We start from the raw sequence: 115,343 nt of genomic DNA, 5'->3' as shown, positions 1-115,343 counted from the left end.
ACAGGACAACCATTATTTTCTACAGGACCAGGAACTGTTACACATTTATCATTAAGATCAATAACTCCGTCTAAGTCAACATCAAGAGCTACACCAGATCCGTCAACTCTTGCTCCTGCAGGAGTATCAAGCTGTCTGTCCCAATCATCACAAACTCCGTCATTATCTGCATCACCAGTTTTACAAACCTCAATATCATTTATTTTTGATTCTAAAACTTCGGTTCTGTAGTAAATTTCCTGCATTGGATCGTGCCACATCAAGTGAGACTCATGTTTTCCTAAATTAACCGTTAAACCTAAAGTTGCATTAAAGAAATTATCAGAAGTCTGATCTGAGATTTTGTTGATATCACTATATTGTGCTCCTCCTCCGTCAAATTCATCATCGGTAGTCACTACATACATCAATCTTCCTTCAAGGTCTACTCTGTTAGATAATTTATATTTTAAACCTGCACCTGCCTGTCCGAAGAAAGAGTTTAATTTAAAAGGTTTCACTTCTGTCATCAGTCTTTGACCAAATTCGTCTTTTTGGTAAGCTCTGTAAGCTAATGTACCAACACCAGCATAACCGTGTAATGCCCATCTGTAAGGAGATTTGTTATCTACACGTCTCATCAGATTAGAAAAGTTGATGTCTCCTAAAATAGAGATTGCATCATATTGAGTTCTTGCTCCAACTTGCATATTTGCGGCAGCGTTTGCTGGTGCAGCATCTTTCGTATTAAACCATCCCTGTCTTGTTTCGCCACGATCGTACTGTAATTTAAGACCAAAAGCATGGGTTATCGCTTTATCAACACTGAAATAAGCCGAATAACCAATTTGAGTTTTTCCGCCTCCGTTTTTAATAGAGGTAAGATCTGCAGACTGCAATAGCGGTACACCACCACCAAATGATATTGACCAATCATTAAATCTTTTTGAAGACTGTGTAAAAGGCTGTACATTGGCAGATCCCGACGAAAATGTATTCGGATATTCTCCATTCTTCATTACTTGAATTGAATCTTGTGCAAACGCGGTAGTAGGTAACGCTATCGCAAGCGATAAAATTGCTAATTTTGATTTCATATAAAAATTTTAATTTATTTTTTAAAAAAGTAAGATAAGTGTAGGATTAATTCATCCTATAAAGACCTATCCATTTTCCCAAAGCACTTTCCAGTGCGGGTTTTCAGCTGTGCTATCTTACTTTCAATTACTGTACCAAAAAAGAACATTGATATAGTTAAATTTCTGATTTAATTTGTAAACAACTGATAGTTAGTAAACTTAAAACGCTTATTTATTTTAAAAACAAATTAAAAAGACGGCTTTATTAACCAAAAATTTAGAACAATTATTATAATTTAAGATCATTAATTATTAACCCAAATAAGACCAAAAATTACGGATAAAATAGTAGATATAAGTAATGTTGTAAAACTTTAAATCAGATTGTGATTTAAAATATTGTTGTCGTAAAAAAACACCTATTTTAAGATTAATTTGACATCCAATGCAAAAAATCGGTAATCTGTCTTTTGCTGACAAATACATCAGAATTAATTTCCGGTGCGGGAGAAAGTTTTAATTCAATCTTTTGGCTAGAATGTTTTATAATTTCTACAATTGCCTTTTTATTGATGATAAACTTGCGGTTGATTTTAAAAAAAAGTGGCGGAGTTAATTTTTGGATGATATCTTTAATGGTATCATCATAAATATAAGTTCTGTTATCCGTGGTTGTTAAGAAAAGATATTTTCCGGATGCAAAAAAATAAGCCGTACCTTTTTCATCTACCGATCTTATTTTATTACCGTCTGTTACGATGAAATGCTTCATCTTTTCAGAATCATTAGCTTTATATAAAGAAGAAATAGACTTCAGGACAGGTTCAGGATCGAAGTTACCTTTTATCGAAATAAATTTTTGTAATGCTTTATGCAAGTCTTCTTCTTCAAAAGGTTTCAAAAGATAATCTATGGTAAAATGTTTGAAAACGCGCATCGCATATTCATCAAAAGCAGTGATAAAAATAATCGGTGTGAAAAGCTCTACCTGTTCGAAAATTTCGAGACTCATGCCATCACCAAGGTGAATATCCATAAAGATAAGATCTGCAGAATCATTTTTGAAAAAATCTATTGCCTGCTTTTTTGAACGAAGAATCACCGTTTCTGTAACAGCGGTTAGATTGATACGGTTATTGAAAACTCCTAAATCAAGTCCAAAATTCACGTTAGTCGTTTTTTCCCAACGAAGTTTATCATTTGGAGGACTTATTACATTAATAATATTCTCTTTTCCACCCGGAAGAATAGTCGAGTCACTGTATTCACCAATAAAAAACGGTGACGTATTACGGTCTATATTTCCCTGCAAACCATAAGAAGCTCTTAATCTAAGGTTAGAAATAGCAGAAAGATTCTTCATAAAATCCTCTTTCGAAACCAACCAAGAACCAGAAACCGCCCATATTGGAAGATATTTGTACTTTTTATTTACTCCGAATAAATTGGTACCATCATATCTTACACTTCCGAAGAAGGTATATTTTTGATCGTACGTGTAAGAAGCAGTTGCAAACATTGAAGCATATGCATTCTCAATCGGAGGCATTTCTCTGTAAGTTTCGTACTTTCTTTCCGCTGCAAAATTCGAGCTTGGGAAAACAATTGCCGTTGATCTTCTTGTTACAGAATCATAACCAAAAGCTCTTGTAACGGTTGTGTTATCTTCAGTTTTACGAAGTTCAGTTCCTGCCATCAAATCAATCTCGTGTACCGAATTAATTTTTGTGCTATAGCTTCCTTGTAATTTCCAGTTGTATTGGAAGAAACTGTTATCCCAATTTTGTTTTACTCCACCATCCGGTAAAAAGTAACGATAAGCGCCATCTTTGTAATAACGGGTACCTTCTTTCATCTTTCTTGTGAAATAGGTATTTTCGGCTGCAAATTTCTCTGTCTTATTACCGTCATACTGAAGACCTAACTGTGAAGTTATTTTCAGGCCTTTTGCTAATTTATAATCTAGATCGAAAATCGCTTTTAATGATTGATTTTTCAGCGTATAACTTGTATTTTCTCTTTCTTCTAAAAAGTTGAAAGGAATATATCTGTCTTCAAAACCATCAATATCTTTATCATATCTGTAGCTTCCGTCTGCATTGTAAGGACTCAAATAAGGATTCGCATTTCTTGAATAGTTGATCGGACTGATAGAGGCATCGGCATCTGTAACAAATGATGTTCTCTCACTCTGTGTACCAAAAACCGACACTCCAAAATTAAGTTTATCATTTATTTTATAATTGTTTTTCAGCGTTAAATTATAACGTTCGAAACCAGTTCCAATCGTTGTTCCCTCTTCATCATAATATCCTAAAGAGAAATAATAATCTGAACGGTCGCTACCTCCGGAAATACTTACTCCATATTGTTTGTTGATTGCATTTTGATACAATAATTTTCCCCAGTCAGTATTGCTGTTTCTTAGCCCATCGATTTGCTGACGTGTCAACATATTTAAAGCTCCTAAACCTCCGTTTCTATACGCATCAAGTTGTCCGTTTTGAGTTAAAATTCTCATCACTTCCCCTTTATCGGTACGATAGGTTAAGTCGGTACGATTAGCAAGCATTAATTCTAGATCTACTTTTTCAGACGCATTCAAAAGATTAAGTTTACCAAAATCCGGACGGGCTGTAATAAAAGTATCTGCTGAGAAATTAACTCTTAAACTTCCTTTTTTTCCTTTTTTGGTGGTAATTGAAATTACTCCATTTGCAGCTCTTGCTCCATAAATAGCTGTAGCAGCGGCATCTTTTAGAATGGTAATATCTTCAATATCATTAGGATTTAATCCCGCAATAGAAAAATTCTGAAGCTGATCGATATTATCTTTATCACTAAAATTTGGCACATCATTTCCTTCCAACGGAAGACCATCAATTACCCAAAGCGGATCTTGAGGCCCCGAAAGAGAAGCAGTACCACGAATTCTGATTTTTGCCGGACTTCCGGGAGCTCCTGTTTCCGGCGTAACGGCAACTCCGGCAATTTGTCCTGCCAATAATTGATCTACACTCGCAACACCAGCTTGCTGAATATCGTTCATCTTCACTGTAGTTACAGCTGAAGTTTGCTTACGTTTTTCAATTTTCTGATATCCAGTGATAATTACTTCCTGAATATTATTTTTTTCTGGAATATCGTCACTTACAACGGGAATCAAAGTAATATTGTAACTAGTTTGCCCTTCGTAGATCTGAATTATTTTAGGTTCATATCCTAAATAACTTACCGTTACAGATCTTGTATCTGCAGGGATCTCTAAAGTATAATTTCCGTTCTTATCTGTGATTGTACCGATAGAAACGCTTTCAATAATTCCGGTTTGATTCGTTTTTGTAGAAACAGACTGTGTTTCTATTTTGATAGATGCACCTGCGATTACTTTTGAAGTATCTCCGTCATCAATTTTTCCGGTAATGGTTTTCTTTTCCTGGGCTAATACAATCTGAGCCGCCAAAAGAGGTAAAAGTATAAATGCTTTTTTCATAACTGATTACTTGTTTAAAGCCTCTTTAATACGGATGATTAAGTCAGCATAATGAGCCTTAGAGGCATCATCTCCTTTGTTTTTACTTTTGTCCAATAAATTCAACACCTTCTGTAGTTCTGCTCTTTTGTAAGTAGTAACCTCAGATACTCTTTTCATAGATGAATAATTAATATTCCTAAGACTTTGAGCTTCTTCCTGGAAATTACAAATCATCGGAACATTCAACGTTTTATCTATTTTAATTGCTTTCACAGCAGTTTTTTCAAATAATTTGTTCACTGAAACGATTAAAGCATCTACATAATTTTTCTGCGTCATCTTTTCAAGAATCGTCAAGCTTCCTTTTTTGTTGAAAATTGAACCTCTTACCTGATCAAATAAATTCTCAACAGTATAAATTTCTTCTTTAGAACCTGAAACCTGATGTTTCAACTCGTTTTCGAGCATTCTCAACAAACGGTCATCCATAAACAATGAATACAGATTACCATACTGCATTCCTCTTGTTAGATTGTAAGGAGTCTGCTCAAATGGTCCCATCGGAGAATTTTTCACTGGATAGGTTTTCTCAGTAATAGGATTGAAGAACAACCATTCTGGAAGATTTATCGAGTTTTTAATTAAATAATCAACCGCTCTTTTCTGCGTTTCGGCAGGAACTGCTTCATAAGCTTTTTTCTTACTTCCAAAAACAGTATTATCTAAATAAACTCCTCCTACATTTGCCATTACATGACCCGAATAGAGATCCCATTGCCCGATCGCTCCTAAATACAGTTTACCTGCATCGGTATAGCTTTTTCCATCTTCATAAGTCCATTTTAAAAGATTATCGATAACGATCTTTAGGTTTTTCATTCCATATTCACTGGCCTTCATTGCATCATCACCTAAATCTTCTGATTGTGAACGAGGATCAATAGTTTCTAAATAACTTTGCTGTTCACCATAAAAATAAGTTGGATCATCTTGATGCTTTTCGATTAAACTTCTCAAGGCACTTTTCTCAGAAACTGCGTCAGGATACCAACGGTACCCCCATTCAATAGCATATTTATCATACAATCCTATTTTTGGAGTGATCGCAGTAACTCCATCTTCAGGCTGCGCTACATAATTGTAACGTGCATAATCCATGATCGAAGGTGCTGTACCTCCCATTTTATCTGTAAATTCTTTTGAACGTAATGATTCTACCGGGAATGCAAATGAAGAACCCATATTATGCTTCAAACCAAACGTATGACCTACTTCATGAGAAGAAACAAAACGAATTGCTTCACCCATATGCTCATCACTAAACACATTTCCTCTTGCCTTTGGATCAATTGGTCCGGTCTGAATTCTCATCCATTCCTGAAGAGAGGTCATTACGTTATGCCACCAAATAATATCAGACTCAATAATCTCTCCACTTCTTGGGTCTACTACAGAAGGTCCCATTGCATTAGATTTTGGTGAAGCCGCATAGGTAATCACCGAATATCTTACATCATCAATATCAAAATCGGTATCATTTTCATCCGGCATTTTTGCAATAACTGCATTTTTAAACCCAGCTTTTTCAAAAGCAACCTGCCAATCGTAAACTCCTGCTATAATTTTTTCACGCCATTGAATGGGTGTCGCGGGATCAATATAATAAACGATAGGCTTTTTAGGCTCTACCAATTCTCCTCTCAGATACTTTTCTTTGTCTTCATCTTTAGGTTCCAAACGCCATCTTGTAATGAAACGTTTTTCATCCATTCTCTGTTGACGGTCATTGAACGCCCAATGTTTTTCACTGAAAAAACCAACTCTAGGATCATCGGTTCTGGAATTCATCGGTACTTTAGAAAGCAATACGATATTACTCGTCACACCCAATGTTACAGGTAAATCAACACCTCCTTCATTCACCGAAGTAGTCAGTTGAGATTTAACCACAAGATTTTTAGGGAAAGTTTTTACATTTTCAATATAAGAAAGGTTTGATTTTACCGACCCTCCAAGACCAACATTCGCCAAAACATCATTAAAACTTTTTTGGTTTCCGTCAAAAACTTTATTTACTTTGATTGCTACCGAAGTAGAGTCAGCATTTTGTGCCTCAATATCAAAAACTTCAATGACAGATTCTGAAAAATTATCTTTTACAGATCTTGTAATCACATCATTTTTAGGAGAAGACACTTGTGGAACCACCGTTTTAACCCATATTTTTTTGGCAACACGATCACGGTGAAAAGAAATTACCTTATTTTCATAATTCATTCCTTTGTTTAATCCCGCTTCATTCACCTGCATCGGAACTTGTGATAGTTTATTCACAACCAAAAACTGGCGTCCGATTAAACTGTCAGGAATTTCAAAATAAATATCTGTCTTTACCTGAATCGTATTAAAAAGACCTTTTTTATAAGTTCCTTTTTTGATCAGTTCATCAATTTTTTTGGTTTTTTTTGAGGAAGTATCTGTTTTAGCAGATTTCTCTTTGTCGGTTTTTACAGTATCTTTTTTCTGTGCAAAAGCTGCCGGAGAGGCCAAACTAAGCCCCAGATACAGTGCAAGCCTGTAATTCTTCATTAAAATAGTACATTTCATGCCCTCTAGGTTTTCAGTAGGCAAAAATATGACCTACAAAACTACATCTATATTAATAGGGAGTGAAAGGGTGAATTATGGGAGTGAATGGATTTTTAAACTTTTAATCCATTACTGGCAGGAAGCAGATAAAATATCCATCTTTAATAGATATATCAAGATTATTATTCTTAAAACACCCATAAATTTGATTTAAATAATCTAATCCGAATTTTTCGCTTTGTACTTCTTCCGTCTTAGGTTGCCAAGTATTTTTCACAATAACTCCACCTTTTTCAACGGTAATAATAATGGCTAAAGGATTATCTATGGTTGCAATATTATGTTTTATAGCATTCTCTGCAACAAGCTGTAGCGATAAATAAGGAATTCGTTTTTCTAAGCTTTCTTCGTGATTGATAATTAATTCAAAACTAATTTCTTCGTCGAACCTGCTTTTCAGAAGATCCATATATTGTTTAATAAAACTAATTTCCTGCGCCACAGGAACCAGATTTTCTTTCGGTGGCACAATAAGATATCGGTAAATCTTCGAAAGATTCATTGTAAACTTCTGTGCATTTTCTCTATTAAGACCAATCAACATGTAAAGAGAATTCAGTGAATTGAAAAGAAAATGCGGATTGATATTGTTTTTAAGCTGTTGAAGCTGGTTTAATGCTTCTTCCCTGTGCATTTTTTCATTCTCAACAAGGAGCAGGTTTTTTTCAGACTGTATTTTTTCTTTCTCCTGAAACGCCATATTAGTCGCTCTGTAAAACAAAATAAATACCGTCACAATAAGAAGTAAAGCTGCCAGAAAAATATAAACTGTATATCTTTTTGTTTGATTTACACTTTCATCGATCAGAAAACTTACGTAATTAACTGCTGCATATCCTTCAAAATTATCCGTTTTTAAAGGCTTTATAAATCGGATGACTTCTACATCAAGATATTCTGAAATGGTATTTCTTTCGGTATATCCTAATTCGGTTTTGCTGGTTAAGGTATCTTGTGACTGAATATCTGTAAAATCAAAAATATTTTTCCCTAAAAACTTTTTATCAGGATGTGTAATACAAATTCCCTCTTTTGAAAAAACATAGGTATACGTATTCGGAGACTGATCAATCGTCGCAAAATACTGATGAAGATTATCAAGACTTACTGCAGAACCGTAATACAGCATATCTTTATTTGCCTGTATCAAAGAATCGTAGCTTAACCAATAAATACTGTCGTTATGACTAATGATGTAATTATTAAAATTACCGGGTCCATTATTTTTTATTTTGGTATACTTTTCTACCTTTTCATCTTTTTTGAGAACATCCGATAAAAGATCTTTATTGCCAGATTCACCAGAAACACCGTTATAGTAATAATACCAACTGTACGGAACGAGCTTTCGTCTTTTATTTAAACTATTTAAAACCGAGGAATAATCTTTATAATTTTTCAGACCATCTTTCTGAATCAAAGCACGAAGTAAATACTGATAATCTTCGATGTTTCTAAATTCTTTTTCTACCGTTTCATATTTTCTCAAAAAAGTTTTTCTGGCAAATTCTTCATTATTTTTTCGGCTGTCGTGAGTGATAAGAAGACTAAGAACAGCAAAAGCTACCGCCGCTATAAAACAAGCAGATAAAGCCGCTATAAAAACAGATCTTTGGGTAAGTGCATGTTTAAAATTAATCTTCAAAACCTTCTGATTTATTATTATTTACTTTAAAATAATATTACTATTAAATACGATTACAATCGATAAACTATTTTGTTTTGTTTAAAAAATAAAAGAAAATTTAGTTGAAATTATTCAGAAATCAGCAGCGAAGATACATAATTTTTCAAGCACAAAAAGTGAATTTTTAATTCAAATTCTGAGAATTAGAAATCTTAAACTACTCTTTTCAAACATGTATTCGTTCAATTAAAAGTATTATTTTCTCGGAAAGCATAAAAGAAAAAGGAACCGAATAATTTATTCAGTTCCTTTTATTTTATGTGACGAAATTTATTTATCATCAATATTTTTAATGAAAATTATACGACAATCGGTAAACATCTCTAAAGTAAATTTCAGTTTCTGAAACTTCTTCATATTTAGGCATTTGTGTTGAAGATTCCGAGAAAGTTATGCTTTTGATTACAGCTGGTAATTTTCTTGGCTTTTTCTTGCATCCGCAATATTGAAGATCATTTTTCCGGTGCTCTTTTAGCTGAAGAATTTTCACTTCAATGTATTCAAGTTGTTCAGCTTTATTAAAACTGGACTGGTTGAAAGTGAAATATGGTTCACCATGATAAAAATAGTGATCAATAATTTCCGGGTTATTTTTTTGAGACGAGTCGGCGTAGGTTGAAGCATGATATCCGCTACATTTTTGGCAAAAAGCCACCTTGATAAAAATCTGTTCCATACATTAATTTTGCTATGGATTGTATAACAGATAGCATGCCATAATCCTCTGTGAAAACTAAATTATTTGTTTTTTACATTTTTTCATGTTCAATAAAGCTGTAAAAATCAGTAATGTAAAATTAGCTCTCGTCTTTCGTATTTTTCACAAGACTTATTCCCGAGAAAAAGAAGATAAGTCCAATAACACCCGCAACGGCAAGTGTTGTGTAAGCGGTACTTTTATTAATTAATTCATATCCTGTATAAATTAAACCAACAATTCCTAATACTGTAAGAATAGTTCCGAAAATTCTTTTAATGTTCATGATAATATTATTTTAATGACAATAATCAAGATATGTGCCTTAAAATATTTTGAATAAACAAAAAGATTATTTACCGATGAAACTAACTTTTTTTTAATTGTACAAAATAAATTTTCAACAGGATTATATAGAAATAAAAAATTCTATTATTTGGAACATGTTTTGTTTATTGTTGATTATAACACATTTACAAATGATGGAAAAAAAACTTTTAAAAAAGAAAACACCAAGAAAAAGAGTAATTCTTTGGACTTTCATTGGATTTGTGACATTAATAGCCATATTTCCATTTGCATTAGATTTTTATTTGCAAAAGAAACTTCCGGATCTCATCAATGAAAAAACACCATACAAAGTGGTGCTTAAAGATTTCAATTTAAGTTTGCTGAAAGGTAATCTTACTGTCAATGATCTTGAAATCGCCACAAAAAACCCTAAAGATCAATACATTACTCAAATTAATGGCAAGATAAAAAATCTTAACATAACAGATGTAAATATTTGGAAAGCAGTTTTCAGTAAGACATATCATGCAGATCAATTTACACTTACTGATTCTGATATTAAAATAAAGCTTGCTGCTTTGAAGAAAAACCAAAAACCGAGCAATAAAAAAATAGATCTTCATATCAACAATATTGCATTGCATAACGTAAATGCAGATGTGGAGAACGGTCTTGGTAAAACGGTTTTCAAAGGGCAAAATATAAATGTAAACCTAAAAAACATTAAACAAAGCGCAGACGGAAATAAAATCCCGATTGCGTTTTCAGAATTTAAAATCGATGCAGAAAATGTACAGATTGGCGTTAATGAATTCTATGAAATTAATGCAAAGAAAATTGACGCAGCCAATAAAACACTGCAACTTGTTCAATTTCATTTAAAACCGATACAGGCTGTAGCAAAATATAATTCTAAAAATGTTTTTGATTTTTCAACACAAAATCTGGCTGCAAAAGACTTTAACATCAGTCAGGATTCGTTGATCATTTCTGATATTATCTTTACCCAGCCTGATCTGAAAGTATATTCTACTGGAAAAAATACTGTAGATAAGAGTAATAATTCTAAAGAAATTGACTTGAAGATTGGTTTAAAAAATATTACTTTTCAAAAAGGGAAAATCAATGTTTTCCAGGTTAATAAAGAAAAAACGGCATCTGTTGAGAATTTTAATTTTAAGATGAGCGATATCGTCTTCGACAAGAATACGGTTAAGGAAAAAATTCCTTTCCGCTTTACGAAACATGATATTGAAGCTGAGAATATTTACTTTAAGGCAGATCAGTTGCAAGCTGTGAAAATTAAAAGTATTGCTTCGCGGAATGCCAATATTACTATTGACGGTTTTCAGGTTTTGGCATTGGGAAAAAGCAGTACAAAAGATGTATTTTCGGTAAGCACAGATCAGATTAAAATTTTAAATAACAAAAGCAGATATATCGGTCAGAATCTTAATATACAACTTGATGGAATAGAAGTAAATAATCCATCAATACAGATTACATCGGCAACAAAAAATAAGAAAAAAAATCAAAAAGCTACTACTCCTCCACTTTTTACTGCTCATATTGGTTTTATCCGAATCAATAACGGGAAAGTTTCTCAAAAGAAACAAAATGTAGAAAAACTTGCCGTTGGAAAAATCGATCTTAAAGTGGATAAGATATTTAGCAATACTGAACTCTTCAAAAAAGATATTCCTTTCAAAACAGAAAAAAATTATGTTGATGCCAAGAATATTCGTCTTGATGCAGGCAAATATTATTATCTGAAAGTTGCAGAAATAAAAAGTACAGGAAAAAATACGGACATCAGTGAATTCAATTATCTTCCAAAATATTCAAGGGCAGGCTTCAGTAAAGTAATTGCTAAAGAGAGTGATCTGTACACAATTAAAGTAAAAAAGATCAACATAAAAGATCATAATACACAATTGGGTAAAAACAGCAGTATTGATCTCAGCAAAATAAGCATTGATGGTCTACATTGCAATATTTATCATGATCTCGCTCCGCCTGATGATATTGCGGAAAGATATCTTTTCAGTAAGAAATTACGTGATGTGAAAATTCCATTATTCATCAAAGAAATATCTATTAAAAACTCAGATTTGGAATATGAAGAAGATGCTGAAAAAAGCAATATTCCGGGGAAACTGACTTTTAATAATTTCCAGGCACTGATTACGAATGTAAATAATGCTAAAATAAAAGGGCGACCAACTGTTATCAATACCGATGCTTCTTTTGATTTTTACGGAAAAGCTGAAACTAAAGTCAACTGGAAATTTGATGTTAAAGATCTCGCCGACAAGTTCACCATTAAAGGAGACGTACAAAAGCTTTCTGCCGATAATGTCAATCTGTTTGTGCGTCCGTATTTAAATATTACTTTGGATGGAAATATTGACTATTTAAAATTCGATTATTACGGATCTCAGGAAGGTATTGCAGGAAAGTTTTATTTCAAATACAATGACATGTACGTAAACTTCCTGAATAAAAAAGGAAAAGAAAGAAAATTCTTAAATACGATTGCCAATTGGTTTGTGAAAAATGAATCTAAAGGAGAACCGGGACATGTTGTTATTGATAAAAAACGAGAACCCGAAAGAAGTTTTTTCAGCATGCTTTGGCAGGGAATTATGGAAGGTCTCAAGAAGTATTTAATCTAATTTAAATTATTCTTTTTCCGGAATTAATAACTCAATATTATGCACTCATATTTGCCGATATTAGAAAATCAAAATGTGTAAAAAACAGCGGTTAAAAGATGCAGGCAAAACACAACCTGAATTTGTGAAAACACTTTGCGAAAAATGGAAGAATGAAAGCCCAACCAAAGAAACAATTTACATTATAAAAAAAGCATTGCAGACGATTAAAAAGTTAAAGAATTAATTTATTAAAAAATAAATATCTCCCTTTGATTGGAATTTTGTAGATTAGTATAAGAATTTATTTATTAAAAATGAATTTAAGTAATAAAAAATATTATATCAATTCTTTTCGAACAGTACTTTTCGGTTCCTGTTGTCTTTTCATTGGTATTTTTATGCTGTTGCTTTTATTTTTAAATATTCCTAATTTCGATATTTCATATTTATTTATAATACCAATTGCAAGCATAATTTCAGTTACAACAATTTATTTTGGTAGTAAAACTCTACTTAAATTTAATAAATTTATTCAACTGGAATTACAAGAAACCGAACTTAAATATCTTATAATAGGAAAGGGTAAAGGATCGGCGTTAAATTATTTCATCAACCCTTTATTTAAAACGATTAAATATTCGAATATAAAATTCATAAATATCACAAATGAAAATTATGAAAAACATATTCAGATACTTCAAAATGACGATTCTAAGATTGTACTCCCATTACTATTTCAAAATGGAAAAGAATTAGAAGAAATTATACTTGAAATTAAAAAAAGATTAATCTAAACCTCTGCTAAAGTATGAAAATCTACAAATTTATGTTTCAACTGGAATTTTCTATTTTAGGTTAACCTTTTAGTTTTGAAAATTCACCCAAAAGCAAAATATTAAAATAGTAATCATAAAAAACATTTAAAATGAAAAAATACGTATTCACTTGTTCTTTAGTTTTTATGCTGATTAGTTGTGGAGCAATTAATGGAAATTATGCCGATACAGCATTTTATGCAAAAAACACATCTGAAAAAAATATTTCTTTTGAAGCCGGAATTTTTAAAAATTCAATGTCGATGGGAAGGTATGAAGTTAAAAATAATTTCCAAGTAAAACCGAATGACAGTATTCTGATAATCAGAACGAGCTTTAAAAAAGATTATGAAAATCCGCAACATATGTTCCCCACTTTCAATGTTTTTCCTCCGGAAAACGTAGAATTAAATGATGCTAAAAATCCTCAGAACTGGAAAAAATACATCAAGGAAAATGTTGTTATTTATACATTCACTTTAAACAAATAAAATGAAAGCATTAAATCTTTTCTTCATCCTTATTTTTTCAGTTTGTTTTTCACAAGAAAATAATGTTCTTGGAAGACTTTCTGCGCTGAACAACAACGGAAAAATATGGTACAATATTGATGGATACAGTATTACCAGCGAAAAATTTAATAATTCTTTCGACGAGAAAGGTCTAAAAAAAGTTTTCAGAAAACATCAAATTACAGATTCGGATGTAAAAACAAAAGACGATCAAATCAAATTCAACAATTTATTTATTTCTAAACAGCAAAAAATAGCTGACAATAATTTTCAAACCAATAATTATTATTTTATTGAAAATCCAGACAAAACAGTTTCTGTAATTTGGTTTATTAAAAACGGAAAAACAGATAAAGAAACAGAGGAGAAAATGGTCAACTTAATTATTGAAAATAAAATTCCTCAAGAAAATTTTGTTCCGATGAAAATCACTTCAATCAATTTTGCCGGAAGAAAAATAGAACTTGGAAACAGCTGTTACTGGACTTTTCTCAATACCGTTCAATGTCCTTATTTAGGAGAAATGAACTGGTCTGTTCATAGAGATTTAGAGAGTGCTAAAGAAGCTATTGAAAATCAATTAAATATTACAAAATCTAAAAAAGGTGGAAAGGTAGCTTCAGAAGAAATCATCGATGTAGAATTTGAAGGAGTACAGACTAAAGCCAAAAAAGTAATCTATGATTTTACAGGAATTGCCTCTGCTTTGGCAGGAATGTCGAGCGGAAAAAACTTAACTGTTTATTACATTGCTGAAAACATAAGAAATAAAAATGTAAGCTGTGTAATGAGTTTTTGGAACAACGATCAAATCAATCCTGAAACGAAGCTCCCTCCTCTTTTAGAAAAAATAATGAAGCTTAAATAAATTTAGTTAGCTAGGTGAAAAGAAAAATTTAGAAACAATTCTTTTAATTAATTTTAATTTCAGAAAGCAACTTCCCAAAATTCAGTCGAAAATCGATGACAACAATACTTCAGAATAAGTTAGACGAAAAATTTACAGCTTGGATCATTAAATATATTTCACCAAATTTTGTTGATGGAATTTATTTGGTCTGGTTTACTGATAACGACGCAGAAAGCACAGATAAGTTATTAACTTTTGAAAATGGTAAAATTTTCTCATCAAAAAATATTGAAAATATTGAACTTGAAATTATAAATAAAAAAAAGGAAATTGAAAATTATGAAAGAGTAATTTCCTGGCTTAATGAGGAAATTAATAACGACTCAACTGAAGACAATTTTTATGATATAAAATTTCTTCTGGACCAAATCGAACAAAATAATTTTTCAATAGATGTTATAGAGCTTTTCACTAACTATATTAATCTTTTTGGAGATTATGCAAGACAAGACGAGAAAAACAATTTTTTATTAACGTTTGAAAGCCAATCTTCTATACAGAAATTATGGAACTATTATTATGAAGCTATTTTTTGGCCCAGATTTAATAATAAAAAAGAATTTGAAAACTCAAAGCCTGCTTCTTTAGAAATAGATAAATCAGAATTACATTTACAGCTTTCAGAAATTATTAATGAGTTTGATAATCAAATTCAGATGTCGAATCTTTGATATAAAAAAGAAAACCTCATCAAAATTCATGAATAGTAATTTTTTAGATTAACTAAATTAAAATATATTCTACACAAACTTAAAACTACTTCCAAAGAAAAACTTTTATATTTAATTTATTAAAATATCATTTCGCCGTTTCGGGAGCAATTATACTATGCAATCAATTATAATATTTATACAGGAAATTTTCACTAGTTTTCCAACATAATTACTTTATTCAATGATTGTTATAAATAAGGGTTGATTCAAATAAAGTCAGAATAAATTTGCACAAGTTGAAATTTAAACCATTATTAATCCAAACAGCGTGATTATTAGTATTTATTTTCTTAATTTTAAGGTAATTTAACAGTCTTCCTATTTAGGATTGTTAAAAAAAGCTAACACACCAAGAAACATTATAAGAAAATGAGTACTTTTTTAACCGTAAAAAAGCATCTGCTTTTATCTTTCACACTATTCAGTTTGGTTTTGACCGCACAAGTCCCCGACTCTATAAAAACACAATCGGAAGACCCTGTAAAATACCCTCAACTTCAAATTAAAGGTCTCTTTCAGGCGCGCTATTTGGTCGGTACGAGCAAAGATGTTGATGTTAATGGGCTGCATCATTCCGACGGTTCGGGAACCAATAATAATTTCATGGTGAAATATATGAGGGTTCAGGTTCGTGCGCAAATTAGCAAACGTACCGAAGTGGTGGCATTGGCGAATCTTGCAGATTTTAAAAATGACCCTAAGTCCAGAGTTCTCGAAAATGCCTATTTAAAATATACTTTCAATTCAAAACTTGCACTTACTGTTGGGCAGTTCAGACCTTGGTTCGGTATTGAAGAAACCTACCCTATCGATATTATTAAATCTCTGGACTGGTCAAATCAATACACCGAATTTGGAAAATTAGGCTGGACAAGTTTTCAAATCGGAATGTCAGCAACAGGTCAGGTTGAGTTAGGAAATATACCGTTTCAATATGCTGTTTCTGTAGTGAATGGAAATGGTAAAAATCAGGTGAATGATAATAATGACGGCAAACAATATTCTACAAGATTGGTTTTTGGCTTGGCTAAAAAATATAATTTTAATGTTGGTCTAAATGGTGGTGTAGGTGATGCTTTTGGCAAGAAAATTTACGCTGTAGGTGTAGATTTAAGCTCATTAATTAATTTCGATTCAAAATGGAGCCTCGATATGCAGCTGGAAGGAAAGCAGGCAACCAATCATCCTTTATATTTTGCGGTCACGCCAGAATTAAGACCTTCAAATCCCGATGAGTATCTAATTCGTGGAGCTTATTTTCTTCCCAATTTACGATACGAGATCAATCACAAAAATTTAAGCGCTTTCGAATTATCTTGCCGTTACGAATATTTAGATACCAATTTTAGGTTAAATTCAAATCCTAGACAAACGGTTACCCCAATGTTCGGTTTGGAGTTTCTTAAAAATTATGGCGCCAGAATTCAACTCGGAATGCAGTTCGACCGATACAAAAATCAGGTAGAAAATACCTCTCAATACAACAATAATTTATTCATAGTTCAAGTCCAAAGTAGATTTTAATCCGTAAAACTAACTATTATGAAAGAGATTAACATTAAAGCGGTCGCCATCACATTTGCGGTTGCGCTTATTATCTGGTTTATTCCCGCTCCGGAAGGCGTTGCCCAAAATGCATGGCACCTGTTTGCAATTTTTGCAGCTACCATTTTAGGAATCATCCTTAAAGCAGCTCCAATGGGAACCATGTGTATGATGGCCATCGGATTTACCGCTTTGACGCAGGTTGTTGCTCCGGGAGATGCCGGAAAATCAATAACAAAAGCACTTTCCGGTTTTGGAGACAAAGTAATCTGGCTGATTGGAATTTCATTCTTTATCGCAAGAGGATTTATCAAAACGGGTTTGGGAAACAGAATCGCTTTTTTATTCATCAGAGTTTTCGGGAAAAGTTCTTTGGGTTTAGCTTACGGATTGGGTTTGGCAGACGTTTGTCTGGCTCCTGCAATTCCTAGTAATACAGCAAGAGGTGGCGGAATTATTTATCCGATTATGAAATCGATGGCAATAAGTTTTGATTCGGTTCCTGATAAACCCGAGACTCATAGAAAATTAGGTTCTTATTTGACATTGAATAGTTATTATATGAATCTCATCGCTTCTTCCATGTTTTTGACGGGAACTGCGAGTAATCCCATGTGTCAGAAATTCGCAGCCAATTTAGGAATCAACATTACTTGGATGTCTTGGGCTGCAGCAGGTTTCGTTCCGGGATTGGTCGCTTTCTTTGTCGTTCCTTTGGTTTTATACAAATTATATCCGCCTGAATTAAAGAAAACTGGTGATGCTCCGAAAATGGCAGCACAAAAATTAAAAGAAATGGGCCCGATTTCTAAAGATGAATGGTTAATGTTGTTGGCATTTTTCATTTTATTAGGCCTTTGGATTTTTGGAGGAGCTCTTTCAATTGACGCTACAACAACAGCTTTCATTGGGTTAACACTACTTTTATTAACCTCTGTTTTAACTTGGGAAGATGTAAAGTCGGAAAAAGGAGCTTGGGACACGATTGTGTGGTTTGCGGTGTTGGTGATGATGGCAAGTTCACTCAACGAATTAGGATTTATCGGCTGGTTTAGTGATTTAATTAAAGTGAAAATCGGTGATATGACTTGGACACTTGCTTTTCCGGTGATTATTCTCGTTTATTTCTTCAGCCATTATATTTTTGCAAGTGCCACCGCTCACGTTGCTGCAATGTACGCTGCTTTATTAAGTGTTGGTGTTGCGGTAGGAATTCCTCCGATGTTGTTGGCGATGATGCTTGGTTTTATGGGCTCAATTTATGGTGTGTTGACGCATTACGGTCACGGTCCGGCTCCTGTATTTTTCGGAAGCGGATATGTAGATTTAAAATCTTGGTGGCTTAGAGGTCTCGAAATAGGAGTTGTCCTGTTGATTATCTACATGGGAATCGGCGGACTTTGGATGAAAATATTAGGATACTATTAAAAAGTTTAAAGATTGAAGCACGAGGCTGGAAGTTCATGAAAAATGAATTTAAAACCTTCCTCTTCCCACATCTATCCTCATTAACAAAACAAAAAAATATGCTGTCAACCTTATCAAGAAAAATGCTGATGTGTCTTACAGGGCTTTTCCTGAGCTTATTTCTGTTGATTCACTTCTTGGGAAATCTTCAACTGTTTTTACCACAGGAACAGGCGCATCTTCAGTTTAATGCCTATTCACATTTTCTTTCGGGAAATATTATCATCAAAATAGTTTCCTACGTTTTGTATGCAAGTATCATTCTTCATGCAGTGGATGGATTAATAATTACGTTGAAAAATAAAAAATCTGGCGGAAATTATCAAGCTGACAGACGCGGAAGAGCCAGTAAATGGGCATCCCGAAATATGGGAGTTTTGGGAACATTACTATTGATTTTCCTAGTTATTCACTTTCAGAATTTCTGGTATGTTTACAAATTCGGGAATCCTCCTTTGGATGAAAATGGAAATAAAGACCTTTACATTCTGGTCGTAACTGTTTTTAAAGAATGGTGGTATGTGATTATTTATGTTTTGTCGATGATTGCGTTGTGCTATCATTTAATTCATGGAATTTACAGCGCTGTCAGAACCTTAGGACTATATCATCCGAAGTTTGTAAAATGGTTTAAAAACATCGGAATTGCTTATTCAATTATCATCAGTGTTGGGTTTGCTTTGATGCCAATTTATGTATTCTTCACCGCCAATTAAATTGAGAAACTATGATTTTAGATTCAAAAATACCGGAAGGTTCTTTAGAACAAAAATGGGACAATTATAAAAAGAAAGCCAAGCTAGTCAATCCAGCTAACCGAAAAAAGTTAGAAGTTATCGTTGTCGGAACAGGTTTAGCGGGAAGTTCTATTGCTGCATCTTTGGGAGAAATGGGTTATAACGTAAAATCATTCTGTTTTCAGGACAGCCCAAGAAGAGCGCATTCTGTTGCAGCTCAAGGTGGCGTAAATGCTGCCAAAAATTATAAAAACGATGGCGACAGTGTTTACAGAATGTTCGTAGACACCTTAAAAGGTGGAGATTTCAGAGCCCGTGAAGCCAATGTTTACCGAATGGCAGAATGTTCTTTAAATCTTATCGACCAAGCCGTTGCGCAAGGCGTTCCGTTTGGAAGAGAATATGGTGGTTATTTGAACAACCGTTCTTTCGGAGGCGTTCAGGTAAGCCGGACTTTTTACGCAAGAGGACAAACCGGACAACAATTACTTCTGGGAGCTTATCAAGCTTTGATGCGACAGGTCGGAAAGAAAACTGTTCAGTTATTTTCAAGACACGAAATGCTTGATTTGGTTACGATTGACGGAAAAGCAAGAGGAATTATCGTAAGAAATTTAGACACCGGAGAAATTGAAAGACACGCCGCTCACGCAGTTGTTTTAGCAACAGGTGGTTACGGAAAAATTTATTATTTGTCAACTTTGGCGATGGGTTGCAACGGTTCTGCAATTTGGCGGGCTCATAAAAAAGGAGCGTTAATGGCTTCACCAAGCTGGATTCAGGTGCATCCTACTTCTTTGCCACAGTCCGGAGATTATCAGTCGAAATTAACTTTAATGTCTGAATCGTTAAGAAATGACGGAAGAATCTGGGTTCCTCTAAAAGAAAATGAAACCAGAAAAGGTAACGACATTCCCGAAAATGAAAGAGATTATTATTTAGAAAGACGTTATCCAGCTTTTGGAAATTTAGCACCAAGAGATATTTCATCAAGAGCTGCAAAAGAAAGAATTGACGCAGGTTTCGGAATCGGACCTTTAAAAAATGCCGTATATCTTGATTTTTCTAAAGCCATAAAGGAGCAAGGAAAAGCAAAAATTCAGGAGAAATATGGAAATTTATTCGATATGTATCTTAAAATCACAGGTTACAATGCTTACGAAGAACCGATGATGATTTCCCCTTCCGCACACTTTTCGATGGGCGGACTTTGGGTAGATTATGAATTAATGACCACCATTTCTGGATTATTTGCGTTGGGTGAAGCTAATTTTGCTGACCACGGAGCTAATCGATTGGGAGCCAACTCTTTGCTTCAGGCTTCTGTAGATGGCTATTTTATTGCGCCTTACACGATTGCCAATTATTTATCCAATGAAATTCATACCGGAAAAATTTCAACCGAAAATATTGAATTTGATAAAGCAGAAAATCAAGTTAAACAACAAATTGAAGGTTTCATCAACATTAATGGAACAAAAACAGTCGATTATTTCCATAAAACTTTAGGTAAATTACTTTACGATTACTGCGGCTTAGCGAGAAATGAAGAAGGTTTAAAATACGCCATCGAAGAAATACGAAAATTAAAACAAGAATTTTATAAAAACGTAAAAGTTTCAGGACAAGGCGACACCATGAATAGCGAACTCGAAAAGGCAGGTCGTGTTGCCGATTATTTTGAAATTGGTGAACTGATGTGTTATGATGCATTAACCCGAAATGAATCTTGTGGTGCCCATTTTCGTGAAGAATACCAAACTCAGGATGGAGAAGCCTTGAGAAATGATAGTGAATTTCAGTTCATCTCAGCTTGGGCCTGGAAAGGTGAAAATAACGAGCCTGAATTGATTAAAGAGCCTTTAATTTTCGAAGAAATACAACCGACTGTAAGAAGTTATAAATAATATTGAAGTAAAAAAGTAAAAGTTAAAAGAGCCAAGTGGTTGAAGTGAAGATATTGAAAAGAAGCCATTGATATAAAACTTAATCACAATTAAAGATTACAAAAAACACAGAAATTATGGATTTACACCTTAAAATATGGAGACAGAAAAATAATAAGAGCGAAGGAAAACTGGTAAATTATGATTTAAAAGAGCTGAATCCTCATATGTCTTTCCTTGAAATGTTGGACACTTTAAATGAAAAGCTAATCGTTGAAGGCGAGGAACCCGTAGAATTTGACCATGATTGTCGAGAAGGGATCTGCGGACAATGCGGAATGATGATTAATGGTTTGGCTCACGGACCGTTAAAAAATACAACAACCTGTCAGCTTCATTTACGTTCTTTTAAAGATGGCGAAACCGTTTTGATTGAGCCTTTCCGAGCGGATGCTTTTCCGGTAAAAAAAGATTTAAAAGTTGACCGTTCTGCCTTCGACAGAATTATTTCTTCCGGTGGATTTGTTTCCATTAATACTGGTCAAGCTCCTGATGCAACTGCAATTGCTGTTACACATCAAACCGCCGAAGAAGCTTTTGATTCTGCTGCTTGTATTGGTTGTGGAGCCTGTGTTGCAACCTGTAAAAATGCAAGTGCAGCTCTATTTACTTCAGCAAAAATTACGCATATGGTATTGCTCCCACAAGGAAAAGAAGAACGAAGTAATCGTGTTTTAAATATGGTAAAACAAATGGATGCTGAGCATTTTGGGCACTGTTCCAACACCGAAGCTTGCGAAGTGGAATGCCCACAAGGAATTTCTGTTTTAAATATTGCCAGAATGAATTATGAATACAGTCGGGCTTTGTTTTTTAGGAAGAAATAAAAACCTTTATATTTTAACTAAATATTTTATTCTAAGAATTAAAAGAAGTTCAAAAACAATCCATAAAACAATCAAATGAATTATGGAACTTAGATTCTCAGAAAGCGAACCTCCTGCTTGTACAATCGAAATATAAGTTTTGAGAAACGGAGAAGTTGGCAACATATCAGACAAAATCTGAACAAATCTTGGCAATGCTTGATAAGGCATAGAATATCCCGTAATTAAAAAAATAGGATAAGACGAAAATACCAAAACCTGAAATGCAAAAAGTTTAGTTTTAAAGAAACTGCCAATCAGCATTCCAAAGACAATGATCGTTGCAATAAATAATGCAGAAACAACAGCAAGGTCGAAGTAATTTCCTCTGACCTCAACATCAAAAACTGAAAAATTCACTACTGAAAAGAAGAGCCCGAAAATCATAAATACAACAAAATAAAGCAGACTTTTTCCAAAAATCATTTTAGAAATGCTTTGCTTTGAAATTTGATAAAGATTTAATAATTTCTTCTCTTCTCTTTCTGATGTAAAAGCTGCTGCAACACCAATCAAAAGGGTTTGTTGTAAAATAATCGCTAATAAACCGGGCAAAAGAAACGCACCGTAAGTCATGCTGGAATTATACAACGGTCGATAATCCATATTAATAGGATTGGTCATTTTCATCGCCTCGTCCTCCCCCATTCCCTGCTTATTAAAATATGTTTTTCTTACGCCTGCTCCAACGGTAAGACAGACTTTTGTAGCGGTACTCAGCAAATCGCTTGAGGGTAAAAATCGTGAAGCATTCAAAACTAAATTCACATTCGTCTGTTTCAACGAAAAAATATTCTTTTCAAAACCTGACTGAATATAAAAATAGCCCTGGACTTCTCCCTGAAACATCATTTCCTGAGCTTCAGAAATATTTGAACTCGGCACAATTTCTATCATCGGAGTCGAGTTTAATTGTTGTGTTAATGTTCTGGAAATTGCAGTTCCATCGTTATCAATCAACGCCAATCTTACTTTTTCTTCACCTTTATTCAGGTAAATACTTCCATACATAAATGCATAAAGAATCGGCGCCAAAAGCAAAATCAGAAACAGACTCGAATCTTTTGAAACGTTTCTAATTTCTCTTTTCAGTATTTCTAAAACCTCTTTCATGCCTGATTTTCTTTAAGATATTGATTGATTTTTTTCTGAAAAAATACAACGCTCAAAGGAAATGTGACTCCAATAAAAACCAGCAATTTTACAATTTCAGGAGTAGCATAAGACAATGGAAGCTCCATAAAATAAAGCTTAATAAATCCGTCTAAAAAGTGAGTATAAGGCATGATGTCTGCATAAAACTGGTCGTACCAAGGCATTGCCCATCTCGGAAATGTAAAGCCACTAAAAACAAATGCAGGTGAAGTAAAAAATAAGGCAACATCCGTTACAAAAAGCAGATTATTAGAGATTGCAGAAAGCATCATTCCAATTCCGATACACGCTAAAGACATCAATGTATAAATCAGGAAAAAATTAAAATCAGTTTCGGGTTTTCCCAATTCATAAACAGGAAAAACAACGTAAGCAACCAATAAAAATAGAATCCACGAAATACAAAGATGAGCCAGCATTTTTCCGATCACAATCTGCGAAGATGATGTCGAAATCTGTAAAAGTTCATCAATGGTGTTTCGTTTAAACTCAAGATTTAAAATTAAAACTGCTGCAACAATCAGCGCCATTTGAAGACCAACCGTTATCAATCCCGGAGTAAGATACATCTGATAATTGAAATCTGGATTGTATAATGTTGTTGTATTGAGTTTAATGGGCTGTACCAAAGTATTTGCTTTTTCAGCAGGCATTCCTTGTTTTTCGGCTTTTTGAAGAACAACCGCAAGACCACCTTTGATAATAACTCCAGCTGCGCCTTTGTAAATCATTTTTGCAGGAACCAGATAAGCACCGTTGGTATAAAGCGTTATATTCGACTGATGATTTTTTTTGACATCAGACTCCATATTTTTTGGAAAATGTACCGCTCCGAAGATCTTTCCTTCCCGCATTAATTTCTCAATTTCTGCATTGCTGTAAACCGTTTGAGTAAAGTGAATATACTCATTATGTTCCATCATATCGATCAACGTTCGCGAAACAGAAGATTGATCTTCATCCCAAACCGCCATTGGAAGCTCTTTTGCAAATTGTTTCTGATAAATAAATCCGTAAAAAAGAAAAATAATCGGCGGAATGACTAACAGGATCACGTAGAAATTAGGAATCGAAAAAATTCGTTTCCATTCCCGGATCATGATTTGGCTGATGGTTTTCAATAGTTTTAATTTTTCTGAATTAAGAGAATGTTTTTAATCAAAAACAAGCTGTGCAGTCATTCCTGAGCGAAGTCCTTTTATGGAATTGATATTTTCAGGTTTTACCTTAATCTGGAATGTTCTCAGTTCAAATTCACCATTCTGCTTTTCGGGAACCCAATCTGCATATCCTAAAGCCGGAGCTAGCTCTACAACAGTTCCTTTTATTTCTTCCGGCAAACAACCTGGGATTTTCATTTTTACGGTACTGCCTTTATCAATTTTGGTCATTTGATTTTGACGGAGATTAAATTTCACAAAAAAAGAATTGTCCTTCTGAATTGTCATCATGGGATAACCCGCATTTACCATTTCTCCTTTATTGGAAATCATTGTAGAAATTTTCCCTGAAGCAGGCGCTTTTATAGAAGCATTATCTTTTATTTCCTGAGCAAGCTGATCGGCACCTTTCGCCTGATTTAAAATTGCCTGAGCCGAATTTTTTAATTCCTGATTATTTCCGCGTTGTAGAAGTTGAACATTAAGATTAGCTGTTTCCAGTTCTTTTTGTGCCGCTTTATATTTGAAATAAATAACATCTCTTTCCTGTCCTGAAATTACACCTTCCGAATAAAGATTCTGAAAACGGGTGTAGGTTTTATTCATCAGATCCATTTGTTGTTTTGCAATCTGTTGAAGATTTTCTGCAGATTTTAAAACTTCAGGTTCTACTCCACGATTGATTTTATCCAGTTGATTTTGAGCAACCGTCACCGCTTCTGAAACCTGCGCCTGAATCGTCTCAATTTCAGAAGTTTTCATTTGAGCTACAACCTGTCCTTCTTTTACCTCGTCTCCTTCTTTCACCAATAATTCAATCACTCTTCCGGGCAACGAAGCAGAAACATCCACAAATTCGGCATCTACCATTCCTATTACGCTCTCTTTATTCTTTTCTGGAGATTTATTTTGAAAAAGGTAAACCAGAGCAATAACCAATACAATAATTGGAATGAAAACCGCCCAGTAATTTTTTATAAAGTTTTTCATTTTTTATCAGTTTAAGGAATGTAATTGGTTATATTTTCGACGTTTCCGGTAATGTAAAAATAAGTCGCAATCACCGTTTGATAGGCAACTAAAGACGTATAATATAGTTTTTCGGCTTCGTACTGAAGCTGCAAAGCATCGTTCACATCTTTTACAGAAGACAAACTGTTTTCCATTCTTTTCCTTACCATTTCAGTCGTAGTATACGTCTGTTTTCTTGCAGCATCGAATGTTTCGTTCTGCTCTTTAAAGCTTATTAATTTATTTTCAGAAATTTTGGTTGCCAAATTCACTGATTTTTGCTTTTGATTGATCAAAAGATCGGCTTCTTTTATTAAAGATTGCGAAGCCAGATTTCTGGATTTTCTTTCAGGGTCAAAAAGCGTCCATTGCATTTCTATCCCAACCAACCAAGGTGGAGTAATTAGCGGTAAATCGTTTCTGAAAAACTGATAGTTTCCAATGGCAAAAATGTTAGGTCTTGAAAGCGATTTTGTAATATTGTGAGTAGTTTCAGCTTCTTTCTTTTTGCTTAATAATAATTTTAAATCTGCATTATTTTCAGACGAAGAAAAATTAGGTACGTCAATATCCTCATTCAGCTCTTCATTAATATCCAATGATTCATCAAGAGAAATTCCCATCAAGTCTTTCAACGTTAACAGCGCATTTTCTTTTTCAAGTTTAAGGTTTTTAAGATTAGTTTCGCCTTGAAGTTTTGTAATATTTGACCAGTTTTTCAGGTAAGGTGGAATAATCTCGGCTTTCAGAAGGCTTTGCGCATATTTTTCATTGTTTTCAAGAGATTCTACAATCTTCTCTTGTTTTTTGATCATCGAATTCAGATACATTACCTGAATGTAATTTAAAGAAATATTATAAGCTGTAAGATCCTGAGAAGACTCTAAGTTTGCTTTTCCGCTTTCTACCTGCTGTTTTGAAAGCTCTTTTGTTGCATTTAATTTTCCACCTAAATAAATAGGTTGACGCACCAAAATTCCTGCTAAAAAATAACTTTGTTTTGTAATTGCAGGATTATAGTTGGGATAAACTGCACTGATAATATCTTTAGAGGTTTGGTAAATAACATCCTGAACCTGTTGTGAAAGCTGGTTTCCCGTAATCTGTTGATACGCTGCATTGGCAGAATACACACTTTGATTTGCCGAACCTTCCACAATTCCGTCTTTTACCTGTTGCAGATTAACTTTTAAAGGCTCACCGATATAATTGTAGCCGCCAAGAAAATCTACTTTCGGAAGACTGTTGTTTTTGTTGGATTGCAGAAGTTTTTCCCGGGTTTCCAGAGATTGCTCTGCCAGTTTTATAATGACATTATTTTGTTTCCCTTTTTCTATACATTGTTTCAGTGTCAGTTGCTGACAAAATGTTTGCGAGGAAATCACCAGAAAAGAAGTAAGCAGAATTTTCCTGAATCTCATACTTTTAAAATTTTCTATTTAAACTATTTTACCGTTTAGAATTTTCCCGTACGACAGTTCACATGATTTATAGTGGTATAAATTTAATTAAAAAATCACTAAAATTCGATTTAATATAGAATAATTTGTTGCATTTTTATACCCGATAAGAAAAGAGCATCAATTTTATCTGTTTTTTGATTTATTATTGACATTCAAAAAAAAATATTGAAAAATCAACAGTCTAAACCATTCTAATTTTATGATCAATCTATACCGTAAAACTGCAATCATCGAAGGTATCTCCTATTTAATTTTACTTTTTATTGCAATGCCCATTAAATATATACTTGATATTGCTGAGCCTGTAAAATATTTTGGCTGGATTCACGGGGTTTTATTTCTTATTTACATGGTCATTCTCATTGCTGCTTCTCTGAAATACAAATGGAGCATTAAAAGAATTATCATATATCTTGTAGGATCTGTGTTGCCTTTTGTACCTTTTATTTTAGATAAAAATTTGAAAAAAGAATATCCCAATAATTAATAGCTCATAACGAAAATCAAATTCCAGAGACTTTTTCACAGTAATAAATTAAAAATGTATTACTTGTTTCTATATTTTATAAAATTTTATAAAGAAATACAATTAAATTATTCCAATTAACGTGAAATTTCTTTTGATAAGACAATCGATTGTTCTAAATTTGAGGCCGATAATATTTCCAAGAAAACTACATGAAAAAACAAATAAGTTTAGCCTTCTTAATAATAGGCAGCTTAGCTTTTGCACAGGAAAACAATACTTCAACAGTTAAAGATTCGGTTCAAAATACAAAAGATATTCAGGAGGTTCTGATAAAATCGCAACGTAAAAAACAATTTGTAGATAAGGCAGTTTACAGTTTTGATGAAGAAGCTTTAAAAAAAGCCAGATACGCCAATGATTTATTACAGACTTTGCCCGAACTTCAGTTTGATCCTATTTCCAGCAGTATCACCAGTATTAAAGGAGGTAAATTTTTACTTTTAATTAATGGTGTTGAATCTACAGAATTACAAGCTCGAGGTATAAGACCTGAAAATGTAGTACGAGTTGAATATTATGACAATCCACCTACCCGATGGGCGACAAGAGCCGATACTGTGGTTAATATTATCACAAGAAATCCGGAACTTGGTTTTGCAGCAGGTAGTTCTGTGAGCTCGGCATTAACAACTGGTTTTGTAAACGGACAAGCTTATGCGAATTATACAAACGGAAGGAATAATTTAGGACTTGAATATTCAATTAATTTCAGAGATTACGACAATCGTGCTGTAAACAGAGTCTACAATTATACTTTGCAAAATTCTCATTACAATACCAATGAAAATAAAATAGATCATTTCGGATATACTTATCAGGATATTGCTTTAAGATATACCAATTCTTTGATAGATAATTATGTTTTTCAGGCAAAATTTTCGATGAATATTTACAATTATTTCTCTAAAGGAAATGGGCAAAGTATTTTCACCAAAGATAATAGCTCAGAACTGCACGGAACATCGCAATACAGCGGAGAAAGTTACAATCCTCCAAAGCTTGATCTATATTTTTCTAAAAAATTAAGCAAAAAAGACGAAATCAGTTTTAATATTGTAGGATCATCCTACACCAGCGAAAGTTTTCAATTAGATAAAGAATGGATTATTGGCTCCGGAAATATTGTTTTTGATAATGATATGAACCTAAAGGCCAAACAAAACAGCATTGTAGGAGAAGTTGCTTACACTCATGATTTCAAAGCAGGGAAACTAAGTACCGGGTATAGAATTGATAATAATAACGTTGATAATATGCTTGAAAACTTAGCAGGAAATTTCGATTATTCTGTTAATTATTTAACTCAATATTTATATTCTGAATTTGCAGGTAAAAGCAAAAAACTGATGTATCGTATTGGTTTAGGTTTAACCAATATTCACAATAAAACGGCTGCAACCACAGATGACGACTGGACTATCACGCCTAAAATAATTTTGGGATACGAGCTCAAAAAAAATCAAAGTCTGCGATTCACAAGCAGCTATACACCTTACAGCCCTGGAAGTGCATCATTGAGCCCGAACATCAATCAGGTTGTTCCTAATATTGTGTCTACAGGAAACCCTTATCTTAACATACAAAAAGCGTGGAATAATAATTTGAATTATTCTTACAATAATAAATTCTTTGATTTTAATGCGAATCTCTTCTACAACTATGTAGACAATGCGATTAACAGTATGTATGTTTTGTATAATAACAATACTCAATACGCATTAACCTACGAAAATGCACAGTTTAGTTCACGAACAGGAGTGCAGTTTACAGGATCGGTAAAACCTTTTGGAAATAGATTATTGGTTATAAAAGCCAATATTTATCCTACAATGCAACGTGTAAAAACAAACTCAGGTGCTTTGCTTAAAAATAATTATTTAGGAAATAATTTTACTATTTCTTCTGAATATAAAAATTTGAGCCTTACCTATATGTTTAATATTCCTGTTTATACATTAAGTGGAGCTTTTTTAAGTACCAATGAAAATCAAAACCACATTTTTGCCAATTACAAAATGAAAGACTGGACGTTCACGACCGGAATGTACTGGTTGGGAATGCCATCAAGATATAAAACAAAAACACTTGATGCAAGTTTGGTAAACTATATGGGAACAACCAATATTTACAACAATAGAAATATGTTTATTCTGGGAATCGGTTACGATTTTGCCAAAGGTAAAAAGAATGAAGTTAATCGTAAACTGAATAATGATACCGCTCCTGCAACAACCTTCTAATCACATTTATAAAAAATAATTACAGCCATGGTTTAATCATCAAACCATGGCTATTTTTTTCATTCTACAACTTTTCTTCTTCTAAGTTTACTACATTTGTAATTAGCAATATAAAAGGTGTAATATTTAAATAAGACCGAATTCTTATCTATAATTGAAAGAGACAACATCCTAAAAAGTAATGGAAAAAAAGCTAAATTTTAAACTTGTTGAGCCAAATCAATCTTTAGCAGATCTTGTCTATTGTTTTTCTTCATTACAGAATATTTCGCAACAGCAAAATGCTGTAATTATTCCTAATGGGAAAGTTGATCTTATATTTTCAAAGACAAATGACCAAACGCTTATCGTTGCATTGTTGGGTTTAGAAACCAAACCAAAATATACTACTCCTGAAATTTCAAATTTCTTTTCCGTAAGTTTTCATCCTTTTGCGATTGAATATATTTTTAAAGAATCTATTGCTGACATTTTAAATTCCGGAAAGATACTGCAGAATGACTTTTGGGGCTTTAATCTTGATGATTTGAATGACTTTGATCAATTTTGCGAAAAAATCACACAAAAAATTTCAAACTTATTACCTGAAAAAACAGATGAAAGAAAACGTAGATTATTCCAGTTAATTTTTGAATCAAACGGCGAGATCCCGATCAAAGAACTTTCTGAAAAAATTTTGTGGAGTCCACGACAAATCAACCGTTATTTTAACCAGCAATTTGGGCTTTCTTTAAAAGCATATTGTAAAATTCTTCGTTTTCAGGTGTCACTTGACCATATTAAAAATGGAGAACTTTATCCGCAACTTAATTTTACAGACCAATCGCATTTCATCAAAGAAATAAAACAACTCTCTGGTGTTTCACCAAAAGAATTACACAAAAACGAAAACGACCGATTTTTACAATTTTTAGTCTACAGCCAAAAGTAATTTTGCATTATAAAATTTAAAAATAATGTTATTACAAAATAAAAAAGTAGCCATTGTAGGAGGAGGTCCGGGTGGATTGACGTTGGCAAAACTTTTACAACTAAAAGGTGTTGACGTAAAAGTGTATGAAAGAGATTTAAATAAAAATGCACGCGTACAAGGCTCCCCTCTTGATCTACATGATGAATCTGGTTTGGCGGCATTGCGAAAAGCGGGTCTTTTGGAAGATTTTAAAAACAATTTTATGGTCGGTGCAGATCAATCGACCATTACAAACCATAAAGCAGAAATATTCTTCAGCGATCACGGAGAAAAGCATGATGAAAATTTTGGAGACGAACATTTCCGTCCGGAAATAGACCGAGGTGTTTTACGAAAAATTCTGCTTGAATCTTTAGCTCCTGAAACCATTGTTTGGGACAGTCATTTTCTTTCAATGACACAGCAAGATGAAGGCTGGATGCTACATTTCAAAAACAAGGAAAGCGTATATGCAGATATTGTAATCGGTTCCGATGGCGCAAATTCAAAAATACGGCCTTATCTTACAGACATCAAACCATTTTATTCTGGTATTACAATGCTTGAAGGCAATATTTATGATGCCGAAAAAAGAGTTCCAAATATTTCTGAAATACTTCGTGGTGGAAAAATTATGGCTTTCGGGAACGAGCAAAATATTTTAATGGGACAAAAAGCAAATGGTGAAATTGGTTTTTACACAAGTTTTAAAGCTGATGAAAATTGGGCAGTTGCGTCCGGTTTAGATTTTTATAATAAATCTGAAGTATTAAAATGGTTTCAAAAAGAATACCCAGATTGGAGTCCTATTTGGTATGAATTATTCGAAAACACTTCTACTCCTTTTATTCCGCGCCCAATTTATTGTATGCCTTTAGACCAAACCTGGAAAACAGCAAAAAACCTTACCATTATTGGTGATGCAGCCCATTTAATGCCGCCATTTGCAGGTGAAGGTGTAAATATGGCAATGCTTGATGCTTTAGAATTAAGCGAAACTCTAACTTCTTCTCAATTTGACACAATAGAAAACGCTATTTCTGAGTATGAAAAGAATATGTTTAAAAGAGCATCAAAAATAGCACAGGAATCACTTGAAAACGGAGAAAGAATGCACAGTGAAAATGCTTTAACAACCATGCTTGATTTCTTTAATTCTCACAAAGACATTTAAGACATTCTCTGTAAATAGCAACTGTCATTTTCAACATTGGCAACTTCGAAACCTTCATGAATAGTATAAATTTAAACAATAAAAATTATTTTGAACACAAAACTGTATCCATTAAATAACTCATTTCTGTATCTGTAATTATTGGGTTGATGTAAATAAATTTGTTTACATAATAAAAACAATATGCCCACAACAATAAAAGAGGAAACAGCTTTAAAATTTGAACCTGTACATCTTTCCGATTTAACTAAAATAACAGATCTATATTTTTCCCAAACAGAAATTGAGAACCAAAGTGAACATTTTAATCAACCTGAACTGACGAAAGAATTTGGATTCCCTATCTATAAGCTGGTTAAAGGAGATCTAATTATCGGGTATTCATATTTTACGGTTAATAGTTCTGAAGAGATTGTTTTCAATGCAATCATTAATCCTGAATATTCTTTTGGAGATTTGGAAAGTAGATTCATTAATCAATCAAAGCAGAAGTATTTATCTAAAAAAGAATTAGACCATAAAGGAATGAAGAATTCAATCACAAGAATGGTAGATTGGCTGAACTGGTCTAGTTAATCTTAGATTTAATGATTGTGATTACAATTTTCTAAATTTCTACAAATTATTATTTGATATTTAGAAGCATAATTTTAATAAATTTACTCAAAACAGAACATACGATAATGACGAAGGAAATCCTTTATGTAAAAATTGCAAAAATTTTAGAAGATCAAATCCTGTCTGAAACTTTAAGAATTGGAGATAAATTGCCGTCGATACGCTCTGTTCAGAAAATATATGATGTAAGTCTCAATACCGTAAAACTGGCTTTTTTAGAATTAGAAAGCAAATCTCTTATTGAATCGAGACCAAAGTCGGGGTACTACGTAAGCAAAACATCACAGAGAAAATGCGCTCTTCCATCAATAAGCAAACCTGAAACTTGCCAGAATGAGTCTGATCCGGAAGACCTCATCAGTAAAGTATTCGACACACTTCACTACAAAGATATACGACAGTTTTCTTTGGGAGTTCCAGATCCCAGTTTCCTGCCTATTGCAAAATTAAATAAGGGAGTCATTAAAACAATAAGAAACTTAGAAGGTAGCGGAACTGCTTACGAACCTTTGGAAGGAAGCCTGAATCTAAGAAGAAATATAGCAAAATGGTCTCTCGTTTTAGAAGGAAAAATTACTGAAGACGATCTAATAACGACCTCAGGTGCGATGAATGCTATCTTTAATTGTCTGATGGCAGTTACCAAAAGAGGCGATACACTTGCGATTGAAAGCCCTGTTTATTTTGGAATTATTCAGATTGCAAAAGCAATGGGGCTGAACGTGATCGAATTGCCCACGCATCCAGTTACAGGAGTTGATATTGAAGCTTTAAAAAAAGTCATTCACAAGATTAATGCATGCTGTTTTATCAGTAATTTCAGCAATCCTTTAGGCTCTTTGATGCCTGAAGAAACAAAAAAAGAACTGGTACAATTGCTTACGTACCACAATATTCCGTTAATAGAAGATGACCTTTATGGTAATCTTTACTTTGGTACAAGCAGGCCAAAACCCTGCAAAGCCTTTGACGAAGCAGGAATCGTTATGTGGTGCGGTTCTGTTTCCAAAACTTTGGCGCCTGGTTACAGAGTGGGTTGGGTAGCGCCCGGAAAGTATAAGGAGAAAATTTTGAGGCAAAAACTTATTCAGACGATTTCTACACCACCTCTTTATCAGGAAGTGATTGCCGATTTTTTGGAAAACGGAAGGTACGATCACCATTTAAGAGGATTTAGACAAAAGCTTCATACGAATTGTTTGAAATATCAAAGAGCTGTTGAAGAATATTTCCCTGAAAATACTAAAATTTCTCAGCCACAAGGCGGATTTGTGCTTTGGCTGGAATTAGACAATAGAATTGATACGGCACAACTCTACGATGTTGCTGTAAAACAAAATATAAGTTTTGCACCCGGCAGAATGTTTACGCAACACGATCAGTTTAATAATTGCATGAGACTGAATTTTGCTTTAAAATGGGACGAAGGTCTTGAGAATGATCTGAAAAGATTAGGAACAATTGTTAAAAACGCACTCTAAACTGTATCCATCAAATTACACATTTCTGTATCTGTAATTGATGAAATTTATTTCTGAACTTTGACTTAAAATCAAAAACAATGAAATTAAAAATATATCAGGTTGATGCGTTTACCGATGAAGTATTTAAAGGAAATCCTGCTGCAGTTTGCCCTCTCGAAGAATGGCTGCCGGAAGAAACTTTACAGAAAATTGCAGCAGAAAACAATCTTGCCGAAACTGCATTTTATGTCCCCAAAGAAGATGGTTTTGAAATCAGATGGTTTACGCCAACCGTTGAAGTCGCTTTATGTGGACACGCTACTTTAGCAAGTGCTTATGTTTTGCATCATTTAGAAGGATTTAAAGGAAACCTGATCAATTTTCAAACGGTTTACAGTGGAAAGTTAAGTGTAGAAATTAAAGAAGATCAGTTTTTACTTAATTTTCCTGCAGATCATTATTCTGAAACAGAGATCACGGAAGATCTATTGAATGCGACCAATAAAACACCAAAAGCAGCTTTCAAAGGAAAAACAGATTTTATGTTGGTATTTGACAATGAAAAAGATATTATTTCAATACTCCCCAATTTAGAGGTCATTTCAAAATTAGATGCAAGAGGACTTATAGTGACAGCAAAAGGTACAAACAGTGATTTTGTATCGAGATTTTTCGCTCCCGGAGTTGGGATAAACGAAGATCCGGTTTGTGGTTCTGCTCACACAACACTTACTCCGTATTGGGCAAAAACATTAGATAAAACTGAATTGACGGCATTTCAATCTTCAAGCAGAAGCGGGAAATTAAATTGCAGACTTCTCAACGACAGAGTTGAACTAGGCGGAAATGCAGTGTTGTACATGGAAGGTTTTATTTCAATTTAATGAAAGGATTTTCTGAACATTCAAAATGTTTCATCAAATCAAAAATATTCTCTTTTTTTAATAAAATTTTCTGCAAAAAAAGATCAAAAAGCTAACGTAAATCATTAAATAAGGACTTCCTGATACAAGCATTTTTAAGTATTTTTACTTCAAAAATATATAAATAACTTATGAGAAAAATCGTATTTGCAGGATTGGTAGCTTTGGGAGGATTTGCAACTGTAAACGCACAGTGCAAAACTGTATCATCACTTACAGAAAATTTTGATACCTGGAAAGAAATGAATAAATGTTGGATCGCTCAACCAGGAAAAGCAATGCTTTACAGCAGTGATAAAAAAATCGTGTTTTATTCGATGAACAGCCCAAGAGAAAACATGTATCTGATAACTCCAAAAATTAAAGCTGGAAAATATACATTGACTCTTGATGCGTCTGACAACGGTGGAGAAACTACAATGGAATTGTTCTCAATCAACAATGCATCTGATCCTAAATCTTATGTTTCAATTGCTAAATCTTCAAAAATTACAGGAACTAAAAAAACTTTTGATGTTTCTCTACAGAAAGATTCAAACTTGGGAGTAAAAGTTGTCTTAAATGGAGTGCATCAAGCAGTTTATGTGGATAATTTTTCTTTGACTCCAAAAAAATAATCATTTAAACAGCATTAAAAAAAACTGAGAGATATTATTAAGTTAAATCTTTGAAGTATGTCTTAACTCATTATTTTTGTAGAAATAATCTTAAATAGTATTGATATGAAAATAAGAGCTTTATTCTTTGCTATGATGTCTTTTACCTCTATCGCTTTTGGTCAGCAATTGGTGACCAAAGCGACTTTTGACATGGTAGAATATGTGGAAGATGTAGATTGGGTTGATGAGGATATTTACTGTGCCGGATTCAGTTTTAAAACCGTAATCAATGATGGAAATGCTTGTGACGCTTATCTGATACATTATGATACCAATCTAAAACCTAAATGGACACTGAAAATAGGTGATGAACATACCAATAAAATTTTTGCTGTAAAAAGGCATAAAGACAAAATTTATGCATTAGTTATTCAGGGAAAAACAAAAGGAGCAGATGAAGATGTTTTTATGAAATTGTTCACCATTAATCTTGATGGTAAGATTGAAGATAAAGTGAATTTTGGACGCACTTTCAACAGTCCATCAAATATCGTAATCAATAGCTCGAATCTGATTTTCGGCTATAGAATTTCTAACGGCACCACCTACTCCGCTGATTTTAAGAATGAAATTATCAATTATAATTTAGATACAAAAAAGTTTGTAAGACATACAAGCACACAATATTTGGCAACACCAAAGAAAATTGCAGTTGATAAATCTAATCTATTTTTATTCGGAAATTACATCCATCCCGATCAGCCAAATATTATGGCGTACAAAAATGGAAAGTACTCTGAAATTTCTTTAAAATCACCTAAAACAGAATATTTTCTTGACAGTTATATCAATAAAAACATATTGACTGTAGTCTGTACTTTTCCCGGTGAATACGGAGACAAACGAACTTATTTAAAATATTATTACCTCGATTTGGCAACCAACGCCATCACTTCTACATCTATTCCTTATGAAAAATTAGGTTGGAGCGAAATGCATTTTGATACCTATAATCAGGGTGAGTCTTCATGGATGATTATTGAAGATGCTAAAACAAAAGAAATGAAATATGCTCTCGTCGATAACAAAGGAAAAGTAATCAAGACCTTAAACTTTGATCAGAATAATGGAAACGGCGCATGGGAAAATTATATCATTAGAAATGGGATGTTGCTAAATGCCAATGCAGATGGAATTAAAATGTATAAAACAGAGTAAAATTATAAAGCTTTCTGCTGGTTTGAAAACGGGTTAGAGATATCCGACTTATATCACTTAAGAGTTGTCGATTCATTTTAATACCTTTGCAGGTAAGTATATTAATAATTACTTCATTTTTATTTCAACGTGAATTTCCACAACAAAAAAAAATTCGTAAGTTTTCTTAAGTTTAGACGAGATTTTCAGCAATATGGTCTCAAAAAAGCGCGCAGCTATGAGATTATTCTTCATTGGCTAAAGAAACATCTAAGCAGAAATCAGTTTCTCATCCTTTCAGGTATTCTGGTAGGATGTACCGCGGGTTTGGCAGGAGTTATTCTAAAAACATTTGTACATAATATTCATCATTTCATTACACATGAGGTGCATTTTGAATATCAGATTATCTTCTATATTGTTTTTCCGTTTCTTGGGATTGTCTTAACGGCAGCTATTGTCATTGCTTTATTTAAAGGACAAGACAAAAAAGGAATTGGAGCTATTTTATACGAAATTGCACAAAACTCTAGTATTGTATCTAATGTGAAAATGTATTCACAGGTTATACAAAGTGCGGTTACTGTTGGTCTTGGTGGTTCTGCCGGAATCGAAAGTCCTATTGCAGTTACCGGTGCAGCCATTGGTTCAAATTATGCAAGAACGTACAGACTAAGCTACAAAGAACGAACGCTTCTTTTGGCTGCAGGTGCTACTGCGGGAATTGCTTCTGCATTCAATGCTCCGATTGCCGGAATTATGTTTGCATTCGAAATTTTGCTTACCGGAGTTGTATTTACTGATTTTATTCCTCTTGTTGTAGCAGCAGTTTGCGGAAGTTTATTATCCAGAATATTACTTCAGGAAGATATTTTATTCAGATTTTATACCCGTGAACCATTTAATTATTATAATGTTCCTTATTATTTAATTCTTGGGCTTCTAACAGGTCTTTATGCAAGATATTTTGTTGTTGTCTCTCAAAAAGTAGAACATTTCATCCACGGTTTACAGCTTTCACGCCTTAGAAAAGCAATGTTTGGAGGTGCTGTACTTTCTTTACTTTGTGTACTTTTTCCGCCATTATTTGGTGAAGGTTACGATACGGTAAAAGATTTTACAAATGGTAATATCAACTCAGTGATCGACAACAGTCTTTTCAGATATTTTGAAATAAAAGAATGGACGGTTATTGTATTTCTTGTTTTAGTTTGTCTTTTAAAAGCTTTTGCAACTTCATTTACTATTTTTAGTGGTGGAAATGGTGGAAACTTTGCTCCTTCCCTATTTGCAGGCGGATCTGTAGGATTTTTATTTGCTTTTATCTGTCAAACATTAGGATTTTCTAATGTTCCTGTTACCAATCTTATTTTGGTAGGAATGGCGGGTGCAATGAGCGGTGTATTGTACGCTCCTCTTACGGCTATTTTCCTGATTGCAGAATCTAGTTTTGGATACGATCTGTTTATTCCGCTGATGATCGTTGCCGTGATGTCTTATCTTATTGCTAAATGGTTTGCTCCTATTTCTCCTGAATTAAAAAATCTGGCAGATCAAGGGAAAATATTTACGCATAAGCATGATAACAATCTTTTGTCTTCATTGCAAACTAAAGATTTTATCGATTTTCACTCTCAGATCATTAATGAAAACTCATCTTTACAGAAGCTTTATAACCTCATCAGCAATGGAAGAAAGAATAATTTTGCCGTTGTAGATGACGAGAATAAACTTAAAGGAATTCTTAGCTTAGATGATATTCGCCCTTATTTATTTAATGAAAACCAAGAACTGAATATTTCTAAATTGGTTAAAGTTCCTGAAGCAGTTGTTCATTTAAACGATCAGCTTGTAAACATTATTCAGATGTTTGATGATACCGACACATGGCATCTTCCAGTTATTGACGATGAAAACAAGTTTATCGGTTTTATCTCAAAATCAGCTATACTTACAAGTTACAGACAGCTCTTGAAAGATTATTCTTCGTAAAATATAATTACATTCCACTTCTTTTCAAACAAATAATACCATATTTAATCTTACCGTTTTATTTAATAATAAACCTAAATTTAATTTATATCAGTTTCTTTTTTTGAATATTTAAATATTTTAAAAAGATAAAATATACCATAACCGCATTCATTCTTCACATGAATTGAAAATGATACTGCGTAATTTTGTATCCTAATTTTTGAACTAATATTTCATAAACTATCATGCAAAATTTAATCAATACACTTTTAGTGGCGGTCGATTTCACCGAGAAATCAAATAATGCAGTCAAAATGGCTGTGCATATTGCCGCTCGTCATGAAGCAAGAGTTATATTATTTCACAATATTACGAATCATAACATTATCGACAGAACCGGAAAACAGGTTATCGGTTCAGAAACAATCGATGAGATTTACAAAAAAACAGAGTACGCATTAAAGGAGCTGGAATTATCTTTAAAATCTCAATATCCTGATCTCGATTTTAAAACAATTATCAAGAATAGCGGTTTAGTATCTGGAATCAATCAAGTAATTGATTTTGAATCAGTAGATCTTGTGATATGCGGAAGCTCGGGACAACAGAATTTAGCACAACTATTTTTGGGCTCATTATCTTATCAGATTTTAACGGAAGTAGATTGCTCTGTTTTATTAGTACCAGAAAAGTGTAGTAAATATTCGTTTGATAAAATACTTGTTCCTGTAAGAGTTTTAGAAGATTTAACCGACAAAATTGAGCTTTCTGTCGCAATCGCCAAGAAAAATAAAGGCATTATAAGCCTGCTTGGAATAAGCAATGAAGATGATATACTAAAAATTAGAGACGCTTACCAAAGAGCAAAAACAAACCTTGCCATACGGTCGCAGGAATATGATTCGCAGTTTTTACTGACCCGTGACAAGGCAACGCAAATTTCAAAATTTTCGCAGGAAGACAATGCAGATATTATTATTCTTAATTACAAAGATGAAGACAGCTGGAAGTCATTTTTCTTAGAAAATTTTTTCAAACAAATTATTAACCACACGGATATTCCTCTTTTATTCTTGAAGAATAATAAAGTGAAAATCAAGAGCGATTTAAGTGATAATGCCGCTTTTGATATTACCCTTCCCTGTCCGGGATAAAACAAAATTTATGATAACAATACAAAAATATTCAGATGAAAACAAAGCTAATGAAAACCAAAAACAGGAAATCGTTCAGTTTCTTTTTAAACATTTGGAACAATACGGTGATCCGGAAACAGATATTTCTGATGCTATTAACTACGCGTTAGGATTTGGAAATAAACCGGGAGGTCTTGTTATTACAGCAAGAGATGAAAAAAATGATTTGGTTGGCGCTGTCGTCGTCAATAAAACCGGAATGGGCGGTTACATTCCTGAAAATATACTCGTATATATTGCTACCGACAAAAATCTACGTGGCAAAGGAATAGGAAAAAACCTTATGCAGGAAGCTATTGATTCTTCACAGGGAGACATCGCACTCCATTGTGAACCGGAAAATCCGGCATTACACTTATACAAGAAACTGGGATTTACCAGCAAGTATCTTGAAATGCGATTAAAAAAACAAAATGTCACACATTACCTTAAATACCAATAAATTACTTCACAACTATCATTATTTAAACCAAATTTTTGAAGAAAACCATATCGAATGGGCTGTAGTAGCAAAATTGCTCTGCGGAAATGAAAAGTTTCTAAAATCTCTTTTGGAAATTTCCGACAAAGAAATCTGCGATTCGCGTTTAACGAATTTGCGCCACATTAAAGAGCTGTCACCAAAAACACAGACGGTTTACATTAAGCCACCAGCAAAAAGATTAGCCCGAAGCATCGTGAAATATGCAGACGTTAGTTTTAATACAGAATTGGATACGATTAAAGCACTTTCTGATGAAGCCATAAAGCAAAATAAAATACATAAAATTGTAATTATGGTAGAAATGGGAGAACTCAGAGAAGGTATTATGGTGAAAAATCTATCTCAATTTTATGGTGAAGTTTTACAGATACCAAACATCGAAATTGTAGGAATTGGTACCAACCTCAATTGTCTCAACGGAATACTTCCTGATGAGAAAAAACTGGTTAAACTGAATCGGTTTAAAGAAATTGTTGAAGAATCCTATCACACTACAATCCCTTTTATATCGGCCGGTTCTTCTGTTACCATTCCTTTGATTCTCAAAAATGAAATCCCTTCAGGAATCAATCATTTCAGAGTAGGAGAAACGTTATTTTTTGGTACAGATGTTTATAATGATTCCATCATCAAAGGGATGCATCAGAATGTCTTTCATCTCACTGCAGAAATTATAGAGATTGCCGAAAAGCCAATGATTCCGGCGGGAGATGCAGGAACAAATTTAACAGGTGAAACTCCAATTCATGATGAAAAAAACATTGGTAAAACCTCTGTGAGAGCGATTGTTGATATAGGAGTTCTTGATATTGACCCTAAAAATATAAAACCTCTATCTCCAGGAATTGAAATTATAGGAGCGAGTTCCGATATGATGATTCTTGAGCTCGGAGATAACAATAATGATTATCATGTGGGAGACACGGTAGATTTCAGTATGAATTACATGGCTGTCTTACGTGCAATGAGCTCTGAATATGTCGATAAAGTAGTAGATAATAAAATAAATGCTTATCATTATAAAATATTAGAATACATCAATTAACCTTTTTACAATATAATAAATACCACACTAACCGTTGTGGTATTATTGTTATATTTACTCAGAAAACTTACAATCTTGAATCATAAAATTCAATCTTTTACCTTAAGCAAACTTAAAAATCATTCTGCGACAAGAAATGAGTTTGTTATTATGCCGTTTGATGAATTTACCAAAAAAATACAGTCTGATTCAGATTCACATTTTAAAAATAAATTCTTTGCTGTTTTTCTTTTCAAAGATGCAGAAGGTTCTATCATCATAGATCATCAGGAGTTTGATCTGAAACCCTTAAAGTTTTTTTTCATTAATTATAATCAGGTTTATCAGTTTAAGGAATTTAAATCAGGCTTAGGAGACGTTCTTATGTTTACCAAATCATTTTATAATTATGTCTATACCGGCAATAAAATGATTAAAAGTGATACGGCACTTAATGATGTTGCGCCTTACCTTTTGCTGTCTGAAGAAAGTACAATAGATCTTTCTCAAACCTTTGAAGAACTGAGACAGGAATATCTTAAAAATAAATTGCTGCGAAAAGAAATTATATGTCTTTTGCTAAAGGTTTTTGTGCTCAAATATATTCGAAATTCAAATAAAAAAAACCGGATTGATCGTTCTCTTAATCATAAAAAAGAGATTGTAGAAAAGTTTGGTCATTTGGTCAATCAATATTATAAAGAATTAAAAACAACTTCAAAATACGCAGAAAAACTAAATGTTAGTCCAAACTATCTCAATGTATTAATTAAAAAAAATCTGGACATTTCTGCAGGTCAGATGATTAAAAACCGGGTTATACTTGAGGCTCAAAGATTATTGATGCACACTTCTCTTTCTATTATTGAAATCTCTTACGAGTTGGGATTTAACGATAATTCTCACTTCGGAAAATACTTTAAGTCAGCAACAAAATATTCCCCTAATGAATATAGATTGCTGAAAACGAATGGTTCATATAACGATATATAAAACTTATTTTCTTGTTTAAAAATAATTTTCATCAAAGAAAATGAGCCTTCGTGTTATTAAAAATTAATATTTGAGCGGTAAAACTGAATCACATTCATGTGAATGGGAGAAAATTTAGTATTTATTTGATAAAATATAAAAAAAATCCCATTCCCTACCTAATTAACTATTAAACAAGCAATAAGAGGATTTTCAGAAAAATAAATTAATATTCTTTAACATATTGGGGTAAAATTTAACAATGATAAATATCATGGTTGTGTGTGTGTTTTTTTGAAAATATCTAATTTTGTGCCTCCTAGAGCGGTATTTCTATGTACTGCTGAAAACTGAAAACGAATGAAAAAGCTATTTATTGGTTCCGGCATATTGCTGGGCAATTTCTTATTTTCCCAAGCAGGCAAGGTAGGGATTAACACCGTGACACCCCGAGTTAAACTGGATGTAAACGGTTCGTACAAATCATCTAAACTGATCACCGGAAGTGTTCCGCAAATCACATCAACCGAAAAAGACCGCTATCTGCTGCTTAATCAAAGTACAGTAGATAACCGCGTAAGAAAGATTGATCCTACACAACCTTCTTCACCAGGTCTTGCAAGTATTATCACTTATAAGCTTACTAATGTATATCTAGACTGGGTTGAAAAGTTTAATACCAAAATTAATTCAAATGATTATTCTGTAATGGTATTATCTGCTTATTTTGACAAAGATGTATTTGGTGCTGAGACTGCTATCCCATCTTACGGCGTAAAGAGCGTTAACAACGAATGGATATTGTATGCCGATTATTCTGAAGTTGCAGCATCCAGTAATGGAACATGGACTTTCGTTTGCGCCATTTACCCAAAGACTTACGTGAAGATTTTTCCTGAACGCGGGCCTTTTGATGTAAATTCAACTTCTTCCGGAGCTGACGCTAACCCAATCCTTCAATAAAAAAATGATGAAAAAGTTAATATTAATGAGCATTTTTTGTTTTGCAACAAAAGCTATAGGTCAAGTTGGGATAGGAACTACTACTCCAACAGAAAAATTGGAAGTGGTAGGTGCAGCTGCTATAGGTACATCTGTTACAATAGATCCAATAGATTACGTCAACAATCCTTCAGGTTTTACCATAATGGGTACTGATCCACAATCTGCAACCGTTAACGGTAAAATTGTGGCTGTAGAAACCCTTTACACTCCTCTTACCATTCAGCCTTATACTATAAATAATGTATATAGAGATGATATTAATGATCTGAATCTTAATATCCCAACAGACAAATATTTTATTACAATTGCTAATTTTGAAGCAATTCCCAGTCCAGGAAATAATGGCATTTATACAAGCAACAGTAATAAAGGACATTTTGTTTTTAATGCTTTCCAATCTGGAACAACTTGGCACGTAAAAATAGGCTACCCTACATTGAACACTCAAAGTACAGATGATAGATATATTTATAAATTTGATGTGATTTTATATTCAAAGAGATTCTTCAAAAATCTGGGTGAGATAACATATAATCTAAATGGTAGTAACTCAGGGACCGCACCTTCGGCTCCTACAGGAATATAAAAAGCTATGAAAAAAATATTATTTTTAGCTGTACTGTGTAGTATAGCAATCTATAAAGCACAAGGTGTAGGAATAGGAAATACCAATCCTACACAAACTCTGGATGTGACAGGAAATATGAAATTAAGCGAAGAGCTTTACTTTGAAAATCCAGGAACGTATACAGGTCCATCTACCAATTCTTATTTAGTAGTAAGAGACAACAGCGATAAAGCTCTTAAAAGATATGTACCGGCTACATCAGAATATAGCGCTATTAATAGTACAGTGTATCATATTACCAACATTACTCCCGGTGGAATTGCAGATTTTGATACAAAAATTCCAACAAGTAAATATTATTTGATTATAGGTGGATTTATCGTAAGAGGGGTAAGTGACAATTCTAACATTAGAATCACACGAGACTCAACAACAAGTCCATACATTCCTCAATATTCAGCTCGTTCTTTTGAGCTTAACGGAACATGGCATATACGATTTGTACCCAATAACAACAGAGTATTCCATCAAAACCCAGAGATTAGACTGAGTGTAAGTGTTTACCGAAAAGATATGCTTACTACGGTAAACCCAACAATTACTTTTGATATGAATGGTAACACAGCAGGTAATGGAAGCGCACCAACGCCCTCACTTCCATAAAAAACTTGTTTTATAATGTAAAGGCTTAGATACTATTATCTAAGCCTTTTTATGTTTATTGAAGTATTGTTTTTGATCGCTTTTATTTCGCTTTCAGAAAATTTCTTTGCTTTTAATTATTGTTAGCTCTATTTGAATCTGCTTCAACAAAACATTTTAATTTTAAATAAATCACACAAAATAGTAATAGATTGAATATAATTTAATTATTACATTTATACAAAACTAAACAACATGAAAAAATACACTTTTGCCTCTATAAAATATAGGCGTACATAATAATCTTCTGACTCTATATTCTCAATAAGCCTCTACAAAGTTCTCGTAGGGTAAAGTGTACATTACATAGATTAATTACTTATTTTAACTGATATTTAAATCCTTTTTTATGAAAAAAATTGAAAAACAAATCAGTAAACTAAATTCTGAACTTCTTGCCGCAACCGGAAATAAATACGATCTCAGAAACTTTCCGAAAATTTTAAACTCAGCTAAAAACAACTGGGGATTTTCCGACATAGCCAATAAACTTGATTTAGGTGATCCCTTGGTTTATAAGGCCTTTATTAATGATGAAGAACGTACCTCATTAAAAAATCTTCTGGAATTAGTTTCTAATGATAAAAAAGCCTTGGAGGAAGTGGAAAAATTATTGACCAGAAATATCCTCTATCTGGGTTCCGAATGTGAAAATTTAGGGAGAATTAATATTGAAAATGAGTTTTCTGATCTGGAGAAACTGCTTACCAGCAAATATATGATGTTGGAACGTGTAAAAACCCCTGATATTTCAAACTTTATTGATGATTGGGACAAGGTGAAACCAGAAATCATATTTATTTCCTGCCATGGAACTAAATATGGATTACACCTTTTGGATAAAAAAGGTAAATGTGAAGAATATCTTAATACAGAATTCGTTAAGTTTTTCGACAAAAGAAGCGAATATACAGAATGCGTCGTACTAAGCGCCTGTGAATCTTTGACACTGGGAGAATTAATAACCGGTGCAGGGAAAAATGTTGTATGTGTCAATTCAAAAGTAGATATAACAACGGCAACCCAATATACAGAATACTTCTTCAAATATATCAACGACCATTCTTTGGAAAATAGTGATGTTTACGAAAAAGCCCATAAAATCAGTATGGAAAAAATAAATTTTGAAGGGCTGGAAGACAGTTTTTCATTTAAATTTCTAAAAGCAGATAAAATAACTTAAAACCTAATACCATGAATTACCAAACACAATTTTCAGAAAAAGTTAATTTGAATCACCTTACCGATAATCCATTAGACCGAGCATCAGGCAAAGTAAAAGACATCCTGAACGGAGATTTTTGTATAGATGTTCACGCCCATTTGTTTGATATAAAATGTATTAATAAATCCTATTTTATCATCAGAATGCTAAAAGATTTAGTAGGGTTGAAATCAGGTTCAGAAACCTATTCGGATCTGTCTATTGAACAAGCATATAATGAGATTGATGAGAACGACGAAAACTGGGAAGATGAATTAGAAGAAAAGCTGAGAGAAAATCCCGCTTTAATGCAAACACAAAATACAAAAGGGATTATTGATATCTACAAAGCCAGAAAGTTTCTGGGATTCAAAACAATGGAAGAAGTCTATGATTATTACCTCGAAAACTTTTCCCTATCAAAAGTAACGGAAAATAAAAAAGTAATTGTCACGGCTCTGATGATGGATCTGGAAACGGGTTGGAATGTAAAACTTAAAAAAAGTTTATATGATCAGATAATTGAGCTTAAAGCACTTAGAGATAAACACCCGGTTTTACCATTTTTTGTATGTGATCCCAGACGTGCAGATCTTGAATCTGATAAAGAAAATCTCTACTCTCTTTTTAATCTTGCTTTTTCTAAAGACAGCCCCTTCTTTGGGGTAAAAATCTATCCTGCATTAGGATATGATCCTTCAGATTACAGATTGTGGCCAATTTATGAGGTTTGTGAAAAATATAAAATTCCCGTGCTTTCTCATTGTGGCGGAGAATCGATAACTACCGATATAACAAATGATTTAGTAATATATGAGGGCGATAAAAAAGTTTCGCATTCTAAAAAGAACAGAACAGAAGTCGGCTATTCATTAAATGATCCCAAAAGATGGACTTTGGTATTGGAAAAATTTCCAAAATTAAAACTGAACCTTGCTCATTTCGGAGGTTATGAAACATGGAGCAAGCCTTCTAAAGTTACCCATAACGGACAGGCCAGAAAAGAAACTATTTTTGACTTTATGGAGAAGTATGAAAATGTTTTTGCAGATTTTTCTTACAATCTGATTGAGACAGATCTATCTAAAAGCTTAAGAGAAGTTCTTACCGCAGAAAAGAAGATTCGTGAACGTACACTTTTCGGAACTGATTATTGGGTAGTCAGTAAAGAAGGAGATCTTTTAAAAGAACAAAGAGAATTTTTAACCATTATGGATGATAATTTTTCAGCCTTAAAATTGAGTGAGCTTTTGACAGTAGATAATCCTAAGAAATATCTTTTTGGATAAGCTTATAGCCTGTGATAATTTTGAGAAGTTATCGCAGGCTTTAATTATAAAAAAAATCCTATGGAGTCAATAAATAATCATAACTGGTCGACGGAAAATCCAAAATCTTCGACTGAATCATTCATTAATCACATTAATGATAAATACTACTTATCATATTCAGATGAATCTGATAAGTATGAAAAAATCAATAACCTTTTCTTTATCTGGATAACAATTACAGGGTTTTTAACAACTATTTTAATTGGAATAAAAGAGATGCTTCCAATGTGCTATAGTTTTGTTATTGTAATCAAAATTTTAACTTTTATTCTTCCTTTGGTTTCTTCTTTTTTACTGATTTATCTGAATCAGAAAGGATATAAGAAGAAGGAAGAACTAAGAGAGCAGGCAAGAATTGAGTGCAAGTACTTGATTAATGAAGCTAAATTGAGATTCTCCCATGCCAAAAATGATACTGATTATGAGGCAATATACAGGTGGCTAAATCAGGAAATCAGACAGCTTCAATTAAATCAGGCCAATGGTTATTTAACCGTACATAATAATACTAATTTTGGAAATTGAGAAGCTTTCATACAAATTAACATTATTTTTTTTAATATTTATTGTTTACATAATTTTCAGAAATTGTAAACTTCCATCAGCCAGCTGATCGGCATCATAAGGCGATTTTTGCCAAAGTGAAACCATCTGCTGCATTCCGGGAATTGATGATGAAAAATTCTCCAAGACAAGATTTCCTTCAAAATCGATTTCTTTTAAAGCTCTGAAAAGTTCGTTCCAATTCACCGTTCCTTCACCCAACATTCCGCGGTGAGATTCTGTGATGTGAACGTGCTTAAGCTTATTTCCTGCAAGAATAATTGGATCGTAAAAATTATTTTCCTCAATGTTCATGTGAAATGTATCAAGATGAAGAACCAAATTATCTTTGTCTGTTTTTTTTATTAAATCCAAAACATTTTCCGCAGTATTACAAACATACGATTCATAGCGGTTGATTGGTTCGATTCCGATATTCACACCTTTTTCTTTAGCATAATCTGCTACTTTGTTCCAAACTTCAACAATAATTTCAGATTCATTTTCCGTTAAAGGATTTCCGGAAAAAACTCCGATTCCACCGTGAAGAACACCGCCTAAAAAATCAGTTTCCAGTTCTGAAGTTTTGTCAATTGCCCGTTTTATCAACTTTTCTGCAACTTCGGGATAAAAAGGAATATGCGCTTCTTTTGGAAGGTTTAAAGAACAGACAACATCCAAATTATTATCTTTCAACTGCTGTTTTACTTCTTTTGAATTAAAATCCATTGAACTTGGCAATAAAATTTCTATTAAATCAAAACCCGCCTTTGCCGTTTTTTCTATTGCATATTTTCCGGCTTCAGGATTCCATATTGGTGTGATCCAGGAAAGAAGTGACGCTCCAAATTTTACTTTCATTTTTGTTATTTTAAATTTTAATTAGAAAATCCACCATTCTGTTCTCACACCAAGGTAAGTTCCGAATCTTTTAGAACCAGATTGTTGTAAAAATGGTGAATACAGACTGTTCATTGCCTGATTATTATATCTTGAAACTTCTGCAATAAAACGAATATTCGGCCTTGCCCAAACACTTCTTTCTGCTGTCGGAACAATCGTTGGTGCCAAAACTAATTTCGTCATCGAAGCTGAGTTTTGATTGCCGTCTTTTCTCGTAGCAAAATGTAATTCTGATAGAATATGAAACCAGTTGTTAACATAATAAGTCGCTCTAAGACCTGTATTGAATTCAGATTTCTTATTGAAAATTTCTCGTTTATAATAATCAATTGCTTTATTATTACTGTCCGAACCTCCTTTACTCATCGTAAAAACAGCATAAGCATTAGCTGACCATTTATTGGAAATATTGAGTAAAATATGCTCAACCGCCGTCAAAGAATAAGCACCTTTGTAGGTTTTAGTAATTTCGTCCGGAGCACCATAAGTTCGCCAGGTTTGGGTGTTTCCGCTGTCACCTCCGTTGGCGATTCCGTTTCCGTATCTTATCGATATTTGGTTAAAAGAACCTGCAATTTTTGTTTTTAAATTGGTATTCAGTTTTGCACCTACAACCCATCCATTGTCTGACGGATATTGCTCCATAGAATTTTCACCCGATTTTTCTACGTTATGAAATTCGGCAAGAAGTTTCAGTTTATGAATATTATTTTTGAATGGAATAATCTGTTCCAATATAAAAACTTCCCGTTGTCTGTAGATCAGATTTTTTGTTCCACTAATGACATTTGTGTAAGAATATGGTGTAGAATTACTTGCTGCAGTATCAATCGCTGCCGGAAAAAACATTGAGAATCTGGTGTTTTTATGTCTCAAACCCCATCCTGTCGCAGAATGATCATCAAAGTAAAAATAATCCGCAATATGAATATCGTCATATCTCAGCCATCGTGATCCGGCCCAAACATCCCAATCGCTTCCCAAAATATTTCTTGCTTCCACAAAAGCTTCAGGCAACGCAATGATCATTCCCTGATTTGATTTTGAATCTACATTTCCAAGAAAAGTTCCACCAGAATAGAAACTCAGTCTCGTCTGCATATCGATTTTCGTAGTTTTTACACTGTCGCCATTTACAATGGGAGTGAAATGAAAAGCGGGCAAAAAATCTACATAATCGCCTTGATCCATTCTTCCTCCAAGTGAACCCTGATTATTAAGATTCAGTTGTCTACCTGTTTTTCCATCAGCATTTGGAGAATATCCTGCTCCAATTCTTCCTGTTGTTCCGAATGAAAAATCTTTGTTGGTGATCACAATTTGTGCGTGAAAAACCTGGCTAATGATGAAAATAAACCAAAAGCTGCATTTAAAAACATTAAAGTTCTTCATCTTATTTAAGTGTCTTTGGCTTATAAAATTTCAAAGCAAATAACAGAATCACAAAATAACAAACGATTGGAAGAAGGTAAGCGTGTGCAATATCTTTCTCGGCAATTTTTCCCATTAAAGGAGGAAAAACGGCACCACCAAACATCGCCATTACCAGGAATGAAGAAGCCTGTGGAACTTTGTTGCCTAATCTCTTCAACCCAAGACTGAAAATAGTCGGATACATTACACTTAAGAATAGGTTTAATAATATCAAACTGATAAAAGATGCCCAGCCAAAACTTTGGGAAATAACCAAACAAAGTACAATATTACACCCTGTGAAGATTGCCAAAAGCTTATTAGGAGCGATAAACTTCATAAGGAAAGTTCCTACAAAACGACCGATCATCATCATTGCCATACTTAATGAAAAATAATAGGACGCTTGAATCTCCGGAAGGTGCATTTTTTCTACTCCGTAATTGATGAAATACGCCCAGGTTCCGCCCTGTGCAGCAATGTTGAAAAACTGAGCTACAACAGCAAAAATAAAATGTCTCTGTCTGTAAAGTGGTGCGTGAGGATCTGAAACCGAAGATTCTACTCCATTTTCATTTTCTAAAACCTGAATATCTTCTGCATGAGGGTCTTTCAAGCTTGGAACTTTAATAAATGAAAAAACAATGGTTATTGTTAAAATTACAACACCAATCCAAGTGTAAAGATCTTTTACAGAATCTAAAGAATTATCTTCTAATCCTGATTTTCCAAAGATAAAATAACCTCCTAAAAGCGGGCCTATAATTGCGCCCAAACCATTAAAAGATTGTGCAAAATTTACCCTTTGGTCACTTGTTTTTTCATTTCCCAATGCAGCTACAAAAGGATGGGCAACAGTTTCCAAAGTGGCCATTCCCATTGCCAAAACAAAAAGAGCAATTCGGAAAAAATTAAATGACATTTGGTTAGCAGCAGGAATAAAAAGAAAAGAGCCAAGAGCAAAAAGAGATAATCCTAAAATAACGCCTTTTTTGTAACCAAATTTTTTCATAAAATATCCCGCAGGAATTCCCATCAATGCGTAAGCTCCGAAGATGGAAAGCTGCACCAATCCTGATTTTGATTTGGAAATATTGAGGACATTTTGAAAATGCTTGTTCAATACATCCCCCATCGTCAAAGCAATTGCCCAAAAGAAAAATAACGAAATAACGAATGCCAATATAACAACATATTTCTTTTCTGTAAATTTTGCAGTATTCATAATATTGATTTAAATAGTTTGACTGTAATGCTCTTCTCGAAAAGATTTGAAGGCTTCATAGGAATAATCCGGACAAGCACCTGATTTTGAAGTAATAAAAGCTCCTAAAGAAACCGCCTGTTTCATTATTTCCTGAGGACTTCTGCCTTTAATTCTCTTAGATAAAAAACCGGCAAGAAAAGAATCTCCACTACCCACAGTGTCTGTAATTTCTATTGAAACTGCAGAGAAAGTATAGTTTTCGTTTCCTACAAAATATCTTGCACCTTTGCTCCCTTTGGTAAGGACAATCTCATTCAGATCAAAATAATTTTGAATATGCCTAATACTATTATCTTCGTCAATATATTCTTCATCAAGAAACTCGATTATCGTTCTTAATTCTGCTTTGTTCATCTTTACTAAATGTGCTTTGTGAAGCAATATTTTAATTAATTCAAAATCAATGAACGGTGGACGGAAATTCACATCAAACACTCTAAATTTTGAAAACTCTATCAACGCTAGAAGAGTGTTTCTAGATTCTTCATTTCTGGCAATCAGACTTCCAAAAACAAAGGCTTCAGAATTCTTTATCAACTTTTTATGCTCCGGAGTAATCTGGATATAATCCCAAGCTACATTCTCAACGATATCATAATGTGCTTCACCGTGTTGATCGAAATTCGCAATGACAGTTCCAGTTGGTTTTTCTTCATCAATCTGAACATAATCTGTAGAGATATCCCAACTTTTAATTTTATTCAGAAGTTCATTTCCAAGTTTATCTTTTCCGATCTTGCTGATCATCCGAACCTCTACTCCCATTTTATCAAGATTATATGCAACATTGAAAGGCGCACCACCAGCTCTAGATCCGGCTGGAAAAATATCCCAGAGAACTTCTCCGAAACAAACGGTGTAAGATTTATTATTATTCATATTTAGATTAAACGTTTAAGTTAATTGATAAAAAAATTATTTTATTGAATTTTTAATAATTAAATTTCCTGATAGTGTTATTTTTTTGGCTGTAGTTGAATATTGATTTATTTGTAAATCAAGTAATTTAATTGTTTCATCTGCCATTTCCTCTAAGGGTTGCTGTACATAAGTAATATCTGCAGGAAATAATTTATATGCTTCTGTCTCATCAAAAGCCAGTACAGAAACCTGTTCCGGAACATTAATATTATTCCTAACAAGGTAAGCAAGACCAGCGACTGCAAGTTTGTTACTCGAAAAATAAAGCACAATATTCTTTGGTTTTTTACCTAAAGCTTGCTCAAGTTTGGTCTGAATTTCTTCTGTAATATTTTCGAGGCCTACAAGAATATTTTTTTTAACAATATTTTTTCCAGAATCTGCAAGACTTGTATCAAAACCCAATTTTCTGTCTAAAAGATGGGGTAATTTGGTATCATAACCTATATAAATTATTTCGTCAAAATTTTTTTCTAAAAGATAGGATGTTGTAGTTTCGGCAATTTCCTTGTTATTCAAAATAACGCCTGGAATATTTATTCCTTTCAGATATCTATCAATCGTAACTACAGGATAATTTTTATTAATCAACTTCGAAAGAGCACCTTCAGAACCTACAACTGGAGCGACAATCATTCCATCTACCTGTTGTTGAGAAAAAAGATCAATTAGTTTTTCAAACTTTTCGGCATTTTCATCTGAGCTTCCAATAATTAAAGTGTATCCTAATTTTAAGGCTTTATCTTCAAGATTTCTTGCTATGCTCGAGTAAAAGTCGTTGGAGATATCGGCAACTATAAGACCTAATAATTTTGTTCTGTTATTTTTAAGACTTTTTGCCATTCTGTTTGGCGTATAGTTAATCGTTTCAGCAATTTCAAAAATTTTTTTTTTGGTATCTTCACTGATTCTCTGTCCTTCTTTTTTGTTCAGAACATAAGAAACTGTTGCTACGGAAACTCCTGCAATTCTAGCAATATCTTTAATGGATGCCTTTTTCATTATTCTGATTTACAGTGCAAATTATTTAATAATAAATTAAAAAAACAATAGTCATTTTTTTTTTCGTCAATTCAGAAAAAAGTGTAACTTGGCAAATTTTTATTTCAAAAACCATATTAAATACAATTATTTGAAAATCAGCATTTTAATTCAATATTTGTATTTTAAATTAACATTATAATATTTGCATTATACAATAAAAACAACATTGGTTATACGTTTAAGTTATTTCAAATTAACAATTATTTACAATAATACATACACATTAATCTAAAAATGATTGATATATTATAAATGATTAAATGTTTTTTCCTCTTTTTGATATTCAGCTTCTATTCCTTTTAATAAAAAAATGCTTTTAAAAACTGAAGTTTGTTCTTCTATTGCCTGCAAACATGCATAAGTCATGGCTGAAACGATTTGGGCACCAGTTAATTCATAGTTTTTGGCAATTTTTTTTACGATATCAGTATTTTCTAAAGTAACATTGGGTGGAATGATTTTTTGCCATAATAAAAGCCTATCTTCAGCATTAGGTTTGCTATAACCTATTAAACAGTTGAATCGTCTAAGAAATGCATCATCGATATTATTTTTAAAATTGGTGGTAAGAATAATTAATCCATTAAAATTTTCTACCCTTTGGAGCAAATAGCTTACTTCCTGATTGGCATATCGGTCGTTTGAAGATTTGGTTTGGGTGCGTTTTCCAAACAGAGCATCTGCTTCGTCAAAAATCAAAATCCAGTTTTTGTTTTCAGCCTGAGTAAATATTTTTTCGAGATTTTTTTCTGTTTCCCCAATGTATTTGGAAACGACCTGTGATAAATCGATACGATAGACTTCGCGTTGAAATTCTTTTCCTAATAAAGTAGCGGTTAAGGTTTTTCCTGTTCCCGATGGTCCATAGAACAATGCTCTGTATCCCGGAAGAAGATGCTTCCCCATCCCCCAGTTTTCACGTAAAGTCTGGTGATGCTTTACCCAAAGCCTCATTTGATGAATTTGGTTCTGAATAGTTGTATTTACAACCAAATCCTGCCATTCTAATTGAGTAGAAACTTCTTTAGCCGGAAAATTAGGACTGAATTTCGGCTTTAACTTTTTTCCGTATAATAATAAATGTACTGTTTCAGATTTTAAAATAAGTCTTCCACTCATTAAAGGTTCGCCTTCTTTTACAGAATCGATTGTAATAATCTGTTCTTTGAAAAACCAATGAGATGCTTCAAAATATTGTTGAATTTTTAAACGATGCTCAATATTTTCTTTTGCTAAAATATATTGTGCAGTTTCTCCGGTTGGTAACATTCCTCTATGACCTTCCAGACGTACTCCGCCGAATTCAGGAAATTCTCCTCCTTCGGGATGAAGCTCTTTAATAATATCATCAAAAAAATTTGGCAATACATGAGGAACCAAAGCCATTAATAAAATGACTGCTTCATTATGCATAATTTCTCTTCCCAAAACTTCTGAAAATGTATTTTGGAAGTTATAGGTTTCTTGTATTTCTTCAGTTTGAATAGCAAGCTTTTGGAGTATATATTGTTTTAGATTTTGGAAAGGCATTTTTAATTTTTATACTATTTTTAAATTCATTTATCCTTAATTTGGGTGGATTCTATTTGATATTAATATTTAATCGAACCTACACTCATTTTTTTGAATGATGGGTTTGAAAAAATGAGTATAGGTTTTTTCATTTTTATGTGTTGTTTCAGCTGGAGAATTGTATGATTTGGTAAAATACCTATGCACAGTATTTATTTTGTCATTGCAATTATTTACTTGCTTTTACCAATTTAAAATGCTTTACAATCTTAGCTATATAAGTAGTTTTTATTTCAGGCCAATAAGCCGTATCCCAATAATTGTTTATGATTTTTGCAACTTCTAATGGATGATTTGGAGCGGCTTCCGCTAAATTTCTTTGATTATATTTCAATTTATCATTTGCCTGAGCATAGCATTTATAAAAATGTTTGCGAAGATTTTTAATTTGATAGCTTATTAATTTTTCAGTATCAATAGCAGTAGGATCAAACCCATCAGTTGTTAATTGATTTATGACTTCCTGTCTTATCAAATATTCATCATATGGTGTAAAAACATATTCACTTACATAAGACAATCCTTCTGTATCTTTTGAATCTGACTTAAAATAACGGAGAGCAAAATTGCGTGTAACATGCCCAACAGTTGTATGCCCCCAAACTTTACCTGATGTTATATTTTGGTCAAATAGTTCATCTCTAACCCCCTCAGCCATTGAATCTTTTCCGCCTGCGTCCATAGTACCTTTATCCCAATCATCATGAATCTCAGAAGGAGAATTAGCTACGCTACAAGCATATATAATAATGTCAACATCATTTTTTAGTGATGCTGCCACATTTTTTACTAATTTTTTTCCTTCATTTCCTGATATAGGAGTAATACTGCACCATCCTTCTGTGCCATGTGCAAAAAAAGCTAAAGTTTTAATTTTATATTGATCCCCTGATGTTACTCCACTAAGCTTATTTGCTTTATCAACACAGGTTTTTGCGATAGTAGAAATTGTATTTATGGCTTTCCCACTGTTATTTTCATCAGAAATTGCTTTTCCGAAAACAAGATTAGTTAGTTTAACGTCTGGTTTTATTCCTTCAAATCCAATAGCATTTTCTGCCAATGCCCACTCATTTGATTTACGCTTCATTTCTCCTTCATTATGGTCATAAATACCAATTTTTAATCCATCTGCAGAAGAAGTAATGATGTTTTTCCCCATTTCAGTTTCTGGATCTGGATCTGGAATACTTTTGTCATCATTTTTCTGCACTTTTTTCCCAACTCCACCACTTTGTTGTACCGTATGTGTTAACTCATGCGCCAATAAATGTTTTCCAGAATCAGAATTCGGGCTGTATTTTCCTTCATTAAAATAAATATCATTTCCAACTGCAAAAGCTTGTGCATTAAATTCTCTGCTCATTTTTACGGCCTCATTTCCTGTATGAATTTTCACTGCCGAAAAATCAGTTCCAAAACGGCTTTCCATGAAGTTTTTGGTTTCGTTGTCCATGTTGCTTCCACCTCCTCTGCTGGAGTTTATCTGACTTTCAACTTGAGTTGGAGCAACGCCTCCACTTTCTGAAGATGAACGTTGAATTAATGGAGAAATGGTTTCTGCCAAAGGTTTCATCTGAAGTTTTTCTTCCTGCTCACAAGAGGCACATTTTCTTTGTAATAAAGCTCCTGAATGTGTGACTTGTGAAGAAGGCTCAGACATTTTCATTATTTTATCAGCAACTCGATCGGCTTCTTTTTCGTAAGAGTCATTCGACGAACCGACTGTAAGTTTCTTCTGAATTACAGGTGAAAAAAACACCCCCGTATTTCTGACAAAAGTAGATTTTTCTTGATATTGATGTGTTCTCATTTTTAAATATTTTAAAATTCCACATATTCAATTATACTTATGTTTTCTGTTATTATAAATGATTTATTGTTCTAAACAATAACAGTTTTTGTATTTCTTGGTCCCGGAAAACGTACAATAAAAGGAACATCATACGCTTCGCCGCTTGCTTCTAATCTGCTCATTTTAATTGTAGCTAAACTTTGCTCAAGAATAGCACCGCATTGTCCCGGACAAAAATCAATAGCATCTTTTACTTCAAAATTTACAAATGCTTCAATGGTGACAATTCTGTTTCCCGTAGGAAGTTCGGTAATACTAAACGAAACATCTCCCCAAGTAATCTTTCTGTAATCGACGCCCGCATCACTGCTTCCTATTCCTCCTGCGATATTTCCAGGTATTGAAAAAGGATTTGAAAAATCTGTATGCAACTGTTTTTCTGAAGCTGAAATAAAGTTGTCTAAAGGTTGTGTAACATTACCATAACCTCTGCTTAATCTCGTTGAAATTAAATCTAAAACTCTGTCTACTTCACTATCGATACTCCAGTTTGTACTGAAAGCATCATGAATGCTGTTCCCTAAAGTGCTGAATATTCTCGGCGCTAAACTGTCTCCTCGCCTTCTGCTAAGATATGAACGCCACAAAGCTCCGACATCAGAACCAAAAGTTGTCTCCAAAATAGGTATAAAAGTAGTGAGCAAATAGTTTTTTGCTGCGGCAATTTCTGCAGCAGTTGTATATGATGTACAATACGTCGGGTCGTCACATTCGTTATTTCCCAGAACAGGATGATAATAAGGATCTACAGGAGTAGGAACATGAGTTGGAACATTCATATAAATATTAACTCTCCGATTTTGCTCTTCGTTTCCAAAATCATTTGTTTCACCATTCATGTAAGCGGTGATCACTGTCTGAGAAACACCATTTGAAATTAATACATTTTTCACACTTTCTGCCCTTAAACAAGAAAGCGTCCAATTGTGATTATGTTCTCCCGCTGCACTTGCATAACCGTCAATTCTCACTGGAATATTCGATCCTGAAGAAACCCAAACTTCAGCCATAGATCTTAACGATGCCTGTTGTTCAGCCGTCAAGGTAGAATTATCATTCTGAAAATAATAAACAGTTTGTTGCATTGTATTACTCGGAGGTACTGCACATGATAATCCCGCAGGAATAGTAGAAGTATCTCCCAGTTTTTGAATTATTTTTTTATTAATTTTCCCACTTTGCTGTATCGTATGCGTTAATTCGTGCGCTAACAAATGTTTGCCTTTATCTGAATTCGGATTATATTTTCCTTCATTAAAATAAATATCATTTCCAACTGCAAAAGCTTGTGCATTCAATTCTCTGCTCATTTGTACGGCCTCATTTCCTGTATGAATTTTCACTGCCGAAAAATCAGTTCCAAAACGACTTTCCATAAAGTTTTTTGTTTCATGATCCATGCTGTTTCCGCCGCCCTTACTCGAAGTGATTTGGTTTTCAACATGATTTGGTGCAACTCCACCGTTTTCTGTTGATGAACGTTGAATTAATGGAGAAATAGTTTCTGCCAAAGGTTTCATCTGAAGTTTTTCTTCCTGTTCACAAGTAGCACATTTTCTTTGCAATAAAGCTCCCGAATGCGTGACTTGTGGAGATGGTTCAGACATTTTCATCACTTTATCAGCAACTCGATCGGCTTCTATTTCATAAGAATCATTAGCCGAACCTACACTCAGTTTCTTTTGAACTGCTGGTTTGAAAAAACCATTGTTGTTCTTTTTAGATGGTGTAGCCTGTTCTTTTTGAGCTTTTAATGTTTCCATGATTTGCTAATTTATTTTTACTTTATTAGCTATAATTTCTTTGGATAAATCCCAATTGTTGGTTGAAATTTGATTTTTAAAACATTCTGTTCTATAAATGGTTTTTTGCAATATTTTTCTGGAATGGTTGCCCAACCAAAGATCTCTTGTATTGACATACTGAGTGATCCATTTCTTTTCAACTCCTCCATTTACAGGTATTTTTTCAGCAAATCTTTCTCTTAAAAATGAAGGAACGCCTCCGGAATGTATAAAGCTGTCATAAATGACCAACAGACTTAAAGCAGTAGTAAAATGATTACTTTGAAAAAACTGAAAAGCCGGTTTGTAATATAAAATATCAAAAAAATCATCCTGACATGTTCTCATTATGACATCTTCACGAGCTGATTTTCTCAATAAATTTTTGAAAGCCGTATTATCTACCAAACTTTCTTCTCCGATTTTATTGACAAATACTTTCAGTTGTGATGCAAAAATTCCGTTTTGAGAAATGTACATTTGGATGAGAGCTTTCAGATTTCCTTGTTCTGTAGTCTGGCTTCTTCCGTAAGTAATTTGGCGGCTTCCGTTTTTACCATCGGCATAAATCACCAGAGTATCATATTTCCCCTCTTTAGTTCCTGTTTCAAAAACATTAATGACCTGTAATATTTTTGTTTTTTGTTGACTTGTTATCATGATTAATATGTTTTTTAGTTCCAATAGCAATGTAAAAAATCATCTATCCAAGGTGTCTGAATCATGCTAATTCCCCAAGGTAAACTAGCCAGCAAAACATCTACTCCTTTTTCCTCAACCCATAATTCTGATGAACGAGTTTCTGACAAGGATAATTTTCCTGCTCTTTGTAAAAAAGTTTCCCTAAGACCTTCTGCAGATGAATTTTTCATCACCGACCAATACTCTATAACAACCAGCAAAAGATCATTACAAATTTCTTTTTCTTCTTTGCTGATTTTTTGCTTGGTATTGATCACATTCTCAATTGGAAAGCCGCAAATCAGTTTATTTAAAATCAGTTCATTTTCAAAGAAAATTTCCTGGCCTGTAACTAAATATTGAGTTAATAAAACAGCTTTATGCTGACTTTTTTTATCAACCCAAACTTCATCTTTACATAAATTCAGTTTTTGAAATAGATTTAAAAGAAACGGATGCAAAATGACAAGACCTGCATTGTCTATGTAAAGAGACGAAATCTGCAATTCTGAAGCATTTTTCTTTACATTTTCATGATTGATTTCTTTATCATTTTTCAGATTTTGTTCATTGGCCCCATTAAAATTAATACTATTTTCTTTATTGCTTCCAGTGATTTCACCCTTATTCAGAGAAATTTCATCAGTACTAATTTCATTTGATCCTTTTGAATTATTTTCTTGATTTAATAAATCTTTATCAAATTTAAATAACGTTCTGCTTTGATCATTTTCATTAAAAGTATTTTGCTGCCTATCTTTAATCTGTACATCTTTATTATCAGAAAAGATATTTTGATCGTCGAGCCAGTTTTCCAGTTCTTCGACAGAAGAAAATTTAATTTCAGAATAAAAAAAGGCTTTTAAAATTTGAGAAATCAGTTGTTTTGAGGTTGAATATTTTGAAATCTCAGTATTGACTTTTTCTTTAAAAGATTCTTTACAATTAAAATAAAATCTGATGAGTGTAGTTTTGCTTTCCTCAAAAATAGCAATGACTCTTTCAATAAAGTGTTCTGAAATTTCTATTGTATCAACAATTTTATCTATATTTTTCGAATATGAATTTTCTGCAATAATTCCTGTTTTTAAATAATCGAAAAACAAATTTTCCGCAAATTTTGTTTGTGATTCAAATCCGAAATTCTCTAATTGTTCTTTGGTTTTATTTAATCCTAAAACAGGGAAATGATCTTTCAGATATTCTTCAATTTTAAATAGTGTTTGATTTACAAGCTCTTTTCTCCAGTCTTTTTGAGTAATTTTAGGTAAATCAAGCGAAATACTTTCTATTTCCCATTCGTAATTTTCTATTGTGTACTGGTCTAAAATAAGTTCCAGTTTAGGATAAAAATCTTTCTCCAAAACATCAGACAATGTATTTTGTATCTCTTTTCCCAAAAGTTGAGAAGAGCAGTGAACATCTACAATATGTTTTTGGAGAAGATGCATGGCTTATTTTTTATCAAAATCAAAATTAAACGGTGGACAATGAAATTGAATAGAAGTGAAAATTTCATCACCCTGCTGCGTTCTGTCATTAGTTGTGCCGTCTTTTTTCAATATCAATATTAATCTGTCTTTCTCCATCTGAATAAATAATACCCAGATTCTTGGGATTCTTTTTCCTGTGGTATCGGTAAGAGAAACTACAAAAGACATTGCCTGTTGGATTTCACTCATTGGTTGCTGGAAAAAAGTACTTAAAACCTCCATTATTTTATCATCCAGCCTAAATATGAAATTGGTTGCATTTGATTCATTGATCAATAGCCTGAAGGTTAAATTAGCATATGCTTTTTCAATCCCACGAAATGAATACCATAATGATCCATTGTTTTTATCATCTTTAACTGGTGTTTCTTCCCAAAACTCAAATAGAGGTAACTGCCCGTTTGTATCTGTATTCTCCGTATAATCTAATAAATCAGTAAGTACACCGCGCATTTCTGCTGCAGAATTGTTTCCTCCGTCACTAATTTCATTTATTTTTTTCTCTATTACATCTCTTGTTGCCATGATATTAAGGTTTTATAGGGTTATTATTTTGAGTATCAAAGTCATTCGAATTAAAATCAGGATTGTTAAAATCTCCGATTTTCACGATTATTTTCTGTGTATTTTGGCATATTCCGCCTAACTGTTTGATGTTTACAGTAAATGATTTCACTTTTTCGTTGAATGGAAAAGCATGTCTTACTAATTTTTTATCCGTAATGATTTTTTCTGATTTATCTCCAAAATCGATCTCATACTCACCGGTATCTTCCTGATTAGAATTGATAAATTCAAAAGCAGTAATATCTCTGGAATTTCTTACAGTACTCCAGTTAGAAATTTCTTTCGGTTCAGAAATCTCAATTTCTAAAGTATTGCTCAATTCACCTTCACTTTCATATTGTAAAGTATATTTTCCTGCTTTTTTAACGGATGCGTGATTCGGTTTTAAGAAATATTTATTACTTTTCTGAACAATTGCATCTTTTGCAGTTCCCGAAAAAGTTCCGCCAGATTTTCCTTTTATTACAACTTCATATTCTTTATCATCTGTATTGCAGTATTTTAACGTTTTCATTGCAATAGATAAAGGTTCGGATTTTTCTATTTTAATTTCAATCGTATTGCCTTCTCCACAACACAAGTACGGAAGGAAAAAATCTGCAATCACCAATTGCTGGTTCGGAATATCGGTGGCTGTACTTACCTGAAACTGCATTGCGTAAGAAAGATTTCCCAGTAAATAAGATTTCATTTCTTTGGTGTACGTTGGTGACATATTAAAATCAGCAAGTTTCAGGATATTTGCTTTAATGTTTTCAGTTTCCTGTTTGCATTTATCCAGCTCTTCAATCGGCGGAGTGATGATTTGCGTTGTATAATCTTTAAAATTGATACTCGCTTCAATTTCCTGCTTTATACTTACCGGAATCTGAGTGAAATTATTTTGATAATTGGTAAGTAAAGTCAAAATCTGAGTGTACGGTAAAAGTGGTTTTACTGTTTTAAAAATTGTAGAATCTACATACACCAAAATAAAAGTTCCGCCTTTTGTAACTCCGGCTTTGTGCTCTATTCCGGGATGCTTCTGTATAAAAGTGGAGAAAAAAATATCTTTATAAATTCTTTGCCAGCGAATCTGAGTTTCCTCGTAAATTACAGCAAACGGATCTTCTAAAAACAATTCATTAATATCATCAAATCGGTCGATCAAATCTTCGGCTGTAGTTGTCAACTGAGGTTTTGTGAACTGAATACACCATCTATGAATAAGGAAAGTCTGATTTAACTGTTTGAAAACCTGATTAAAGCTAACGAAATTTGGAAGAAAATCTTTTAAATCATTAGGCAATAAGTTTTTAATCTGGCTTAAAATATTTTTTAAATTATCAATACTTTCCGCTCCCAGTAAATTTTGGTTAACAATCGTTGCTTTATTGTTTGTAATCCAGTTAACTACAAATTCTGTGATATTATACAATCTTTTTCTTGCCAAATCATAATCGGTCTCCAGATCGTCCCATCTTCCTTGAAATTTTGAAATGTCCAATACTTTTCCTACAAAATCAGTTGCATTCAAAGCAGTGATTTTAAACGGAAGATTGTAGCTGTTTTTCATAATATTCAGCTCTTCAACAACGTCTGTGTATTTCTTGCCTAAATGCCCTTCAATGGTAAAGAAATTGAACTTTTCAATATCATACAGCAAAGGTTTTTTCACCACATCCAAATTGGTGTAATTCGCTATTTCTGAATGATACGAATGGATTTCGTTATTTTTATTTTTTCCGGTTTTCTTAGGATTCCATTTTCTGTTTAATTCCAAAATCTGATCGTAATAATAAGGAATCGACTTTTTAGAAAGCGGAACATCTCCGTAAATAGAAGGCGTTACTTTGATGCCGTTATTCTGCACTTTCCAGAATTTTATCAAATGAACCAATCTCTCAAACAACAAAGACAGTTCTTTTCTTTTCTGATTGTTTTTTAAAGAACTATATTGGGTTGAAAAAAACGGAGTTCTGTAATTAATATCATTATCATCCACTTTTCCTAAAACGATGTGAAAAGGAAACATCGTTTCATCAACACAGCATAAAGAAGGATTTTGCTCATTAAATTCTATAATTTCGTTGTAAGCGGAGGAAATATCCGACATCCAATCCCATAAATATTGTACATTAATACTGTTTTTATAAGTATTAATTACCGTTTCCAAAGCAGTTTTCGGATTATTCAATACATTAAAATCAACAGTATTGCTGATGATTGATTTGTAACTTTTGTAAGCAAGACTTATTTTTTCTGAAATATTATTGATTATGGAATCCGACAAGTTCTTTTTAAATTCATTTAAGACATCCAATCCTGTTATCAACTGATGATTAGGAACATTATATCTCGGTAGCGAAATTTTTTCAAAATTCACAGCTTTCGGATATTCTGCAAACAGATAAGAATTTAAATCATTAATAGAAACTAATAATGGTCTTATTTTAAACTCAATTCTTTTACCTTTATCGTCGCAATTGGTTGTTACACAGTTTTTTTCGTCAATCAACAAAGTTTCAAGCAAAAGAATAACAATTTTATCCTTGAAAAAATTATTCGGAATCGCAATTCGGTCAACTTCCAGTGTGTTGTTCGGTAAAAGTTCAATAGAATTTTTTAGCGGCTCATATTTTTTGGCGTGAGGTAACGTAAGATCCAGATATTCGCCATCGATAAATTTCGGAGCGAGAAAATCCGCAGATAATTCGATCGGATGATAATAACTGAACGTTTTTTCTTCCCAATTGATCTGATAACCCAATGAGGTGATTGCCGTACCGCAACTTATCGTGATCTGATTCGGATGCGGATGCGAAATTTCCAAACCACAAACAATGCCAATTCCGATGCCTCCTACACGGGTAAGCCGATCTTGCTCTTCAAGATAACTTATGGCACGGTTCAGGTGTTTCTGACTTAAAACCTGATCGGCTTCAAAAACAGGATATTTGGATGGATTTTGAGTTTTCATGGTTGTTAATTTTAAAGTGTTCCTAATGAGGTGTTACCTAATACAATCGGATTGGTGGTTTCGCTAAGCTGACAATCGTATAAATTTCCTTCCGGATAAATAGTATTGAGTTCCTTGAGTCTCTTTATCAGCTCTTTGTGATGCAGACTAAAAACCGTAAAATCTTTTTTAGTTAAAGTTTTGCTGCAATATTTAAGTCTGAAATTTCTGTAGTTTTCCAGCCAGTTTTTGTAAGCACTTTGGAAATGCTGCATATCTTCATATCCGACCCAGCAAATTTTCAGTAAAACATGAGCGGGAGCTTCCTGACGGAAAATCTGCTCTGCATATCTTCTGAAGGTAATATTTTTAAATCTTGATAAATATCCGGGTAAAACAATCGTTGCCTTAAAAGAATAAGGATCATTATTGGCTTCATCTTTACAATCGTCTTTCAGACAAACCGTTAACAAATCTTTATCATTGTTAAAAGGAGGAAAAGGTCTTAATAAAATATGTTCTAAACAGTAGAAATTTTCATACGCTTCATTTAATAATTGAATCAGTTGATACAAAAATTCGGATGCCTTTTCATAGCTTGTAAAAGTTTTATCTATTGTCGCTGTTTTTTTAGGACTTTCGCCTAAATAAATGAAAAACTTATTGCCTTGTTTATGAATGAAATAAACATTTGGATTGAGTAAATTTTGCTGAGTCCATTTCCATTTTTCTTCTAAATCTGTAGCAGATTGTACAATTTTGCAGATAACAGATTGATTATTAATCTTTACAGGCAGCGTCCATTGAGTCTGAACCTGATCTTCTGTCACAATATCTTTCAAACCGATGTTATTGATTCCCAATAATTTTGCGGTTCTTTTTTCGTAACCTCCTCTGTGATCTGTTTCCCAGAAATTCTGAAAATCAAACTTATTATTGTTGATTTTTGTGTTGAGATAATCTATTCCCAAACCTCTTTCAGAACTGATTTCGGCATAATTTTTTAAAAATTCTTCTTTATCGTAAATCAGATCATGAGGCTGAAAAGACATTTCTCCCAAACCTCCGGAATCCTTACTTACTTTATACATCATAAAGACATAATCGTTAAAACTTTCGCTGAAGCGAGCCATTAAATGATCTAAAGCCCGATTTCGTCTGTCATTGAAAACAGATTGCGATTCTTCCAGAGAGACATCAAATTCAGATTCGCCTTTTAATAATGAGTTTTTAAAATCGTCTCTGTAAATTTCTTTTGAGTAAAAATCTTTTCCTGTTTTCGGGTTTTTATCCAGATAATTAGGGAAATAGGTATATTTTACGGGTTCGATATCCAGAATATTTTTAGCGTGATACAACTGATTAAAAAAATCTGCCAGTAATTGATCGTAAAAATGCAGATACGCTTTCAGTTGTTTTACCTGGGCTTTTCTTTTTTCGGGAGCCTTGCCTGAAACTTCATTTGAACCTAAACCGTAATTCACCGGAAATTCTTCCTGAACACTGTAATATTCATCCAGCTGATAAAATTGTCCTTTCGGAACAGGCAAATCACTTTGTATTGAATATAATTTATAATTTTTTATCTGAGCTTTAAGCTGCTGAACCTTTTGATCCACCAACATCTGACTGTTTTCAGATAAAAGGAAAGGAATGTTTTTCTGAAACAGCAATATTTTTGACTTCTCAACAGAAAACAAAGGTTTTTCTTGCCCCGATAAATGCAGACACCATTTTTGATTCATACTTCCTGTAATCGGCTGTCCCAAAGAATTATAAGCCGTCATCAGAAGATTTTCAACAGAAACAATTCCTTTAATTTCCATAATGGCAGCAATAATATCCGAAGCGTGAATGCTGTTCGGAAGTTGTGCTTTTTCAAGCTCATCGTCATTGAGAAAACCATGTTTTAGTTTTGGTCCTAAAAATATTTCGGTAGAATTTAACCCCTGTTCCATCAACTGAGATAAAGTATAAAAACGAACGGGCGGATTCAGTATTTTTTCAATTGCCATCTGAATCTGAGCCATTGTTTCTACAGAATCGGTTTCGGGAGCTAATTCTACATCGACGCAGAAACTTATTTCTGTACTTTTGATGGTTTCCACACAAAGAAAATCTTCGGTAAGGTTTCTGTTTTGATGCAGTTTTTGCTGAACGGTTCTGAAAATTCCATCCACTTTATTTTTTTTGTCTTTCAGCAAAGAAATAATCTCACAGATTGGTTTTTCTGTACTGAAATGATTTTTCACGAGTTGCAGTTCGTTTTTATCAACAGGTTCTACAACAAATTTTAAAGTATCATTGACTTGAATAGTTCTTTCAACAACAATAACTACTGTATTGTCTTTAATCTCTACTTTTTTATTTTTTATTTTGGAAGGTTTGTCCATTTTGCTCAGAAGAAGCGCTTTAGGATCGTTCCATGAAGAAAATTCGGACGTTATATTGACCTGTACCCAACGCGAAGATTCTAAAAACGCAAACTCAAGCCCGGTTGTATTGAGATCTCCAAGAACTACATCTTCATCCAATTCAATGATAATTTTATTTAAACCTCTTACGAAAAGCTGTTCTAATGATTTGTTGTTTTTATCTTTTGGTGCAAAACTTAATGTATCTTCTAAAACATTAATATATAATTTTTGTTCTGCAGGATGGGGTAAATGATAATCATATTGATTGGTTTCTTTTCTTGTAGCTAAATACCAGGCGTTTGTAATTCCCTCAATATCAATCAAAATTTTTCTGTAATCGAGCTCTGTCAACGCAGCGTTTGTCATTATTTCTCTTGCGGTAAAAAATGATCCGTTCAAAATTTGTCCGTTTTTGGTGGTCAAAAGATCTTTGATGTCGAAATCTGTTCTGTATCCCAATTCTGTTATCACATACGAAAGTGCTTCTAGGATTGTAATTCCAGGATCGTGCGCATTGTAATCTGTCCAGAAAGTGTTTCCCAGTTTTTCGATATATTTTAAACCTTCTTTTCGCAAAAAATCATAATCTTGCGAAGGCTTCAATATTCTTTCTGACGGTATGTAATATTCGGGATTCATGGTTAACAGTTGTTTTTAAGTTCTTCAATTTCATGGGTATCGTTAGGAATAAACAAAGTGTAGTCTGTCTGTGGAACAATTTCCTTTACATCTGCCATTTCTTTGATGACCGTATTTTCTTCATCATCCAAAATGAGCTGATTGACTTTAAAATCAATAATATAATCTACAAAAGGCTGATTGTCGATCAACTGAATCAGTGAGGACAATTCTATTTTCTTGGCAAAATCAATCTCGAGATCGTTAAAAGCCCAAGGACTGATGTATCGGTTGATTGTTTCTTTCAGAAGATCTGCATACAAACGCGTATCTGCGAAGGAAATTTCTCTGTATTTCACTTTACAGCTAATCTGTATTTTTTCTAAAACATGAGGTTTTATCGATAAGCGGACGTGCGGAGAGCACAGTCTCATAATTGTGTTTTTGATGTGTTGTAACGTGCTTAAACTTAATAATGGTTTCCATTCCCAAACGGTGGATGAACTGAGTGATTTTGCAATGGGAATCAACGTTACATAACCCGCAGAAACATTGGAAACACTTCCTGAATCGTATCGGTAATGGTTTAAACATTTTACTCTGTACACTTCGGGAAATTCCTGCAAAATAAGCCTTTCGTAATCCCATGAAGTGATTGCTCGTTGTTTATGTTTCAATCTTTCGCTGCTTCGTTGGTATAACTGCGTATCTTCTTCCGGTTTTTTCCCTCCAAAAGAATGATATGGCTGTTTTACTTTTTTAATAAAAGAATTGGGCTGATATAATTTTGAAACGGTTTCTTTTGAGGTAAACTCCAGAAAACCGCTTCCGTTATTTTCAAAATCAAATAAAACGGCCTTTAAAGCCTGTTCGTGAATGCCTACAAAATGGCAAATTCTGTCTAATTCATCCACTAAAATTCTCAGCCAGAAAAGATTTTTAGGTAAGATAACAGTTTGTGTATTATCAAAATCAGGAACAGTAAGGTTGATGATTCCGGATTGCAATAAACCGAGTGTTTCATCTCCGATATCGTGTGGATCTATTGTTGTCCATTGATTTCCGGATAAATATTCCCAGGATATTTTTGCGGGTTCTTTTCTCGGATTGGCTGTTCCTTCTGCCATTTGAAAAAGGATACTTAATCCATTTCCGGGTTGTGCATTTTCAAATCCGATATAAATCTCTCCTTTTTTTGGTAAATGCGGAATTAATGATAAAGAATATTTTGGGTTTAATTTTTCATATCCAAAAGGTAACAAATGATAATATTCCAATACATTAAGATTATTATCTGAATCACTAAATGTATATTTCTCTGCAACCGAATAACTCATATCGAAAGACTGAATAACCGGCACTTGTGGCAAAACTGGAGACTGCGTTTTTGCTGCTTCTATATAATCCTGTAAAAACTTCTCATTTACGTATTTAGGATCTTTTAACTGAATTCTAATGTATCCCGAAATACTTTCTTTATCGGGAATAACGTCTTCTGCATATTCTTTAACCCATTGACTGTTAGCATAAACAGAATTGAAGGTTGCAGTGTCGCTTTCAACAAATTTGCCGTTCTTCATTTCTAACAGTAAAGAACTATCAATCAAACGGGTATATCTATAAATTGAGCCTATAAATACCTGAGAAGCAAGATTATCAATTGTTGTCGAATAATTTGTATTCAGACTTAAATTTTGAACATTTGATATTCTGCTTTGTGCTAAAGTATTGACATTGCTTTGCACTAAACTGTTGACATTATTTGTGACGGCAGAATTTAACGTTCCAGCAAAAGTATAAGATGAAGTCGCATTACTTTCAATTGAAAATTTGGCATTTGCGCCTTTTTTTAAGAAAAATTCGTTGCATCCGATAATAAATCCGTTTCCGTTTTTAGGAAAATCTCCGAAAGGTTTAAAAGGTTTGTTGATATCTACAACTCCTGTATCTGTTGCTACAATTAAGTTTTTTAGTCCAATTACAGTGATTCCGATTTCAAGGGTTTTACAATCAATCTTTTCGGTATTGTTTTTAGGAATTATTTTAAGAATCGGGTGTGAAGTTGCAATAATTTCTCCCGCATGAATTTCTTTACTAAATGGAACAATTGCTTTTTCGGAAGCAGGAATGGTAAGTTTAATGTATTTATCCTGAGTCAGTTCTTTATTTTCATCAGTAATTTCTAGCCATTTTTTTTCTCCGGTAATCCAGAAATCAAATGAATTCGGATTCAAAATCTGAGGATCGAATTTCAAAGTAATGGTTCTTGTTCCGCCTTTCATGTAAAATAACGGACTTGCCAAAAGCAAAGCTGTTTCGGTATTTTCAGAAGAAGGAAAAGCCGAAAAAGGGGTGTTTGTAGCATTTAAAGCAAATAAATCTGTTTTTTTCCATTTATTCTGAACAATATGATGGCTTAAAAAAGATTTAATTTTAATAGAATTAATCGCCTGATCTGAAGTGGAAGCATAAAATTTATTTTTTCCCAACGAATTTTTTCCTGCTGAAAAAACAGTGTTTTTCGGCAACAGAAATGCATTTTTATTGACAGCCGGTTCGATTAATAAATGAACAAAATCTGGTTGCGCTTTTTGCGGAAGCAACTGCAAAATATCTTTGTAATAAAAATCAAGATGTCTTTTGGTGAAGTCATTCATATCATTTTTTGCAATACCTAAAAGCTTCAAAAAAGCCAGAAACAAAGCATAATGAGGTGTGTGCGAAGGATAATTTTCCAACTGTTGTACAAACGCTTTTTCTGTGCTGTTTTTCCAATATAAAAGTAATCCGAAAAGGTTCTGAATATTTTTATTGAATTGATAACTTTGCAATAAAGTTATGATTGAATTTTCATTAGTGATTTTTAAAAGAATAGCATTCACTTGAGTTTCAATCGCTTCTTTTGAGCTTAATAAAAACTCTTTTATTGAAATAGTATGATCTAAAGTTTCAACTTTATCTGTAAGTTTGGTAAAATCATACTGAATTTTTTCAAAAACCCTTTTGATGATTTTTCTCTGCTCTTCATTATCATTAATTAAGGCGATAGATTTTCTGTCATTTTCATATTTTTTCTCGTAATCTTGAATATTCCATTTGTAAATCTGCGCCAAAATTGCAGTAGATTCCCAAGCAAAAAATGGAGACCAATCGCTTTGTTCGTTAACAGAATCTGATTCGTTAAAATGTTTTAGATACGTAGACATTTTCTGAGCCAATACAACATAATCGATCTCTTCTCTTTCGTCAAGAAGAAAATAATCGGGTTGTAAGGCTGGTAAAAACCTTTCATTTTGGGTTGTTCCCATTCCCTGATGGATTGATATTTTTGAAGAACAATTTTCCATGATGTCAGATTTTAATAAAAGTTCCTTCTTCTAAGTAATACGGGAAAACATAGTTTAATCTTGAGTTGGTGGCACGAATCGTGTATTCAACTTCAATTCTAATAATCCCTTGTGTATCATTGGTTTCCGAGCCAAAATAAATATCATTTAAATCTATTCTTGGTTCATACGTTAAAATAGCGTGTTCAATAATGCCTTTAATTTTCGTGAGGAGTGTTACTGTAACGTTTTCAAACAGAAGCGGCGTAAGATCACAACCAAAGTCTGAGCGCATAATCCTCTCCGTGAGCTGCGTACTCAATAAAATATGAAGACTTTCCTGAATATCTTTCTCACCAGAAACCGTTTCAACTGTTCGAGTAACCGTATTGAAAGTCGGAGGAAATCCCCATCCTTTTCCTAAAAAGTCGTCTGTTTTCATAGTTTTTAGTTTTTACCCTCCTATTATCACCGTGGGACAACCTAAAACAATAGTTCCTCCATGTGCAGTGGAATCTCCCATTCTTGCGGCAGGAACTCCACCAATAAGTACCGTTGCTGAACCTTTTACAATTGTATCGGGCGGTCCGGTACAAACACAACTGTCTCCTACTACCGAAGCCGGCATTCCGCCGATTAAAACTGTAGAATTTCCTCCCGGTAAAATAGAGCCACCTACATGAGGTACAGTTCCCGTAACCATCGGACAAACGTGCATGTCATTAGTTCTTGCTGCTGCAGGCATATTAATTGAGTTTTATGATTGATCCTTTTACCTCCATTGTTGCAGACGCCGAAAGCGCCGCTTTTGCTGAATTCATTTTGAAATCCATTTTTGCTTTAAGAATAAGATCTTTGCTGCTGTCTAATGTGATTCCGTCTGCATTCATCACTATTTTATTTCCGTTTTCGTCTTCGAGTACAAAGCCTTTTTCATCATCACTAATCAGAAGTTTATTGCCTTTTTTTGTACTGAGCTCGATAGATTTTTTCTCGTCGTCTAACTGTATTTTTGTACCTTCCTTGGTTACAAAAGCTTTCGTATAATTTTTTTTTCCAATAGAAAACGGCATCGCATTTTTTGCACTGTAAAGACTTCCCAAAATAATGGGTGTATCGGGATTATTTCCCAGACATCCTACAATTACCTCATCATTCACATTGGGAATAAAAAAACTTCCCATTTTGTTTCCCGAAAATATATTGGATAATCTTGCCCAAACTCCTTCCCCTTTTTCAGAAAGTGCAGGTATTCTTACTTTTATTCTGAATTGATTATCGGGATCTTCTTCGATCTGAGTAACTACACCGATCTGTAATCCGCTTACCGAATTGGTTTGTCCGGTTTGCGCCTGTTGAGCAGGAACGGATGGCGAATTGGTCTCAGTAAAAGACTGCTCTGCTTCTACCCCCAAAGTATACTCGGTTTTCCAACAGGCATTTTCGAAAGTGTGGTATTCTTTGCTGATTAATAATTTCTTTTTATCAATTTCTTTATTGACTTTATTACAACTCAAAAAATCTCCTGCTTTGGCTTCCAGATTCCCAAAAGTTGAAAGTTCTCCCTGAATAACAGCGTGGTTGCTTCTTTTAAGAAATGTATCTGCCATTCTTGTCATTGTAGAAGTTTGAAAACGGCTTTCATTAAGCGTCAAAGTCTTTACGTTTTTTTCAGCTTCCTGTTCTGCTTCTATTTTTTCCATTGACTGAGAAGACGGATCCCAATATTCTATTGAAGCTTTGCTTAATTTTTTTGATTCGTCTTCTCTGCCTGAAAATGTGAATACATTAATTCCGTTTTCTGCTGCATACTTTTCTTCCGGAACTGCTTCTAAAATGTTTAAAGTATTGAATTCACCATTTCTTACATTGACCATCAATCCGACTGAGTCTAAAAATCCGACCAAATAATCCCAGGGAATCGTATGAAGATTGCGTGTAATGTATTCATCTTCCCAGCTTTCTCCTTGCGATTCAATTTTATTGGTAACATTAGCCTGAGTCAAAAAATCATCTAATTTTGCTTTGAAAGTTTCGGTACTGTCATCCGATTCTTTAGATGGTGCCGTCAATTGATATATCTGATCTTTACATTCTATTCTTACCGTAGTACAGCTTTCAGTGATGCTTTTTTCGATAGATTTTATAAACCCTTTGAATAAAGTCTGAGGTTTTTTATTTATCGTTACTTTTACTTCTATTTTCTGACCTTTTTTAAGTAAATCTGTCGGCAAATCTGCTTTTGTATCTATATCAGGATTTGAAGCGATAAAAGTAAACTTGGAAAAAGGTATTTTATTCAGTTCAAAAGTAACCTGTGCCTCTTTAAGTAAAGCATCAAGACCATTATCTTTTCCATCTGTTAAAAATTCCAGCTTTAAAAGGTCATCCGTCGATATATAAGGTTGAAGAGGCATATCATTTTATTTAATGGGCGGGAACGAAATGTTTTGCCCGGTTTCTATTTTTCTGAAACTTAATAGTTGATTGGTTTGAGCTACATCTATGTAATATGAAGGCTTTTCATAGATGTTTTCTGCCATTAAAACCAACTTATCATTCATATTAACCGTTCTGAGATGAGTAAGATCTGGAGACATTTTATTTTGTTTGGCAACCATTACTTCATATGCTGCGGTTCCTTTGAAAATACATTTTACTTTTGCTCTGATTGGTCTTCCGTCTTTCCTGAAAAGCGTATATTCTATGTCCATACTTTTTAAACGGCACTGTAGCTTGTAACCTCCCCAAAGAATCTGTAAATAAGACGTTTGATGGGTTTTCCCGTTATAGCCCATTACAAGATCTTTAAATTCTTCTACATCTTTTTCAACCGTTTTTATTTCTGCAAAAGGATTTACAATTGCAGGTGATAGAGCATCAAGAACATCTCCGGCTTTATCCAGCAAAGACATTTCTCCTTTTCCATCTTTTATTTTTCCAGGCGGTACAACCCCTGAACTGTCAAAAATGAAATCAAAAGTTACTTCTTCCCCTTCTATTCTGTTAAAACTTAAATTATTAGAAGAAGCTCCCATCGGCTGCCCTTCACAAAACATGACGTTATGTTTAAGACTATATTTTTCGGGATTAAGCTGAACAAAAATTGTTTTTTTAGGGGTCTTTTTATAGTCATTGCTTTCATATACTTCTATCCGCATTTTATCTATAATCCCTAATGCTGCCTGTATCATCTTTCTTTTCTTTCTTTAAGTTTTTCTAGTACTTCACGCGTACACTCTTTGACGAGCTGCGATTTTAGTTCCTGTATTTTTAAAGGATCTATTTGCTGAGAGCGGGAATAATTTACCGGCTCTTCTTCAATCTTTACTTTGATGTGTAATTCTTTTATCTGAATAGCCATTTTTTAATTATTAAAAATTAGAAACCGGAAGCTCTTTAAAAAAATTATATTTCAGTGTTATGGTTTCGATGACAATTTTATTCTGTTCGGCATCAAAATCACTAAATTCATAACTCAACGGAATGGCGTGTGATACATACCAGACTTTTAAAGGGTTTCCTTTTTCGTTTAATAAAGAAATAATCAGATTAGCCGGATAAAAAACAAAATCTTCTAATGCTTGATTGCACCACATTGACAAACCAGATACATCTGAAGTTAACCCTCTTTTCAGAACCAAATCCTGATAACCGGAACGTAGCGGCAAATTATGCTTGAATTTATTTTGTCCGCCTTCGGTATAAGATTCGGTTTCCATGGTAACTTTCAGTCCGTTAACGCTTTGAAATTTTGTATCAACACTAAATTGAGGTAATAATTCAAAGATTACGGAAAAGTAAAAACTGGGTATGGGATTGCTGTCAGACATGATGTTGAGATTTATATGTGTTCCATCGTAAATCCGTGATTGGCTATTTCTACCGTATCTATGGCTGCTTCGTTCGCATCAGATTTCATATCGGTACATTTTAAAGAAATTATAAAACAGTCTTTTACTTTCCAAACCACTTTTGGTTCGTGGTTTTCGTCTAATAAAGAGATGGTGATATTACGGCGTTCTACGGTATTTAAAGCCACTGTATTGTACCAGTCATAAAACTCATTATCTCCTGCAAACACTCCTCTTTTGAGGGTAATATTGCTGAGTTTCAGCATTCCGGGCATTTTCTTTTTAAAGAACTCCGGGCTTGAACCCACCCGATGTTCAATAACATCCATTTCTTTGTTTAAACCGGAAGCTTCTGTAAAAGCTATTTTGCTACCGCCCCATTCTACACTGAAGTGAAACTTTGGTAGCGGAAAATCTGTATTTGGCATGATGTATAGTTTTAGAGTTAATTAATTAAGATTTTTGCTGCATTTGTTTGAATTCCAAAATAATAAATTCTGCAGGTCTTGAAGGAGCATACCCTATTTTTACAATCATTCTTCCTTCAAGAATATCCTGTGCAGACATAGTTTGGTTTAATCCGACTGCTACAAAAAATGCGTGTTCAGGTTTTGCTCCTGCCAAAGCACCGTCATTCCAAAGGGTTGTTAAATAGTTTTCTATCATTCCTTTTACATTGACCCATGTTTGGGCAACATTGGGTTCAAATACGAACTGCATACAAGCTTTTTTCACAGATTCTTCGATCATATTGGCTAATCTTCTTACGTTGACATATCGCCAGTCATTGCTATTTCCTGCTAATGTTCTCGCACCCCAGACAAGATTTCCTCTTCCCGTAAATTTTCGGATTGCATTGATGGATTTTCCTGTTTCGTGGATATTCATATTCTCTTGATCATTATCATTGATATCATCCGTTAATCCGATTATTGAGTTTACACTTACATTTGCCGGAGCTTTCCAAACTCCTCTTGTGGCATCAGTCTGGGCATAAATTCCAGCAATAGCTCCTGAAGGCGGAACCGTATTCATTGATTGAGAAAGTTTTGAAACAATAATTGAGAAAAGCGGAATGTTAGAAATCAAATTATTTTCTTCTTCCATTACATAATTTTCCAATGCGCTCATTGCGGAACTTATTGCAGAAATAATTTGTGAATTTAACTTATCTAAAGCCGCCTGAATTTTTGCTGTATCGGCTAAACCGCCAGTAATTAATGCTCCGTCATAAGGATTTGTTCCTGAAGTTGTAAAAGCTCCGTTTCTCCAGATTGTATCATCAAAATCTGCATCAGGATTTGAATCTAAATCAGCTAAATTAACAGGTGGATCTACTTCCGGATCAGCTCCTGCAATTTGCAAATCGTCATAGATATCTTTAAAGTCAACCAGTTTTTGAGCATATTGTTTCAAAGAAACCGGAATAAGACTTTGTACATACGTTTTAAACGGATTGGCTAAAGTTGTAGTCTGTCCAAGAACTTTCAGATAGCTCCACAATTTGTCAACATAATCTTGAGTATCGGCAAGAGTATTAATAGAATTTTTGCTTTTATCCAGGCTATTCCATTCTGTAGAAAATCCTTTCGGAGCCGTATTTTGATATACTTTTTTATAGGTAATATCAAAATTATCCAACAAAGGTTTTATTTTTAAATCTGTTGTATATATCGCAGCAAAATCTACTTTTCCCGAACCTATTCCGTTTATATCATTAAACCTAAACCGATAAGGAAAATTAGCCTGTAAATAAGGGTAATAAGCTGCACCGTATTTCAGGTTCTGATTTCCTATTTCGTCTCTGAAATTTTCACTGTCATCAATTAAGTTCTCCGCTTGTTTTACGTCCATAATGGTGAATCTGTCCATCAGTTTCTGACACTGCATTAACGAATGTACCTGTACTGCTCCTAAATTAGCTGCTGATAGATTAACCGCATCTGGAAATAATATTAATGTTGGTTCATCATATTTTTCCAGTTTATCAATTCCTTTAGTAAATTCATCTCTCGTTCCGGAATCAAAAGCAGGATTACTTGTGTAAAGCCCGATAGAAACAATATAGCATTCACCACCTCCGTTGGCATAAAACAAACGCATACTGTTGTAAAGTTTGAATTGGCTTTCTGTAACAGAAGAAGTATCCAAAGGAACAAGATTACTATCTAAATCTACCGAAATACTTGAAGGAGAAGGAGCTCCGCCAAAAAACTGCTCGTATTCCATTAAAGAAGAAATTCGAGTAGGAACATTCAAAGAAGTTGCTTTTTGGGTGTATCCTACAAATGCAGGAATGGCAGTAGCAACTTGAGCAATAGATGGAGGAAATGCATCAATTTCATTGATATATACTCCGGGAGTTTTAATAGCACTAATATTCATGATTACTAATTTTTAAGTAGTTGTTATAATTTCGTTATTGGCATTTTTGGTGAAAGTACCCGACTCAATATGTCCGGTAGAATCATTAGGATTGTTTTCCCAAAGCTGGATTTTAGCTTTTTTAATAATTTTGTCTGACGAAGTTTCTTCTGCCTGAATAGAAATCATCTGTACCTGATACAATACCGAAGGCATATATTTTGCTCCGAGGTAGGACCACATCTGATTGAGCTGATCTGTTTTCAGACTTACCATTTCAAATATAAGTTTGTCGTAAGAACCGCTTTCCGGTAAGTCTTCTAATAAATTCGGTGCCTGCCAATAAAAAACACGCTTGTTTTGAAAATATCGAATGACTACTTCCAGTTTATCTATTCCTTCAGTGTATTTTGATTGGTCTATATTGTAAGAGGCAAATAAGAGTGATAAAACTATATTCTGCGTAGAGTTTTTATATTTTTCGATACTATCACCTGTCTGAATATAATTTTTATATAAGGTTTGGTTTTTGAGTATTTTATCTTCCTCTATATTTACAATCGATAAAATAATGGAAGATTTGGAGGACAGAAATTCATCTCCATCATTCAGAGTTGCTATATTTGCCAGCTCAACAATAGGCACTCCTGTTATTTCAGTGTTTACAGCAGTAACAATTTTAGAAAGAATTTCTGTAATTTTCATTGTATTAATTTGTACTAACAAAGCTGGATATTATCAATAAATAAAACCAGAGGAAAAACACCTTTTATCATACAGGAAAAACACCTTTTGTTGAAATTTTCTAAAAAAAGAAGTAGAATATTAAAAATAGAAGAACCTTATAGTAATTTAATTTCCTTAAAAAAGCGAACTGAACTGCCATATGCCTATGATTGCGCAATGAAAAAAATTTAATAGAGAACCTGCTTAATGAATAATCAATATAGTTTTAACAAGGATTAAAAAATTATATCATCTGCAAAGAATTTATAATGAATCAGCTTGCGACGGAATCAGAAGATCTTTTGAAGTAAAAAAAATCTTTTAATAAAAAAGAGTGCCCCGAAAGTTCTCTTTTTATCTATAATTTATAACAGTATTTTTTATTTCAGTTAATGTATACTGATCTGTTTTGATAAATATTTGAACCCTCTACTTTGTTTTTGGCAATGTGATAAATCAGTTCCACAGAAAAAGATGACATTTCATAAAGAGCATATCTGAATGAGTTCATAACAATACATAAACAATGTAAATCTAAAAAACATATTATTTGATAATTATATTTTCAGTCATCAAGATTTCAATGTAGGTAATTTCACTTTAAAAACGCTTCCTTCTAAAAGTTTAGATTCAACTTCCAAAAGACCTTGATGAATTTCGATGATTCTTGTAACGATAGATAAACCAATACCATTTCCTGAGTTATAACTCTTATTATTTCCACGGTAAAAGAGATCGAATATTTTCAGTTGATCTGCCTCTGAAATCCCTATCCCGTTATCGATAAATCTAATTTCAATATTTTTATTCTGAATTTCAATTTCCACACGACACTGCTGATCTTCTGAATATTTACAGGCATTTTCCATCAGATTGAGAAAAGCTATCTGTAAAAGATATGGGTTTCCGTGAAAATCATAGTTGCTTTCATCCTGATCCGCCATGTTATCCATGTAATGAATTCCTACTCTATACTTTGAATTTTTTTGCAGTAAAGCCACTTTCGCGTCGGCTAAAACCTCATCTAAACGAAGATCACTAAAGCTAATTTGTGAAATATCATAACTTGCCCGTGCAAAATCTAAAAGTGCCGATGAAAGCTGTGAAGCGTGATTAGCATCCTGCAACGCATTATCAACAGAAATTTTGTAATCATCCAAAGTTGTATTTAATTCTTTCGCCAGTTCGAGCTCTGCAATCAAAGTTGAAAGAGGTGTTCTGAATTCATGGGAAATTTTGGTTACAAACTGTTTATGATTGTTAAATGATTTTTCTAATCGGTTGAAAGTTGAATTAAAAGTTTCTGTCAGTTCATAAATTTCATCTTTCGCTTTAGGAATAACGAGTCTTTTATGAAGATTATGTTCCGAAATATCCCGGATTTGAATGATAATATCTTTTAACGGCTTCAAAGTATAATATGAAAACATAAAGCCGATAATAAAGATGATAATGATCGAGATAAAGTAAATAACGATGATATCTTTTTTAAATTCAGCTACATGAGCTCTTCCTGTAACGTCTATGGCACTTCCTATAATGTAATAATTGACACCATCAAATTCGTATTTTATCGCCATATATTGGCGGTCTCTTCTCAGCCAGGTAATCCTGTTCTTCTTACTCTTAATTAATTGATCTAAATACTTTTGATTCTGTGATGACGGTGAAATATCTGTAAAAAGAAGTTCTTTTTTATCATTATAAACGCTGATATCAGCTTCGTTCAGGATTTTTTTATTTCGTAAATGAAGTTCTTTGATTTTTGCATTGTCAATTTTTGCATCAAAAATAAACTCAGATCTCCAGATGATTTTATATCCTAAACGGTCATTAAATTCATCTTCTCTGTTTTTCTCAGAAACATAATACAAAACATATGCAAAAACAAATAGAATTCCTGCAGTTAGGATGGCGTAGCTGAGCGCAGTTCTGGTTACTATTTTCATGCGAGTTTTGTAAAGATAAATCCTACTCCGGATTTGGTGTGAATCAGTTTTTCATCAAAATTCTTATCTATTTTTTTTCTGAGATACGCAATATAAACGTCAATATAATTGGTTCCGGTATCAAAGTGATTGCCCCAGACATTTTCGGCAATTTCTTCCCGGGTTAATATCCGTTCTGTATTGCTCATCAGGAAAGAAAGCAATTTAAATTCTTTTGGAGTCAAATCTATTTCGGTACCATTTCTAAAGACACGATTTGTATTTTTATTAATCGTGAGATCCTGATATTCCAAAATATTTGATTCTTCTTTTTTCGAATGGGCAATAGGCTTCCTTAGCAAAATAGCTTTTATTCTTGCATATAATTCTCTTATTTCAAAAGGTTTTACCATATAATCATCGGCTCCCGCATCAAAACCTTCAATCTTTTCATCGATTGTTCCCAATGCAGTCAACATAATTATGGGAAGATCTGGGTGTTTTTGCTTGATCAGTTTGCTTAGTTCAATACCATTCATCTGCGGAAGCATAATATCAGTAATAATTAAATCAAAATCAATTCTTTCTACAAGTACTAAGGCATCTTCTGCATCTTCAGAGATGTAAATTTCATAACCCTGACTTTCCAATCCTCTTTTCATAAGGCTCGAAACACGGAGATTATCTTCTATGATTAAAATTTTCATGCAAAGAATTATTTAGAATAAAAAGCAAAATTTTATGCTTAAAAGACAAGCAAATAAATTGACTATCAACTGTTCTTTTAAACCTATACAAAGGTATTGTATATTTTTATTTTAAGGTAAATGATTCATTTTTTTAATGAATTTCTAAAGATTTTCTAATAGTTTTCTAACGATGTTCCTTGTTTTTCGAGCCTAATTTTGTCCCGTTGAAATCAACAAACAGAATAGGAAAAGAATAAATAGTATGAACAAAAAATATTTGAAAGTCGCATTCATTTTAGTTTCAGTAGTGAATGTGTTCTCAAAAGTAGAAGCGCAGAAAAAAAATGATTTTAATAATCCAGTCCTTACACATTACCTTAATGACGATCATTCCCGATACATTTCCTTCAGCGGATACGCAGAATTATGGGCTAGATATGCACAGCTTAATCCGGGAAGTTTAATCAATAACGAAGCGAAGTCAGAAGTTTCAGACTTATCATTGCGAAGAGTTCGTGTAAAAATGACCTATAAACCTACAGAAAAACTGATGTTTGTTTTGCAGGGTGGAACGACCAATGTCAATATGAATGCTAAAGCCAGTAATTATTTTGATCTTTTGGATGCTTACGCAGAATACTCATTTAATGATAAAATTGCTTTTGGTGCAGGACGCTCTACTTGGAGAGGTTTATCAAGATTTTCAACCGGCCCTTTGAATACTTTATTGTATGATTTACCGGCTTATGCAACATCCAATGCGGGCGCTACAGATTATACGGTAAGAGAATTGGGAGCATACATCAAAGGTCAGTTAGGGAAGTTTGATTACCGTTTGGTTGTTGCAGATCCTTACACGATGTCTACTTCTGATCCAAAAGTAAATTTAGCCTCTTTTAGTAAAAATTCTCCTAATAAAGACTTCTCAGGATATTTCAGATATGCATTTTTAGATAAAGAAAATATTTCAACACCCTTTAATTCGGGAACATATGTTGGGAAGAAAAATGTACTGAGTCTGGGAGCAGGTTTCGACTATATTCATGATGCAATGTGGCACCAGGATATTAATAAAAATACCATCAATGATGATATGAAAAGCTTTGCAGTAGATCTATTTTACGATGCGCCTTTAAACAAAGAAAAAGGAACTTCGGTAAGTGCATACGGAATGGCAATGCACAATGATTACGGTCCCAATTATGTTCGTTATGTAGGAACCAATAATCCTGCAACTTCAGTAGATATTACTCAGGCAAGTTTAAATGGTGCAGGAAATGCAATGCCCGTCATCGGAACCGGAAATACGTACTATGTTCAGTTGGGAGGAACACTACCCTATCTTAATAAAGAGAAGAAAAATCTTCAGCTTCAGCCCGCAGTCGGAATGCAGTTATCAAATTTGAAAGGACTTCACGATAACGCAGTGATTTATGATGCCGGAATTTCTCTGCTAATGAACGGAATGTCTTCCAGATTGACCTTCGATGCTCAAAACAGACCGGTTTTTACAGGAGACCCAAGCAATAATGCGGTGGTTTCTGACCGACAATGGCAATTTGTCTTAAAATACCGAATTGATTTTAACTAAATAAAATATAATGGAAAGAAGAAAATTTTTATTCCGATCGGTGCAGGCTTCTGCATTGTTGCTGATTTCAGGAAATATGTTCGCATCAGTTTTACCTATGTTTAATCCAAAAAAAAATAAAAAAGTGTACGCTCACAATCTATTCTTCTGGCTCAGAAAAGATCTTTCTGCTGCCGAAATCAAAGATTTTGAAAACTTCTTTGAAGGTCTTAAAAAGCTTCCCTATCAAAAAAATCTTCGCTACGGAAAACCAGCTGGTTCAAGTCCGAGAAATGTTTTAGACAGCAGTTATTCTTACAATGCCTCTATGGAATTTGAAAGCCTTGAAGATCTGGAAGCCTACGGACAACTTCCTGAGCATTTAGCTTTGGTTAAAAAATACAAACCCTCTTTCGAAAAAATGTTGGTTTACGATACTGTTTACAATTAAAAAAGTTATATTTAAAATGAAAAATTTCATCAAAGGAATTAGCCTTGTATTAGCACTAAGCTCATTAGTAATGAAAGCACAGGACAAAGAAAACAAAAATCTAAGCATCAAAGTCAATAAGGAAGAATCGAAAGATTATATTCCCGCAGTGAGACTGCTTAATAATCCTGATGGATCGTGCACTTTTGAAAAAGGAAGAATCCCTACTTTGAAACATCTGAATACCACCACATTTTGGATAAGCAATAAAACTGAAGATTGGGAAAAGAATGCACATCCCGCTCCCAGAAGGCAATACGTAATTACCTTGAAAGGAAACATCAGATTCAAAGTGACAGATGGCTCTACTTTTATCATCAAACCCGGAACCGTACTTTTAGCTGAAGACCTGAAAGGAAAAGGTCACAGTTGGGATATGGTAAGAAGTAAATCCTGGGAAAGACTATACATTCCAATCGCAGAAAATGCAGACGATTTTTTTGTGTCTGATAAAGAGTCTGAATAATATATTGAGAGGATTCTTATAGGAACTTTAAGTTATTTTACACTTAAGGTTTTAAATAATCAAAAACTGAAAGGAAGCAATATCACGTATTTGCTTCCTTTTTTTAAACTATTAATGAATAAAAGATTATTCACCTCCTATTTCAGTAAGTTATGGTTTCATATTTATTCAAATAAATTCTAATTTAATTTCGAAAAGTCTTAAATAAGATTATTATTTTGTTGATTATTAGTATTAAGCCATGCTACTTTCTGTTCAGAAATATGCTCTGCACCAATAATACTTTTATACAATTCGGGTCTTCTTGCCTTAATATATCGGCTTCCTCCAGCGGTTTGAATTGATTCAGCAGTTATCGTGGCAATCGCTATATCAGGACCTAAAGCGGTACATTCAGCGGCTATATTCCCAAAAGGATCTACAATCATTGAACAGCCGTTTTTCAGTTGATCATCGTCCATTCCGATAGGATTTGAAAACACGCAATACATCGCATTATCAAATGCTCTCGCCGGTAGCCACTTCATTAACCATTCTCTTCCTTTCGGACCATTAAATTCTCTACGCAATTCTACACTTTCCTGTTCTCTATTATACCAAAGCTTATTATCTAGAAAACCTGCGCCCGGTCTTGGTGAAGGTGTACACATTGTGACATGTGGCATTAAGAGTACATCAGCTCCCAATAATTTAGTAGCTCTTACATTTTCAATAATATTATTGTCATAACATATAAGTATACCAAAGTTCCAGCCATAAAGATTAAATACACAATAAGCGTCACCTGGACTAATATGCGGATTGATGAAAGGATGAAGCTTTCTGTATTTAGCCACAATACCGGTTTCATTAACGCATATATACGCTTTGAAAATATTATCATTCTCATCTTTTTCAAATAAACCTGCGCATACTGCAATTTGATTTTTAAGAGCAATTTCCGTAAGTACTTTTACGCTTTGGCTTTCCGGTAGATATTCTGAAATATCAAGCATAGCCTGTTTGTCTAAATGTCTCGCAAAAGTGTAGCCCGTAATTGAACATTCATGAAAAACGACAATTTTTGCACCCTGAGAAGCTGCTTTACTTGAGAGCTCCGCGATTTGTGATAAATTATACTCCTTGTCGGCACTTCTATTCTCAAACTGTGCTGTTGCGATGATTAAATCTTCCATTATTTTTTTTGACAAATTTAGATTGTCAAAGTAATTTCAGATTGTACATTTTCGTCAGGTAATACAATAACATTTACAGCAAGATGCGTAGATTTTATATGGTAAGTCGTTGGAGTGAGACCTGTTATTTTTCGAAACTCCCGTATCAAATGTGCCTGATCAAAATATCCCGCATCAAAAACATTTGATGTAAAGTTATATTTATTACCGGTTCCTTTAATTTCACCAAGAAAGTGATGAAGTCTTATAATACTGCCTAACTTTTTAGGCGCAATACCCACCAAATTATGAAAAGCCCTTTCAATTGTACGTTGATTATAACCCGCAAAATCAATAAGTTCTTCAGCTTTAAAAAGTCCGTTACGTGCCATTATCCAATTTGTTGTGGCCATTACCATAGGATACAAACGGGTTTCAAAATCTTTTAATAATTGACTGAAAAAGCCATTTAAACTTTCCGCGATCTTCAAATTGGATGCTTCATTACAAAGAATATCATGTAAATTTCTTACGCCATTTCCTAAGACAGATTCTAAATCAACAATTTTGTTTTTTAGTTCTCCCGCAGAAGTATTTAGTATTCTGCTCATTCCAAAAGGTCTGAAAACGGCAATGATCAACTTTAATGAGCCTATTATCTCCAATTCTCTGTAGCCCGTAATTTGTCCATAACAAAATACTTTTGGAAGTTTTGTTCCATCTCTATATAAGGCACCAGAACCTATACTGAAAACAATGCCTGTATTGCCGTCTGCAAATGTCCGAAAAAGACCATTATGAATATCTATTAAATCTAAAAAAAGGTAATGCTTGATATAAGGAATTAAATTGGGAGATGGAATAATCTGCATTATTAATCATTTACATTTACAAATAGAAGCCGATTTCTTTCACAAAAAGAGTGTTTATAGATTCAATAATGATTTAAAATCTTATTATTTGCAGTAAGAATTAATCTAAAATAAATTCCTCTACATATTTGCAGAGAAATAGTAAATAACGAATATACATTATAATTATTGAACTAAATAACTACAAACACTGTAATTTTGGCCATAGGTTCTATTTGCTTTCACACTAAGCAAATAATTAAAAAAATAAAATAACGTTAATATGAGAGCTGACTTTGCACTGCAGATTGCAACATTCTTATTTGTTTTCTATCGAAAAAAAAGAGATTGAAATGAATCTTTTTACGCGAATTTTGAGAATGGATTTTAAGATTCAAATGATCCGCAATTAACCCTTCTTTAATCATAAACTGGTTGATCAATGTAATAGGAAATTCAACTTTAGGACGTACATATCCTTTTGTAGCGAGTGGATGAATTTGCCTTATAATAAAACACCCTCCGGAATTTTCAAGCTCTGTACTCCTAATCCTGATCAGGAAAAATAAAATTAATGCCATAATACCTCCGAAAATCAAATTCAAAAGAAATTGATGTGACAAAATAATGCCCAAAATTGGAAATATATTGGCAATCAACAAAATATAAGCTAAAGCTTTTGCGATTTTGGCGTTTGAAATTTTCATATTATTATTAGTTATAGATATATTGCAATAATAATTACAGCATATATAGATATAATTGATTGGTATGTAAAAATAAACAAAATATTTTATACATACAATATGATAAAATATATTCGCGTATCTTTTAAAAAAGTCCAGCGATTTTTAAATTAAAGATGATTATCTCTTGGTTATAGAGAGTTTGTGTTATAAATGTCGGCAACCTCAAAAAATTGGATAGGTTTTGAAGTAGAAACTAACATTATCAATAAATACACAATAAAAAGAATTATTAAAAAAGTATTTTTTAATCGTCATTATTTTATTTTCAAAACCGTAATAAAGTAAATATAATATAAAAAATGGATATCGCAGATTATTTTTACAAGGATAATAGAATTGATCAGTTTTATAAAACAAACATGTGATAACTTTGGAAAGTTATCACATGTTTGTTTTATAATTTGTGTTTAAAACCAGAAATATATTTTCAAAATTACAAGCAATTTTTTTTTCTGTTGAATCTTTTTTAAGTGAGTTCTTTACACTTAAATTTTTCCTTTCAATAGAGTTAGTTTCAAAACTTTTTGTTTGATGAATTTCTTTTGGAATTAAATACTTATAATTTCTGAGTTTATCTGTATAAATCTTTCTGTTTTGAATTGAATAAAGTGTTTCATAAGGGTATTTAAAGTTCTGTTTGCTCTGTTTGTTCTTTTTCCAATATGAAATGCCTATATTAATTTATTTTTTTTATAGCATAAACTAACCATTGAGTAATTCAATTTTAACTCTAATAGTATCATTGCTGTATTTTCTTATGAAAACACCTGTTTCGGGTTATTCACCACCATAGGAATTATTTACCATATTCTTCCTAAATACATACGAAGATGGCTTCCGCAAATAGCGGTAGAGGTAACTTTTAAGATAATATTGTTCTCATTTTCAACGATCGGGTCCGGCACTGTATCGCAGGTTGTTTTATCTGGTGCATGAAAAACGGCTGCTTTCAAATTTAATTATTTGACGGTTATTTATATTGGTGGTTTAAGCAGGATTATTTCTCTCTTTTTCCAGTTCCCAAACTCTATGATTAGCTACAGCTTTAATAAATGCAGTAGCAGGATCTTTCGTTTCAGAAGTTATAATTGCTGGATCATCATGTTTTTTATCATTCACATAACTTGCTTTATAGATTGCATCTGTTTCTTTCCCAAAATAGATTGCTTTGCAATGTTTATAGGCTTCGTTGACAAATAATAAGGTTCCGGGTTTGTTATCTTCGTTCATTAAATGATCTGAAGACTGTTTTCCACTGCAGAGGTAAAGTGCATCAAAGCAAACACTTGCTGTACTCGTCAAAGAATGTTTGGGTTCAAAAATAGTTCCGTCATCAGCTTTTACAGAGGCTAAACTTCCTGCAATAATCTGTACTACAGCTCCTTCTTTTTCCAGCTTAGATTGTAGGGAATTTACGTCGGCAGCTTTTACTCCGTTTTCCATAATAAAACCAATAATGCGACTCTCAATAGTATTTTTAACGGTATTGGCCATGCTTAAGGCTTCTGAACTCTTTGTCATAGGCTCTTTTTCCGGACTTTGTAATGTCGCAGGATCAGCATCTGCAGGAATACTTCCATTGGATTGTTTTAACTGAATCACTTTTACTCCTACTTTTTTAGCAACTTTTGAAGCTAAATCTTTATTAATGAAAGCTAACTGTCCTACAACTCTTTCTCTGATGGCAGGAATTGTTACCTTTGAAAGTTCAAAAATTAGGGCATTCTCTATATGTTGTTTTTCAGGAGCAGACTGACTATTAAAGAACAATTTTGCCTGTGAATAATGATCTACAAAACTTTCACTTCTTGCACGGATTTTTTTACTGTCAACTCTTTCATTGTGAGAAGTAAAACCACCTTCTTTCATCATCGCCTGAAAAGGACATCCACCACCAATAGAATTGGGCTCGTAGCTAACTTTTCCTTTTACAATTTGCTGACGCATATGTCCGTCACGCTGATTATTATGAACTTCATTTAAAGAACGGTTAATAGGAATCTCATGGAAATTAGGAGATCCTAAACGTGATAACTGAGTGTCGGTATAAGAAAATAACCTTCCCTGTAACAAAGGATCATTGGTAAAATCAATACCAGGAACCAAATGTCCAGGGTGAAATGCAATTTGCTCTGTTTCAGCAAAAAAATTATCCGGATTTCTATTCAATGTTAAAGTACCTACAATTTGAACAGGCACTTCCTCTTCCGGGATCAGCTTTGTTGGATCAAGCAGATCAAAATCAAATTTATATTCATCTTCTTCAGGTATGATCTGCACTCCGAAATCCCATTCTGGGAATGCACCGTTCTCTATTGCTTCCCAAAGATCTCTTCTGTGAAAATCTGAGTCTTTACCCGAAATTTTTGTTGCTTCATCCCAAGCTACGGAATGTACACCGAGTTTTGGTTTAAAGTGAAATTTTACAAAATGAACAGTCCCTTCACTATTAATGAATTTAAAAGTATGAACTCCAAATCCTTCCATCATTCTAAGACTTCTAGGAATGGCTCTGTCACTCATTGCCCACATAATCATGTGCATACTTTCGGGCATTAAAGAAATAAAATCCCAAAAAGTATCATGCGCAGATGCAGCTTGTGGAATTGCATTATCCGGTTCAGGTTTTACCGCATGAATCAAATCAGGGAATTTCATAGCATCCTGAATGAAGAAGACAGGAATATTATTACCTACAAGATCATAATTGCCTTCTTCTGTATAAAATTTAATCGCAAAACCTCGTACATCACGAGCAAGATCAGTACTTCCTGCGCTTCCTGCAACGGTAGAAAAACGTACGAAAACAGGCGTTTCCTTACCTTCTTCTGTTAAAAATTTTGCTTTTGTGTATTTTTGTAAACTTTTATTAAGTTTAAAAACACCGTGAGCTCCTGAACCTCTTGCATGAACAATACGTTCCGGTATTCTTTCATGATCAAAATGAGTAATTTTTTCACGAAGGATAAAATCTTCCAATAATGTTCCACCCCGTTCCCCGTCTTTTAAAGAATCTTGATTATTGTTAATTTTTAATCCTTGATTGGTTGTGAGTTTTTCATTTAAATTATCTGTTGTGAGGTCCTTTAGTTGATCTAATTTTTCACTTTTTTTGTTGTTCTTTTCCATAGTTATATTGTTATTGTAGTGATTAAGTATGTGTAGAAGTATAAATTTGAAACTTCTCTATTTTAAAATTTTAATTAAAAAATTATACCATTTATTTCAGTTTTAAGCATAATTTAAAAAATAACAAACCATGAAACACATGAGATCCTTTAAAGAAAAATATATAGTGTTGTAATTTTGCAGATTCAATATTCCTCAGCAAAAATTAATAATGATATTGAAATGAATACATTATTTACAAAAGTTCCGTCTGAAATAAAATTGTTTTGTTTTTTTTTGTAAGATAAAATAATATCATTAGCATCTGAAAACAGAGCTTTAAGAATGTGGGGTTTCATAAAATGATTTGTGATGTTTTTGGTTAAACCAAATATAACCTAATAATTTGCGATCAATTATGACCTTGGTCATATTGACGTTTTGAGTAAAAAGATACTTGTCAAATTCTTTTTTTACATTTTTCTAAGTTATAGTATGTTATTTAAGATCAATGAGTCCATCTGTAAGACATTTCCACTGGATTTTAGAAAACCCCAACATCCCTCCTATTGCAATTGCAATATTTCTGATGCAATTTAAAAATCCTGATTTCAGGTTAGGATATTCATTCCTTCCATAAATTCCTGCTTTTAAAATATTTCCTTGTTTCGAAATCACAAATGTAGATGTCGCTGCATTAGAGTAAAAATGAGCAATCTTTCGGCTGTTTTCTTTCACAGGATCTTTTGATGGTCTACATTGGATCATTATTCTATCAGGAATATTTGTATCTATCATCACAATTTGAACCCAATCATAAGATCTCCCCTCTTTTCCACCCGGACCGGGAATATCGATTCTGATGTAATCTCCAATTTGTGGCAAACGGTCTACTATTATTCCCGAAGAATTACATAATTTAAAATCTGCAGAACTTTCGTTACAATATTTTCGCCAATGATTAATAGAAAAAAAACGCTGTTTCAAAGCATCATATTTAAGATCTAATTCTTCGGAATTTCTCACTTCAACAAAACTTTCAGTGTCATGAAAACTTCCTTTAAAATGTTGAGGAACTCCAGGTATGTTTTTGGGTTTCATTGTAATGAGTTTAAAATGGATTAAGGCGTTTCGTCATGAGCCATATCTACAGGTTTAAATCTCTATTTTCGTTAAAAATTTATTGGCAAATTCCTCTTTGGAGAAATGCTGTTCGCTTATTATTAATTTATAAACAAAAAATTCGCTGATGATCGGGGGATATTTATACGATTAACCCAATACTTTATCTTTAAACTAACAGTATTTAAAAACTACAGTACTTTAATACTTGTTCGCTAACATCTGATAAATTTTTCAACTTTTCTTTCGAGATTTTCAAGTTCGAAGGGTTTTGCAATATAATCATCGGCCTGTGCTTTTTTAGCCAAAAAGCTGATATCGCTGTTTGCACTGATGTAAATGACGGGTATATTTTTAAACTTATCATGATTCCTTAATAATCTTACGGCTTCTATGCCGCCAATATCAGGAATCCAGTTATCCATTAAAATCAAATGAGGTCTGAATTTGTTAACCCGTTCGATGATATCGTGTGATGTTTCAGAAACTTCTACACAATATCCATTTTCGCCAAAAATGATGGTGAAAACATCTAAGATAGATTTATCATCATCAAAAATTAAGATTCTCTTGGTATCCATACGTTTTTTGTGATTGATTATTCATCAAATATAAGAGTAAAAAATACTGAGTTCTTATGACTACAGTAATAAGGTTGAAAAATATCTTTTACTATATAAAATATTACTGCCAAAAGATCCTAAAAAGATTATTTTTAGGATCTGATGAAATTGATATTGTTCACTATTTTTATTTTTAATCAATTTAAAATAATGAACATCTACAATTAATTTTTTAGCTCGTTTAAATTATTAAACTTATTGTAGGATGATTTTAAATGATGAAGCTGATCGCTTACAACTCTTGAACTTTCAGGGCAAAGATCTCCGCTGTCTAAAGCATCCTGATATGCATCAATTGCTGCTTCTTCGCCAAAAACTACATTTTCTAAAGTTGATTCTGTTTTATCTCCTGAAAAAGAATTTTTCACATCAATCCATCCTCGGTGAATTGCTCCTACAGCTGTTCCTGTATTGTCAGGATTTCCGCCTCTTTCTGTAATTAAATTCATCAACTCTGATTTCATTACCTGTGATTGTGCAACCATCTGATCATAATCTCCTTTTAATGGAGAATAGGTATCCCAAACTTTATCTTCAACCTTAGCGAATCCCTGAATTCTGTCGTTGGTAATGTTGAGCAAATCATTCAATGTTGCTACTGTTCTTTCGTTGTGCATAATAATATTTTTATGGTGAGCCTAGTTTCTTACAACCACCGTACCATTGATGAATTTTAAAACAACATATCGTGTTTGTGTGGTACATTTTGTTTCTTTAAGAGTTTTATCTACATATGATCTATGTCTTATCATAATTAATTTTTCTGTATCTCTAAATTCTGAGGAACGTTTTTTGAATACCAAATCGAGAAGAGTATCTCAAGAAATTAGCAACAAATGAAAAAAATAATAACGGGATTTACAGTCGGAATTTCAGCAACAATTGCACTTATTTACCTTTCAGGTTATGGGTATATTTTTAAAGCTATCGGAATCAATTTGAAAAAAGGATCTTTTGCTCCATCTATTGATGATGAAAAGAAGTTTCCTTCCCGGATAATAGCAAATTCAAAACCCAATGTTTGGAAGAAAAATATTAACTACAATAAACGTCATTTATCACAACGGCTTACTGATGAACTTAAGAAGACCCGCACATCGTCACTCCTTGTAATTAAAGATAATCAATTGCTGTACGAAAAGTATTGGAAAGACCATAATTCCTCATCACTGATGAATTCTTTTTCGATGGCTAAAGGATTTTTGGCCATTTTAACTGGTTGTGCAATTGATGATGGTTATCTCGAATCAGAAGATCAATTAATTTCTACAGTATTTCCTGAATATAAAAAAAGCTCTTACGGAAAGTATCTTACATTTCGACATCTTATGACTATGCAGGCAGGATTTGATTGGGATGAAGAATACCGTCATCCTTTTGCAGAAAACTCCAAGCAATATTTTGTCGAAGACCTTGCAAAACAGGCTTTCAGTATTGAGATAAAAGATATGCCCGGACAAAAATACGAGTATCAAAGTGTCTCTGCCCAGCTTTTAGGAATGGCTTTAATAAAAATAACGGGGAAACATTTATCAGATTATATTTCAGAAAAGATATGGAAACCATTAGGAATGGAATTTCCTGCTAAATGGAGCACCGACGAGAAAGGAATGGAAAAGGCATTCTGCTGTGTACATGCTACGGCAAGAGATTTTGCAAAAATAGGACAATTGATCATGCAAAACGGAATGTGGGAAGGAAAACAATTGATCAACGCTGAGTATTGCAAAAGAATGCTGAAACCTACTGAACAAAATGACGCTTTTTGCTACACTATTTGGGCAGGAGAAAGTAGTAATAAAGAAAAACAATGTTGGTTTTTTTATGGTTTTTTAGGTCAATTCATTATTATGATCCCTGAAAAAAAGATGGTGATCGTTAAAACAGGATTGTACAACAAACTGGAAGTTGATCAAAAGAAAAGACCTTTACAGGTGCAAATTTTAATTGATGAACTAACATCAATGTATTAAAAGATTCAAAAGATAAATGATAACAATTTTTACCTTTCCATCTGATTAATACTTTTAGATCATTAAAAATAAAGTGAAAATTATTTTGTCAGCAACGAATTGATTATTAAAAAAGATCCAACAGCTATAAGTCCCCAATAAACATATTTAAAAAAAGATTTATCCTTGATCTTATGGTTCAGGTATCTTCCTAAAAATATTGCCGGAAAAACAGCTGGTAACGAGACTAAAAAATATTTTAATACCTCCAAGGTAATTAGACCTTTTGTAAAATATCCTATCGCAGCTATAAAGCTTGCCGGTAAAAAATAAGCCTGAAGCGTTGCCCTAAAATGTTTAGCACTCCAGTTCCGCAAATTCCCATAGACCACAAGAGGCGGACCGTTTACTCCATAAGCACCGCCAAGAATTCCTGATGTAAATCCGCAAATAAATAGCCATAACATACTATCTGTTTTCAGTGAAAGCTGTTTTTTTCCAAAAATGGCATACAATGAATTGAATATAATAAGTAAGCCTAAACCTATTTTTACCCAAAACTCGTTACCGTATAGTAAGATTAACAAACCTATAGGAATACCTAAGACAGCAAATAAAATAAGCCACTTTGCGCTGTTAAAATGAATTTGCTGATGATCTTGTACAACAACAACCAACGCAACTAAAATTGAAATTAAAACAGAAAGAGGCACAGCAATTTCTAGAGGAATAAAAAGTATAAATAAAGGAACTGCAACTAAAGATTCTCCAAAACCGAACGTTGAACGGACTAGTGTCGCAACAAAACTGACAACGAAAATGTATATATAAATAAATTCCATATTTATGTTAAATATACGTTTTTCTACTGAGATAAAAAACCATTTAAGACCGAATCAGAGGACTTTTTTAATAAAATAACAGCAAAAAAAAGAGAGTTTTAAAGCTCTCTTTTTATCTATAATTTATAACAGCTTTTTTTTTATTTCAGTTACTGTATGCTGCTCTGTTTTGATAAATATTTAATCCCTCAACTTTGTTTTTGGCAATGTGAAAAATCAGTTCCACAGAAAAAGATGATATTTCATAAAGAGCATACCTGAATGAACTCATAATTTGTTCATTCATTAACCGTCCTTCTGATAAGACAATTTCTGATTGGTTTTGTACAGGTAAGTTTTTAAAGTCGTAAAGAGAAATTTCCATAGCTGTTAATTTTATTAGTATGTAAACTGTTTATACAATTTCTTTACCAATTGTATTATTAAATTTAACTAAAGTGAAATAATTTATAAATTAAAAAGTAAAACTCGTTATTCATGGCAATTAGCTGATTTAATTCTATAGTATGTAAATTCTATAGTATGTAAATTCTCTTCATGAAAATTTCTAAGATTACAACTCTTAAAATTTAATCCAAATTTAAATAGAAATCAGAACGGTAAGGAATTCGAATTTGGACGTAAATATTATTTTATCATTGAGAGTCGATAAAAGTTAAAATTTTATTTTTTACTAAGGACAAACCCTTAAAACCTTCAAAATTGCTTTAATTGGCGTACAATTTGCAAAGTACTTTTCACCAATCACAAATAATAAAGCATGGATATCACCAACGATTTTAAAGAAGAAATCTTAAACTCTCCTACATCAATTGAAAATATCGAGGTCGTTTATAAAAAAAATAAATACAATGGAAAACTTGTAAGAGTAAATCAATCGCCATTTGGGATGACAATCTTTGATGATGATCTCAAATATGATCCAGAGCACATCATTGATTTCACACTTGCAGAAGAAATAACTATTAAATTTTTTGATGGTACAATAAAAACATTTAAAGACCCTGTTTCGTAAAATGATATATCTTTCCCACTTATTATATTGGCAAGATTAAGAAAGATTATGCTATACATTTTCATTATTCACCTTAATGAATTCAACTAATAACCAATCATAAACTAAAACATGTTAATTGAACCTACTCTTCTGTTTGAATATGGTGCGACCATAGAGAATTATGAAGCTTCAGAAATTATTTTCACTGAAGGAAGCAGACCGAAATATTATTATCAGCTGACATCCGGCAGGGTTAAATTAAACCATATTGATATAAACGGAAAAGAATTTATACAGACGATTCTGACGACCGGACAAAGTGTTTGTGAATTGATGTTATTTATCGATGAATCTTATCCGGTAAATGCGATCTCATTAGTTCCTTCAAGTGTTTTAAAAATTAAAAAAGAAAATTTCTTAAACCTTATTAATGATCATCATAAGGTTTCTTTAGATATCAATAAATTCTTAGCAGAAAGATTATATCAAAAATTTCTTATGCTGCACAGTAATTCATCATTAGATCCGGAAGTGAGGTTGATGGGTGTTCTTCGTTATTTAAAAAGTTTTACTGAAAATAAAACTCCCCATTCGTTTGAAGTATTATTTACAAGACAGGAGCTCGCTTCATTAACCGGGCTTAGAGTTGAAACGGTAATTCGGACGGTAAAAAAAATGGAAGAAAAAAATATTTTACAAATTAAGAACCGGAAGATCCACTTTTAGCTTTCTTATTTTGGAAGAATTTTCACTTTTTTATTATGTGGCTTTTTAATCAAAAGCTGTAATTCCGCAGTATTAAATTTCAAAAAATTTAGTCTAAACCTCTTATTATCTGTATAGATTTCCAAATTAATCCTATTCTTTTTTACAATAGAATAAATATCTAAATTCCTATCAGATAAATGCAAAACTATCATTATTTCTAAATTATTCTAAAAAGTATTTCGATCCTGAAAGTACCTGATAACCTAAGTAAAAAAGAAGATGCAGAGAGTTTTTAGGAATTTGGAGCTGTAGATTATTGGAATTAAGCATTTCATATTTCCACCTGTGTTTTGTACAATGCAACATCATTTCCTGCAAATCCTTATCTAAAAGAGCGAGCATCACTATTACTTCATCATTAGAGTTAAACTCTTTATCTATCGCTGAATTCATATGTTTTTTGATTGGTGTATTCGTTTTTGCAATCAGTGTGCCACGTTTTTCCTGTAAGGAAAAATCTCTTTAGTGAATAAATGACAGTATATGGTTACAATCATATTCCTTTAATTAATTTATGTATATATATAATATTGAGAGGAATAGTTTTTGAATATCCGTCATCATAATACAGTTAAAAATGAACCAAATTAAAAATATAGATATTGCACTTATTGGAGGTGGACCTGCTGCATTACTCTTACTAAAGCATATACTCAACAGCAATCTTAAGATAAACACTATTGTAATATTTGAAAAAAATGATAGGCTTGGTGTCGGTATGCCCTATGGAATAAAAGGATCCTGCAAGGAACATGTAGCCAATGTATCTTCCAACGAACTCCCTGATCTTGTCGATAGTTTTGGAGATTACCTAAAAAATTTTCCAAGCGATCAGTATCCTGATTTTGCAGATGCAGAAAAATTAAATCCTTATCTTGTCATTCCTCGGCTTCTTCTTGGTGATTATTTAGAGAATCAGTTTGAACAGCTTATTAATATTGCAATAGAAAAGGATATTGATATAACAGTCGAAAAAAGTACAGCTGTTGAAAATATTCTTCCTGAGAATGACAGAATCAAGAAATTTCGAATATTGTCGGACAAAAATAAAGAATATACAGCCCAGAAAGTGATCATCTGTACTGGTCATGTATGGCCAATAAAGTATGAAGGTAAAGTTGAGAAATGGTACGATTCTCCCTATCCCCCATCAAAATTTAAACATTCTACCAATCATCCCGTAGCCATTAGAGGCACTTCGTTAACCGCCATAGATGCTGTAAAAACCTTAGCTCGTCTGAACGGCACTTTCATAGAAACCGGCAGTAAAATAAGTTATCAACTTGACAAATCATCTGAAAATTTCAGACTGGACTTATTTTCAACGGGAGGTTTTCTTCCTGCATTACGTTTTCACTCAGAAGATGATGCTTATTCATCTGAATGGACGATGTCACCTAAAGAAATCACCAAGTACAAAGAGAAAAACGGTGGCTTTATTGAATTAGATTATGTTTACAATCGCAATTTTAAACTTCCACTGAAGAAGAAAGATCCTGATTTTTATAATGTAATTAAAGACTTGGAGATAGAAGATTTTGTCGAGAAAATGATGGATTTACGTGAAAACATGGATAGTTTCGATCTCTTTAAGGCAGAATATGAAGAAGCGGAAAGATCTATTGAAAGAAAATCTTCAATAACATGGAAAGAAAAACTTTCAGCATTCAGTTATGCCATGAACTATCCGGCAAAGCACTTTTCAGCTGAAGATATGCTTAGACTAAAATCAACATTACTCCCTCTCATTTCGATTATAATTGCTTCGCTTCCACAGTCGTCTTATAAAGAGATAATGGCTCTACATGATGCAGGTCTTATTTCCTTAACAGAAGTAGATAAAGAAAGCACAATAGAACCTAATTTAGAGGGTGGCGGAGATTATTTTTATACGGATGAAGACGGCAAAACAATAAAAAAAAGTTATAAGATGTTTATTGATGCCATTGGTCAGCAAGCTATGAATCCTGAAGATTTTCCTTTTAAAGGTTTGCTTAATCAAAATGCAATAAGTCCGGCTTATTTAAGTTTTAAAGATCAGAACAAAGGAGAAGATCTGTATTCTAAGAAGAAAGAAAATATTGTAAAAATGTCAGAAAATCGATTCTGTCTGAACGTTCCGGGATTAAGTATTAATGATTTTTTTCAATCGATTAATAAAGAAAATAAAAATGAAGAAGGGCTTTACATTATGGCTGTGCCATTTATAGGTGGATTGAACCCTGATTATTCAGGTCTTGACTTTTGTGATACTGCCGCTGAAAGAATCGTTGAATCAATTTCAAACTCTCAAACTCCAGTGTTGGAGATCGATGTTCAAGATAAATTGGAAGAAACAAAAAAGATTTTATAATACTTTAAATAAAAACAAAGGAAGAAATTATTGCTGATTACTTCCTTGTGTTAGTTTTAAATTTATTCCAGAAATAGTAAATTATTGAAAGTTAAGAACCAATTGCTCAACATCTTTAAAATAAATATCGCTATCCTGTTCATTTTTGCTTTTTAAATAAATAGGCATAATAACATTTGATAACGAAATGTTCCAATTTAATAATGAATTATAAATTCCGGTGGTCCTGATTCTCAAAAGCTCAATCAAAGAAATTAATTTTAAATTTGAGATTTGTGAATAATCATATATATAAAATTCTCCAGGATTAAAATATAATGACTTGCTGAGAATATCGTATTTACCGGAAAAATTCATTTTTATTTTTATCTGTTTCATACAGTAATTTAATTGTAGTATAACATATAATATGCCATACCATAAGGACATGAGCTAAATTTAAAATTGACTTTTTCAGTTTACAAATAAACTGAATATTTATTTCCAGTATCAGAATCAACAGTAATTAGCACACTAATAAGCTCTTGATGGAATGATATTTGCTAGACATGTAAGTTGAATAGATTAGGCCTTGCTAATCTAATTATAAATGAAAACTGATGATTACTAATACTAAAAAAATCATGGTCTGCGATGATGACCAAGGCATATTGGATGTCATTCAAATGCTTTTGGAAACTGAAAACTTTACCGTATTTACAGAAATTCACAGCCCTAATCTGATCAACAATATAAAATCAAATTCCCCCGATCTACTTTTATTAGATTTATGGATGCCATTTATGGCTGGAGACGAGATTCTTAAAACCATACGCGCTAGCAAAGAAATCAAAGATCTTCCGGTGATTGTATTATCCGCAAGTGTTGACGGATCAGATATTGCTGAAGATGCCGGAGCAAATGCATTTATCGCCAAACCATTTGATATGAATGATCTCATTTCTAAAGTTAAAGGTCTGCTTATGAACTAATTTTATTCTTTCCTACCAATACATCAAAACGATAATGTTTAAACTCTATTAAATAGTATGATTCTATAGTTAACAATTGATCAGATTTAATAGCAGATTTATAGTCATAATTTAGCCCCTAAACTAATAAATAAGTCATAAAATTTATCTTATCAATAAATAATTATGACTTATTATAAATTATAGAGATATAAAAAATCTCGTTAAATCAGGTAGAGACTTAAAGAACTTCCCCAATCTGGCTTATTCCTGCCTTAACTGAGTTTTTGACTTCATCAAATTTACCCATTCCTATTTTTTTAACTAAAGATGCTGCAAAACCCTTCATTTGTTCGAAAGTTACATGAGGAGGCATTGCTAAAGTATCAGGATCGGTATAGATATTTACCAATACCGGTCCCTTATGTTCAAATGCTTCACGGATAACGTCTTCTGCTTTTTCAGGATCTTTTAGTTCAATACCTTTGATATTCATTAATTCTGCAATCTTATCAAAAGGGGGATTAATCATATCAGTCTGCCAATCGACATAGCCTGCGACTTCCATTTCAAGCTTCACCATACCCAGAGAATGATTATTGAAAACAAATATTTTGACTGGATACTGATATTGCATAATGACTGCCAATTCACCTAAAAGCATAGACAATCCTCCATCACCACTCATAGCAATGACCTGTCTGTCGGTTGTTGATGCAGCCGCACCAATTGCCATCGGTAAAGCATTGGCCATTGATCCGTGGTTAAATGATCCTGTTAAGTAACGACTTCCTTTAGCACGGATAAATCTGGCTGCCCATACTGCGGTCATCCCTGTATCAACCGTATAAACTGCGTTTTCAGAAGAATAATGATCGATCAAAGTAGCGATATATTCAGGGTTAATCTTCGAAGGAGATCCTTTTTTCTCTGCGTAATCACTAAATCTTTTTTCATCATCATTATAGATTTTCTTCATTTTCTTAAGAAAAGAATCATCCGATTTAGACTCAATAAAAGGTAACAAAGCCGTCAACGTATCTTTAATATCTCCGGCATAACCGTAATCAACGTGTGCGCGCCGCCCTATCCTTTCAGGCTTTTCATCAATCTGAACAATAGTTTTATTTTCAGGTAAAAATTCCGAATAAGGAAAGTCGGTTCCTAATAAAACTAAAACTTCTGCCTCGTTGCAGGCATCATATCCAGATTTATTACCTAAAAGACCGTTCATACCAACTGCAAAAGGGCTGTTTTCTCTGTCAAAGAATATTTTTCCTCTGAAAGAATATACAATAGGAGCATTTAATTTACCTGCTAATTCCTCAACCTCATTCACCGCGCCTTTACAGCCGTGCCCGCAGAAAAATACAATTTTCTTTTCTGAATTAAACAATTGTATCAACTGTGACATTTCGGAATCTGAAGGTCTGAATATCGGAGCTGTATTAAAGCTTTTATACCCTGTGGACACTTCTTCATATTCTGCCGATGCCACATCGCCGGGTAAGCCTAAAACCGCAACACCTTTTTCATTTAGTGCAGTCTGTATGGTACGTTGAATCATAGTGCCAAACTGCTTGGGTGTATTGGCCATAAAAACCTGCTTACTACAGTCTTTGAAGAGGAATTGAGGATTGGTCTCCTGAAAATATTCAGTTCCGAATTTCTCTGTTGCGCAAGTGCTTGCAATAGCGATGACAGGATTTCCTGATCTGTTCGCGTCATAAAGACCATTGACCAGGTGAACATGACCGGGTCCGGAACTTCCCATGCAGCATCCGATACCGTTAAGTTCTGCATCCATCGAAGCTGCGTACGCTGCAGTTTCTTCGTGCCTTACATGAATCCATTCAATTGTACCATCTCTTCTGATAGCATCATTAACCGGATTTAGGCTGTCCCCTGTTATAGCATAGACTCTTTTAATACCGGCACTTTTTAACATTTCGACCAAATGGTCTGATACATTTTTAGCCATATAATTTTTTTATAATTATTAAAAACCTTTATAAAGTCAAGTGATTCTTATCTGGTGATTGGTGTCAAAAGGAATACCAAATGCAAAAAGTATGTTTTAAAATGTATACCGATATTGGAATATTTATTGTTAAGGTGTTTAATAACTGAATTAAAATCACCATGAATATTTTATTTACAACGATCAATAAAAAAGCATGTACGACTGAACTCCAGAAAAAATTATGGAACGGGGCTGAACAATATATGAAAGATCAAGTTAGAAGAAAACTCCAAAGCCTGACATCTTATATAGGCAATGTAAATGTCAGTATACTAATTGACATGAATAAAGGATTTGCAACAGTTTTAAAAAACAACCTGAGTGAAGAACAGTTTCTTATAGCACAGAGAACGCTACGAAATAAAATTTAATAAAGAAAATTTAATGGTTCGAGTCCATCTTAATAATGGATAATTAGTATATATACCTATTTGACATTTTTTAAGAAAAACAATTCATGATCGTTAAGAATAATTATCAAATACCCTTTCAGTTGCGCTTTCTGTATTTTGGGTCATCCTAATTTTTCACATCCGTTTTTTTATATTTATTGACCAATATGTTTGATTTTTATTTTACAAGCTGATTTTTATTTTCAATACATTTTATGTCTTAGAAGAAACAGAATATGAAAAGATTTGTGAGATAAAAAGAATTAATACGTATAAATACAATTGATTAGTCTAAAAACAATATTGATTTTTGGTTTGATAATTGCTAAATTCTTCTCACACCAAAAAATAAATTATATGATTACCTTGCTCAACGACGCACCTGAAAATGTGGCAGCATTTAATGCCAGTGGCGAAATCAATCAAAAGGATTTTAAAAATATCGTCATTCCCCATGTAAAGAACAAACTGGCTAAGTTTAATGAACTGAATTATCTACTGTATTTAAATGAAAATGTAGCACAAACTGATATAGCTTGGCTTACATCTTTACTTTCCAACCTTGAAAACACAAAACAATGTAATCGTGCAGCCATCGTAAGTGATGATGCAGGAATACAGAAAATCAGTAGCCTAAAGACTGCAGAAAATTTTAAGATATTTCCAAAAAACAATGTGTACAATGCTATGTTCTGGTGTAATAACGGAAATGAGCCTGAATATTCGGAAAAATAAGATTTTGCGTTCAGATATATTGGGAGATACGACTTCCTTAATTTGAAAAGTAAATCCTGTTTATTCTATTTTACTTTCCCATTTGAGAGTGGAAAAACCATCAAAAACACTCATAACAAACACATTTGCAATTTGTTAACCAGTAAAAATAGAAACTTTGGTTATATCAGATAATCTTATTAAATTTGACTCTGATAATATTTGTTAGTATAATTAATTTTGAATAACAATATTTTATTACAACACCAAAAATTTATCCAAATCATGAAAAAACAAATCGTTATTGCAGCGTTTTCTTTGGGGGCAATCGCTTTAGGAACCAATCAGGTTCTTGCACAAAATTCTGAGCAGGTTAGTAAATCAGTGAATATTATTTTATCGGACGTTATTGCAATGGACATAGGTAGTGCTGCTTCAGAAGGCACTATAGATTTCAATTATGGGAGTACAAAAGATTATAATTCATCAAAAAATGTGACTGTTCCCAACAGTTTAGTCATCATTTCTTCGAAAAATTTTGATGTAAAAGTAAAATCTGAAGGCTCACACTTTGTAAGTGGCGCAAACGTAATTCCAGTAGATATATTACAGGTAAAAGCAATACCGGGCGGAAGTTTAATGGGAACTCTGAATGAGGTTACTTTATCTACAACTGATCAGGTTTTGGTAAGTAATGCAAGTTTAGGCGCCAAACAATCTTTAAATATTGACTATTCCATTTCGGCAGAAAAAGCATCAAAAGTACTTTTGGGGAAACCACAAGGAACTTACACGCAAAAAATAACTTATACTGCCACTGCATTGTAAGTAAACACCAATTTTTTTTAAAAGCCCTCAACACTTTGAAAGTTTTGAGGGCTTTTCTATTTACACCAAATAACTATCCGTGTAGTTATTTTACTACATGAACTTCCATTTTCAACTACAAAGAAATTTTTTTCGCCGCTATAAATTTGCAGTATACAAAAGAGAACAATTAAAAAAAATTAAATATTACTGCCATGAAAAAATTAATAGCAATCGCAGCCTTAACTATCGGAGCAACTATATTAGGAACTAACAATGTTCATGCTCAAAATACAACCGCTACAACAACAGTAAACATTACCCTGAACGATGTGATCTCCATCGATGCGGGAAGTAGTGCAATCGGTAATACAGTTGACTTTAACTATGTTACTGCAGCAGACTATAACTCTGATCAAACAATTAATAAAGCAAATTCTTTAAAAGTCACTTCAACAAAGAACTTTAATGTAAAAGTAAAAGCAGGGGGTCCTAATTTCTTGAATGGGACCAACTTAATACCTGTAAATGTTTTGACAATCAAAGCTGCTTCAGCTTCCGGAACAATGGGCGGAACAAAAAACACTGTCGTTTTATCTGCAACTGATCAAAATTTAGTTACTAATGCTCCACTAGGAAGTGCATTAACATTGAATTTAGATTACATGATTCCTTCAGCGAAATCATCATCTTCAGATATCTTAGGTAAACCAGCAGGAACTTATACGCAAACAGTTACGTATACAGCGACTGCTTTATAATATTTTTTTTCATATTAATATTTTGTGATTTGGTGTTCGAAGGCTTCCTAAAGGAGGCCTTTGATTTTGTATGTATTGATACCGATATAGAGAAAATTCAAAATCGGGGAATAAGTATCCATCAGCTGTAAGGTAGAATGTCGCCCAGTTGAGTTTTTCTCAGTATTTTAAATTTACACCAAGGGGGTTGCATCCAATGACAACAACGAATTTAATGTGGTGAATGTACCCAATGTAAAAAAATGGATTTGTACAAAAATGTCCTCAATGTGATTAACAGCATATACAACAATCCGTGTAGTTATTTTACTACATGAACTTCCATTTTCAACTACAAAGAAACTTTTATCACCGCTGTAAATTTGTAGTGTTCAAAAGAGAACAATTAAACAAAAATAAAAATTTTAAATATTACTACCATGACAAAACAAATCGTAATCGCAGCCTTAACTATCGGAGCAATCGTATTAGGAACTAATAATGTTCATGCTCAAAATACAACCGCTACAACAACAGTAAACATTACCCTGAACGATGTGATCTCAATCGACGCCGGAAGTACGGCAATCGGTAATACAGTTGACTTTAACTATGTTACTGCAGCAGATTATAACTCTGATCAAACAATTAATAAAGCAAATTCTTTAAAAGTTACTTCAACAAAGAACTTTAATGTAAAAGTAAAAGCAGGAGGTGCTAATTTCATGAATGGAACCAACTTAATCCCTGTAAATGTTTTGACAATCAAAGCTGCTTCAGCTTCCGGAACAATGGGTGGAACAAAAAACACTGTCGTTTTATCTGCAACTGATCAAAATTTAGTTACAAATGCTCCGCTTGGAAGCGCATTAACATTGAATTTAGATTACACGATTCCTGCAGCAAAATCATCTTCTTCAGATATCTTAGGTAAACCAGCCGGAACTTATACGCAAACAGTTACATATACTGCGACTGCTTTATAATAAAGCAGTATTTATATCATAAAAAATTCAAGTATTAATTAAATAATTATAAGATAATATGCCGAATCTAATAAAAAAGCTATTGTTTTTACTTGAAATTGGTAATCATCAGTTTGATAGCATCCTTTGGAAAACCCGTCCAGAAAAAAGACAAACTCTTGTTAATGATATTTTTAAATTTAAAATTCCTATTGGGAAAAGCAAAAAAGAAATACGTGAACTTTTTGGACATGAGCCACATATCTATACTTCCATGATATGGTCTTATCCTGTTGAATCAGATAAATTTGGAAATACCCTTACGTCATTATCACTATATTTTAAAGACGAAATTGTAACAAGTATTAAGATTGAAAATAAGGAAGTAATATTTAATTATTTGAATTAAATCTAAGAGCCTAAAAAATTAACAAACAGTAACTTATACTGCAACTACTTTATAATAAAAACACAACAATTATATATACAGCTCTCAACACTTTCAAAATGTTGAGGGCTTTTTCATTTAAGCTAAACAGATCATTTTGTAGTTATTTTACTACATGAGCTTCCATTTTCAACTACAAAGAAACTTTTATCGCCACTGTAAATTTGCAGTATACAAAAGAGAACAATTAAACAAAATTAAAATCAAATATTCCTGCCATGAAAAAATCAATTGCAATCGCAGCTTTAACTATCGGAGCAACCATATTAGGAACTAACAATGTTCAGGCTCAAAATACAACCGCTACAACAACAGTAAACATTACCCTGAAAGATGTGATCTCCATCGATGCAGGAAGTACGGCAATCGGTAATACGGTTGATTTTAACTATGCTACTGCAGCAGACTATAATTCTGATCAAACAATTACTAAAGCTAACTCTTTGAAAGTTACTTCAACAAAGAACTTTAATGTAAAAGTAAAAGCAGGAGGTCCTAATTTCTTGAATGGGACCAACTTAATACCTGTAAATGTTTTGACAATTAAAGCTGCTTCAGCTTCCGGAACAATGGGCGGAACAAAAAACACTGTCGTTTTATCTGCAACTGATCAAAATTTAGTTACTAATGCTCCACTAGGAAGTGCATTAACATTGAATTTAGATTACATGATACCTTCAGCGAAATCATCATCTTCAGATATCTTAGGTAAACCAGCAGGAACTTATACGCAAACAGTTACGTATACAGCGACTGCTTTATAATAAAAAAACACAGCAATTATATATACCGGCCCTAAACACTTTCAAAATGTTGAGGGCTTTTCTATTTAAACCCAATAATTAATCCATGTAGTTATTTTACTACATCAACTTCCGTTTTCAACTACAAAGAAACTTTTATCCCCGCTGTAAATTTGTAGTGTTCAAAAGAGAACAATTAAACAAAAATAAAAATTTTAAATATTACTACCATGACAAAACAAATCGTAATCGCAGCCTTAACTCTTGGAGCAATCGTATTAGGAACTAACAATGTTCATGCTCAAAATACAACCGCTACAACAACAGTAAACATTACCCTGAACGATGTGATCTCAATCGACGCAGGAAGTACAGCAATCGGTAATACAGTTGACTTTAACTATGTTACTGCTGCAGACTATAACTCTGATCAAACAATTAATAAAGCCAACTCTTTGAAAGTTACTTCAACAAAGAACTTTAATGTAAAAGTAAAAGCAGGTGGTGCTAATTTCATGAATGGAACCAACTTAATCCCTGTAAATGTTTTGACAATTAAAGCTGCTTCAGCTTCCGGAACAATGGGCGGAACAAAAAACACTGTCGTTTTATCTGCAACTGATCAAAATTTAGTTACAAATGCTCCACTGGGAAGTGCATTAACATTGAATTTGGATTACACGATTCCTGCAGCGAAATCATCTTCTTCAGATATCTTAGGTAAACCAGCAGGAACTTATACGCAAACAGTTACGTATACTGCGACTGCTTTATAATATTTTTTTAGTCTGTAAAGCTTTCTTTTGCTACGTTTTCAGTAGTTTTGGGGATCTTTATTTTTAAACAATTTACACCATGCGCAAGTTTATTTACATTTTCATTTTCTTTATTCTTACAGGGTCTTCTTCAATTCTGGCACAAAGTATCTCGATGTCGCCTACGCGCTTGTTTTTTACTGGTAACCCGGGAGAAAAAGTGACAAAGACAGTCACGCTTCAAAACAGCTCAGAAAAAGATTATGTTTTTAATCTCAACTATAAAGATTGGGTTAGAGAAGAAGACGGAAATAAAGTTTATCTTGAAGCAGGAAGCTCAAAAACTTCTAATGCAGCTTGGGTCTCTACCTTAGAAAACTCAGTAACGGTTCCTGCGAGAAGTACAAAGGAGATTGTAGTAACCATGCAGATTCCTGCAAACGCATCAAAGTCTGTTACAAACAGCATGTTATTTTTCACCCAACTTCCTCAGCAGGCAGATCAGGCTCGTATTCAGAACGGAATTGGTATTATTACCTTATTTGAGGTTGGACTTCACATCTTTTATACACCACCTGGAAACCAGACAAAAAGTTTGGATATTACCAATATTTCAGAGGTGAATAATGAGAATGTGGCAAACAAAAAAGTAGCAGTAAGCATCCATAACGATGGAAATACCATCAATGATGCAACCGTTGAGTTTGAATTGACCAATACTGAAAGTGGTAAGGAAATAAAATTACCCGCAATTTCTATCTCAATGCTTCCCAATACCGATCAGACCGTTCAGTTTTCTTTACCGGAAAACATTTCAGGGAACTTTCTTGGTGTGGCTATTATTAAAATGGCAGGCTCAAATGATTTACGCGTAGGCGAAAAAAACTTTAAATTTTAAAAAACTAAGTCTTGAAACCACAAAATGGAATGCCGATATCAATCCTAAGAAGAACAATCTTATTTTTTGCAATTGTTCTTTTGCATTGTTCGTTTGCCTTTGCGCAGGAAAAAAAGGATATAGAAATCCATTTTGAAAACAACAATGTAGCTGTTGAAAAAGGTTCTACTTTTACTAATTTCCTGGTTATTGAGAATAAAAGTTCTGAAGAAATTACCGTTCAGAATATAATACCTGACGAAAAATATCCGGGTTTACTTTTCTATCCCAAAAATGACTTTACATTAGTTGCCGGTCAGTCTAAGAATCTTCCTGTGAAACTGATAGCCAATGTAGATTTTATGAAACTGAAATCTAATGAAATCAAATTCCAGGTTTCGTACACCACTCCAACGGTCACCAAAACTGAAAGTGCCTCATTCTTCGTTGCCAAAGACGAGAACAAAAATATTGCAATTTATACGGCATCGTATGAAAATTTCATTAATCCTAATTCTCCCGACTCCTCAATCCTGCTGATCGTAGAAAACCAAGGTTATAGTAAACGAACCGTTAAGATTGATTTGCAATCCATTCCTGATGGTTTGGAAATGATATCAAAACAACAAACACTATCTCTGGAAGGTTTAGAAAAACAAACGGTTGAGATCAAAATTACAGTCAGAAAACAGAATACGCTTTTCCCGGAATTTAATATTAATGCAACCGCAACAGATCTGCTTAATAATGAAATTGTAGGAAGCAACACGTTATACTTAGTCATTTTATCAAACAACAGGCAAATTGCCAGAGGAAACGAAGCGGTGAATGGAAGTAATTTTGCAGAAATTGCCTATAACGAAAACAGTTCAGGTTTTAATTTTCTTCAATTGAGAGGAAATACAACGTTTCGAGTGAATGAAAATTTGAAATCTCGTTTCAATATTGGTGCAGATTACTATCATGAAGAAGGCCTTTATAATCTATACGATACCTGGCTGGAACTGGAGAGAAAAAATACAGTATTGCGAGTTGGGAATGTTAATAGTAACGATTACGACTACCCGGTTTTTGGGAGAGGTGGGAAGCTTTCTACTAAATTTGGTAAAAATAATCAGATTGAAGTTCTTGCGCTGGAAAATAATTACAACCTATATGGAACCTATTTCCAACAAACAGAAGGATCTAAAATAGTGGGTGGAAAATATAGTTTTGGGAATGCTAAATCCTTTACTGGGAAAGTATCCTATTTATTCGACCATGATCCGCGCTTTAATGTAGATACACAAGTGGCGAACGCAACGACATCATTATTAATTAACGATAAACACACAATCCGCACTGAGTTAGGTTTCAGTAACGAAAAAGGTCTAGTGAACAAAGATGAAAACGCAGGAGCTTCAATGGGAGCCAATTACGAGGGAAAAATAGGAAAATGGGATATACAGTCTCTTAATTCCTTTGCTACCAAAAGTTATGCGGGAATCAAAAGAGGATCTTTTTTTTCAAATCAGCGAATCGGCCGACAATTTTCTGCTTCTCAGCGCGCTTTTATACAATATCAGAATTCACAGGTAGATCCGGAGTTCCTAAGTTTCCAGAGCACGCCAATCCAACCTGATAACACGTCTAATTTGCGTTATTATTTCAATAGTACAGAAGTATTGGGATCAGGTTACCAGTTTGCTGTAAAGAAGTGGAATTTCCTATTGTCTCCAAAAATTGAAAAGCAGAAAACAGCTAATTTTTACTCATCGCAGGAACTTTTTTCGTATCGAATGGAAGCCAACATAAGCACAACGTTTGGTGCTCACGGATTGAACTGGACAGCAGAATATTCTTATTCAAAAGACAACAATAAGGACGATTGGTTCAACAGTCTGAGAACAACCTTGTCTTACAGGTATAAATCTTTCTCACTCAACGGAACGGCTCAGTGGAACGCAATTAATGTTTTTGATTTAAATTCTTATTACGATGTAGACCGTAATTTTGCCAACTACAATGTATATGCCTCGTATAATTTTCAGATGCTTAAAAATAATCTGAGCGGATCTTTAACGGCTGGAACTTACTATTCGGAACTTTATAAAAACTTAAACAGCAATATCAGTGGTAATCTGGAATATAAGATTTCGCCTTCATGGTCTTCAACAGGCTATTTTAATTTTTCCGGTTATAAATCTACAGCTTATGCAAGCAGTGGCAATTTTTACCAGTTCAGGTTTGGAATTAAAAAATATTTTGCCGCAGCCACGGCTCTCGGAAATCATAAAGTGACGTTCCAGTTATTTGAAGATAAAAATTCTAATGGGCTTCTAGAGACGGGTGAATCGGTTCTTGCCAATGAAATAGTGAAACTGGACAATTTTGTTGCACTGACAGATAAAAACGGAAAAGTAGTTTTTCAGAATGTGCCTGAAGGTATCTACACGGTGAAGGTGAACGAAAATGCGGGTGCCCGACTAATGATGGATCCTGTAATTATGGTAAATAGCAATATCAACCGCAAAGTGGGTCTGGTAAAAAATAGTAAGGTAAGTGGGAAATTAACAGAGATCAAACAAGCCTACGATGTTTTGGAAACAGATGTAACCGGAATAGTGGTATATGCAAAAGGTGAAGATGGCGTGATTCATACCGCCGTGGTCAACCAAAAAAATGAGTTTGAGTTTTTCCTGAAAGAAGGAAAATACAACCTTTATATTGAAAATGACAAATACAGCTATACACAACCCAACCAAACTATTCAGGTAACAAAAGAAGGTTTTTCAGAAACCGTGGTTTTTGAATATAAGAAGAAAGACACCACCATTAAGGTGAAAAAGTTTTAAATTTAAAAGTATGAAAAAGACGAGGGCTTTTCTAATAGGAATTTTTACCGTGTTCTGCGGGTCTACAGTCACAAAAGCTCAGGATGTGTACCTGTCGATTCCTGAAAATAATATTTTTAACAGGACTGAATTTACTTCAGTACCTACAAGGGTAATGAATACCAACAGAACAAATTGGGATTATGGCTTTTTCGGAATTGGACCGGTAGCTCCAACCTTTACCTCTACATCCGGACCATCTTTTACACACTCTTCTACTTCACAATTCACTTTACCAACTTCTGTTCTTTTATGGCAGTTAGAAAGTATGGGGGGGCAGTTGCCATCTGTAGGACTTTCGGGTTCTTTACCGGGTTTTCAGTCTTTCAGTACAAGCGCTTTAAGATGGTTTGAACCGCCAACGACCAGTTTTGGGGGTGGATTCAACCGAGGGAATATCAATTTTACATTTAAAATTCCCGCTTCGCAATTTAATGCGAATGCGTTCCGTGCAGGCAATTACTCCATGGATATCACTCAGAATTATACCGACTTTACACCACGTAATTTTAAAACAATTTTAGTTATCCCCTCATCGATACGATGGATCACAACCTCTTTAACAAAATATATTGAAATATCTTCTTTGAATGAATATCGCAATACAAACACACGGGTGTGGGATTTGGGGAATACGGAAATCGCGAATACGGTTGATTTTAATTTATGGGCAAAAGCTACTTCCGCGAATATTCAGTTCACTTCTTCTAAAGGTGTTCCGGGAAGCAGAAATATAGCAAATATTAAATTAGGTAGTAATGGATCTCCACTTACGACCAAATCTTTATCTGCCAATTTTCAGAATTTTTCCCCGGCTAATTTCAGTGTTACAGCGGGAAACAGAAACAGCTTCACGCCAATGCTCTATGTGTCGGCGGAAGATTTTAAGAACTATTTTTTTGAAGCCGGAACTTATACTTTTGAATTGAACTTCAATGCTGCAAGTACAGATAATACTATTAACAATTTGCAAAATACAGCTGTTCAATTGAAGGTACTTCCTCGGTCGGAGATCACCATTCCAAGTTCCGGGAGAAATGTAAACTTTAATTTTAATACAGCTGCCCATTACACCAATGGTCAGTCACAAATAATTCCAAACCAAATTGTATTGTCCAATAATGAGAGTTTTGAACTGTATGTAAAATCAGACGAAAATTATTTCAAGAAAGGCGGCTTGCAGACCGACATCAATTCCAACATTTTACAAATTGGTGTAGATGGAAGTTCTGTAGATACTCCATTATCAAAAACTCCTCAAAAAATACTTTTTAACGGAACACCTGTTTTAGATCGGGAGCTGAACGTAAGATACACTATACCACCTGCAGGTGCCCAAAGTTTGGTAGGGAAAGAAAATACTACATACTCCATCAATGTTTATTATAGCTTTACAGCAATTTAATACTTCCTACTAAAACTATTCTTTACTAGAACTGAAACCATTAGAAAAATAAAAATACTATTCGCGACGCTACTTATGTAGCGTCGTGTCTTTTTTTTGTAAATCTGTTCCGATATTTATTTAATGTATGTATATTACAAATTAGAAAAAGGAAATCGACTTGTAAAGCCCGTTCGTATGTAACAGATCTTATTAATATGGATATTCAGATGCCTCACCTCAAAAGCATTGGAACAACCCCAAAAAACTATTGGAAAAAACCATCAAAATAGCTATTATTGCACTGACAATGGGAGTCTTTCTGTGAGAAAGAAAAGTTTCTGAAAGCAGGAATGCCGGACTTTTTAACCAAACCTTTATTAAAGAGATGATTCAAAAATGGTTTGGCATAGAAATCGAAAAAAATAAATAATAAACTATACTTTAAAAAATACTGGATTCGATTTTTTAAAGCCCATGATGCTTAATTTATGAATGACCAAATCAACGAACTACAATTAAAAATCGAAAGACTGGAAAACGAAATCAATTTTAAGAACGGACTGATTTCGATATTGTCTCATGATTCAAAAGAAATGTTTGGAAATTTTCTGTGGCTTATAGAAGCGCTGGAAGATAAGACCATTAGTGAGGAAGATTTTTTCAAACTATTGCCGCAGATAAAAAGCGATGCACGAAAGAATCTGCAAACTATTCAGGACAGCACCGCTTGGTTAAAAACACAATACGGAGACTTTAAGATTAAACCTGTGAAAATCATGGTGACTGATCTTTTTCATCATTTCGAAGAAAAATATGCTGATCAATTAAAAGAAAAAAGCATTAAATTTTATTTTAAAGGAAATCCCAATGCATTTCTTACAACCGATCGCTTGTTGCTTGAATATGTTTTAGACAAAATTCTCAATAATGCAGTGAAATACTCTTTGCCTGGGCAAGATATCTGCCTGCAGGAAGCTACAGAAGGTGATCAGGTCATCCTTTCTGTCATCGATTCTGGAACGGGAATGCCTGAAAAATATGTATCTGCGATCTACACTTACGATAACCCTATATTTCAGGGAACTTCTGGCGAAAAAGGAGTTGGATTAAGTTTGAAAATTGTTAAAAATTTTGTATCCTTGCTGCATGGAAACATCCAAATCATTTCCGCTGAAAATGAAGGTACTACGGTTTCCCTTTTTTTAAATAAATTTACTGAATAATGGCTTTAAAAGTAAATGTTCGTATTATTGTAGCAGACGATCACGGTATCGTACGGATGGGTTTGATACAAACCATCAAACGACTCTTACCTACAGCAATAATTACAGAAGTTGAGGATTATAAATCGCTGTACAAAGTAATTCAGAAAGAAGAATTGGATCTGGCCATTATGGACGTTAATATGCCTAATGGTACTGTGCAGGAAGCGATCGATTACCTAAAAATGCATCAACCCGACTTAAGAATTCTCGTATTTTCTTCTCAAGACGAAGATTTGTATGCAATACGTTATCTAAAAATGGGTGCCGGTGGTTATCTAAGCAAACAAAGCTCCAATGCAGTAATTGAAACGGCTTTGACAGCGATGCTTAATACTGGGCGATATGCAAGTGACGAAGTAAAAGAAGCGATGTTTTTAGAATCATTGAACGGCACAACAAAAAATTCACCCTTTGAAGCGCTATCAGACCGCGAATTGCAAATTGCCAATAAGATTGCAGAAGGTCTTCCCCTCAAAGAAATTTCTAATCAACTTAATCTCCATTCATCGACGATCAGTACTTACAAAAACAGGCTGTTTGAGAAGCTTAAAATACGATCCGTACCAGAATTGGTGGAGATTCTTAGGCTGTATAATCAGTAAACATTCTATTATTCCTTTTTTATCAACCCGGGGAATCGTTGGATCTTGTAGATTACAACAAGATTCTTCTCCCCTACCTTCAGAAGATTTTATGTAAAATCACTTTGTACGGACAGGTTCTTTATATTAAGCTTATTTAAACTTTAATAGTTGGTAATCGCAAAGGCGCAATTTTTAGTATAAACAGTTTTTAGGCACAAGGATTTTATCTACGATAAAATTTTAATTACTTTATTTTTAAATTCTTTTCGAAATTTTTAGGATTGTAATGCAGAAAGAATTTAAATTCCTTAAACAAAAGGCATCATGGCATCGGTAATTGCCAAATCAACATCTTTTTCTTTTAATATATCAATTGCTTTTTTAACATTGAGGGTTAAAATAATAGCGTGCCTTACTTTTAACAACTAATGCTAAATTTATTGATAATCAACTTTTTATATTCTAAAATCAGAATTATCATTGCTTTTTATTTTATTTCATTAAGCTTTTTATAATATCTAATCCTATTGTTATTTCTTCTTTTATTTCTTTCTCCATCGCTGAAAAATCTATATTTTCATTCGTTTTTTTCTCCCATTTCAATGCGCAGTCTGAAAGCCTGAAAAGACCGGCAGTTCCGGCAGTGCCTTTAAGCTTATGAAGAATCATTTTGGCATCGTTAACATTTTTTTCTGCTGCTATGGTAACAATATTATTCTCTGTCTGGATAAGCTCGTTAATCACAAGATTTAAAAATATTTCTTTGAAATCGTCATTATCACCAATCTGATCGTTCAGCAAATCAATATTGATATATTTCTCCATTACCATCTCATCTGTGGTCTCAACATCATTATCTCCTTCAGGAGCAATATGTTTTTTGAGCATTTCCAAAAGATCTGCCTGTCGCAAAGGTTTAGGTAGAAAATCGATCATCCCCGATTCCAGACATTTTTCTTTCTCTCCCAGAACGTTTCCTGCAGTTACACCAATAATGGGCACGTTTTTGTATCCTGGTAAGAGTCGAATCTGTTTTGTGGCTTCAAGACCATTCATCACCGGCATCTGTACATCCATAAGGATAATAGAGAAATCTTTTTTCTTACATTCTTCCACAGCTTCTAGACCATTTACCGCTTCTGTAAGATGTGCGTCAGGTATAAGTGATTTCATCATTTTATTATTCAGAACCATATTCACCGGGTTATCGTCTACCAGAAGTACATTTAGCTCTTTCATAAAAGAAATCTGGTCTTTTTCAGAATGTTGCGGAGCAATAACTTCTATCACATTATTTTGTGCCACACGTCTAAGTGTTTTATAAAGATCATCAGATTTAATAGGCTTTAAAAGAAAATAAGAATTGTCTTCCTTACGGAAAGAATTAATAACATCATGTTCCTCTGAAGAAGTATGAAGAATTACCAATGGTGAAGTTTCATTCCGTTCATTAAATAACTGTTTAATCTTGTCAATAGTTTCCAAACCGGAAATTATCGGCATGTGATAATCCATCAATATAACATCAAAATGTTCACCTTTCAGCAATATTTGTAAGGCTTCCATCCCGTTAGCAGCCAGTGTAGATTCTATATTTTTATAGGTAAGCATGTGTTGAAGAATGATTCTGTTTGCTTCATTATCATCCACTACAAGCACTTTTTTTATAGCGAGATCGTCATCTTCTTTCAATTCAGATATTTCATAAGGAATTTCAATGTCGAAGAAAAACACAGAACCTTTTTCAGGAGTACTGATCAGCGATAAATGACTTCCCATATATCCAAGAATATTGTTTGAAATGGTAAGACCTAGACCGGTTCCTCCGTAACGCTTACTGATAGAACTGTTTTCCTGAGTGAAAGCATCAAAAATATGTTTCTGCTTTTCGATAGGTATGCCAATTCCCGTATCTCTTACAGAAAATCGAAGAGCAATATTGCTATCATCCATGCGGAGTTTTTCTACTTTCAGCTCAATTTCGCCTTCTCCTGTGAATTTTACTGCATTTCCTAAGAGATTGATAAGGATTTGCTTTAATCGGGATTCATCAAGTAATAACGTTTTTGGAAGTCCTTGCTCAATATTAAGAAGAAGTTCAATATTTTTTTTCTGAGACTGATACAGAATCACATTAATAACCTGACTTACCATGTCATAAACATCACTTTTTTCTATCAGAAGCTCCATTTTACCAGATTCTATTTTAGAAAAATCCAGAATATCATTAATAATGTTTAAGAGGTTTTCCCCAGATTCATTAATATAATTAAGATACTGAGTCTGAATATCATTAAGAGGAGTTTTCAAAAGAAGATCAGAAAACCCAATCACTCCATTGAGAGGTGTGCGTATTTCATGACTCATGTTAGCAAGAAACTCTGATTTTGCCTTGCTTGCAATATCAGCCATTTTTTTTGCATTTTTAAGTTCTTCATTGGTATGTACAGAATTGGTAATATTTTTTACAGAGACAATCACCCCTCCAATTTCATTATCTGAAAGATACCATGGACCCACCTTAAGGTCGAAATGCTGAATTTCTTCTTTGCCATCAACACTAATCGCAAAATCTTCATTTATATAAGTTTTACCTTGCAAAGCAGCAAGATAAATTTCTTTTCGTTCTTCAGGAATGTTTGGTGATACTACAAAAAGATTCTTTCCGATAATATCTGCCTCATCCATTTTGAATTCTCCTCTCCATCTGCTGCTTACAGAAATATAATTAAGATCTTTATCAAACATCGCCACGGCAACCGGAACATACGTTACGAAGGATTGCATCATTGCTTCTTTTTTAGCAATATCGAGGAACATATTTTTGAATACATCAATATCCTGAATGATCCCATAAACCCTGTTGCAAACGCCATTTTCAAATTCCGGAATTCCTTTTACCC

At 33.3% G+C, this 115,343-nt stretch carries 100 protein-coding genes and 2 pseudogenes (2 of these 102 running past the window's edge); 52 read left to right on the top strand and 50 right to left on the bottom strand.

Annotation, left to right across the window (positions count from 1 at the left end):
• The 6 genes from BUR17_RS02275 to BUR17_RS02240 form a co-directional block, all read right to left on the bottom strand.
• A protein-coding gene (locus tag BUR17_RS02275; protein ID WP_074228411.1) for an OmpA family protein crosses the window boundary here: on the bottom strand, positions 1 to 1,076 show its 5' portion. 382 nt of this gene lie to the left of the window's left edge; only the first 1,076 of its 1,458 coding nucleotides appear in the window; its start codon is at positions 1,074 to 1,076; its stop codon lies off the left edge, out of view.
• A gap of 412 nt (positions 1,077 to 1,488) precedes the next feature.
• The gene (locus tag BUR17_RS02260) at positions 1,489 to 4,551 is read right to left on the bottom strand and encodes a SusC/RagA family TonB-linked outer membrane protein (protein ID WP_084550356.1); all 3,063 of its coding nucleotides are present in this window, start codon (positions 4,549 to 4,551) and stop codon (positions 1,489 to 1,491) included.
• Positions 4,552 to 4,557: 6 nt separating this feature from the next.
• Positions 4,558 to 7,140 carry a zinc-dependent metalloprotease gene (locus BUR17_RS02255; RefSeq protein ID WP_074228409.1) on the bottom strand — a complete coding sequence of 861 codons (2,583 nt, stop codon included), beginning with the start codon at positions 7,138 to 7,140 and terminating at the stop codon, positions 4,558 to 4,560.
• A gap of 103 nt (positions 7,141 to 7,243) precedes the next feature.
• Positions 7,244 to 8,827 carry a histidine kinase gene (locus BUR17_RS02250; RefSeq protein WP_074228407.1) on the bottom strand — a complete coding sequence of 528 codons (1,584 nt, stop codon included), beginning with the start codon at positions 8,825 to 8,827 and terminating at the stop codon, positions 7,244 to 7,246.
• Positions 8,828 to 9,158: 331 nt separating this feature from the next.
• Positions 9,159 to 9,545, bottom strand: coding sequence for a hypothetical protein (locus tag BUR17_RS02245; protein ID WP_074228405.1), 387 nt, complete (start codon positions 9,543 to 9,545; stop codon positions 9,159 to 9,161).
• 121 nt (positions 9,546 to 9,666) lie between these two features.
• A complete protein-coding gene (locus BUR17_RS02240; RefSeq protein WP_074228403.1) occupies positions 9,667 to 9,852 on the bottom strand; it encodes a hypothetical protein in 186 nt (61 codons plus the stop codon).
• 196 nt (positions 9,853 to 10,048) lie between these two features.
• Here BUR17_RS02240 and BUR17_RS02235 point away from each other — a divergent pair, with 196 nt between their 5' ends.
• From BUR17_RS02235 to BUR17_RS02190, 11 genes and pseudogenes are all read left to right on the top strand, one after another.
• Positions 10,049 to 12,532, top strand: a complete 2,484-nt coding sequence (locus BUR17_RS02235; RefSeq protein WP_074228401.1) for an AsmA family protein — start codon at positions 10,049 to 10,051, stop codon at positions 12,530 to 12,532.
• A 91-nt stretch (positions 12,533 to 12,623) separates the two neighbouring features.
• A pseudogene (locus tag BUR17_RS21205) lies at positions 12,624 to 12,758 on the top strand (DNA alkylation repair protein); the annotation flags it as partial.
• 70 nt (positions 12,759 to 12,828) lie between these two features.
• Positions 12,829 to 13,308, top strand: a complete 480-nt coding sequence (locus BUR17_RS02230; RefSeq protein ID WP_074228399.1) for a hypothetical protein — start codon at positions 12,829 to 12,831, stop codon at positions 13,306 to 13,308.
• 131 nt (positions 13,309 to 13,439) lie between these two features.
• Positions 13,440 to 13,820 (top strand): hypothetical protein, encoded by a 381-nt coding sequence (locus tag BUR17_RS02225; protein ID WP_074228397.1) that lies wholly within the window; start codon positions 13,440 to 13,442, stop codon positions 13,818 to 13,820.
• 1 nt (position 13,821) lies between these two features.
• Positions 13,822 to 14,709 carry a hypothetical protein gene (locus BUR17_RS02220; protein ID WP_074228395.1) on the top strand — a complete coding sequence of 296 codons (888 nt, stop codon included), beginning with the start codon at positions 13,822 to 13,824 and terminating at the stop codon, positions 14,707 to 14,709.
• Positions 14,710 to 14,804: 95 nt separating this feature from the next.
• A complete protein-coding gene (locus BUR17_RS02215) occupies positions 14,805 to 15,422 on the top strand; it encodes a hypothetical protein (RefSeq protein WP_074228393.1) in 618 nt (205 codons plus the stop codon).
• Between the two features lie 411 nt (positions 15,423 to 15,833).
• On the top strand, positions 15,834 to 16,988 hold the full coding sequence (locus BUR17_RS02210; RefSeq protein WP_074228391.1) for a porin: 1,155 nt from the start codon (positions 15,834 to 15,836) through the stop codon (positions 16,986 to 16,988).
• A gap of 18 nt (positions 16,989 to 17,006) precedes the next feature.
• Positions 17,007 to 18,437, top strand: a complete 1,431-nt coding sequence (locus BUR17_RS02205; RefSeq protein WP_074228389.1) for an anion permease — start codon at positions 17,007 to 17,009, stop codon at positions 18,435 to 18,437.
• 98 nt (positions 18,438 to 18,535) lie between these two features.
• Positions 18,536 to 19,192 carry a succinate dehydrogenase cytochrome b subunit gene (locus BUR17_RS02200; RefSeq protein ID WP_074228387.1) on the top strand — a complete coding sequence of 219 codons (657 nt, stop codon included), beginning with the start codon at positions 18,536 to 18,538 and terminating at the stop codon, positions 19,190 to 19,192.
• An 11-nt stretch (positions 19,193 to 19,203) separates the two neighbouring features.
• Positions 19,204 to 21,120 carry a fumarate reductase/succinate dehydrogenase flavoprotein subunit gene (locus BUR17_RS02195; protein WP_074228385.1) on the top strand — a complete coding sequence of 639 codons (1,917 nt, stop codon included), beginning with the start codon at positions 19,204 to 19,206 and terminating at the stop codon, positions 21,118 to 21,120.
• Between the two features lie 116 nt (positions 21,121 to 21,236).
• Positions 21,237 to 21,986 carry a succinate dehydrogenase/fumarate reductase iron-sulfur subunit gene (locus BUR17_RS02190; protein ID WP_074228383.1) on the top strand — a complete coding sequence of 250 codons (750 nt, stop codon included), beginning with the start codon at positions 21,237 to 21,239 and terminating at the stop codon, positions 21,984 to 21,986.
• 6 nt (positions 21,987 to 21,992) lie between these two features.
• On the opposite strand, the gene BUR17_RS02185 is transcribed toward BUR17_RS02190, so the two are convergent.
• From BUR17_RS02185 to BUR17_RS02170, 4 genes are read right to left on the bottom strand one after another with little or no spacing between them, the layout of a single operon-like run.
• Positions 21,993 to 23,138 carry an ABC transporter permease gene (locus BUR17_RS02185; protein WP_074228381.1) on the bottom strand — a complete coding sequence of 382 codons (1,146 nt, stop codon included), beginning with the start codon at positions 23,136 to 23,138 and terminating at the stop codon, positions 21,993 to 21,995.
• A complete protein-coding gene (locus BUR17_RS02180) occupies positions 23,135 to 24,301 on the bottom strand; it encodes an ABC transporter permease (protein WP_228418581.1) in 1,167 nt (388 codons plus the stop codon). The genes BUR17_RS02185 and BUR17_RS02180 overlap by 4 nt, the downstream gene beginning before the upstream one ends.
• A 33-nt stretch (positions 24,302 to 24,334) precedes the next feature.
• Positions 24,335 to 25,330 carry an HlyD family secretion protein gene (locus tag BUR17_RS02175; protein WP_074228377.1) on the bottom strand — a complete coding sequence of 332 codons (996 nt, stop codon included), beginning with the start codon at positions 25,328 to 25,330 and terminating at the stop codon, positions 24,335 to 24,337.
• Positions 25,331 to 25,341: 11 nt separating this feature from the next.
• Entirely contained in the window at positions 25,342 to 26,772 is a 1,431-nt protein-coding gene (locus BUR17_RS02170) for a TolC family protein (RefSeq protein ID WP_074228375.1), read from the bottom strand.
• A gap of 241 nt (positions 26,773 to 27,013) precedes the next feature.
• Here BUR17_RS02170 and BUR17_RS02165 point away from each other — a divergent pair, with 241 nt between their 5' ends.
• From BUR17_RS02165 to BUR17_RS02070, 20 genes are all read left to right on the top strand, one after another.
• Positions 27,014 to 27,301 carry a DUF3817 domain-containing protein gene (locus BUR17_RS02165; protein ID WP_074228374.1) on the top strand — a complete coding sequence of 96 codons (288 nt, stop codon included), beginning with the start codon at positions 27,014 to 27,016 and terminating at the stop codon, positions 27,299 to 27,301.
• Positions 27,302 to 27,492: 191 nt separating this feature from the next.
• Positions 27,493 to 29,583: an outer membrane beta-barrel protein gene (locus BUR17_RS02160; protein WP_074228372.1), complete on the top strand. Its 2,091-nt coding sequence runs from the start codon at positions 27,493 to 27,495 to the stop codon at positions 29,581 to 29,583.
• Between the two features lie 181 nt (positions 29,584 to 29,764).
• A complete protein-coding gene (locus tag BUR17_RS02155) occupies positions 29,765 to 30,514 on the top strand; it encodes a helix-turn-helix domain-containing protein (protein ID WP_074228369.1) in 750 nt (249 codons plus the stop codon).
• Between the two features lie 25 nt (positions 30,515 to 30,539).
• Positions 30,540 to 31,709: an FAD-dependent oxidoreductase gene (locus tag BUR17_RS02150; protein WP_074228367.1), complete on the top strand. Its 1,170-nt coding sequence runs from the start codon at positions 30,540 to 30,542 to the stop codon at positions 31,707 to 31,709.
• A gap of 183 nt (positions 31,710 to 31,892) precedes the next feature.
• A complete protein-coding gene (locus tag BUR17_RS02145) occupies positions 31,893 to 32,285 on the top strand; it encodes a hypothetical protein (RefSeq protein WP_074228365.1) in 393 nt (130 codons plus the stop codon).
• A 107-nt stretch (positions 32,286 to 32,392) separates the two neighbouring features.
• Positions 32,393 to 33,808: an aminotransferase-like domain-containing protein gene (locus BUR17_RS02140; RefSeq protein WP_074228363.1), complete on the top strand. Its 1,416-nt coding sequence runs from the start codon at positions 32,393 to 32,395 to the stop codon at positions 33,806 to 33,808.
• An 80-nt stretch (positions 33,809 to 33,888) separates the two neighbouring features.
• Positions 33,889 to 34,674, top strand: coding sequence for a PhzF family phenazine biosynthesis protein (locus tag BUR17_RS02135; protein ID WP_074228361.1), 786 nt, complete (start codon positions 33,889 to 33,891; stop codon positions 34,672 to 34,674).
• Between the two features lie 170 nt (positions 34,675 to 34,844).
• Complete coding sequence (locus tag BUR17_RS02130; protein WP_074228359.1) at positions 34,845 to 35,330, top strand: hypothetical protein; 486 nt, start codon at positions 34,845 to 34,847, stop codon at positions 35,328 to 35,330.
• 105 nt (positions 35,331 to 35,435) lie between these two features.
• Positions 35,436 to 36,530, top strand: a complete 1,095-nt coding sequence (locus tag BUR17_RS02125) for a hypothetical protein (protein ID WP_074228357.1) — start codon at positions 35,436 to 35,438, stop codon at positions 36,528 to 36,530.
• A 129-nt stretch (positions 36,531 to 36,659) separates the two neighbouring features.
• Positions 36,660 to 38,501, top strand: a complete 1,842-nt coding sequence (locus BUR17_RS02120) for a chloride channel protein (RefSeq protein ID WP_074228355.1) — start codon at positions 36,660 to 36,662, stop codon at positions 38,499 to 38,501.
• Between the two features lie 227 nt (positions 38,502 to 38,728).
• Positions 38,729 to 39,637, top strand: coding sequence for a universal stress protein (locus BUR17_RS02115; RefSeq protein ID WP_074228353.1), 909 nt, complete (start codon positions 38,729 to 38,731; stop codon positions 39,635 to 39,637).
• 10 nt (positions 39,638 to 39,647) lie between these two features.
• Positions 39,648 to 40,121 carry a GNAT family N-acetyltransferase gene (locus BUR17_RS02110; RefSeq protein ID WP_074228351.1) on the top strand — a complete coding sequence of 158 codons (474 nt, stop codon included), beginning with the start codon at positions 39,648 to 39,650 and terminating at the stop codon, positions 40,119 to 40,121.
• On the top strand, positions 40,093 to 41,208 hold the full coding sequence (locus tag BUR17_RS02105) for an alanine racemase (protein ID WP_074228349.1): 1,116 nt from the start codon (positions 40,093 to 40,095) through the stop codon (positions 41,206 to 41,208). The genes BUR17_RS02110 and BUR17_RS02105 overlap by 29 nt, the downstream gene beginning before the upstream one ends.
• Positions 41,209 to 41,283: 75 nt before the next feature.
• Positions 41,284 to 42,180: a helix-turn-helix domain-containing protein gene (locus BUR17_RS02100; RefSeq protein WP_143747511.1), complete on the top strand. Its 897-nt coding sequence runs from the start codon at positions 41,284 to 41,286 to the stop codon at positions 42,178 to 42,180.
• 420 nt (positions 42,181 to 42,600) lie between these two features.
• Positions 42,601 to 43,122 carry a hypothetical protein gene (locus BUR17_RS02095; RefSeq protein WP_074228346.1) on the top strand — a complete coding sequence of 174 codons (522 nt, stop codon included), beginning with the start codon at positions 42,601 to 42,603 and terminating at the stop codon, positions 43,120 to 43,122.
• Positions 43,123 to 43,147: 25 nt separating this feature from the next.
• Positions 43,148 to 43,750: a hypothetical protein gene (locus BUR17_RS02090; RefSeq protein WP_143747510.1), complete on the top strand. Its 603-nt coding sequence runs from the start codon at positions 43,148 to 43,150 to the stop codon at positions 43,748 to 43,750.
• Between the two features lie 6 nt (positions 43,751 to 43,756).
• Positions 43,757 to 44,395, top strand: coding sequence for a hypothetical protein (locus tag BUR17_RS02085; RefSeq protein ID WP_074228344.1), 639 nt, complete (start codon positions 43,757 to 43,759; stop codon positions 44,393 to 44,395).
• Between the two features lie 388 nt (positions 44,396 to 44,783).
• The gene (locus BUR17_RS02080; RefSeq protein WP_074228343.1) at positions 44,784 to 45,617 is read left to right on the top strand and encodes a hypothetical protein; all 834 of its coding nucleotides are present in this window, start codon (positions 44,784 to 44,786) and stop codon (positions 45,615 to 45,617) included.
• An 11-nt stretch (positions 45,618 to 45,628) separates the two neighbouring features.
• Positions 45,629 to 46,927 carry an amidohydrolase family protein gene (locus BUR17_RS02075; RefSeq protein WP_074228342.1) on the top strand — a complete coding sequence of 433 codons (1,299 nt, stop codon included), beginning with the start codon at positions 45,629 to 45,631 and terminating at the stop codon, positions 46,925 to 46,927.
• 60 nt (positions 46,928 to 46,987) lie between these two features.
• A complete protein-coding gene (locus BUR17_RS02070) occupies positions 46,988 to 47,494 on the top strand; it encodes a hypothetical protein (RefSeq protein WP_074228341.1) in 507 nt (168 codons plus the stop codon).
• 45 nt (positions 47,495 to 47,539) lie between these two features.
• On the opposite strand, the gene BUR17_RS02065 is transcribed toward BUR17_RS02070, so the two are convergent.
• From BUR17_RS02065 to BUR17_RS01950, 25 genes are all read right to left on the bottom strand, one after another.
• Complete coding sequence (locus BUR17_RS02065; RefSeq protein WP_074228340.1) at positions 47,540 to 48,373, bottom strand: sugar phosphate isomerase/epimerase family protein; 834 nt, start codon at positions 48,371 to 48,373, stop codon at positions 47,540 to 47,542.
• A 21-nt stretch (positions 48,374 to 48,394) separates the two neighbouring features.
• The gene (locus BUR17_RS02060; protein WP_074228339.1) at positions 48,395 to 49,807 is read right to left on the bottom strand and encodes a carbohydrate porin; all 1,413 of its coding nucleotides are present in this window, start codon (positions 49,805 to 49,807) and stop codon (positions 48,395 to 48,397) included.
• Between the two features lies 1 nt (position 49,808).
• Positions 49,809 to 51,053, bottom strand: coding sequence for an L-fucose:H+ symporter permease (fucP, locus tag BUR17_RS02055; protein WP_074228338.1), 1,245 nt, complete (start codon positions 51,051 to 51,053; stop codon positions 49,809 to 49,811).
• A 9-nt stretch (positions 51,054 to 51,062) separates the two neighbouring features.
• Positions 51,063 to 51,974, bottom strand: coding sequence for a carbohydrate kinase family protein (locus BUR17_RS02050; protein WP_074228337.1), 912 nt, complete (start codon positions 51,972 to 51,974; stop codon positions 51,063 to 51,065).
• Positions 51,975 to 52,010: 36 nt separating this feature from the next.
• Complete coding sequence (locus tag BUR17_RS02045) at positions 52,011 to 53,018, bottom strand: LacI family DNA-binding transcriptional regulator (RefSeq protein ID WP_074228336.1); 1,008 nt, start codon at positions 53,016 to 53,018, stop codon at positions 52,011 to 52,013.
• A 288-nt stretch (positions 53,019 to 53,306) separates the two neighbouring features.
• Entirely contained in the window at positions 53,307 to 54,590 is a 1,284-nt protein-coding gene (locus BUR17_RS02040) for an ATP-binding protein (protein WP_074228335.1), read from the bottom strand.
• Positions 54,591 to 54,801: 211 nt separating this feature from the next.
• On the bottom strand, positions 54,802 to 56,445 hold the full coding sequence (locus BUR17_RS02035) for an eCIS core domain-containing protein (protein ID WP_074228334.1): 1,644 nt from the start codon (positions 56,443 to 56,445) through the stop codon (positions 54,802 to 54,804).
• A gap of 71 nt (positions 56,446 to 56,516) precedes the next feature.
• Positions 56,517 to 58,250, bottom strand: a complete 1,734-nt coding sequence (locus BUR17_RS02030) for an eCIS core domain-containing protein (RefSeq protein ID WP_074228333.1) — start codon at positions 58,248 to 58,250, stop codon at positions 56,517 to 56,519.
• Positions 58,251 to 58,256: 6 nt separating this feature from the next.
• Complete coding sequence (locus tag BUR17_RS02025; RefSeq protein ID WP_074228332.1) at positions 58,257 to 58,931, bottom strand: chitosanase; 675 nt, start codon at positions 58,929 to 58,931, stop codon at positions 58,257 to 58,259.
• Between the two features lie 14 nt (positions 58,932 to 58,945).
• A complete protein-coding gene (locus tag BUR17_RS02020; protein ID WP_074228331.1) occupies positions 58,946 to 60,403 on the bottom strand; it encodes a contractile injection system tape measure protein in 1,458 nt (485 codons plus the stop codon).
• A gap of 3 nt (positions 60,404 to 60,406) precedes the next feature.
• Positions 60,407 to 60,970, bottom strand: a complete 564-nt coding sequence (locus BUR17_RS02015) for a hypothetical protein (RefSeq protein WP_074228330.1) — start codon at positions 60,968 to 60,970, stop codon at positions 60,407 to 60,409.
• 4 nt (positions 60,971 to 60,974) lie between these two features.
• Positions 60,975 to 63,971, bottom strand: coding sequence for a hypothetical protein (locus BUR17_RS02010; protein ID WP_074228329.1), 2,997 nt, complete (start codon positions 63,969 to 63,971; stop codon positions 60,975 to 60,977).
• Between the two features lie 11 nt (positions 63,972 to 63,982).
• On the bottom strand, positions 63,983 to 67,006 hold the full coding sequence (locus BUR17_RS02005; RefSeq protein ID WP_074228328.1) for a hypothetical protein: 3,024 nt from the start codon (positions 67,004 to 67,006) through the stop codon (positions 63,983 to 63,985).
• Positions 67,007 to 67,008: 2 nt separating this feature from the next.
• Positions 67,009 to 70,332 carry a hypothetical protein gene (locus tag BUR17_RS02000; RefSeq protein ID WP_074228327.1) on the bottom strand — a complete coding sequence of 1,108 codons (3,324 nt, stop codon included), beginning with the start codon at positions 70,330 to 70,332 and terminating at the stop codon, positions 67,009 to 67,011.
• Positions 70,333 to 70,336: 4 nt separating this feature from the next.
• On the bottom strand, positions 70,337 to 70,753 hold the full coding sequence (locus BUR17_RS01995) for a GPW/gp25 family protein (protein ID WP_074228326.1): 417 nt from the start codon (positions 70,751 to 70,753) through the stop codon (positions 70,337 to 70,339).
• 12 nt (positions 70,754 to 70,765) lie between these two features.
• Entirely contained in the window at positions 70,766 to 71,056 is a 291-nt protein-coding gene (locus tag BUR17_RS01990) for a PAAR domain-containing protein (protein WP_074228325.1), read from the bottom strand.
• A 1-nt stretch (position 71,057) separates the two neighbouring features.
• Complete coding sequence (locus BUR17_RS01985; RefSeq protein ID WP_074228324.1) at positions 71,058 to 72,728, bottom strand: phage baseplate assembly protein V; 1,671 nt, start codon at positions 72,726 to 72,728, stop codon at positions 71,058 to 71,060.
• A 6-nt stretch (positions 72,729 to 72,734) separates the two neighbouring features.
• Complete coding sequence (locus tag BUR17_RS01980; RefSeq protein WP_074228323.1) at positions 72,735 to 73,505, bottom strand: CIS tube protein; 771 nt, start codon at positions 73,503 to 73,505, stop codon at positions 72,735 to 72,737.
• Positions 73,502 to 73,675, bottom strand: a complete 174-nt coding sequence (locus BUR17_RS20715) for a DUF5908 family protein (protein ID WP_159437580.1) — start codon at positions 73,673 to 73,675, stop codon at positions 73,502 to 73,504. The genes BUR17_RS01980 and BUR17_RS20715 overlap by 4 nt, the downstream gene beginning before the upstream one ends.
• Before the next feature lie 10 nt (positions 73,676 to 73,685).
• Positions 73,686 to 74,144 carry a phage tail protein gene (locus tag BUR17_RS01975; protein WP_074228322.1) on the bottom strand — a complete coding sequence of 153 codons (459 nt, stop codon included), beginning with the start codon at positions 74,142 to 74,144 and terminating at the stop codon, positions 73,686 to 73,688.
• An 11-nt stretch (positions 74,145 to 74,155) separates the two neighbouring features.
• Positions 74,156 to 74,593 carry a phage tail protein gene (locus BUR17_RS01970; protein ID WP_074228321.1) on the bottom strand — a complete coding sequence of 146 codons (438 nt, stop codon included), beginning with the start codon at positions 74,591 to 74,593 and terminating at the stop codon, positions 74,156 to 74,158.
• 25 nt (positions 74,594 to 74,618) lie between these two features.
• On the bottom strand, positions 74,619 to 76,550 hold the full coding sequence (locus tag BUR17_RS01965; protein ID WP_074228320.1) for a phage tail sheath C-terminal domain-containing protein: 1,932 nt from the start codon (positions 76,548 to 76,550) through the stop codon (positions 74,619 to 74,621).
• A 12-nt stretch (positions 76,551 to 76,562) separates the two neighbouring features.
• Complete coding sequence (locus BUR17_RS01960) at positions 76,563 to 77,234, bottom strand: Pvc16 family protein (RefSeq protein WP_074228319.1); 672 nt, start codon at positions 77,232 to 77,234, stop codon at positions 76,563 to 76,565.
• Between the two features lie 593 nt (positions 77,235 to 77,827).
• Positions 77,828 to 79,204, bottom strand: coding sequence for a sensor histidine kinase (locus BUR17_RS01955; protein WP_074228318.1), 1,377 nt, complete (start codon positions 79,202 to 79,204; stop codon positions 77,828 to 77,830).
• On the bottom strand, positions 79,201 to 79,890 hold the full coding sequence (locus tag BUR17_RS01950; RefSeq protein WP_074228317.1) for a response regulator transcription factor: 690 nt from the start codon (positions 79,888 to 79,890) through the stop codon (positions 79,201 to 79,203). The genes BUR17_RS01955 and BUR17_RS01950 overlap by 4 nt, the downstream gene beginning before the upstream one ends.
• Before the next feature lie 244 nt (positions 79,891 to 80,134).
• Here BUR17_RS01950 and BUR17_RS01945 point away from each other — a divergent pair, with 244 nt between their 5' ends.
• The 3 genes from BUR17_RS01945 to BUR17_RS01935 are packed head-to-tail and all read left to right on the top strand — an operon-like array spanning position 80,135 to position 82,398.
• The gene (locus tag BUR17_RS01945; RefSeq protein ID WP_074228316.1) at positions 80,135 to 81,463 is read left to right on the top strand and encodes a hypothetical protein; all 1,329 of its coding nucleotides are present in this window, start codon (positions 80,135 to 80,137) and stop codon (positions 81,461 to 81,463) included.
• Positions 81,464 to 81,473: 10 nt separating this feature from the next.
• Positions 81,474 to 81,893 (top strand): Dabb family protein, encoded by a 420-nt coding sequence (locus BUR17_RS01940; RefSeq protein WP_074228315.1) that lies wholly within the window; start codon positions 81,474 to 81,476, stop codon positions 81,891 to 81,893.
• Between the two features lie 16 nt (positions 81,894 to 81,909).
• On the top strand, positions 81,910 to 82,398 hold the full coding sequence (locus tag BUR17_RS01935) for a cupin domain-containing protein (RefSeq protein ID WP_074228314.1): 489 nt from the start codon (positions 81,910 to 81,912) through the stop codon (positions 82,396 to 82,398).
• Positions 82,399 to 82,598: 200 nt separating this feature from the next.
• Here the strand turns inward: BUR17_RS01935 and BUR17_RS01930 are convergent, their stop codons facing one another.
• From BUR17_RS01930 to BUR17_RS01900, 9 genes and pseudogenes are all read right to left on the bottom strand, one after another.
• Complete coding sequence (locus BUR17_RS01930; RefSeq protein WP_074228313.1) at positions 82,599 to 83,573, bottom strand: nitrilase family protein; 975 nt, start codon at positions 83,571 to 83,573, stop codon at positions 82,599 to 82,601.
• 17 nt (positions 83,574 to 83,590) lie between these two features.
• Positions 83,591 to 84,424: an AraC family transcriptional regulator gene (locus BUR17_RS01925; protein ID WP_074228312.1), complete on the bottom strand. Its 834-nt coding sequence runs from the start codon at positions 84,422 to 84,424 to the stop codon at positions 83,591 to 83,593.
• Positions 84,425 to 84,681: 257 nt separating this feature from the next.
• Positions 84,682 to 85,110, bottom strand: coding sequence for a hypothetical protein (locus BUR17_RS01920; RefSeq protein WP_074228311.1), 429 nt, complete (start codon positions 85,108 to 85,110; stop codon positions 84,682 to 84,684).
• Between the two features lie 449 nt (positions 85,111 to 85,559).
• Positions 85,560 to 85,823 (bottom strand): annotated as a pseudogene (locus BUR17_RS21280) (IS1 family transposase); the annotation flags it as partial.
• 316 nt (positions 85,824 to 86,139) lie between these two features.
• Entirely contained in the window at positions 86,140 to 88,281 is a 2,142-nt protein-coding gene (locus BUR17_RS01915) for a catalase (RefSeq protein WP_074228310.1), read from the bottom strand.
• Between the two features lie 185 nt (positions 88,282 to 88,466).
• Positions 88,467 to 88,619: a hypothetical protein gene (locus BUR17_RS20710; protein ID WP_159437579.1), complete on the bottom strand. Its 153-nt coding sequence runs from the start codon at positions 88,617 to 88,619 to the stop codon at positions 88,467 to 88,469.
• A 139-nt stretch (positions 88,620 to 88,758) separates the two neighbouring features.
• Positions 88,759 to 89,361, bottom strand: a complete 603-nt coding sequence (locus tag BUR17_RS01910) for a hypothetical protein (protein WP_074228309.1) — start codon at positions 89,359 to 89,361, stop codon at positions 88,759 to 88,761.
• Between the two features lie 236 nt (positions 89,362 to 89,597).
• Positions 89,598 to 89,963: a response regulator gene (locus BUR17_RS01905; RefSeq protein ID WP_074228308.1), complete on the bottom strand. Its 366-nt coding sequence runs from the start codon at positions 89,961 to 89,963 to the stop codon at positions 89,598 to 89,600.
• A gap of 206 nt (positions 89,964 to 90,169) precedes the next feature.
• Positions 90,170 to 90,622, bottom strand: a complete 453-nt coding sequence (locus tag BUR17_RS01900; protein ID WP_074228307.1) for a ferritin-like domain-containing protein — start codon at positions 90,620 to 90,622, stop codon at positions 90,170 to 90,172.
• A 219-nt stretch (positions 90,623 to 90,841) separates the two neighbouring features.
• Between BUR17_RS01900 and BUR17_RS01895 the strand changes: the two genes are divergently transcribed.
• Positions 90,842 to 91,978, top strand: coding sequence for a serine hydrolase domain-containing protein (locus tag BUR17_RS01895; RefSeq protein WP_074228306.1), 1,137 nt, complete (start codon positions 90,842 to 90,844; stop codon positions 91,976 to 91,978).
• Positions 91,979 to 92,058: 80 nt separating this feature from the next.
• Here the strand turns inward: BUR17_RS01895 and BUR17_RS01890 are convergent, their stop codons facing one another.
• Together BUR17_RS01890 and BUR17_RS01885 are read right to left on the bottom strand one after the other, a co-directional pair.
• Positions 92,059 to 92,799 (bottom strand): sulfite exporter TauE/SafE family protein, encoded by a 741-nt coding sequence (locus BUR17_RS01890; RefSeq protein WP_074228305.1) that lies wholly within the window; start codon positions 92,797 to 92,799, stop codon positions 92,059 to 92,061.
• Between the two features lie 145 nt (positions 92,800 to 92,944).
• Positions 92,945 to 93,163, bottom strand: coding sequence for a hypothetical protein (locus BUR17_RS01885; protein WP_074228304.1), 219 nt, complete (start codon positions 93,161 to 93,163; stop codon positions 92,945 to 92,947).
• A gap of 396 nt (positions 93,164 to 93,559) precedes the next feature.
• Between BUR17_RS01885 and BUR17_RS01880 the strand changes: the two genes are divergently transcribed.
• Positions 93,560 to 93,814: a hypothetical protein gene (locus BUR17_RS01880; RefSeq protein WP_074228303.1), complete on the top strand. Its 255-nt coding sequence runs from the start codon at positions 93,560 to 93,562 to the stop codon at positions 93,812 to 93,814.
• 111 nt (positions 93,815 to 93,925) lie between these two features.
• The gene (locus tag BUR17_RS01875) at positions 93,926 to 94,522 is read left to right on the top strand and encodes a Crp/Fnr family transcriptional regulator (RefSeq protein WP_074228302.1); all 597 of its coding nucleotides are present in this window, start codon (positions 93,926 to 93,928) and stop codon (positions 94,520 to 94,522) included.
• Between the two features lie 204 nt (positions 94,523 to 94,726).
• Here the strand turns inward: BUR17_RS01875 and BUR17_RS01865 are convergent, their stop codons facing one another.
• On the bottom strand, positions 94,727 to 94,957 hold the full coding sequence (locus tag BUR17_RS01865; RefSeq protein ID WP_074228300.1) for a hypothetical protein: 231 nt from the start codon (positions 94,955 to 94,957) through the stop codon (positions 94,727 to 94,729).
• A gap of 184 nt (positions 94,958 to 95,141) precedes the next feature.
• On the opposite strand from BUR17_RS01865, the gene BUR17_RS01860 reads away from it, so the two are divergent.
• Positions 95,142 to 96,917, top strand: coding sequence for an FAD/NAD(P)-binding protein (locus BUR17_RS01860; protein WP_074228299.1), 1,776 nt, complete (start codon positions 95,142 to 95,144; stop codon positions 96,915 to 96,917).
• A gap of 81 nt (positions 96,918 to 96,998) precedes the next feature.
• Here the strand turns inward: BUR17_RS01860 and BUR17_RS01855 are convergent, their stop codons facing one another.
• Positions 96,999 to 97,295 carry a hypothetical protein gene (locus tag BUR17_RS01855; RefSeq protein ID WP_074228298.1) on the bottom strand — a complete coding sequence of 99 codons (297 nt, stop codon included), beginning with the start codon at positions 97,293 to 97,295 and terminating at the stop codon, positions 96,999 to 97,001.
• A gap of 221 nt (positions 97,296 to 97,516) precedes the next feature.
• Between BUR17_RS01855 and BUR17_RS01850 the strand changes: the two genes are divergently transcribed.
• Positions 97,517 to 97,888, top strand: coding sequence for a response regulator transcription factor (locus tag BUR17_RS01850; protein WP_074228297.1), 372 nt, complete (start codon positions 97,517 to 97,519; stop codon positions 97,886 to 97,888).
• 220 nt (positions 97,889 to 98,108) lie between these two features.
• Here the strand turns inward: BUR17_RS01850 and BUR17_RS01845 are convergent, their stop codons facing one another.
• On the bottom strand, positions 98,109 to 99,848 hold the full coding sequence (locus tag BUR17_RS01845; protein ID WP_074228296.1) for a thiamine pyrophosphate-dependent enzyme: 1,740 nt from the start codon (positions 99,846 to 99,848) through the stop codon (positions 98,109 to 98,111).
• A 161-nt stretch (positions 99,849 to 100,009) separates the two neighbouring features.
• Between BUR17_RS01845 and BUR17_RS01840 the strand changes: the two genes are divergently transcribed.
• From BUR17_RS01840 to BUR17_RS01780, 13 genes are all read left to right on the top strand, one after another.
• A complete protein-coding gene (locus tag BUR17_RS01840) occupies positions 100,010 to 100,261 on the top strand; it encodes a hypothetical protein (RefSeq protein WP_074228295.1) in 252 nt (83 codons plus the stop codon).
• A gap of 378 nt (positions 100,262 to 100,639) precedes the next feature.
• Complete coding sequence (locus BUR17_RS01835) at positions 100,640 to 101,017, top strand: SpoIIAA family protein (RefSeq protein ID WP_074230193.1); 378 nt, start codon at positions 100,640 to 100,642, stop codon at positions 101,015 to 101,017.
• 264 nt (positions 101,018 to 101,281) lie between these two features.
• Positions 101,282 to 101,824 (top strand): peptidoglycan-binding protein LysM, encoded by a 543-nt coding sequence (locus BUR17_RS01830; protein WP_074228294.1) that lies wholly within the window; start codon positions 101,282 to 101,284, stop codon positions 101,822 to 101,824.
• A gap of 194 nt (positions 101,825 to 102,018) precedes the next feature.
• Positions 102,019 to 102,564, top strand: a complete 546-nt coding sequence (locus BUR17_RS01825; RefSeq protein ID WP_074228293.1) for a peptidoglycan-binding protein LysM — start codon at positions 102,019 to 102,021, stop codon at positions 102,562 to 102,564.
• Between the two features lie 419 nt (positions 102,565 to 102,983).
• Entirely contained in the window at positions 102,984 to 103,529 is a 546-nt protein-coding gene (locus BUR17_RS01820; RefSeq protein WP_074228292.1) for a peptidoglycan-binding protein LysM, read from the top strand.
• A gap of 58 nt (positions 103,530 to 103,587) precedes the next feature.
• Entirely contained in the window at positions 103,588 to 103,917 is a 330-nt protein-coding gene (locus BUR17_RS01815) for a hypothetical protein (RefSeq protein WP_074228291.1), read from the top strand.
• A 257-nt stretch (positions 103,918 to 104,174) separates the two neighbouring features.
• On the top strand, positions 104,175 to 104,720 hold the full coding sequence (locus BUR17_RS01810) for a peptidoglycan-binding protein LysM (protein WP_074228290.1): 546 nt from the start codon (positions 104,175 to 104,177) through the stop codon (positions 104,718 to 104,720).
• Positions 104,721 to 104,929: 209 nt separating this feature from the next.
• The gene (locus tag BUR17_RS01805) at positions 104,930 to 105,475 is read left to right on the top strand and encodes a peptidoglycan-binding protein LysM (protein WP_074228289.1); all 546 of its coding nucleotides are present in this window, start codon (positions 104,930 to 104,932) and stop codon (positions 105,473 to 105,475) included.
• Positions 105,476 to 105,674: 199 nt separating this feature from the next.
• Positions 105,675 to 106,352 carry a hypothetical protein gene (locus BUR17_RS01800; RefSeq protein WP_262484502.1) on the top strand — a complete coding sequence of 226 codons (678 nt, stop codon included), beginning with the start codon at positions 105,675 to 105,677 and terminating at the stop codon, positions 106,350 to 106,352.
• Between the two features lie 11 nt (positions 106,353 to 106,363).
• On the top strand, positions 106,364 to 109,165 hold the full coding sequence (locus BUR17_RS01795; RefSeq protein WP_074228288.1) for a hypothetical protein: 2,802 nt from the start codon (positions 106,364 to 106,366) through the stop codon (positions 109,163 to 109,165).
• 10 nt (positions 109,166 to 109,175) lie between these two features.
• The gene (locus tag BUR17_RS01790; RefSeq protein WP_074228287.1) at positions 109,176 to 110,609 is read left to right on the top strand and encodes a hypothetical protein; all 1,434 of its coding nucleotides are present in this window, start codon (positions 109,176 to 109,178) and stop codon (positions 110,607 to 110,609) included.
• Positions 110,610 to 111,079: 470 nt separating this feature from the next.
• On the top strand, positions 111,080 to 111,814 hold the full coding sequence (locus BUR17_RS01785; RefSeq protein ID WP_074228286.1) for a sensor histidine kinase: 735 nt from the start codon (positions 111,080 to 111,082) through the stop codon (positions 111,812 to 111,814).
• Complete coding sequence (locus tag BUR17_RS01780; protein ID WP_074228285.1) at positions 111,814 to 112,458, top strand: response regulator; 645 nt, start codon at positions 111,814 to 111,816, stop codon at positions 112,456 to 112,458. The genes BUR17_RS01785 and BUR17_RS01780 overlap by 1 nt, the downstream gene beginning before the upstream one ends.
• Before the next feature lie 474 nt (positions 112,459 to 112,932).
• Here BUR17_RS01780 and BUR17_RS01775 read toward each other — a convergent pair whose 3' ends face one another.
• Positions 112,933 to 115,343: the 3' portion of a response regulator gene (locus tag BUR17_RS01775; RefSeq protein ID WP_074230191.1), read on the bottom strand. 1,498 nt of this gene lie beyond the right edge of the window; the window shows 2,411 of its 3,909 coding nt (coding positions 1,499–3,909); its start codon lies beyond the right edge, outside the window; the stop codon is at positions 112,933 to 112,935.

The sequence above is a fragment of the Chryseobacterium scophthalmum genome, assembly GCF_900143185.1.
In the GTDB taxonomy this organism is placed as follows: domain Bacteria; phylum Bacteroidota; class Bacteroidia; order Flavobacteriales; family Weeksellaceae; genus Chryseobacterium; species Chryseobacterium scophthalmum.
This window is presented reverse-complemented; position numbering and strand designations above follow the sequence as displayed.

Excerpts from the sequence above, each read along its gene's own strand:
- BUR17_RS02050 (WP_074228337.1), bottom strand. The coding sequence starts at position 51,974 with ATGAATAATAATAAATCTTACACCGTTTGTTTCGGAGAAGTTCTCTGG.
- BUR17_RS01945 (WP_074228316.1), top strand. The coding sequence starts at position 80,135 with ATGAACAAAAAATATTTGAAAGTCGCATTCATTTTAGTTTCAGTAGTG.
- BUR17_RS02220 (WP_074228395.1), top strand. The coding sequence starts at position 13,822 with ATGAAAGCATTAAATCTTTTCTTCATCCTTATTTTTTCAGTTTGTTTT.
- BUR17_RS01805 (WP_074228289.1), top strand. The coding sequence starts at position 104,930 with ATGACAAAACAAATCGTAATCGCAGCCTTAACTCTTGGAGCAATCGTA.
- BUR17_RS01930 (WP_074228313.1), bottom strand. The coding sequence starts at position 83,573 with ATGGAAGATTTAATCATCGCAACAGCACAGTTTGAGAATAGAAGTGCC.
- BUR17_RS02075 (WP_074228342.1), top strand. The coding sequence starts at position 45,629 with ATGAATTACCAAACACAATTTTCAGAAAAAGTTAATTTGAATCACCTT.
- BUR17_RS20710 (WP_159437579.1), bottom strand. The coding sequence starts at position 88,619 with ATGAAACCCCACATTCTTAAAGCTCTGTTTTCAGATGCTAATGATATT.
- BUR17_RS02080 (WP_074228343.1), top strand. The coding sequence starts at position 44,784 with ATGAAAAAAATTGAAAAACAAATCAGTAAACTAAATTCTGAACTTCTT.
- BUR17_RS01890 (WP_074228305.1), bottom strand. The coding sequence starts at position 92,799 with ATGGAATTTATTTATATATACATTTTCGTTGTCAGTTTTGTTGCGACA.
- BUR17_RS01905 (WP_074228308.1), bottom strand. The coding sequence starts at position 89,963 with ATGGATACCAAGAGAATCTTAATTTTTGATGATGATAAATCTATCTTA.
- BUR17_RS02235 (WP_074228401.1), top strand. The coding sequence starts at position 10,049 with ATGGAAAAAAAACTTTTAAAAAAGAAAACACCAAGAAAAAGAGTAATT.
- BUR17_RS01850 (WP_074228297.1), top strand. The coding sequence starts at position 97,517 with ATGATTACTAATACTAAAAAAATCATGGTCTGCGATGATGACCAAGGC.
- BUR17_RS02015 (WP_074228330.1), bottom strand. The coding sequence starts at position 60,970 with ATGGCAACAAGAGATGTAATAGAGAAAAAAATAAATGAAATTAGTGAC.
- BUR17_RS02240 (WP_074228403.1), bottom strand. The coding sequence starts at position 9,852 with ATGAACATTAAAAGAATTTTCGGAACTATTCTTACAGTATTAGGAATT.
- BUR17_RS02145 (WP_074228365.1), top strand. The coding sequence starts at position 31,893 with ATGCCCACAACAATAAAAGAGGAAACAGCTTTAAAATTTGAACCTGTA.
- BUR17_RS02150 (WP_074228367.1), top strand. The coding sequence starts at position 30,540 with ATGTTATTACAAAATAAAAAAGTAGCCATTGTAGGAGGAGGTCCGGGT.
- BUR17_RS02035 (WP_074228334.1), bottom strand. The coding sequence starts at position 56,445 with ATGAGAACACATCAATATCAAGAAAAATCTACTTTTGTCAGAAATACG.
- BUR17_RS01915 (WP_074228310.1), bottom strand. The coding sequence starts at position 88,281 with ATGGAAAAGAACAACAAAAAAAGTGAAAAATTAGATCAACTAAAGGAC.
- BUR17_RS02225 (WP_074228397.1), top strand. The coding sequence starts at position 13,440 with ATGAAAAAATACGTATTCACTTGTTCTTTAGTTTTTATGCTGATTAGT.
- BUR17_RS01910 (WP_074228309.1), bottom strand. The coding sequence starts at position 89,361 with ATGAAACCCAAAAACATACCTGGAGTTCCTCAACATTTTAAAGGAAGT.
- BUR17_RS02085 (WP_074228344.1), top strand. The coding sequence starts at position 43,757 with ATGAAAAAAATATTATTTTTAGCTGTACTGTGTAGTATAGCAATCTAT.
- BUR17_RS02190 (WP_074228383.1), top strand. The coding sequence starts at position 21,237 with ATGGATTTACACCTTAAAATATGGAGACAGAAAAATAATAAGAGCGAA.
- BUR17_RS01790 (WP_074228287.1), top strand. The coding sequence starts at position 109,176 with ATGAAAAAGACGAGGGCTTTTCTAATAGGAATTTTTACCGTGTTCTGC.
- BUR17_RS02090 (WP_143747510.1), top strand. The coding sequence starts at position 43,148 with ATGAGCATTTTTTGTTTTGCAACAAAAGCTATAGGTCAAGTTGGGATA.
- BUR17_RS02170 (WP_074228375.1), bottom strand. The coding sequence starts at position 26,772 with ATGAGATTCAGGAAAATTCTGCTTACTTCTTTTCTGGTGATTTCCTCG.
- BUR17_RS02065 (WP_074228340.1), bottom strand. The coding sequence starts at position 48,373 with ATGAAAGTAAAATTTGGAGCGTCACTTCTTTCCTGGATCACACCAATA.
- BUR17_RS02010 (WP_074228329.1), bottom strand. The coding sequence starts at position 63,971 with ATGAAAACTCAAAATCCATCCAAATATCCTGTTTTTGAAGCCGATCAG.
- BUR17_RS01895 (WP_074228306.1), top strand. The coding sequence starts at position 90,842 with ATGAAAAAAATAATAACGGGATTTACAGTCGGAATTTCAGCAACAATT.
- BUR17_RS01980 (WP_074228323.1), bottom strand. The coding sequence starts at position 73,505 with ATGATACAGGCAGCATTAGGGATTATAGATAAAATGCGGATAGAAGTA.
- BUR17_RS02110 (WP_074228351.1), top strand. The coding sequence starts at position 39,648 with ATGATAACAATACAAAAATATTCAGATGAAAACAAAGCTAATGAAAAC.
- BUR17_RS01965 (WP_074228320.1), bottom strand. The coding sequence starts at position 76,550 with ATGAATATTAGTGCTATTAAAACTCCCGGAGTATATATCAATGAAATT.
- BUR17_RS02105 (WP_074228349.1), top strand. The coding sequence starts at position 40,093 with ATGTCACACATTACCTTAAATACCAATAAATTACTTCACAACTATCAT.
- BUR17_RS01955 (WP_074228318.1), bottom strand. The coding sequence starts at position 79,204 with ATGAAAATAGTAACCAGAACTGCGCTCAGCTACGCCATCCTAACTGCA.
- BUR17_RS01940 (WP_074228315.1), top strand. The coding sequence starts at position 81,474 with ATGGAAAGAAGAAAATTTTTATTCCGATCGGTGCAGGCTTCTGCATTG.
- BUR17_RS02135 (WP_074228361.1), top strand. The coding sequence starts at position 33,889 with ATGAAATTAAAAATATATCAGGTTGATGCGTTTACCGATGAAGTATTT.
- BUR17_RS01810 (WP_074228290.1), top strand. The coding sequence starts at position 104,175 with ATGAAAAAATCAATTGCAATCGCAGCTTTAACTATCGGAGCAACCATA.
- BUR17_RS02210 (WP_074228391.1), top strand. The coding sequence starts at position 15,834 with ATGAGTACTTTTTTAACCGTAAAAAAGCATCTGCTTTTATCTTTCACA.
- BUR17_RS02060 (WP_074228339.1), bottom strand. The coding sequence starts at position 49,807 with ATGAAGAACTTTAATGTTTTTAAATGCAGCTTTTGGTTTATTTTCATC.
- BUR17_RS02025 (WP_074228332.1), bottom strand. The coding sequence starts at position 58,931 with ATGATAACAAGTCAACAAAAAACAAAAATATTACAGGTCATTAATGTT.
- BUR17_RS02040 (WP_074228335.1), bottom strand. The coding sequence starts at position 54,590 with ATGCCTTTCCAAAATCTAAAACAATATATACTCCAAAAGCTTGCTATT.
- BUR17_RS02130 (WP_074228359.1), top strand. The coding sequence starts at position 34,845 with ATGAGAAAAATCGTATTTGCAGGATTGGTAGCTTTGGGAGGATTTGCA.
- BUR17_RS02030 (WP_074228333.1), bottom strand. The coding sequence starts at position 58,250 with ATGGAAACATTAAAAGCTCAAAAAGAACAGGCTACACCATCTAAAAAG.
- BUR17_RS01885 (WP_074228304.1), bottom strand. The coding sequence starts at position 93,163 with ATGGAAATTTCTCTTTACGACTTTAAAAACTTACCTGTACAAAACCAA.
- BUR17_RS02165 (WP_074228374.1), top strand. The coding sequence starts at position 27,014 with ATGATCAATCTATACCGTAAAACTGCAATCATCGAAGGTATCTCCTAT.
- BUR17_RS01815 (WP_074228291.1), top strand. The coding sequence starts at position 103,588 with ATGCCGAATCTAATAAAAAAGCTATTGTTTTTACTTGAAATTGGTAAT.
- BUR17_RS01855 (WP_074228298.1), bottom strand. The coding sequence starts at position 97,295 with ATGAAACAGATAAAAATAAAAATGAATTTTTCCGGTAAATACGATATT.
- BUR17_RS02115 (WP_074228353.1), top strand. The coding sequence starts at position 38,729 with ATGCAAAATTTAATCAATACACTTTTAGTGGCGGTCGATTTCACCGAG.
- BUR17_RS02200 (WP_074228387.1), top strand. The coding sequence starts at position 18,536 with ATGCTGTCAACCTTATCAAGAAAAATGCTGATGTGTCTTACAGGGCTT.
- BUR17_RS02260 (WP_084550356.1), bottom strand. The coding sequence starts at position 4,551 with ATGAAAAAAGCATTTATACTTTTACCTCTTTTGGCGGCTCAGATTGTA.
- BUR17_RS02005 (WP_074228328.1), bottom strand. The coding sequence starts at position 67,006 with ATGAATCCCGAATATTACATACCGTCAGAAAGAATATTGAAGCCTTCG.
- BUR17_RS20715 (WP_159437580.1), bottom strand. The coding sequence starts at position 73,675 with ATGGCTATTCAGATAAAAGAATTACACATCAAAGTAAAGATTGAAGAA.
- BUR17_RS01880 (WP_074228303.1), top strand. The coding sequence starts at position 93,560 with ATGGATATCACCAACGATTTTAAAGAAGAAATCTTAAACTCTCCTACA.
- BUR17_RS02175 (WP_074228377.1), bottom strand. The coding sequence starts at position 25,330 with ATGAAAAACTTTATAAAAAATTACTGGGCGGTTTTCATTCCAATTATT.
- BUR17_RS01935 (WP_074228314.1), top strand. The coding sequence starts at position 81,910 with ATGAAAAATTTCATCAAAGGAATTAGCCTTGTATTAGCACTAAGCTCA.
- BUR17_RS02125 (WP_074228357.1), top strand. The coding sequence starts at position 35,436 with ATGAAAATAAGAGCTTTATTCTTTGCTATGATGTCTTTTACCTCTATC.
- BUR17_RS01785 (WP_074228286.1), top strand. The coding sequence starts at position 111,080 with ATGAATGACCAAATCAACGAACTACAATTAAAAATCGAAAGACTGGAA.
- BUR17_RS02230 (WP_074228399.1), top strand. The coding sequence starts at position 12,829 with ATGAATTTAAGTAATAAAAAATATTATATCAATTCTTTTCGAACAGTA.
- BUR17_RS01990 (WP_074228325.1), bottom strand. The coding sequence starts at position 71,056 with ATGCCTGCAGCAGCAAGAACTAATGACATGCACGTTTGTCCGATGGTT.
- BUR17_RS01825 (WP_074228293.1), top strand. The coding sequence starts at position 102,019 with ATGAAAAAATTAATAGCAATCGCAGCCTTAACTATCGGAGCAACTATA.
- BUR17_RS01995 (WP_074228326.1), bottom strand. The coding sequence starts at position 70,753 with ATGAAAACAGACGACTTTTTAGGAAAAGGATGGGGATTTCCTCCGACT.
- BUR17_RS02045 (WP_074228336.1), bottom strand. The coding sequence starts at position 53,018 with ATGAAAAAGGCATCCATTAAAGATATTGCTAGAATTGCAGGAGTTTCC.
- BUR17_RS01925 (WP_074228312.1), bottom strand. The coding sequence starts at position 84,424 with ATGCAGATTATTCCATCTCCCAATTTAATTCCTTATATCAAGCATTAC.
- BUR17_RS01780 (WP_074228285.1), top strand. The coding sequence starts at position 111,814 with ATGGCTTTAAAAGTAAATGTTCGTATTATTGTAGCAGACGATCACGGT.
- BUR17_RS02185 (WP_074228381.1), bottom strand. The coding sequence starts at position 23,138 with ATGAAAGAGGTTTTAGAAATACTGAAAAGAGAAATTAGAAACGTTTCA.
- BUR17_RS01950 (WP_074228317.1), bottom strand. The coding sequence starts at position 79,890 with ATGAAAATTTTAATCATAGAAGATAATCTCCGTGTTTCGAGCCTTATG.
- BUR17_RS01845 (WP_074228296.1), bottom strand. The coding sequence starts at position 99,848 with ATGGCTAAAAATGTATCAGACCATTTGGTCGAAATGTTAAAAAGTGCC.
- BUR17_RS01975 (WP_074228322.1), bottom strand. The coding sequence starts at position 74,144 with ATGTCTGACAGCAATCCCATACCCAGTTTTTACTTTTCCGTAATCTTT.
- BUR17_RS01865 (WP_074228300.1), bottom strand. The coding sequence starts at position 94,957 with ATGAATTCAGCGATAGATAAAGAGTTTAACTCTAATGATGAAGTAATA.
- BUR17_RS02195 (WP_074228385.1), top strand. The coding sequence starts at position 19,204 with ATGATTTTAGATTCAAAAATACCGGAAGGTTCTTTAGAACAAAAATGG.
- BUR17_RS02160 (WP_074228372.1), top strand. The coding sequence starts at position 27,493 with ATGAAAAAACAAATAAGTTTAGCCTTCTTAATAATAGGCAGCTTAGCT.
- BUR17_RS02215 (WP_074228393.1), top strand. The coding sequence starts at position 14,805 with ATGACAACAATACTTCAGAATAAGTTAGACGAAAAATTTACAGCTTGG.
- BUR17_RS02070 (WP_074228341.1), top strand. The coding sequence starts at position 46,988 with ATGGAGTCAATAAATAATCATAACTGGTCGACGGAAAATCCAAAATCT.
- BUR17_RS01830 (WP_074228294.1), top strand. The coding sequence starts at position 101,282 with ATGAAAAAACAAATCGTTATTGCAGCGTTTTCTTTGGGGGCAATCGCT.
- BUR17_RS01840 (WP_074228295.1), top strand. The coding sequence starts at position 100,010 with ATGAATATTTTATTTACAACGATCAATAAAAAAGCATGTACGACTGAA.
- BUR17_RS01900 (WP_074228307.1), bottom strand. The coding sequence starts at position 90,622 with ATGCACAACGAAAGAACAGTAGCAACATTGAATGATTTGCTCAACATT.
- BUR17_RS02140 (WP_074228363.1), top strand. The coding sequence starts at position 32,393 with ATGACGAAGGAAATCCTTTATGTAAAAATTGCAAAAATTTTAGAAGAT.
- BUR17_RS01875 (WP_074228302.1), top strand. The coding sequence starts at position 93,926 with ATGTTAATTGAACCTACTCTTCTGTTTGAATATGGTGCGACCATAGAG.
- BUR17_RS02020 (WP_074228331.1), bottom strand. The coding sequence starts at position 60,403 with ATGCATCTTCTCCAAAAACATATTGTAGATGTTCACTGCTCTTCTCAA.
- BUR17_RS01970 (WP_074228321.1), bottom strand. The coding sequence starts at position 74,593 with ATGCCAAATACAGATTTTCCGCTACCAAAGTTTCACTTCAGTGTAGAA.
- BUR17_RS02155 (WP_074228369.1), top strand. The coding sequence starts at position 29,765 with ATGGAAAAAAAGCTAAATTTTAAACTTGTTGAGCCAAATCAATCTTTA.
- BUR17_RS01920 (WP_074228311.1), bottom strand. The coding sequence starts at position 85,110 with ATGAAAATTTCAAACGCCAAAATCGCAAAAGCTTTAGCTTATATTTTG.
- fucP (WP_074228338.1), bottom strand. The coding sequence starts at position 51,053 with ATGAATACTGCAAAATTTACAGAAAAGAAATATGTTGTTATATTGGCA.
- BUR17_RS01835 (WP_074230193.1), top strand. The coding sequence starts at position 100,640 with ATGATTACCTTGCTCAACGACGCACCTGAAAATGTGGCAGCATTTAAT.
- BUR17_RS01985 (WP_074228324.1), bottom strand. The coding sequence starts at position 72,728 with ATGCCTCTTCAACCTTATATATCGACGGATGACCTTTTAAAGCTGGAA.
- BUR17_RS02000 (WP_074228327.1), bottom strand. The coding sequence starts at position 70,332 with ATGGAAAATTGTTCTTCAAAAATATCAATCCATCAGGGAATGGGAACA.
- BUR17_RS02255 (WP_074228409.1), bottom strand. The coding sequence starts at position 7,140 with ATGAAATGTACTATTTTAATGAAGAATTACAGGCTTGCACTGTATCTG.
- BUR17_RS02245 (WP_074228405.1), bottom strand. The coding sequence starts at position 9,545 with ATGGAACAGATTTTTATCAAGGTGGCTTTTTGCCAAAAATGTAGCGGA.
- BUR17_RS01960 (WP_074228319.1), bottom strand. The coding sequence starts at position 77,234 with ATGAAAATTACAGAAATTCTTTCTAAAATTGTTACTGCTGTAAACACT.
- BUR17_RS01860 (WP_074228299.1), top strand. The coding sequence starts at position 95,142 with ATGAACCAAATTAAAAATATAGATATTGCACTTATTGGAGGTGGACCT.
- BUR17_RS02205 (WP_074228389.1), top strand. The coding sequence starts at position 17,007 with ATGAAAGAGATTAACATTAAAGCGGTCGCCATCACATTTGCGGTTGCG.
- BUR17_RS01820 (WP_074228292.1), top strand. The coding sequence starts at position 102,984 with ATGACAAAACAAATCGTAATCGCAGCCTTAACTATCGGAGCAATCGTA.